Genomic DNA, 109776 nt, shown 5'->3' on the forward strand with positions numbered 1-109776 from the left:
AGCACCGAGGCCGAGGTGCGTGACATCCTGGAACAGGCCACGAAGCCCGAGGGGCGCCTGAAGCTCGGGGCGCTCCTGGGGTCGATTGCCCGCGAAGCCGGCGGCTTGACCGACTCGGAAGCGCGACACTTCGATCAGCTGCGCGACCACACGCCTGCCGAGCCGATGAACCTGGAATGATCCTCGTCGATACCAACGTCATTTCCGAGTTGTGGCGCATCTCACCCGACCCGGGTGTTCTGGCGTGGGTGGATGCGCAAGCCATCGAAACCCTCTACCTGTCGGCCGTTACCGTCGCGGAATTGCGCTTCGGCGTGGCAAGCATGCGCCAAGGCCGTCGGCGCACGGTCTATCAGGAGCGTCTGGAACGCGAGGTCCTGCCCGCCTTCACGGGCCGCGTCCTGCCCTTCGATCTCGATGCCTCGCAAGCCTATGCGAGCCTGATGGCTCGCGCCCGACGCGACGGCCAAGCCATCGGCATGGCGGACGGCTACATCGCCGCCACGGCAAGCTCGCGCGCCTTGATGGTCGCCACGCGCGATGTGGCCCCGTACCTGGCGGCCCGCGTCAAGGTGATCAACCCCTGGGAAACCTGAGCCTTGAAGCCCTCCGCCCGGGCGACGCACGGGGCGGGTAGGCGCCGGGTGAGCGGTAGAACCGGGCTTGGTGTTCGAACATCGTGGTGCTCCTGTTGCCCGGCGGGAGCAAGTCCACGCAAAGCGCCGATATCCGGCGCGCCGTGAAGATGGCCAGGGAGATCTGAACCATGAACCTGAAATTCGTCCCCTTCGACATCGTCAGCGAACTCGACTCGGACGAAGCCGTCGCCGAGTACCTGCGCCAGGTGTTCACCGATGCAATTTCCAGCGCCGCAACCCGCCACCTTGCTGCCACAATCCCCACAGCGGCATAGGCTTCGACCGCCGCTGCCACACGCGCCGCGATTTCCTCCCTGGAGCTTTGTCCAACGCCTACCCTCACGCCGAGGATGCGCGAGGCCGTCTGCGCGCACGGGCAGGCATCGGACAAACCTAAACCAAAGCGGGCACTCGACGTCGCGGGTGGCCGCGGCCGCAATGCAGCACACAAAGGTCGCTGACATCAGCGGCATCCTGCGACCACGTTAGCCCTTGTCGTCGCGCTGATCGTCACTCAGGCGACTCTCATAGTCCCGACCGCCGTAGAACACGCCGAGAATGGGCACGACGTCGTCCTCAACCGCGAAGGCGATCACAGTGCGCTTGCGGTAGTGGGTGATTCGCAGTCCCGGGCGCACGTCGTCGCGACAGTTTCCTCGCGCAGGAAACAGGCTCAGGCTCTCGCAATACGCCACGATGGCGTCCGTGTAGCGCGCCGCAACAGCAGGCGAAGCGGCTGAGGCGATGTACCGGTACAAGTCAACGATCTGATCCTGCGCCTCGGGGCTGAAAACGACCCGATGACGCATCATCCTTTCGCTTGTTCCTCGGCCAGGCGCGCACGCACCTGCGCGGGCGTCACTGCGCGACTCGGATCGGCCTTCAGTGCGTCATAGGCCGGACCGACCTGGTCCTGCAGCCATGTCTCGACCGCCCGGTCTCGCGCCAGCAGTGCTCGAAGGCCGTCTCGAATCACTTCGCTCTCGCTGGCGTACTCGCCGGCGCGCACCTTGGTTCTTACCGCTTCCGCCATCTCGTTGGGTAACGTGATGCTCATCTGCTGGGTCGTCCGCATGGCAACTCCGTACATGCAAGTAGGATTCAATCCTACTCGAAAATGCCGTCGGCGACATATCCGCCGGCGACATAGGGTTCAATTTCCCTCTTCCGTTCACTGGGATTGAATGCGCGCATAGCGAGCAGTCAGCGAACTCGACTCGGACGACTTGGTCAAGGCCATGGGCATGAGCGGCGTGTCCAAGAGCCAGGTGTCGCGGCTGTGCGGCGAGCTCGACGAACAGGTCGGCGCCTTCCTCAACCGCCAGATCGAGGGCGACTGGCCCTACCTGTGGATCGACGCCACCTACGTCAAGACCCGCGAAGCCGGCCGTATTGAACCGCCTACGACGCCGAGTCCGACGTCTCGACTTCCCGCATCGTCCCCGAAGCGCGCCTGCGTCTGAATTCCCGTACTGCAGCCGCAGGCGCTGCCACCAAGCTGAGCCTGAAGCCGAGCATCGGAGCTGGGATGGCCAATGGCCGCAAGGCCCAGCACCACCGCGGAGGTAGCTGCCCCCAGCGGACATCGCGCCTCCTCCTGAGCGCCAACGCCCTGGGTCGCCAGATGCTGTAGGCCCTGCGCCATGGATATTCGTGGAGCGCGCCCGACAAAGACCTGTGTTTCCGCCGAACGCCTAAGGTCTTGCCCGCGTGCACCTGCGACTTCCGACATTCTCCGGCACGATAGGTATCCCCACGCGCTTGAAGGCTCATTTCTTCGCCATGCCGCGCCTGAACGTACCGAATGGACACACTGGTCCTCTGCTGTGTACAGCATGCAATTCCGGGGCGGAATCCACACCATTGGGAACCAGAAAAGCAATCGATGATCTCGCCGAGAATCCATCGTTTTAAGAACTCTTGCGCAAAATATTTTTGACAGGATCATTTCCGCATGAACACCACGCAGTATTCCGGAATGGAGCCTGGGATATTCCTTCCGTACCTCCCGTCGAACATCGTCGGCGATGCATTTGCGGTGGAAATACCATCACTTCCATACGGTGCGCGCCCCATCATCGACGAGCGGAACAACGACTGCGTGGGGTTCGTGGAGGAAAGTACGTCAAAAGTCTGGCGAATCTTTGGTCTTTCCGGTGAACTGCTCAGAATCGAGGAGGCGCCGCTAGAACCACCTACCATTGACCCCTATGATTTGATTTTAGTGGCTCCCGCGGCACTGAAATTCGTTCGCGCCGGGTTCGCGCCAATGGTCCGAATTGCCACCGGGCAGGCCAGTGACTTTGCCACAGCGAGGATCACAAGCGACATACTCTCAATGCTACGCAGCAGGGTGCGTGGGCTTTCAGTCCAGCGACTGCAGTTTACCGATAAGACTGCCAATCATATGGCAAACCCAGGTCGATTCGTACCTGTACACATGCTTCATCTGGCGATAAAATATGGTCGTAGGGTGCCCGACCCGCAGAAGATCCCCGGCGTATTTCGTTACGAAATCCGCATGACACGCTTCGTGAGAAGAGGCGATGGCTATGCTCGAGTTCCGAAAACCTTAGAGGTCGTGGTCCGGGAGGCGGATTGGACCATCCTTCATTTCATGTATTACTGAAATGCTATCCATTGACACCGCCGATTTTCAACTTCAGATGCGCCCCGTTGCGACGCAGCGCGAGGAGCCTGGTGGCCCGTATCTTGAGTGGCTCGATGTGTGGATCAAGATCGAAGTGCCGGGGATCCAGGCGGAGGGGGCATGGAGCGTGATGCCCGGCGAGTTGCGGGGCTTTCTGCAACAGATCCAGTCGATGCATGCGCAGCTTCGGCCGGGACAGCATGCGGAACTCGCAGGCGTTGAGGCTGGCTTCAACCTGCGAGTGCAAGTACTGGACAGAGGTGCGATCATCGGCGATTGGCGCTTTCAGCCCTCCCCCCCCGATGGAGCATGCATTACGGGGCATTGTGGTCTGGACCAGTCTCATCTGCCGGGATGGATGCAAGGAATCGAGTCTCTTCTGGCATACATCCCATCGAACAACTCGGCGTAGTTGATCCGCCCCCTGCAGGCGTACCAGCGCTACGGCAGAAGCCGGCAGCCCTGCACCATTTCCGCGCCTTCGGCCGCGGATGGCAGGCAGGGCTGAACGCCCGCTGGAAGATTGGGGCAGCACCCTGTCACCAACGGAGCGGTACGGCACGCTTAGTGCCTCGACACGAGCCAGGCTCACAACCCCAAGGAAACCGCAATGCGCAAACGACGAAGCCCGGCACTTGGCCGGGCTTCGTCGTTCAATGCTTGGGGTGCGACACGGGACGAAGATGCGAACTGGAGCATGTTGCTGGCGCCGTGACGAACACGCCATCCATGACGCAGAAGACGGAACCAGGCTGCCCATGCGCGCGTAACGGACATTCGCCACTAGTATCGTATTCGATACAATTGGCTCGTGAGTTACGTCATCCAGCAGACCGTGACCTTCGCCAAGTGGCGTGCAAGCCTCAAGGATCTGCGGGCGGCGACGGCGATACGGCGTCGCCTCGAGCGCGCCCAGGCAGGCAATCTCGGAGACTTCAAGCCGGTCCAGGGCGACGTATCCGAAATGCGCATCGACGTCGGGCCCGGCTACCGCCTGTACTTCACGATCCGGGACGGGATCGTGGTGTTCCTGTTGACGGGCGGGAGCAAGTCCACGCAATGCGCCGATATCCGGCGCGCAGTGAAGATGGCCAGGGAGATCTGAACCATGAACCTGAAATTCGTCCCCTTCGACATCGTCAGCGAACTCGACTCCGACGAGGCCATCGCCGAGTACCTGCGCCAGGTGTTCACCGACGGCGACTCCGACGAGATCATCCGCGCCCTGGGGCATGTGGCACGTGCCCGCGGAATGGCGAAGCTGGCCGCCGACAGCGGGCTTGGCCGGGAGAATCTCTACAACGCGCTGAAGCCGGGGGCCAAGCCGCGCTTCGACACCATCCTGCGCGTGTGCCGGGCACTGGGCGTCGACCTGGTCACGCAGCCGCACGATGCTCGGACGACGGCCTGACGGCCGGGGAGCACGCCGATGAAGCGCAACCTGGCCGCTGAGCTCGCCGAAGGCTGCGAAGCACTCGCCGTCAACCGTCTCAGCCAACGCGCACTGCCGCCGCCCGAAGTCGAATCGATGACGCCGCCTTCCGATCCGATGGAAGACCTCGCCGCGCTGGAGAGGGAGCTTCACGATCCGGCCGTCCGCCGCGATCGCGCCCGCGTCGACGCGCTGCTGCACCAGGGTTTCGAGGAGGTGGGGCGTTCGGGCATCCGGTACACGCGCGCCGAGACGATCGCCGCCCTGGCATCCGAAGGACCGTCACGCGCCGCGATCACGTCCGACGCCTTCGCGCTCACGGCGCTGGGCGCCGACGCTGCGCTGCTGACCTATCGCACGGCCGAACGTTTGGCGGACGGCTCGGATATCAGGCATGCGCACCGCTGCTCGCTGTGGCTGCGCGTCGAAGGGCGATGGCAAGTCCGCTACCACCAGGCCACGCCCACGACCGAAAGCCCTGGATGAGGCGGCAAAAAGCGCGAAAGCCCAGCGCTGGCTGGGCTCTCGGCGTTCATTCGTTGGGGTGGCTGATGGGACTCGAACCCACGACAACAGGAATCACAATCCTGGACTCTACCAACTGAGCTACAGCCACCACCGGAAACCGGCCATTATAGGCATGTTCCTGGCTCAGCCGGAAGTGTTGTCCCCCGGCTTGTAGAAGATCTTCACGCCGTACTCCTTCTTGAGGGAGTCGACGTAGGCCTGTTCGTAGGCCTGGCCCAGGATCTGGTTCAGCGTGCCCTGCTGGGCGGCGAGTTCCTCGGCGCCGGGCTTGGCGTGGGTGACGGCGTCGACGGATACGAGCTCGTAGCCCTGGCCCGGCAGCGCCACGCCCATCAGCTGCGGCAGCTTGGCGGGGTTGGCGCGGAACACGGCTTGAAGCACCGGCTGGGGCACGCTCGATGGCTCCTGCGCCAGCGACACCTGCTGGCTCGCGCCCCACTGCGGCTGGGCCTTGCCGGCGCGCGCCTGCGCCAGCGCCTGCTCGCCGGCCTGGACGGCGCGCTTCGCGGCGAGTTCCTGCGTCAGCATCTGGCGCGCGCGGTCCTGCGCCTGCTCGAAGCTCAGCGTGGTGGCCGGCTGCAATTGGACGATGCGTCCGGAGGCGAGCACGTTGGGCGCGATCCGCACCGCGGGGATGTTGCGGCGGTCGCGCACGCTGAGCTTGCCGAACAAGGCCTTGAGGAAGGCGGGGCTGGCCAGCGGGTCGGCCGAGGGGTCCCCGGCGCGCGGCTGCGAGGTCACGTCGGCGGCGGTCCGGACCTGCAGGTGCAGCCTGGCGGCCACCTTGTCGTAGTTGCGGCTGTCCTCGTAGACCATGGAGCTGAACTTGTCGGACTCGTCGTGGAACAGCTTGGTGGCCTGCTGCTTGCGCAGCGCGGTGTCGATGTCGGCCCTGGCCTGGGCCAGGGTCTTGGTCTCGGCGGGGCGGATGCCGGTGAGTTCGACCACGTGGAAGCCGAACTGGGAGCGCACGGGCCCGGCGACCTCGCCGACCTTGTGCAGCGCGAACACCGCGTCGGCCACGGGCTTGACCATGGCGTCGGGCGTGAACCAGCCCAGGTCGCCGCCGGCGGGGGCGGTGCCGGGATCCTGCGAATCCTTGCGCGCCAGCTCGGCGAACCCGGCCGGATCCTTGCGCAGCTGCGCGGCGATCGCCTCGGCCCTGGCCTGAGCCTGGGCCACCTGCGCCGGCGTGGCTTTCGGAGGCAGGGTGATCAGGATGTGGCTGGCGCGGCGCTGCTCGGGGCTGTTGAACTCGGCCTTGTGGGCGTCGTAATAGGCCTGCTCCTGCTGGGGCGCGACCTGCACGCCGGCCTCGAGCTGGGCGGCGCTGAACACCACGTACTGGACCTGGGCCTTCTCGGGAACCTGGAACTGCTCGGGATGGGCCTTGTAGTAGGCCTGCACCTGCGCCGCGTCGGGCTGCACGTCCTTGGCGAAATCGGCCGCCTGGAACTGCGCCACGCGCACGCTGCGGGTCTGCGTGCGCCAGTCGGCCAGCTGGGCGGCGACGGCGCGGCTGCCCAGCGCGTTGTCGGCCAGGCCGCCCTGCGCCTGCTGCAGCAGCAGCTGGGCGCGCACGCTGGACTCGAACTGGCCGGTGGTCATGCCCTGTTCCTGGATCAGCTTGCGGAAGGCGGCGACGTCGAAGCGGCCGTCCTTGTCGCGCAGCGCGGCGATCTGCGGGATCTGCAGGATGGCCTGCTGCAGCGCGCTGTCGTCGACTTGAAGGTGCTGCTTGTTCACGGCCACCTGCAGCAACGCCTCGCGCACCATGGCGTCGAGGGTGCGCATGCGCATCTGCGGCGTGTCCAGCGCGGCCGCGTCGGCGTTGCCGCCCAGTGCCTGCTGCATGCGCGCCACCTGGTCGCGCTCGGCGGAGTCGAGCTGTTCGCGCGAAATCGGGATGCCGTCGACCTTGGCCGCCAGGTTGCCGTCGCCCGTGAAGTGGTTGTAGCCCTGGATGCCGAACAGCACGAAGGACGGGACGATCAGCAGGAACAGCACCACCTGCAGGAGCTTGTTGTGCTTGCGGACGAATTCGAACATGGCGGCTGGGGACGGCTCCGGCTCGGCGGCCGGACGCGCGGATAGCGAAATCGGGAGGCACCAAAACAAAAGGCGAACCGAGGTTCGCCTTCGTGTGCCCCAGCGTGGGGCGCGGCTTGCAGGTGGTGGGTGCTGAGGGGTTCGAACCCCCGACCTACGCCTTGTAAGGGCGCCGCTCTACCAACTGAGCTAAGCACCCCGACGTGCTCCGGCAAACCGCGCGAGCCTGGCGCGCAGTTTAGTGCATCAGTTCAGCGCGTCCTTCAGACCCTTGCCGGCGCGGAACTTCGGCACCTTGGCGGCCTTGATCTTGATGGTCGCGCCGGTGCGGGGGTTGCGGCCGGTACGCGCCGGGCGCTTGGTCACGGCGAAGGTGCCGAAACCGATCAGCGTGACACTGCCGCCCTTCTTCAGGGTGACCTTGACGCCTTCGATCATCGAATCCAGAGCGCGCGCAGCGGCGGCCTTGGAGATCTCGCTCTTCTTCGCGATGTGTTCGATCAGTTCTGTTTTATTCACTCTGGCCCCCTGCATGAGGATGGTGTGGTTGAACGAGTTGACGACGACACGACGCCACGGAACTTGCGCCCGCCCGCGGACACGTCGCGATGCCTCCGGAGAATTGCGCGTACGCCCCAGGCCGAGGTTCAGCCGTTGCGCCCGGTTCGTGATGCGCGCGGACCCGAGGTCCGGAAGCGCACCGGGGGTCTTTCGAGGCCCGGCTCGCATCACCGCGATCACGCCGAGCGCCGCGGATTACAAGGCTTGCGGCGCCAGCCCACGCATTAGAGCGAGCACCGCTGCGCGTGTCAATCAAGGGAAGTGCCAGCGCGCGGCCCGCGTGGTGGGAACGCCGCGGAGCCGGCGCCGGCGCGGGCTGGCGGGCCGATCAGGCCCGGGCTACCTGGGCGGCGATGGCCCGGCCGAGCTCGCTGGTGCTGGCCTGGCCGCCCAGGTCGGGGGTGCGCGGCGCCTGGGAATCGGGCTGCAGCGCGGCCTCGATGGCGCCCAGCATGGCGTCGTGGGCGTCGCGGTGCCCGAGGAAGTCCAGCATCATCGCGGCGCACCAGATCTGGCCGATGGGGTTCGCCAGGCCCTTGCCGGCGATGTCCGGCGCCGAGCCGTGCACCGGTTCGAACAGGGACGGAGCGCTGCGCGTGGGATTCAGGTTGGCGGAGGGGCCGATGCCCAGGGTTCCGCACAGCGCCGGTGCGAGGTCGCTGAGAATGTCGCCGAACAGGTTGGAGCCGACGATGACGTCGAAGTCCTGCGGGCGCTGCACCAGGCGCGCGCACAGTGCGTCGATGTGGAACTGGTTCCAGCGCACCTGGGTGTGCGCCTGGGACACCGCGCGCACGCGTTCGTCCCAGTAGGGCATGGTGATGGAAATGCCGTTGGACTTGGTGGCCGAGCTCAGCAGGCGCCGCGGGCGGCGTTCGGCCTGCTCGAAGGCGAAGTGCAGCACGCGGTCGACGCCGATGCGGGTCATGATGGAGTCCTGCACCACCATCTCGCGCTCGGTGCCGGCGAACATGCGCCCGCCGGCGTCGGAATATTCGCCCTCGGTGTTCTCGCGCACGATCAGCAGGTCGATGTCCCCCGGCACGCGTCCGGCCAGCGGGGAGCGCACGCCAGGCATCAGGCGCGCCGGGCGCAGGTTGACGTACTGGTCGAAGGTGCGGCGGAACTGCAGCAGCGAGCCCCACAGCGAGACGTGGTCGGGCACCTTGTCGGGCCAGCCGACGGCACCGAACAGGATGGCGTCGAAGTCGCCCAGGGTCTGTTCCCAGTTCTTCGGCAGCATGCTGCCGTGGCGCAGGTAGTAGTCGCAGGAGGCGAAGTCGAATTCCTCCAGCTGCAGCGCGATGCCGAAGCGGCTGGCGGCGGCCTGCAGCACCCGCACCCCCTCGGGCATGACCTCCTGGCCGATGCCGTCGCCGGGAATCACGGCGATGCGCCACGGGCGCGCCTGGGCGGGCGCGGCGGAGGAGGACGATTCCTGGCTCATGAGGACCTCATTCGGAGAGTTTGATGCCCGCCAGCGCGAGCTTGAAGTAATACAGCATGGACCACAGGGTCAGCGCGGCGGCCACGTCGAGCAGCCAGCCGCCCCACCAGGCCGCCGACAGCACGCCGAACAGGCGCCCGTCGTACAGCAGCAGCGGGATGGCCACCATCTGGGTGGCGGTCTTGACCTTGCCCAGCCAGTTCACGGCCACGGCGCGCGAGCGGCCGATGCGCGCCATCCACTCGCGCAAGGCCGAGATGGCGATTTCGCGGCCGATGATGATCAGCGCCACCAGCGAGCCGATGCGCCCGAGCTGCAACAGCACGAGCAGCGCGGCCGAGACCATCAGCTTGTCGGCCACCGGGTCCAGGAAGGCGCCGAAGGCGGAGGTCTGGTTCCAGCGTCGCGCCAGGAAACCGTCGAACCAGTCGGTGAGCCCGGCCAGCACGAACAGCAGGGCGGCCGCGAGGTTGCGCTCGGGCAGGCTCAGCCAGTGCTGCGGCAGCGCGTACACGCCGACGACCAGCGGGATGGCCGCCACGCGAAGCCAGGTCAGGAGGGTCGGCACGTTCATGGTGCCCAGCATTATTCCATCGCCGGGCGCGAAACCCCATGCGGGCAAGCCCGGCGCCCGTCCGGACCGGCCGGTTCAATGCAGCGCGGAGTAGATGGCCTGCGCAAGTTCCCGCGAGATGCCCTCGACGCTCATCAGGTCCTCCACGCTGGCCTGTTCCACGCCGCGCAGGCCGCCGAAGCGGGCGAGCAGGCGGGAGCGCCGCTTCGGGCCGATGCTGGCGATGTCCTCCAGGCGCGAGCCCCCGGTGCGCGCCTTGGCGCGCCGCGCGCGCATGCCCGTGATCGCGAAGCGGTGCGCCTCGTCGCGGATCTGCGCCACCAGCAGCAGCGCCGGGCTGTCGGGCGGCAGGCTCAGCTTGGGCCGCGAGTCGGCGAACACCAGTTCCTCGAGCCCGACCTTGCGGCCTTCGCCCTTTTCCACGCCGACGATGCGGGCGATGTCCAGCCCGAGCTCCTCGAACACCGAGCGGGCCACCCCCACCTGGCCGCGCCCGCCGTCGATGAGCACGATGTCGGGCAGTCCCTCGCCGCTGTTCTCGGCCACGCGGGAATAACGCCGCGTCAACACCTGGCGCATGGCCGCGTAATCGTCGCCGGGGGTGATGCCCTCCACGGTGTAGCGGCGGTAGCGCGAAGGCTGCATCGCGTGCTGCTGGAACACCACGCAGGAGCCCTGCGTGGCCTCGCCCGCGGTGTGGCTGATGTCGAAGCACTCCACGCTCAGCGCGCCCAGGTCGTCGAGCTGCAGGCCCAGGGCCTGGGCCAGCGCGTCGGTGCGCAGGTGTTGCGCGCCCTCGTCGGCCAGCAGCCGCGCCAGCGCCAGGCGCGCGCCCTGCTCGGCCTGCTCCAGCCAGCGCCGGCGCGTGCCGCGGGGGTTGAGCACGACGCGGCAGCGCTGGCCGCGGTGCTGCTCCAGGGCCTCCATCAGCTCGGAGGACAGCGCGCAGCCGCTGACCAGCACGGGAGGCAGCGGCAGGTCCAGGTAATGCTGCGCGACGAAGGCCTCCAGCACGGCCTGCTCGGGCGGCATGCCCTCGGGCGCGTCGTCCAGCCCGGCGAGCTGGCTGGGGTAGTAGGCGCGGTCGCCCAGGTGGCGCCCGCCGCGCACCATCGCCAGGTTCACGCAGGCGCGCGCGCCCTGCAGCGCCACGCAGAGGATGTCGGCGTCCTGGTCGGCGTCGACTTCCATGCTCTGCTGTTGCAGCACCCGCGACAGCGCGCCGATCTGGTCGCGCAGCACCGCCGCTTCCTCGAAGCGCAGCTCGGAGGACAGCTGCTCCATGCGCTGCTGCAGATCGCCCAGCACGCCGTCGTGCTCGCCGCGCAGGAAGCGGGTGGCGGCCTCGACGTCGGCGGCGTAGTCCTGCTGCGAGATCAGCCCCACGCAGGGGCCCGAGCAGCGCTGGATCTGGTGCAGCAGGCAGGGCCGGCTGCGGTTGGAAAACACCGTGTCCTCGCAGGTGCGCAGCCGGAACACCTTCTGCAGCACGGTGATGCTTTCCTTGACCGCCCAGGCGCTCGGATAGGGGCCGAAGTAGCGGTTGCGCCGGTCCACCGCGCCCCGGAAGTAGGCCATGCGGGCAAAGGCGTGGCTGGTGCCCAGCTTGAGGTAGGGGTAGGACTTGTCGTCGCGGAACAGGATGTTGAACCGCGGGTTCTGGGTCTTGATGAGGTTGTTCTCGAGCAGCAGCGCTTCCGCCTCGGAGGCGGTGACCGTGGTCTCCATGCGCTCGATGCGCGAGACCATGTGGCCGATGCGGGTGCCGCCGTGGTCCTTCTGGAAATAGCTGGACACGCGCTTTTTCAGGTCGCGCGCCTTGCCGACGTACAGCAGCGTGCCGTCGGCGGCGAAGTAGCGGTAGACCCCCGGCAGGTGGGGCAGCGCGGCGACCTGCCGGGCCAGCGCGTCGTCGGCGGCCATCTCAGGTTCCCGCGGCGCGCGCATCCGCCGCGGCGCGCTCGAACACGCCCCGGAACATGCCGGCGGTCAGGCGCCCGGTGTTCTGGTTGTAGCGGCTGCAGTGGTAGCTGTCGTACAGACGCAGCCCGCCCAGTTCGTGGCGCGCGCCGTGCGCGAAGCGCGCCGCGGAGGCCTTGAGTCCCAGCGCCTGCAGCACCGCGCCGTGGGCCACCGTGCCCAGCGCCAGCACCACCGCCAGGCGCGGCATGCTGGCAAGCTCGGCGCGCAGGTAGGCGTTGCATTCGCGCACCTCCGCCGGCAGCGGCTTGTTGCCGGGGGGCAGGCACTTGACGCTGTTGCAGATGCGGCAGTCGAGCATGCGCATGCCGTCGTCGGCGCGGATGCTGGCCGGCGGGTCGCCCGCCAGCACCGGGGGCTCGCGCGTGGCCAGGCCCAGCTCGTTCAGCGTGCCGTAGAGCAGCGGGCCGGCGCCGTCGCCGGTGAAGGGGCGGTTGGTGGCGTTGGCGCCGTGCAGCCCGGGCGCCAGCCCCACCACCAGCAGGCTCGCCGACAAGGGGCCGAAGGAAGGCACCGGCAGGCAGGCGTACTGGGGGTGGCGCTCGTGCACCTCGTCGCGGAAGCCCGCCAGGCGGGAACAACGGCGACAATGGGGGTCGTACACCGGATGTCCGGTCGGCGCGCCCGCGCGCTCCCGTGTGGATTGCTTGTGATGAACCATCCCCTGAACTGCGATCTGTTTTGCCATGTCGTGGACAATTTCGGCGACATCGGCGTGGCCTGGCGCCTGGCGAGGCAGCTGGCGCACGAGCACGGCTGTGTCGTCCGGTTGTTCGTCGACGATTTGAACACTTTCGCGGCCATCTGCCCGCAGATCCAGCCGCGCATGGGCCAGCAGACCATCGACTCGGTGAGCATTCTGCCGTGGTCACGCCAGCAGCAGCTCGACCCCGCGGACGTGGTGGTCGAATTGTTCGGCTGCCACCTGCTGCCGGGCTTCGTCGAACGCATCCAGCGCCTGGGCTCGCGCCGGGTGCGCTGGGTGAACCTGGAACACCTCAGCGCCGAGGCCTGGGTGGAGGGCGCGCACCTGCGCCCCTCGCCGCAGCCCGGGGGCATCGACAAGCTGTTTTTCTTCCCCGGATTCGGCGCCGGCACCGGCGGACTGTTGCGCGAGCGCGACTTGCTGGCGCGCCGTGCCTCCTGGGAACGCCTGCCCAGCGCGCGGCGCATCGCGCTGCGCTCGCTGGGCCTGCCGCCGCCGCCGGAACACGCACTGACCGTGCTGCTGTTCAGCTACGCGCGCGCCGGCGTGGCGGGCTGGCTGCAGGCCATGGCCTCGGCCAGCCGGCCCACCACCCTGTGGATCTGCCCCGGCCCCATGCGCGCCGAGGTGGACGCCTGGCTGCATATGCAGCTGGGCACGGGCCAGAGCACCGTGCGCGGCAGCCTCACGCTATGCGCCCTGCCCTTCGTCGCGCAGGAGCGCTTCGACGAGCTGCTGTGGTCGGCCGACGTGTGCATCGTGCGCGGCGAGGATTCCTTCGTGCGCGCCCAGTGGGCGGCGCGCCCCATGGTCTGGCACGCCTATCCGCAGCAGGACCAGGCGCACCTGGAGAAGATCGACGCCTTCCTGCGCCGCTACCTGCGCGACGCGGATCCGCGGGTGCGCGACGCGGTCACCGCGATGTCCGAGGCCTGGAACGACGGCGGGGAACTGGTGCCGTCCTGGCAGGCCTTCTGCGCGGCGCTGCCGGACATCCGCGCCCATGCACGTTCCTGGTGCGAAGGCCTGGCCGCGCAGCCCGACCTGGCGCGCCAACTGCTGCAGGCGCTGGGCGTGGCGGTGGCGCAGGACGCGCCGGCCGGATCCGACCCTCGGGCGCAGCCGGTCTGAGCCGGCGCCGCGCACGGGGCGACCCGGGGCCGTGCGCGATGCGAAGCCCGGCGGCCTGTTAAAATCAGCGATTGACTTTTCCCGGAACTTATTCAAAGTCTATGAAACTCGCTCAAGAAATCCGTGCCGGCAATGTGATCATGGTCGGCAAGGATCCCATGGTCGTGCAGAAGACCGAGTACAGCCGCGGCGGGCGCAATGCCGCCACGGTCAAGATGAAGCTCAAGAACCTGCTGACCAGCGGGGGCACCGAGCTCGTGTACAAGGCCGACGACAAGCTCGATCCGATCGTGCTCGAGCGCAAGGAGTGCACCTACTCCTACTTCGCCGACCCCATGTACGTGTTCATGGACACCGAGTACAACCAGTACGAGGTCGAGAAGGACAACCTGGGCGACGCGCTGCTGTACCTCGAGGACGGCATGCCGGTGGAAGTCGTGTTCTACGACGGCAAGGCGATTTCCCTGGAAATGCCCACCACCGTGGTGCGCGAAGTCATCTACACCGAGCCCGCCGTGAAGGGCGATACCTCCGGCAAGGTGCTCAAGCCTGCCAAGATCTCCACCGGCGCGGAAATCCCCGTGCCCATCTTCGTGGCCATCGGCGACAAGATCGAGATCGACACCCGCACCGGCGAGTACAAGGGCCGCGTGTAAGGCTTGACGGTCCCGGCGCCGCCGGGGCCCCAGGGTTCAGTAGGGATCGCCGGGAATCGGGCGCACGCGGCGCGAGCCGCCGGCGCGCCGGTTCGCGCGCACTTCCGGCTCGGTGCTGATGCCCAGTTCGTCGGCGCGCACGGTGAGTGCGCGCAAGGCGCGGTCCAGCGCCAGCACGAGCTCGTCGTCGATCGCCTCCAGCAGCCGCGCGTTGAGCCGGGCGATCTGCGGAAACACTTCCTCGAACAAGGCCCGCCCGCTCGGAGTCAGCGACACCGTGGCGCGCCGCGCGTCGTCGGCGGTCACCGCGCGCTGCGCGAGTCCCTTGGCCACCAGGCTGGAGATCGCGCGCGAGGTGCGCGGGCGATCCAGGTGCGAGCGCTCGGCCAGTTCCGAGGGCGATGAGCGGCCGACCGCCGCCAGCACGGCGAGCAGGCGCCATTCCCGGCGCGAAATGCCCCATTTGCCCTCCATCAGGCGGGTGACCGGGGACGTCGCCGATGCATACAGCCGGAACAGGCGGTAGTTCAGCAGATCATCCAGGTTCTCGGGATTTCGCAGTCGGCGGATCTCGGGGGACATGGCGTGCACGGGTACTGGCCCCCGCGGCGGCGGCGGCTACGGCCCTATTTCATCACGACTGCACACCACCGTGGTACCCACCCGGTCTCGTTTCGGGCAGACCCTGATGCATTTCCGGGATTGATTCGAACAACGCATGGGTCCTCCCTAGAATCGTCCGACAGGAGCCGGCGCGCGACGCGGCACGGCTCCACACCAGAACCCAGGAGGAGACCATGAACAACCCCGGAACACTTCGCGCCGCGCTGGCGGCCTCGCTGCTGGCGCTGGGCGCCTGGCATGCGGGCAACGCCGCCGCCGCCCGGCCGATCATCGCCGGCACCCTGACCAACGGGCCGCCGATGGTCGCCTACGCCGACGACGGCAAGACCCTGCAGGGGGTCATCGTCGATCTGGCCGCCGCGATGAGCAAGCACCTGCCGGCGCCCATCGAGTTCAAGCCCGAGGCCTTCCCGAACCTGTTTCCGGCGATGAAGTCGCACCAGATCGACGTGGCCTTCACCATCATGAACGACACCGCGCAGCGCGAGAAGCTGGTGGATTTCGTCGACTTCTTCAACCTCGGCACCAAGCTGCTGGTGCGCAAGGGCAACCCCGACAAGGTGTCCGACCTGCACAGCCTGTGCGGCAAGGCGGTGTCGACCGTGCAGGGTTCGACCCAGATCCAGCTGGCCCAGCAGGCCGACGCCTGGTGCGTCGCCCACGGCAAACCGGCGGTGACCAACATGCAGTACGCGCAACCGTCCGACGCGCGCATGCAGGTGCAGATCGGCCGCGTGGCCGCCTTCCTGGGCAACTCCCCGGTCATGGTCTACCTGGCCAAGACCGCCGATGGCGGCAAGCTGTTCGACGTGGCCGGCCCCGAATACCAGCCGGTTCCGCTGGGCATCGCGGTGCCCAAGGACCAGCCCCAGCTGCGTGACGCGCTGCAAAAGGCGCTGCAGGCGACCATCGACGACGGCAGCTACCTGAAGGTGCTGAGCAAGTACGGCGTGCAGGGGGGCGCGGTGAAATCGGCCACGGTCAACGCCGGCGCGAAGATCTGAGCCCGATGATCCCCGGAGGCCACGGCGCGCCCGCGCGCCGCGCAAACTGATGGAAACCGTCGATCTCGCCCGCATGCGGGTGGTGCCCCTGCGCCGCCCCGGCCTTTGGACCGCCAGCACCGTCGCCGCCGTGGCCTTCGTGCTGCTGGCGGTGTCGGTCTGGCGCAACCCCAACATCGACCACGCCGCGATCGCGCAGTACCAGTTCGCACCGGCCATCCTGGCCGGGTTGCGCACGACGCTGCTGATCGCGCTGGCCTCCGAGCTGGTCGGGCTGGTGCTCGGCACCCTGCTGGCGGTGGGGCTGCTGTCGGACAGCTGGGTGCTGCGCATGGGCAGCCGGCTGTACGTGTGGCTGCTGCGCGGCACCCCGCTGCTGGTGCAGATCATCGTCTGGGGCAACCTGGCGCTGCTGTTCCCGCATCTGGGGCCTTTTTCCACCAATGCGGTGCTCACGCCCCTGGTCGCCTCCATCGTCGCGCTGGGCCTGAACGAAGGCGCCTACATGGCCGAGGCGGTGCGCGCCGGGCTGCTGTCGGTGGACCGTGGGCAGTACGAAGCCTCGACCGCGCTGGGCATGGGCCGCGGCCTGGCGCTGCGGCGCATCATCCTGCCGCAGGCGCTGCGGGTCATCGTGCCGCCGGCGGGCAACCAGTTCATCTCCCTGCTCAAGGCCACCTCGCTGGTGTCGGTGATTGCCGGCGGTGACCTGCTGACCGCGGCGGAGAACATCTCCTCGGCCAACCTGCACACCCTCGAACTGATGCTGGTGGCCACCTTCTGGTACCTGCTGGTCACCACCGTGGCCAGCGCGGGCCAGCACCTGCTGGAGCGCCGGCTCGGCCGCGCCCACCGGAGCCTGCATGAAGCCGCATGAGTCCGCCGCGTCGCGCCCGATGGTGCAGGCGCAGGGAGTCCACAAGCGCTACGGGCATCTGGAAGTGCTCAAGGGCATCGACCTCGAGGTGGCCGCCGGCGAGGTGGTGTGCCTGATCGGACCCTCGGGCTCGGGCAAGAGCACCTTCCTGCGCTGCATCAACCACCTGGAAACCATCCAGGCCGGCGCCATCCGCGTGGACGGGGCGCTGATCGGCTGCCGCGCGCACAACGGGCGCCTGTACGAGCTGCCCGAAAGCGAGGTCTGCCGCCAGCGAGCCGACATCGGCATGGTGTTCCAGCGCTTCAACCTGTTCCCGCACATGACGGCGCTGCAGAACATCGTCGAGGCGCCGATGCGCGTGCGCGGGCAGACGGCCGCGCAGGCACGCGCGCGCGCGCTGGAACTGCTGGAGCGCGTGGGGCTGTCGGCCAAGGCGCATGCCTATCCGGGCCAGCTCTCGGGCGGGCAGCAGCAGCGCATCGCCATCGCGCGCGCGCTGGCCATGCAGCCCAAGCTGATGCTGTTCGACGAGCCTACCTCGGCACTGGACCCGGAACTGGTCGACGAAGTGCTGGCCGTGATGCGCCAGCTGGCCGGCGAAGGCATGACCATGATCGTGGTCACGCACGAGATCGGCTTCGCGCGCGACGTCGGCCACCGCGTGGCCTTCATGGACGGCGGCGTGATCGTCGAGCAGGGCCCGCCGCAGGACATCCTGGTGCAGCCGCGGCACGAGCGCACCCGTACTTTCCTGGCGCGGGTCATCGGGGCGCGCCAGGAGCAGGAATCCGGCGGAGCCTAGCCCGATCGCGCCGAGGCGCGACGCGCGCATCCCCAGAACCCCAAACGGAGCCCGATCGTGGTCCGCAACGTACTGTTCATCATGGCCGACCAGCTGCGCCGGGACCACCTGGCCTGCTACGGACACCCCTACATCCGCACCCCGAACATCGATGCGCTGGCACGCCGCGGCGTGCGCTTCGACCAGGCCTACGTCAACTCCGGCGTCTGCGGGCCCTCTCGCATGAGCTACTACACGGGGCGCTACGCCGCCAGCCACGGCGCCACGTGGAACCGCGTGCCCTTGTCGGTGGGCGAGCTCACGCTGGGCGAATACCTGCGCGACGCCGGCATGGAGCTGGCGCTGGCCGGCAAGACCCACGTGATGCCCGACCACGACGGCCTGCGGCGCCTGCACCTGGACGGGCAGAGCGAACTCGGCCACCTGCTCGAGCGCGGCGGCTTCAGCGAACTCGACCGCTACGACGGGCACCACACCCCCGGCGACGAGTCGGGCTACCCCGCCTTCCTTCGCGCGCACGGCTACGACAGCGCCGACCCGTGGACCGACTTCGTCATCTCCGGACTCGACGCGCAGGGGCGGGTGTGCTCGGGCTGGCACATGCGCAACGTGCACCTGCCGGCGCGGGTGCGCGAGGAGCATTCCGAGACCGCGTACATGACCGACCAGGCCATGCGCTTCATCGGGGACATGGCCGAGCGCCCCTGGGTGCTGCACCTGAGCTACGTCAAGCCGCACTGGCCCTACATGGCGCCGGCGCCCTACCACGCCGCATACACGGCCGACCAGTGCCTGCCGGTGCTGCGCACGCAGCAGGAACTGCGCGGCGCCCACCCGGTCGTCGAGGCCTACCGCGCCAGCGAGGAAAGCCGCAGCTTCTCGCTGGACGAATGCGTGCGCGTGGTGCGCCCGGCCTACCAGGGCCTGATCGAGCAGCTGGACACCCACCTGGGGCGCCTGTTCGAACACATGGACCGCCTGGGCGTGCTGCGCGACACGCTGGTGATCCTGTGTTCCGACCACGGCGACTTCCTCGGCGACCACTGGCTGGGCGAGAAGGAACTGTTCTACGACATGATCCAGCGCGTGCCGCTGATCGTGGTCGACCCCTCGGCCGAGGCCGACGTCAGCCGCGGGCGCGTGGAACAGCGCATGGTGGAGAGCGTGGACGTGGTGCCCACCATCCTGCGCGCGCTGGGCCTGGCCGTTCCCCAGCATCGCATCGAGGGCCGCTGCCTGCAGGATCTGCTGTTCGACGCGGGCGGGCAGGCGCCGGCGTGGCGCGACGCGGTGTTCTCCGAGCTCGACTACAGTTTCAAGGACGCTCGACGCCTGCTGGGCAAGAACCCGCAAAACGCCAAGGGTTTCTCCTGCCGGAACGGGCGCTGGCGCTACGTGTACTGGCTCGACGAGCCGGAACAGCTGTACGACCTGCAGGAAGACCCGCAGGAAATGTTCGACCTGGGGCGCGACGCCTCGACCGCGGCGGTGCGCGAAGCCATGCGCAGCCGCCTGCTCGACTGGCTGGCGCGGCGCAAGCGGCGCACCACCATCAGCGACGACATGGTCGAGCGCGGCACGGCGGCGCACAAGCGGGCGGGAGTGTTTTTCGGACAGTGGTAATCTCGCCTCTGGACGTATCACACATTCATGAGCATTCAGGCCTTGATCGTCGGAATCCACCTGGCGCGCAGCGTGCGCGGCAGGCCGGGCGCGCCCCCTCGGGCCGCGCGCTGATTCCCCGCGGCGCGCGGTCGCGCGCCGGGGTAGCACGCCGCGCGTGCGCGTGCATGATCTTCTTGAGCTTTCGCAGGAGCCTGCAATGCCTGACCTGTTCGACAATCCCATGGGATTGTGCGGATTCGAGTTCGTCGAATTCGCCTCCCCCACCCCCGGCGTCCTCGAGCCCCTGTTCCAGAACATGGGTTTCTCACGCGTGGCCCGCCACCGCAGCAAGGACGTGGAGCTGTGGCGCCAGGGCGACATCAACTTCATCATCAACCGCGAGCCGCGCAGCCAGGCGGCCTATTTCGCCGCCGAGCACGGCCCCAGCGCCTGCGGCCTGGCTTTTCGCGTGCGCGACGCGCACAAGGCCTACGCGCGCGCGCTGGACCTCGGCGCGCAGCCCATGGAGATCCCCACGGGCCCGATGGAACTGCGCCTGCCGGCGATCAAGGGCATCGGCGGCGCGCCGCTGTACCTGATCGACCGCTTCGAGGACGGCAAGAGCATCTACGACATCGACTTCGAATGGGTCGACGGCTGCGAGCGCCACCCGCGCGGCGTCGGGCTGAAGTTCATCGACCACCTCACCCACAACGTCTACCGCGGTCGCATGGCCTTCTGGGCCGGTTTCTACGAGAAGATCTTCAATTTCCGCGAAATCCGCTATTTCGACATCAAGGGCGAATACACCGGGCTGACCAGCCGCGCCATGTCGGCTCCGGACGGGCGCATCCGCATTCCCCTGAACGAGGAAGCGGGGGGCAACGGGCAGATCGAGGAATTCCTCATGCAGTTCAACGGCGAGGGCATCCAGCACGTGGCGCTGCTCACCGACGACCTGATGGCCACCGTCGACGCGCTGCGCGCCGGCGGCGTGCCGCTGATGACCGCGCCCAACGAGGTGTACTACGAGATGCTGGAGGAGCGCCTGCCCGGGCACGGCGAGCCGGTGGGCGAGCTGCGCGCACGCGGCATCCTGCTCGACGGCTCCACCGCCGGCGGGGACAAGCGCCTGCTGCTGCAGATCTTCTCGCAGACCCTGCTCGGCCCGGTGTTCTTCGAGTTCATCCAGCGCAAGGCCGACGAGGGTTTCGGCGAAGGCAACTTCAAGGCCTTGTTCGAGTCCATCGAACGCGACCAGGTCCGCCGCGGCGTGCTGGGCGCAGCCAAGGCCGGCTGAGGCCGGCGCCCCGCCGTCGCCGGGCCCCGCCGTTCAGCGGGGTTCGGCGCGGGCGGCGCCGCAGTTCCAGCATTGGGCGAACTGCGGGCCATGGCGCTCGCCGCAGGATTCGCAGCGCCACCACGCCCCCCGCACGGGGCGCTGCAACTCGGCCAGCAACTGGCGGGCGCGCTCCAGGTCGCTGTCGTCGAGCACCCAGACCGTAGGTTCGGCCTCGCTGGGCGGAATCTCGCCGGCGATGCTGGACAGGTAGCGCGAGAACACCCGGGCCTCGATGCCCGCGGCGCTCAGCGCATCCGCCCACAGGGTGGCGATCACCAGGTTCGGGGCGGATTCGACGCGGCGCATGCAGCGAGCATAGCTCCACGCCGTGCCCGGCCCGCGCGCGGCCGCCTGATGCCCGCGCACGGCTGCCCTTGCCTCATGTGCCGCCACCCGCCACCGGCGGCGCCCGGCGCAGGCGCTCGCGCAGCAGGTAGGCCAGCCACAGCACCAGCAGCCACACCGGAATGGCCCACACCGATGCGCGCGTGGTTTCGGACGCGAACAGCACCCCCGCCACGAGCACGATGAAGCCCAGGCAGGCGTAGTTGCTCCAGGGGCTGAACAGGGCCGGAAAGCCGGTGCGCACGCGCTGCTCGCGCATGGCGCGGCGGAAGTACAGATGGGTGAGCACGATCACCGCCCACAGCAACAGCAGCGCCGCGGTCACCAGGGACATCAGCACCTCGATCACGCGCTGGGGAATCAGGTAGTTCATCAGCACGCAGCCCGCGGTGGCGAGGGTCATGATGCCCAGCGCGCGCACCGGCACGCCGCGGCGGTCGGCCACGCCCAGCCAGCCGGGGGCATGGCCCTGGCGGGCCATGCCGTAGAGCAGCCGGCTGGTCGAATAGACGATGCCGTTGTACACCGACAGCGCGGCACTGAGGATCACCAGGTTCAGCAGGTTGGCGGCGAGCCGGTCGCCGAGCACCGAGAAGATCAGCGCGAAGGGGCTGCTGCTGTACGTTCCGCCGCCTTCCTGGAGGTGGCGCAGCAGGCCCTGCCAGGGGTACAGCGACAGCAGCACCACGCTGGAGGCGACGTAGAACAGCAGCACGCGATAGACGATCTGGTTGATGGCCTTGGGAATCACCCTGGAGGGGTCGTGGGTCTCGGCCGCGGCGAAGCCGATGATCTCGATGCCCCCGAAGGCGAAGGCGACCAGGCCCAGGGACATGAGCAGGCCCGACCAGCCGTGCGGCAGGAAGCCGCCCTGCGACCAGAGGTTGGACAGGCCCACGCCCGGGCTTTCGCGGTGCGCCAGCAGCAGCCAGGCGCCGAAGCCGATCATGGCCAGCACCGCGAGCACCTTGAACAGGGCGAACCAGAACTCCGACTCGCCGTAGGCGCGCACGCTCGTCAGGTTCAGCGCGGTGATCGCCAGCAGGCCCAGCGCCGCGGTGAGCCAGCCGGGAACCCAGGGCCACCAGAACTGCACGAACTTGCCGGCGGCGCTGAGCTCGACCATGGCCACCAGCACGTACAGCACCACGGTGTTCCAGCCGGAGAAATAGCCGGCGAAACGCCCCCAGTAGCGGTCGGCGAAATAGCTGAAGGAACTGGAAACCGGGGTCTCGACCAGCATTTCCCCGAGGAATCGCATGATCAGGAACACCATGGCCCCGGCCAGGGCGTAGGCCAGCAGCATCGAGGGACCGGCGCGTTCGAGCACCCCCGCGGAGCCGAGGAACAGGCCGGTGCCGATGGAGCCGCCCAGTGCGATGAGCTGGATGTGGCGGTTGCGCAGTCGCTGCTGCAGGCCGTGGATTCCGGTGGGGTCCATGAGGGAGCCTCGCGGCCGGGCCATCCCGGCACTGGCGGACGATTATGGGTGGGCCGCTGCCTTTTCGCGGGCGCCGGCGCGGATTCCCGGAATAACCTGAATAGCCCCCTGCGCAGTGTGGGCGAGTGGCTCCCGCCGTGCACCGCTCGGGCCGGCGCCACCCACGGCCCTACGAGCCGATCACGCCCTTGAGGAACACCTGCAGGCTGGCCAGCATCATCTCCACGGCGATGGCGGCCAGGATCATGCCCATCAGGCGCTTGGTGATCGCGATGGCCCTGGGCGAAAGCCGGTGGCCGATGGCGGGCGCCGCGAACATGCTGGCGCCCAGCAGCAGCAGGAACAGCACCAGGCCGGCGACGAGGCTGGCGATGCGCTGCTGCGCCACCGCCGTCTGGCCGAACACGATCAGCGTGGCGATGGTGCCGGGCCCCACCAGCAGCGGCACGGTCAGCGGGTACACCGCGACGTCCTGCTCCGCCGCCGCGTCCCCCAGCTCGTGCTCACCGGGCTGATGCTGCGCGCTGGCCGAGCCGTGCAGCATGTCCAGCGCGATCAGCAGCACCAGCAGGCCGCCGGCGAGCCGGAAGTCGTTGATGGTGATGCCGAACAGGTGCAGGATCGCCGCGCCCGCCACCAGCGAGACCACGCAGCCGATGGTCACGCCGATCATCGCCACGCCGGCGATGCGCCGCTTCGCGGCATCGCTGCTGCCGGCGGTGAGGGACAGGAACACGGGGACGTTGGCGATCGGGTTCATGATCGCGAACATCGCGGCGAACACCTTCAGCGCGAATGCAAGGTCCAGCATCTCGATCCTCCCACGGCTTGCGCACGGGGCCCGCGCCCCTGGGCATCCCATGGTACGCAGCATGCGGCGCCGGGCCGGCAGCCTGGAGGATCAGTAGCCGTAGGCCATCAAGGCGCCGAACAGCGGCAGCAGCACCATCACGTGGGCCTGCCACATCAGCCACTTCCGCTGCACGGCGATCTCGGGCTCGGGCGCCTGGCCCAGCTCCACCCAGCGCCTGCAGGCGCGGCTCGAGGGCAGCCCCATCAGCACCATGGCCGCGAACAGCACGAGCTTGGTCCACAGCAGCGGGTTGTGCAGGTACCAGCCCGCGCCCTTGACGCCCAGCAGCACGCGCGCCGCTCCGCTCATCGCCACCGCGGCGAAGGCGCCCCAGCACCACAGGTCCAGGCGCAGCAGGCGCCGCAGCAGCGCGGGACGCTGCTCCAGCACTTCCGGGCGCAGCAGCGCCACGCGCGCGGTCAGGAACACGGCCAGGCCGAGGATGGCGGAGATGTGCAGGTAGGCGAGCAGGCTTTCCAGGATCATGGCGCGGGGGCAGGTGCTGGCGGGCGGGTGCTGGCGGGCAGTCGGTCGCCGGCGCGGGTCAGGCCGCGGCGGGCTCGGCATCGAGCTGGCGCCGCAGGTCCTCAGCGTACAACGCCAGCGCGCGCACCAGGGATTGCCGGCGCAGACGCCCGGCCAGCGCCTCGTGCAGGTCCTCGAAGGGCGGCAGGCGCCCGGGATCGAAGCGGTGCACGCGCACCACGTGCAGGCCGAAGCGCGTGGTCACCAGGCGCGGCAGCAGCCCGGGTTGCCCGTGCTGCGCCAGCGCGGCCCAGAACTCGGGAACGCACTGTTCGCGCGAGAGCTGGCCCAGGTTTCCGCCGACCTGCGCCGACGGGCAGTTGGACTCGGCCCGCGCCAGTTGCTCGAAGTCCGCCTGGCCGGCGAGCAGCGCGTTGAGCACCCCCTCCGCATGGCGGCGCAGCGCCTCGATGGGCGTGGTGTCGGTGACGGCGAACAGGATGTGGTCCGCCTTGGCCAGCGCGCCCTGGCGCAGCTCGTCGGCGTGGGCCTCGTGGTAGCGGCGGCACTCCTCCTCGGAAGGTTCCGGCACACGCAGATCGTGCTCGAGCAGGGCTTCGAGCAGTTGCTCTTCGCCCGCGGGCTCGCCGCCGGCGTCCGCCTCGCACAGGCCGAGGGAGCGCGCGCGTTCGCGCAGGTGGCGCAGCAGGCGCTGCTGCATCACGGCATGGGGGTCCTGGGAAGCATCCATGGTCTTTTCTCCTCGATTCAGCGCCGCGTGCGCACCAGTTGCCAGGGGCGTGCCAGGTAGGCCACCGAGGCGATGCCGCTCCAGATGTGCACCAGGCGGGTGAAGGGAAACAGCAGGAACAGCGTCAGGCCGAACACGATGTGCACCTTGAACACCGGCGAGGCGCCGGCGATGAAGGCGGCGGCCGAGGCGCCCTGGAAGGTCACCACACCCTTGGCCCAGGACATGAGCAGCAGCATCTCGGCGCCGTCCAGGTGGTGCGCCGAGACGGCAATCGTGCTCAGGCCCAGCAGCAGCGTGGCCAGCAGCCACAGCAGCGTGACCCAGTCCATCGGGCGCGTGGTGGCCTTCAGGCGCGGCTCGCCCAGGCGCCGCGCGATCAGCAGCAGCAGCCCGACGAGGATCAGGATCCCCAGCGTTCCGCCGGTGCCCATGGCCATGAGCTGCTTGTCCTGCGGCGTCAGGCCCAGTGCCTCGAACACCGCCAGCGGGGTCAGCAGGCCCACCAGATGGCCGAAGAACAGGCCGATGATGCCGACGTGGAACAGGTTGGAGCCCCAGCGCAGGGTGCCGGTGCGCAGCATCTGGCTGGATTCGCTGCGCCACAGGTATTGCTCGCGGTCGAAGCGCACCAGGCTGCCGAGCAGGAACACCGTGCCGGCGATGTACGGGTAGATGCCGAAGAAGAACAGGTTCATGGCCTCAAGCTCCGGATGCGCGCGCCTGGGCGGCGCGCGGATGGAATTGCACCGCCTGCACCGCGCCCGCCGTGCCCTGCGGGCTGCAGGCGCCGAGGAAACTCACCGGCTCCTCGGCCCAGGCGGCATCCAGCGCCGCCGCGCTCCAGTCGGCGCCCTGCCCTTCGCCCGCCGCGTCGCGCGGGCCCGGCGTGGGCGAGCGCGCCTGGGCCGCGCGCGCCGCCTCGGCGGCGCGGCGCGCGCTGGCGCGCCAGTCGCGCTCGCCGGCCAGCGCGCACAGCGCGGCCGCCGCGGCCAGCCAGGGCGATTCACGGCGCTCCAGCGCCGCGGCCAGGTTGACCAGCAGCGGCGCGATCTCGCCCAGTGCGTCCAGGCTCGCCTGCGGCTCGAGCAGGGAACAGTATTCGAGGTAGACGGGAAGGTAGTCCGGCAGCTCGCGGCTGTGGAGTTCCAGCCCGGCCTCGCGGTATTGCCCGAGCAGGTCCACCATCGCCTGTCCGCGCTCGCGCGCGTCGCCGTGCACATGCTCGAACAGGTTCAGCGAGGTGCTGCGGCCGCGGTCGAACACGTCGACGTATTCGGCCTGCAGCTCCAGCAGATCGGCGTCGCACAGGTGCCGCAGCAGGTCCCCCATGCCGGAGGGGGCGGCCCGCGCGGCGCCGAGGCCCTCCAGTTCGGCCGCGATCTCGCCGGCATGGCGCTGCAGGGCCTCGCCGGGGTAGTCGAACAGCAGCGCGAAGGCGCGCAGCCGGCGTTGCAAGGTGGTGGCGTCCATCAGCGTTGCTCCTGGATGGAAATGGTGCGCCGCTTGCGGGCGCTGAACAGCGAAGGCGCGCTCTCGCCGTCGGAACAGCCGTTGCCGAAGCTGAAGCCGCAGGAGCCCTTGAGGTCGTAAGCGTTCTCGGCGTATTCGCGGTGGCTGGTGGGAATGACGAAGCGGTCCTCGTAGTTGGCGATGGCCAGGATGCGGTACATGTCCTCCACCACGTCCGGGGACATGTCCACCTGGGCCACCGCCGCCAGGTCGGGCCGGCCGTCGAGCTGCTTGCCGCGCATGTACGAGCGCATGGCGAGCATGCGCTCGAGCGCGCGGCGCACCGGCTCGATGTCGCCGGCCGTCAGCAGGTTGGCCAGGTACTGCAGCGGAATGCGCAGTTGGGACACGTCGGGCAGCGCCCCGTGGGTGTCCATCATGCCGGACTGCACCGCGCTCTGGATCGGGGACAGCGGGGGCACGTACCAGACCATCGGCAGGGTGCGGTACTCGGGGTGCAGGGGCAGCGCGATCTTCCACTTCATGGCCATCTTGTACACCGGCGAGCGGCGCGCGGCCTCCAGCCAGGCCTCGGGCACGCCGTCGCGCCGCGCCTGCTCGATCACGGCCGGATCATGCGGGTCGAGGAACACGCCGAGCTGGGCCTCGTACAGATCCTGCTCGCGCGGCGTGGCCGCCGCCTCCTCGATGCGGTCGGCGTCGTACAGCAGCACGCCGAGGTAGCGGATGCGCCCGACGCAGGTCTCCGAGCACACGGTGGGCTGCCCGGCCTCGATGCGCGGGTAGCAGAAGATGCACTTCTCGGACTTGCCGCTTTCCCAGTTGTAGTAGATCTTCTTGTACGGGCAGCCCGACACGCACATGCGCCAGCCGCGGCACTTGTCCTGGTCGATGAGCACGATGCCGTCCTCCTCGCGCTTGTAGATCGCGCCCGAGGGGCAGGAGGCGACGCAGGCCGGGTTCAGGCAGTGCTCGCACAGCCTGGGCAGGTACATCATGAAGGTCTTCTCGAACTCGCCGTAGATCTCCTTTTGCATGCCCTCGAAATTGGCGTCGCGGCTGCGCTTGGAGAACTCGCCCCCCAGGATCTCCTCCCAGTTCGGGCCCCACTCGATCTTTTCCATGCGCTGGCCGCTGACCAGGCTGCGCGGGCGGGCGGTGGGCGCGGCGGCCATCTCGGGCGCCTTGTGCAGGTGCTCGTAGTCGAAGGTGAAGGGCTCGTAGTAGTCGTCGATCTGCGGCAGGTTGGGGTTGGCGAAGATCTTCAGCAGGATGGACAGGCGTGAACCCTGGCGGGGCTGCAGCGAGCCCTGCGGGGTGCGCACCCAGCCGCCCTTCCACTTGCGCTGGTTCTCCCATTCCACCGGGTAGCCCACGCCGGGCTTGCTCTCGACATTGTTGAACCAGGCGTATTCCACACCGGGGCGGGAAGTCCACACCTGCTTGCAGGTGACCGAGCAGGTATGGCAGCCGATGCACTTGTCCAGGTTCAGCACCATGCCGATCTGCGCGCGTATCTTCATCATCGATCTCCTTGGGCGGGCGCTTCGTGGCTGTAGGCGGGGCCGGCGGGCTCGTCCATCCAGTCGACGCGGTTCATCTTGCGCACGATGCAGAACTCGTCCCGGTTGGCGCCGACGGTGCCGTAGTAATTGAAGCCGTAGGCCAGGTGCGCGTAGCCGCCGATCATGTGGGTAGGCTTGACGACGATGCGAGTGACCGCGTTGTGGATGCCTCCGCGGGCGTGGGTGATCTCGGAGGCGGGCGTGTTCACCAGCCGGTCCTGCGCGTGGTACATCATGGCCATGCCCACGCGCACCCGCTGGCTCACCACGGCGCGCGCGGCGATCGCTCCGTTGGCGTTGTAGACCTCGATCCAGTCGTTGTCGACGATGCCGGCGCTGCGCGCGTCGTCCTCGGAGATCCACACGCAGGGACCTCCGCGGCTGAGGGTGAGCAGGATCAGGTTGTCGGTGAAGGTGCTGTGGATGCCCCACTTCTGGTGCGGGGTGATCCAGTTCAGCACCACTTCGGGGTTGCCGTTGCCGTACTTGCCCCGCACCGGATGCACGGCCTTGAGGTTGACCGGCGGGCGGTAGCTGGCGAAGCCCTCGCCGAAGGCCTGCATCCAGGCGTGATCCTGGTAGAACTGCTGGCGCCCGCTGAGCGTGCGCCAGGGGATCAGCTCGTGCACGTTGGTGTAGCCGGCGTTGTAGCAGACCTTCTCGTCCTCGATACCCGACCAGGTGGGCGAGGTGATGATCTTGCGCGGCTGGGCCTGGATGTCGCGGAAGCGGATCTTCTCGTGCTCCTTGGGCAGCGCCAGGTGGGCGTGCTCGCGCCCGGTGATCTCGGACAGCGCGCGCCAGGCCTTCACCGCCACGTGCCCGTTGGTCTCGGGCGCCAGCATCAGGATGGTCTCGGCCGCGTCGATGTCGCTCTGGATGCGTGGGCGGCCCTGCGCGGCGCCCGCCTCGCGCACCACACCGTTGAGCTCGGCCAGCGCCCGCACCTCGTCCTCGGTGTTCCAGGCGATGCCCTTGCCGCCATTGCCCTGGCTTTCCATCAGCGGGCCCAGCGCGGTGAAGCGGGCGTAGGTGTTCGGGTAGTCGCGTTCGACCACGGCGATGGCCGGCGCGGTCTTTCCCGGGCGCAGCTCGCATTCGCCGTGCTTCCAGTCGCGCACGTCCAGCGCCTGCCCGAGTTCGCCGGCGGTGTCGTGCATCAGCGGGGTGAGCACGACGTCGCGCTCCACGCCGAGGTGGCCCACGCAGACCTCGGAGAAGCTGCGCGCCAGGCCCTTGAAGATGTCCCAGTCGGCGCGCGCCTCCCACACCGGATCCACCGCGGCGGACAGCGGATGGATGAAGGGGTGCATGTCGGTGGTGTTGAGGTCGTTCTTCTCGTACCAGGTGGCCGCCGGCAGCACCACGTCGGAGAACAGGCAGGTGGTGCTCATGCGGAAGTCCAGCGTGACCAGCAGGTCCAGCTTGCCCTCCGGCGCCTGCTCGTGCCAGCGCACCTCGCGGGGGCGTTGCGCGGGGTCGGCGATCTCGGTGTCGAGCACGCCGTTATTGGCGCCCAGCAGGTGCTTGAGGAAATACTCCGAGCCCTTGCCCGAGGAGCCCAGCAGGTTGGAGCGCCAGACGATGAGGTTGCGCGGCCAGTTGTCCGGATGGTCGGGGTCCTCGCAGCTCATGCGCAGGCTGCCGTCGGCCAGGCCGCGCTCGACGTAGGCGCGCGGGTCCAGCCCGGCCTGCGCGGCCTGCTCGGCCAGGCGGATGGGGTTGGCCTGCAGCTGCGGCGCCGAGGGCAGCCAGCCCATGCGTTCGGCGCGCACGTTGTAGTCGATCATGCTGCCGCCGAAACGCGAGGCGTCGGCCAGCGGCGAGAGGATCTCGTCCACCCCCAGCTTCTCGTAGCGCCACTGGTCGGTGTGGGCATAGAAGAAACTGGTGGAGTTCATCTGGCGCGGCGGGCGGGTCCAGTCCAGCGCGAAGGCCAGCGCGGTCCAGCCGGTCTGCGGACGCAGCTTCTCCTGGCCCACGTAATGGGCCCAGCCGCCTCCGGGCACGCCGACGCAGCCGCACAGCATCAGCATGTTGATGATCGCGCGGTAATGCATGTCCATGTGGTACCAGTGGTTCAACCCGGCTCCCAGGATGACCATGGACTTGCCCTGCGTGCGGTGCGCGTTGTCGGCGAACTCGCGCGCGATGCGGATGACCACCTCGGCGCTCACCCCGGTGATCGGCTCCTGCCACGCCGGGGTGTAGGGCAGGTTGTCGGCGTAGCTGGTGGCGCAGGGGTTGCGCTCCTCGCCGAAGCCGCGCTCGATGCCGTAGTGGGCGGCGAGCAGGTCGTACACCGTGGCCACCTTCACGTCGCGGCTGCTGCCGTCGGCCTCCACCAGGCGCAGCACGCGGTAGGGCACCTTGCGCACCAGCACGCTGTCCTGCACGTTGCCGGGGTGGTGCTCGGCGGGCACGCCCCCGAAGTACGGGAAGCCCACGTCGGCCACGCCGTCGCGCATGGCTGCCAGCGACAGCGCGAGCACGCGTTCGGCGCCGTCGCGCGCGTCGCGCGGCTCCAGGTTCCACTTGCCGGCGCCCTCGCCCTTGGCGGCCCAGCGAAAGCCCACCGAACCATGGGGAAGCGCCACTTCGCCTTCGGCATCCAGCGCCACCGTCTTCCACTGCGCGTGCTCGGCCTGGCCGAGGCCGTCGGCGAAATCGCTGGCCCGCAGGTAGCGTCCGCTGGCCAGCACGCGCAGCCCGCCGTCGAGCTCGCGCTCGTCCAGGCGTACCAGCAGCGGCAGGTCGGTGTAGCGTCGGCAGTACTCCTCGAAATACGCCGACTTGCGCTCGCCGAAATGGAATTCGCGCAGGATCACGTGGCCCAGCGCCATGGCCAGGGCCGAGTCGGTCCCCTGCTTGGGGTGCAGCCATTCGTCGCTGAGCTTGGCGACCTCGGAGTAGTCCGGGGTGACGGCCACCGTCTTCGCGCCGCGGTAGCGCGCCTCGGTGTAGAAGTGAGCGTCGGGGGTGCGGGTCTGGGGCACGTTGGAGCCCCAGGCCATCAGGTAGGTGGAGTTGAACCACTCGGCCGATTCGGCCACGTCGGTCTGCTCGCCCCAGACCTGCGGCGACGACGGGGGCAGATCGCAGTACCAGTCGTAGAAGCTGCCCGGCACGGCGCCGATGAGCTCCAGGTAGCGCGAGCCGCCGGCGTAGGAGACCATGGACATGGCCGGGATGGGCGAGAAGCCGTAGATGCGGTCCGGGCCCCAGGTCTTGATGGTGTGGACGTTGGCGGCGGCGACCAGCTCGTTGACCTCCTCCCAGCTGGCGCGCACGAAGCCGCCCATGCCGCGCAGGCGGTGGTACTCGCGCCGCTTGGCCGGGTCCTGCACGATGCTGGCCCAGGCCTCGACCGGGCCGAGGCTGCTGCGCGCCTCGCGCCACATTTTCATCAGGCGCCCGCGCACCATCGGGTATTTCACGCGGTTGGCCGAGTACAGGTACCAGCTTGCCGAGGCGCCGCGCGGGCAGCCGCGCGGCTCGTGGTTGGGCATGTCCGCGCGGGTGCGCGGGTAGTCGGTCTGCTGGGTCTCCCAGGTGACGATGCCGCCCTTGACGTAGATCTTCCAGGAGCACGATCCGGTGCAGTTGACGCCGTGGGTGGAGCGCACGATCTTGTCGTGCTGCCAGCGCCCGCGGTAGGCGTCCTCCCAGCTGCGGTCCTCGGTGCTCAACTCGCCGTGGCCGTCGGCGAAGGGCTCGCGCCGGCGCGCGAAGTGGGTCAGGCGGTCCAGGAAATGGCTCATCGTGATTCCTCGGGTTCGTGCGCGCGGCCGCTCAACGCGCCGTGCCGGTGATGGCGGGAGCGGCGTGGCGCACGCCGTGGCGCGTCGCGTACAGCAGCCCGGTGAACAACAGGCTGGCCAGCGCCAGCCCCACGTAGACGACGTAGCCGCGTGCGTAGCCCACGCTGCCCATTTCCTGGGCGATGCGCCCGAGCATGGGCGGCACGACGAAGCCGCCCAGCGCGCCCAGGCCGCCGACCCAGCCGGCGGTGCCGCCGACCGCGTCGGGTACGTACTGCGGCACCAGCTTGAACACCGCCGCGTTGGCCACGCCCATACCCAGCGCCACCAGCAGTTCGCCGGCCACCGACACCCCGAAATTGCCCGACAGGCTCATGGTCACGGCGCCGGCCAGCAGCACGCAGAAGGCCGCGAAGGCGACCTTCTCGCCCCCCAGGCGGTCGGACCAGCTGCCGCCCGGCACGCGGATCAGCGAGGACACCAGCGAGAAGCCGGCGGTCAGCCCGAGGGCCACCCAGTGCGGCGCGCCGAAGTAGCTGCCCCAGAAGGTGGGCAGCCAGGCCGTCAGCGCGAGGAATCCGCCGAAGGAGGTGAAGTACAGCGCCACCAGCGGCCAGGTCCTCCAGCTCGCGGCCGAATCCATCAGCGTGCGCGCGATGCTGGGCGCCGGGTACAGCTCCTGGCCCTGTTCGCGCGCCTGCGCCTGCGCCCGCGGCGCCGGGCTGCCGCGGCGGCGCAGCTGGAAGTAGGGAGCGTCGTAGCCCAGCGCGATGTACAGCCCGATGCCGGCGACGACGATGACCAGGGACACGAAGTAGCCGACCCACAGGCCCCCGGCGGCGATGATCAGCGGCAGGATGATGGCCACCAGCCCCGGCGAGGTGTTGCCGAAGCCGGCGTAGAAGGCCAGGGCCTTGCCCTGCTGGGCGCGCGGGAACCAGTAGGAGACCTGCCCGATGCCCACCGAGAAGGTGGCGATGCCGCAGCCTCCGAGCGCGCCGAACAGCAGCAGCCAGGGATAGTGGGCCTGGGTCAGGTGGGCCGGGTACAGGCTGAGCAGCATCCAGTACAGCCCGGCGATCCCGACCACCGAGGCCAGCAGCAGGATCAGGAAGGGGCGCTTGCCGCCGTTGAGATCGACCCAGGCGCCGAAGGGGATGCGCAGCAGCGAGCCCGTGAGCATGGGCACGGCCACCAGCAGCCCCACCTGTTGGGGGCTCAGGCGCATGACCTCGATGAAACTCTGGGCGGTCGGCCCGAACAGCGAGACCGCGCCGAAGCCGATGAAAAATCCGATGGTGGCGCCGATCAGCGAGCGTTGCGCGCTGCCGCGCACGCCCGAGGCGCCCTGGTTGCCCGCTTGCATTGCCCTTCTCCACGCGATGTTGGCATGGAGCGAACCTTAGGCGCGGCCGGCGGCGGCGGGTATCGCCCGGAAGTACGGGCGGCGCCTACGCCGGGCCTAGTTCCAAAGGACTACTTCGTCAGGACATCGAGCTTGTGGCGCAACGCCCAGCCGGCGACCTGCACGCGCGAGGCGAGCTCGAGCTTGCGCAGGATGCTCTGCACGTGCACCTTCACCGTGGTCTCGGCGATGCCCAGCTCGCGCCCGATCAGCTTGTTGCTGGCGCCGCGCGCGATGGCCGCGGCGATCTCGCGCTCGCGCGGGGTCAGGTGGGCCAGTTCGCTGTCGCTGGGAGGGGGTGCCGGCGGCTCGGAGATGGCCCGCGCCAGCATCGCACCCATCTGGGAGCCGATGATCACCCGGCCCTGGCGCGCGCGGCGGATCGCGGCGATCAGCTCGTCCGTGTCGCAGGTCTTGAGCAGGTAGCCGCCGGCGCCACAGCGCAGCGCGGCGGCAAGGTCGGCCGAATCGTCGCTGACCGTGAGCATCAGCACCTGCGCGCCGGGGGCGGCCTCGCGCAAGCCCACGATGGCGTCCACGCCGCGCACGCCCGGCAGGTGGTTGTCCAGCAACACCACGTCGGGCTGGGTGCGCGTGGCCAGGCGCAGCGCCTCCCCCGCGTCCGCCGCCTCGCCCACCACCTCGATGCCCGGCTCCAGGCCCAGCAGCGCGATGAGGCCGCGCCGGAACAGCGCGTGGTCGTCCACCAGCATCACGCGAATCGTCGCATCCATGGTGTCAGGTCTCCGCCATGCGTGCGCCGGCCCCCGCGGCCAGCATTTCCATTTCCGGCAGGCGCAGCGACACCGTGGTCCCCGCGCCCGGCATCGAACGCAACTCCAGCGTGGCGCCGATCGCGGCGGCGCGCTCGCGCATGATCTGCAGGCCCACGTGGGACTGCGCCTGCCGCTGCACCAGCTGCGGGTCGAGCCCGCGGCCGTCGTCGGCGATGGTAAACGCCCAGCTGGGCAGGCTCTCCACGCTCACGTCGACATGCCGGGCCTGGGCATGCTTGCGCACGTTCGAAAGCGCCTCCTGCACCACGTGCAGCACCTGCACCTGCACGTCGGCGTCCAGCGGCTGGCCGCGGCCGCTGAAGCGCAGGCGCACGCCGAGGCCGCTTTGCACCTCGAATTTCTGCAGGGTGCTGCGAAGCGCGGGTTCGATGTCCTGCTCCTGCGTGCGCGTGCGGAAATGCAGCAGCAGCTCGCGCACGTCGGCCAGGCTCTCGCGGATGCCCGCGTCCAGCTCCCCCACCGCGGCCTCGACCCGCTCGCCCTCGCCCGCGCGCAAGGCGCCGCGCAGCAGCTGGAGCTGGATTTTCATGAAGGCCAGCGCCTGTGCGATGGAGTCGTGCAGTTCGCGCGCCAGCAGGGCGCGCTCGCGCGCCACCGCGGCTTCGCGTTCCAGCGCCGCGCCGCGCAGGCTCTCCATGGCCGCCGCCAGGTGATCGGCCAGCGCGTCGAGCAGCGCGTGCTGCCCGGCGTCCGGCTCGGCGGAGCCGCGGTAGAACAGGTCGACCTCGCCGAGCGCGCGCTTTTGCACGGCCACCGGCACGCTGAGCAGGGTGGTGAAACCGGCGCGCACGCAGGCGTCGTCGGTATGCGGATCGAACAGCGGCGGGTCCGCCTCGCGCCGGAAGCGCACCACCTGCACGCCGTCGTCCGGGCGGCTGCCGCCGCAGTGGCAGGCGCCGGCGTTCAGGCAACGCTCGTCCTCGACGATGCTGCCAGGCATGCCCTCCGCGGCCAGCAGCAGGTAGCGCTGCGCGGTCTCGTCGGTCCAGCGCAGCACGGCGGCGTCGGCGCCGGCGATGCGCCGCACCGCCCGCGTGAAGCCGTGCGCAAGTTCCTCCAGGTTGGGCGCGCGCGACACCAGCGCGCTGACCTCGTACAGCGCCGCCAGGCGCTGGCGCTCGGTTTCCAGTGCCGCCGTCTTCTGGCGCACGCGCTCCTCCAGCTCGCCGCGCACGGCCTGCAACTGCACGGCCATGCGGTTGAACCCCAGCGCCAGGTCTCCCAGCTCGTCGCTGCTGCCCACGCGCACGCGCGCGTCCAGATTGCCGGCGGCGATCGCCTCCACGCCGCGCGCCAGCTGCCCCACCGGCTCCAGCACGTGCAGATAGGCGAGGAAGAACATGGCCATGAAGGCCACCAGCACGAAGCCGCCCATGGCCATCTGCGCGGTGTGCATCTGGGCGGTCCAGAAGTCGAGGCGCCGCTCGATGGCCCGCACGAAATCGTCGATGTCGCCGACAAAGCGGTCGACCTGCGCGCGCGTGACCCCCGCACGCGTCGCCTCGCCGCTCCAGCGCGGGCGCAGCCGCTCCCAGTCGTCGCGCACGACGGCGAAGCGCGCGCGGATGTTCGGATCCCAGGGCACCGCCAGCGGGCGCCGCAGGTCGCCGCGGCCGAGCAGTTCGAGGGCCTGCTGCATGCGGGCGATCTCGACGTCCACGCCCGCATCCCGCGGACTGGCCGCGCTCAGCTCCAGGCGGTAGCTCATCATGCGCAGCTGGCCCGCGACGTTGACGGCGCCGGCTCCGCCCTGCAGCTTCCAGGAGATCCACAGCGTGGCGCCGACCGAAAGCAGGGAAAGCAGCAGGAACACGCCGGCGAACAGCGAGATCTTGGAGCTCAGGGTCCAGCGATGACGGGTCATGTGCGGCTGACGGAGTGCGCAGGCTCCACGCGCACGAAGCGCTGCAATCCGGAACTGGTGCAGTCGGCCAGCGTACTCTCGTCCAGCGCGGCGTAGAAGGCCCGGCGCGCCCGGTCGAGCCTGGGGCGCAGCCCGCAAAACTCCGTCAGCGCGCAGTCGCCGCCGTCGGCGCGGAAGCATTCGACCAGCGCGGGCTCCTGCTCCAGCCAGGCCAGCGCCTCGCCCAGGCGGATGCTCGCCGCCGGCCGCGCCAGGCGCACGCCCCCGCCGGGCCCGCGCGACGTTCGCACGTAGCCGCCGGCCGCCAGGCGCTGCAACACCTTCACCAGGTGCTCGCGCGAGACGTCCAGGCGCGCGGCCAGCGCCGCGCTGGACCAGTTGGCCTCGCCGCCGGCGGCCAGCACCAGCAGGGAGCGCAATCCATAGTCGGCGAATGCGGTCAGCCGCATGCATCCCTCTCCTGGAGTCCTTCGTCGGAAGTATGGGCCGCGCCGCGGGCGCTGCCTATAGTGGAATCCATTCTACCTGTTTGGACCTGTCTGAAATGTCTACCGTAACGACTTTGGAAGCCGCGCTGGACGACGGCGCGGCCGACCGTACGCTGGGCGAACTGGCGCGCGACATTCCCGGCGCCACCGCCGTGTTCCTGCGCCACCGCCTGGACTTCTGCTGTGGCGGCAGCGCCACGCTGCGCGACGCCGCGCAGGCGCGCGGCCTCGACGCCGGCGCGGTGTGCGCCGAGCTGGCCGCGCTGCGCCCGCCGCCCGAGGCGCCGCTGCCGGAGCAGCCCGCGGACCTGGTGCAACTCATCGTCACCCGCTTCCACGACGTGCACCGGCGCGAACTGCCCGAACTGGTGCGTCTGGCCGACAAGGTCGAGCGCGTGCACCGCGGCCACCCCGAGGTTCCGGCCGGGCTGGCCGAGCACCTGCGCGGCATGCAGCAGGAATTGCTGGAGCACATGGAGAAGGAGGAATCCATCCTGTTCCCGATGATGGCGCGCTCGCCGCAGATGCAGCTGCGCCCGCCGATCCAGCGCATGCGCGAGGAGCACGTGGACCACGGCGAGGCCTTGCAGCGCCTGGAGGCCCTCACCCACGAGCTGCACGAGCCCGCGGACGCCTGCAACACCTGGGCCTCGCTGTACGTCGGGTTGCGCAAGCTGCACGACGACCTGATGCAACACATCCACATCGAGAACAACGTGCTGTTCCCGCGCTTCGAGTAGGCGCGCGACAGCAGGAGGCGGCGGCCATGCCGAAGAAGTTTCCGCTGCATCCGGCGCACCCGGAGCGGGTGTGCTGGGGCTGCGAGCGCTACTGCCCGGCGGACTCGATGCGCTGCGGCAACGGCTCGGAGCGCACGCAGCACCCGGCCGAGCTCCTGGGCGACGACTGGATGGACTTCGGGCTCGACGCGCAGCGCGAGCCCGACACCCAGGCGCCGCCGTCCTGAGCCTGCATCAGGAGGCGCCGCCGGCGCGCGCCAGCGCGGCCACCAGGTTGGACTCGGTCATCATGCCCACCAGCCGGCGTCCGGGCGCCACCACGGGCAGGTGATGGTGTCCGGTGCCGGCGAACAGCGGGATCAGCGCCGCCAGCGAGGTGCTTTCGCCAGCCACGCGCGGGTCGGGGGTCATCAGTTCGCCGACCGTGGCGCCGCCGCGGGCGAGATCGGCCGGCGTGACGATGCCCACCAGGCGCCGCTCCCCATCCACCACCGGCAGGGCCTTCACGCGATGGCGCTGCAACAAGGCCGCGGCCTCCCCCGGCGGCATGCCGGGCCGGGCGGCGATGGGGTCGGGCGACATGACGTCGGCGCAGCGCACGTGGTCCAGCCGGCGCCGGTAGCTTTGCAGGTGCGTGTCTTCCAGCAGCGCCAGCAGGTCCTCGCGCGCGATGTCGAACACCTGGTTGTAGCGGGCCAGCAGCCGGTCCAGCTCGGTGCCCAGTTGGTCGAGCGAGGCCGGATCGTAGGCCGCGCGGCTGACCTCGATCGGCCGGTGCGGATAGCTGCGCCCGGTGGCGTTGTTGAACAACAGGCCCACCGCCACCAGCAACAAGGTGTCGACCAGCACCGGGAACACGACGAAATGGGGATCGCCGACCCCCGCCAGCGCGCTCAGCAGGGCCGAGGCGCCTCCCGGCGGGTGCAGGCAGCGCAGGGCCACCATCACCGCGATGGCCGCGCCCACCGCTACCGCGGCGACCAGCCCGGAATGCCCCAGCCAGCGCACGCACAAGACGGCCACCAGCGCCGACAGCGTGTCGCCGCCGATCACCGGCCAGGGCTGGGCCATCGGGCTGGAGGGCGCGCAGAACACCAGCACGGCGCTGGCGCCCAGCGGCGCCACCAGCCAGGGCGACATGGGCCCGAACCAGGGGCGCAGCGCATGGGCGACGAAGCCCGTCACCGCAATGCCCAGGGCGCCGCCCACCGCCATGCGCAGGCGCTCGCGCCCATCCACCGCGGTGGCCGCGGGAACGAAACTCCGCAACCAGGCTCTCATGCCCGCCAACCCCGGTTCAGTGGCCCAGGCGCGTGGCGTGCAGGGCGCGCTGGCGCCATGCGCCGAGCACGTCGCTGCGCGTGAGCATGCCGCGCAGCGTGACGCCGTCGGCGTCGTCGACCACCGGCAGGCGGCCCACGCCGTGCAGGGTCATGAGATTGAGGGCATCGTGCAGGGATTCGCCGGCACGCACCACCACCGCGACACGCGTGACCAGGCTGGCCAGCGGGGTCTGCGGGTCCAGGCCGGGGCGCGCCAGGTCGCGGCGCGTGAGCACGCCCACCACCTGTCCCGCCTCGTCCACCAGCGCGTAGCCCTGGTGCGCCGCGCTGCCCTGCTGCTGCAGCCAGCGGCGCAGTTCATCGACGGTCTGCGACGCGGGCAGGCTGACCGGCTGCATGCTGGCATGGTCGGCCACGCGCGCCTGCGCGAAGGGATCGGCCTGGTAGGCGCTGGGCACGCGCACGCCGCGGCGCGCGATCTTCTCGGTCATGATGGTCTCGCGCATGAGCAGCCCGGAGACCATGTAGGCGCTGGCGCAGCCGATCATCAGCGCCAGCAGTCCCGAGGTCTGCCAGGTGGCTTCCAGCGCGAACACCACCGAGGTGAACAGCGCGCGCGAGGCGCCGGCGAACATGGCGGCCATGCCGATCAGCGCGGCCATGCGCGGATCCAGCCCGAGTCCCGGGAAGGCGGCGGCCACCCCGTAGCCCAGCACCGCGCCGAGGCAGGCGCCGACGGTCATCAACGGAGCCAGCGTGCCGCCCGAAGTTCCGCTGCCCAGCGCGATGGACCACGACACCAGCTTGGCCCCTCCCAGCAACAGCAGCGCGCCCACGCCCAGCGTCCCGCTGAGCGCGTCGGTGATGTTCTCGTAGCCCACGCCCAGCGTGCGCGGCTGCCACCAGCCGATCAGGCCCACCGCCAGCGCGCCCAGCGCCGGCCACCACATCCAGTGCACCGGCAGGCGGTCGAAGCCATCCTCCACCGCGTACAGCGCGCGCGTGACCGCCACCGCGGCCAGGCCCACCAGCACGCCCAGCAGCACGCTGGCCAGCAACGCACCCGGCTGGGGCCACGCCAGCTGCGGCATGGCGAAGAACGGGTGGTTTCCCAGCATCACCACGCGCAGCGCGGCGGCGGTCGAGCAGGCGCCGATCACCGGCAGCAGCGAGGCGGGGCGGAATTCGAACAACAGCAGCTCCACCGCCAGCAGCACCGCCGAGACCGGAGTGCCGAACACCGCCGTCATGCCCGCCGCGGCCCCGGCGGCCAGCAGGGTCTTGCGCTCGTCCGGCGTGATGTGCAGCCATTGGCCAAACAGCGAACCCAGCGCGCCGCCGGTGGCGATGATCGGCCCCTCGGCGCCGAAGGGCCCTCCGGTGCCGATGGAAATCGCCGCCGACAAGGGCTTGAGCCACAGCACCCGCGCGGAGATGCGGCTGCGGTTGAGCAGGATCTGCTCCATCGCCTCGGGGATGCCGTGGCCCCGGATGGCCGGCGAGCCGTAGCGCGCCATCAGGCCGACGATCACGGAACCGATCACCGGCACCGCGATCACCCACGCGCCCAGGTGGTTGTGCCCGGGCGTGCCCAGGGTCCAGTCCCAGCGGCCCTGGAAGCTCAGGTGGGTGATCAGCCCGATGAGCAGCAGCAGCGCCTTGGCCACCGGCACCGCGGCCGCGCCGACCAGTGCGGCCAGCGCCAGCAGGTACAGGGTGCGCGAGCCCACGCCGCCGGGATCGCCGCCGATGTGCGCGCCGCGCGCCAGCGGCTCCAGCGACGGGGCAACGGGCACGGCGGCGTGCGGGGAATGCGGGGAATTCGAACTGGACGTCATGACCAAGCGCGGCCACGGACGGCCGCCTACGATGGGAATATGGAATAGAAAGCGACCGGAATCATAGTTGATTTGGAATGTTTCCCGGAGATGGTGCGTCCCGCCTCGGGCGCGGGGCCTTGCCCGGCCGTCCACGAAACAGGACACAACTAGACTGGCCTCCCTGCTCGCATTGCAGACCTCGGGACGATCCATGCCCAACCAGACCACCGCCGCGCTGCTGCTTCAAAGCCTGCAGCAGCTGGGCGTCGAATTCCTTTTCGCCAACCTCGGCAGCGACCATCCGCCGCTGCTCGAAGCCCTCGAACAGGCGCGCGAGCAAGGGCGCGCGCTGCCGCGCCTGATCACCTGCCCGAACGAGATGGTGGCGCTGTCGGCCGCGCACGGCTGCGCGCTCGCGGGCGGCCGCCCGCAGGCGGTGATCGTGCACGTGGAGTGCGGCACCCAGGCGCTGGCCGGCGCCGTGCACAACGCCGCGCGCGGGCGCGTGCCGGTGCTGATCTTCGCCGGGGCCTCGCCGCTGACCCAGGAAGGCGAATTGCGCGGAAGCCGCAACGAGTTCATCCACTGGATCCAGGACGTGCACGACCAGCATGGCATCGTGCGCGGCTACATGAAATACGACTACGAGATCCGCGTCGGCCACAACCTGCCGCAGGTGCTCGCCCGCGCGCTGCGCATCGCCTGCAGCGCTCCGCAGGGTCCGGTCTACCTCAGCGCCGCGCGCGAGGTGCTGGAGCAGGAGGTTCCCGGCCTGGACGCGCAGCCCCTGCTGGCGCGCCCGCTGGAGCCGCTGGCGCTGGCGCCCGCCATGCTGGGCGAGCTGGCCGACGCGCTGTGCGAGGCGCGTTCGCCGCTGATCGTCAGCTCCCACCTGGGGCGGCGCCCCGAGGCGGTACGCGCGCTGCAGCGCCTGAGCACGCGCATGGCGATTCCCGTGTGCGAGTCCGCGCCTTCCTGCCTGAACCTGCCCACCGACGACCCCATGTACCTGGGCAACCAGTGGAACCAGCCGGTGCAGAACCCGCTGCTGGCCGAGGCCGACGTGGTGCTGGTGCTCGACAGCGACGTGCCCTGGATCCCCACGGTGAACCGCCCGCGGCGCGACGCGCGCATTTTCCACATCGACGTCGATGCGCTCAAGCAGGCCATGCCGCTGTGGTACCTCGGCGCCGAACGCTCGGCGCAGGCCGACGCGCTGTGCGCGCTGGAACAGCTCGACGCCGAACTGCAGCGCCGCCCGCTGCCGCTGCAGGCCATCGAGCAGCGGCGCGCGCGCATCGCCGCGTTGCACGCACGGCGCGACCAGGAGCTGGCGGCGCTGGAAGCGCGCCCCGGCGACGGCGGCATCACCCCCGAGTACTTGTGCGCCTGCCTGCGCGCGCATGTCGACGCCGACACCATCGTGTGCAACGAGGGCATCTCCAACTACCACACGGTGATCAACCACCTGCGCCTCACCGAGCCCGGCAGCCTGCTGGCCAGCGGCGGCGGATCCCTGGGCTGGAGCGGGGGCGCGGCTTTCGGCGTAGGCCTGATGCGGCCCGGCTCCAAGGTGATCGCCTTGTGCGGCGACGGCTCCTACCTGTTCTCGGTGCCTTCGTCGGTGCACTGGATGGCGCGGCGCTACGCCGCGCCCTTCCTCACGGTGATTTTCAACAACGGCGGCTGGAAGTCCCCGAAGCTGTCGGCGCTGGCGCTGCATGCCGAGGACGCGGTGGGCCGGGCCGAGGACCTGGGCATGTCCTTCGAGCCGGCGCCCGACCATGCCGCAATCGCCGCCGCGGCGGGCGGCGCCTGGGGCCGCAGGATCGGCCGCGCCGACGAGGTCGAGCCGGCGCTGCGCGATGCCTTCGCGGCGCTGGCCGAGGGGCGCGCCGCCGTGCTCGACGTGCAGGTCGGCGCGCTCTGATCCCCCTCCCCTCGCGCGAACAGGAACCAAAATCCGAAGTTGCGTATCCCGAGGACACCCCATCATGCCTTCCCCCTGCATCCTCCTGCCGGGCCTGCTGTGCGACGACGCCGTGTGGAACGCGCAGGCTCGGGCCCTGGGCGCGCGCGGCATCGCCTGCAGCATCCCGGACTACGCCGAACTGGATTCCTTGCAGGCCATGGCGCGCAGCGTGCTCGACAGCGCGCCGGCCGGCCGCTTCGCGCTGGCCGGGCATTCCATGGGGGCGCGTGTGGCGCTGGAAGTCGTTCGCCTGGCCCCCGAGCGGGTGCAGCGCCTGGCGCTGCTGGACACCGGCATCGACCCGCTGCCGGCCGGCGAGGCCGGCGAGCGCGAGCGCGCGCGCCGCATGGAACTGCTGGACATCGCGCGCCGCGACGGCATGCGCGCGATGGGGCGCGAGTGGGCGCGGGGCATGGTGCACCCCTCGCGCTGGGACTCGCCGGTGTTCGACGCCATCCTCGACATGCTGGAGCGCAAGACCCCGGCGGTGTACGAGGCGCAGATCCGCGCGCTGCTCGGCCGTCCCGACGCCCGCCCGCTGCTCGCCGGCCTCGCCTGCCCGGTGCTGCTGGGCTGCGGGCGCGACGACGCCTGGAGCCCGCTGGCGCGCCACGAGGAGATGCACGCGCTGCTGCCCGGCTCGCGCCTGGCGGTGTTCGAGCACAGCGGCCACATGGTCACCATGGAGCAGCCGGAGGCGGTCTGCGACGCCCTGCTGGACTGGATGGCCTGGGATCCCGCGGCCTGAAGCGTGGGCGCGGGCAAGCCCGCGCAGGCTCCGCCCCTTTCCGCAGCGAAGGCCTCAAGCCCGCCGCAAGGCCTCGTCCACGTTGCAGATCTGCGCGAATCGATCGCGCAGCACGGCCGCCGTGCGGCGCATGATCTCATCGGCCGCCAGCACGCGTCCGTCGGGCTCGGGCATGTCGAAGGTGAGCGTGGCGTCGAGCACGAAGTCGACTTCCCAGCCCAGGTCGGCGGCATGGCGCGTGGTGGTCTGACAGGTGCTCAAGAAGGTCTCCTCGGGTGAAGGAACATTCTCCCACTGCTCGCGGGGTTTCGTTGTAGGATCGGATCCCATGCAACGCCACCCGCGTCCCACCGCCGCCGCCCGAGCCGCACGAGCCCGTCGCTCGTCGCCGTGTGCTGCGCGTGAGACCGAAACGATGAAGACCTGAAGTCCCCTTCGAATCGCGTTGTTCCGCAAGGCCACGGCTAACCCCCGTGGCCTTTTTGTTTGCGCCTTCCGCCCCGACAGGATCCCCGCCATGCCGACGACCACCGCTCCCGACGCGCAGTTCCAGCACCTCATGCCGGTCACCGCCCGCCCCGCCAGCATTTTCGTGCGCGGCCAGGGCGCCTGGCTGTGGGACGAGGCCGGGCGCCGCTACCTGGACTGGTTGCAGGGCTGGGCCGTGAACTCCCTGGGCCACAGCCCGGAGCTGATCAGCCGTGCGCTGCAGGAGCAGTCGACCCGGCTGCTCACGCCCAGTCCGGCGCTGTACAACCTGCCGGCGCTGCGCCTGGCCTCCCGCCTGTGCGAGCTCAGCGGCTTCGACCAGGTGTTCTTCGGCAGCACCGGCGCGGAGGCCAACGAGGGCGCCATCAAGCTGGCGCGCAAATGGGGCCGCGTGGCTCGCGGCGGCGCCTTCGAGATCGTGACCTTCGCCGACGCCTTCCACGGACGCAACCTGGCGACCATGGCGGCCAGCGGCAAGGCCGGCTGGGACGCGCTGTTCCCGCCGAACGTGCCGGGCTTCGCGAAGGCCAGGCTCAACGACCTGGATTCGGTGCTCGCCGCGCTGAGCCCGCGCAGCGTGGCCATCCTGCTCGAGCCCGTGCAGGGCGAGGCCGGCGTGCGCCCGGCCACCCCGGAATTCCTGCGCGCGCTGCGCCGGCTGTGCGACGAGCGCGGCCTGCTGCTGATGTTCGACGAAGTGCAGACCGGCTGCGCGCGCCTGGGCGAGTTGTTCGGCTTCCAGCACTTCGGCGTCGAGCCGGACGTCATGACCCTGGGCAAGGGACTGGGCGGCGGCGTGCCGATCTCCGCGCTGCTGGCCAAGGCCCATTGCAGCGTGTTCGAGCACGGCGACCAGGGGGGAACCTATGCCGGCAATCCGCTGATGTGCGCGGTCGCGCTGGCCGTGCTGGAGCAGATCGGCACGCCCGAGTTCCTCGCCGGGGTGCGCGAACGCGGCGCGCAGCTCAGCCAGGGCCTGCGCGAACTGTCGCGGCGCCACGGCCTGGGCGAGGTGCGCGGCGCGGGGCTGCTGTGGGCGCTGGAGCTCGGGCGCGACGAAGCCGCCGCGGTGGTCGAACGCTGCCGCGAACTGGGCCTGCTGCTCAACGCCGCGCGCCCCCATTGCCTGCGCTTCATGCCGCGCCTGGACAGCAGCGAACCGGAGATCGCCGAAGGCATGCGCCTGCTGGACCAGGCGCTGGCGCAGGGCGCGGCGCACTGAGACCCCACTTGCGGCAGGGGCAGCAGCGAAGCGCGGCGCGCTGTCCGGGCATACTTCGCAGCACGCCACTCCGGGATCCCGATCCATGCCCCCAGTCCGCCCGCCGGGCCGCGGCAACGCGGCCGCGGCCCGCGCCTGCGCCTGCGCCGCGCCGGCCTTGCTCGCCATGCTCGCCGTGGTGTGGGCGCTCGCCGCGCCCGCATCCGCCGCGCCCGCCACCGCCAAGCCGCCTGCCAGTACCGAGATGACCGCGGCCGTCGACCGGGTGATCCTGCCGCTGATGCGCGAGCAGCGCATCCCCGGCATGGCGGTCGGCGTGGTCGACCACGGCCGCTCCTACGTGCTGAACTACGGCGTGGCCTCGGCGGCCACCGGCGCGCCGGTCACCGACGCCACGCTGTTCGAGGTGGGCTCGGTCACCAAGTGCTTCACCGCCACGCTGGCCGCGTGGGCGGTGACCCGGCATCGCCTGAGCCTGGACGCTCCGGTGCAGCGCTACGTGCCCGAGCTGCGCGGCAGCGCCTTCGGCCAGGTCAGCGTGCTGGAGCTGGGCACGCACACCCCCGGCGGCGTGCCGCTGCAGGTGCCCGACAGCGTGCGCGACCGCGCGCAACTGCTGGCCTACCTGCGCGCGTGGAAACCCGCCTGCCCGCCGGGCAGTTGCCGCAGCTACAGCAACATCGCCACCGGCATGCTCGGCATCGCCGCCGCCCGCGCGCTGGGCCTGCCCTTCGGCCAGGCCATGCAGCGGCAATTGCTTGCCGCGCTGGGCCTGCACCACAGCTGGCTGCGCGTGCCGCCCGGCGAGCGCGCCGACTACGCGCTGGGGACCACGCGGGACGGCAAGCCCATTCGCATGCGCCGCGGCGAGCTGGCCGACGAGTCCTACGGGCTGCGCAGCACCGCGGGGGACCTGCTGCGCTACCTGCGGCTGAACCTGGATCCGCGGGGCCTGTCGCCCGGCCTGCGCGAGGCCGTGGACATCACGCGCACGAGCTATGTCCGGGCCGGCGCACTCACCCAGGACCTGGTGTGGGAACAAGTGCCCTACCCCGCGCCGCTCAGCACCCTGCTGGCGGTGAATTCCATGCCCATGATTCTCGACACGCTGCCGGCGACGCGCATCGAGCCGCCGGGGCCGCCCGCGGCCGACGCATGGATCAACAAGACCGGCGCGACCAACGGCTTCTCGGCCTACCTGGCGTTGGTGCCGCGCCAGGGCGTGGGCCTCGTGCTGCTGGCCAACCGCAACATCCCCATCGACGCGCAGGTGCGCGCCGCCCACGACATCGTGCAGGCGCTGGCCGCCGCCAGGGAGCCGCGATGAAGCAGCCTTCCCGCGCGTTGCTGCTCGAACTCGGCGTCAACCTGCTCGGGCCCTGGCTGGTGTACCGCCTGTGCCTGCCGACCCTGGGCGAGTTCGGCGCCCTGGTGGCCTCAGGCATTCCGCCGGCGCTGTGGGCGCTGGCCGGGCTGGTACGCACGCGACGGCTGGACGCGCTGAGCCTGCTGGTCCTGCTGGGCATCGTGCTGTCGGCCGCCGTTTCCCTGCTGGGCGGCGAGCCGCGCCTGCTGCTGCTGCGCGAGTCCCTGGTGACCGGCTCCATCGGGCTGGCCTTCCTGATATCGCTGGCGCTGGGGCGCCCGCTGGTGTTCTACCTGGCCCGCGCGACCGTGGCCCGTGAATCCGCCGAGGGCTCCGCGGGTTTCGAGGCGGCCTGGCGCGCCCGGCCCACGCTGGCGGCTTCAATCCGGCTCATGACCCTGGTGTGGGGCCTGGGCCTGTGCGCCGAGTTCGCGTTACGCGCCTGGCTGGTGATGCACCTGCCCATCGAACGCGTGCTGCTCGTCTCGCCGCTGGTCGGCTACGGCGCCTATGGAGCTCTGGCCGCGTGGACGCTGTGGTACCGGCTGCGCTTGAAGCGCGGCGCCACATAGCCGGACCTCCGGCCGGCGCGGGTCGAAGGCTGCGCTACGGGTCACCGGCCATGACGCGATCGCGCCCGCCGGCCTTGGCCGCGTACAACCGGGAGTCGGCGATGCCGATGAAAGCCTCGGCGCCGACGGCCACGCCGCCGGGCGAAACGGCCACGCCAATGCTCGCCGTGACCGTGACCCGGCCCGCGTCGGTCTCCACGGGCGTGGATGCGATCGCGAAGCGCACGCGCTCGGCGATGGAGTTGGCGTCAGCCAGCGAGGCTCCGGGAAGGATGGCCATGAACTCCTCCCCGCCGTAGCGCATGAGCAGGTCTCCCTCGCGCAACACGTCCCGGCACACCTGGGACACGATGACCAGCACGCGGTCCCCCGCCACGTGGCCGAAAGTGTCGTTGACGTTCTTGAAATGGTCGATGTCGATGATGAGCAGGGCCACCGGTCCGTGCGCTCGCTCCGCGCGTGCCAGTTCCTCCTCCAGGCGGCGCATGCCGAAGCCGCGGTTGTAGACACCGGTGAGGGGATCGAGCGCGGCCACGCGTTGCAGGTCGTCGTACAACAAGGCATTGTTGAGCGCCAGCCCCAGCCCTTGCAGCAGCGTCGGGATCAGGCGCGTGACCTCGTCGCCCATGGGCCTGGTGGCGGCCAGCACCAGCCAGCCCAGCACGATGCCGTTGTGGCGGATGGGGTCGATCAGGGTGTCCTCGGGCCGGAATCCCCAGAGCACCGCATCCACTGCCGTGTCTTGCGGCAGGGTGACGCGCCTGCGCTCCCCCTCGCGGCAGGCGTCGAGAAAGACGGGGCTGCGGCTGAGCTGCTCCGCGCCGCGCATGCCGCGCGATGCCAGGATGCTCCACGTACCCTGCCGCTCGAGCAGGAGGGCGCCCCCATCGGCCGCTGCGAGTTCGATCAGCAGATCGAGCCCCCGCACCCCCAATTCGCCGAGGTCGAGCTCGCTCGACAGGGCCTGGGAAAAGCGCTGAATGCGCGCTTCGATCTGACGCGCCTCGTGGAGGCCACGCAACAGGGCGTTGTAGTTGCGCGCGACCACTCCGAGTTCATCGCTTCCGTGCTCGGGAACGCTGCATTGCTCGGGATCGTAGGGCGTGCGATCCCCCGTGAAACTCGCGTCGCGCAGCGTCGCGCGCACGGCTTGCATGCGCGTGGCCAGCAAGCGCAGCCGCGGGCGCACGATCGATGCGGCGAGTAGGAAGTTGAGGCCGCCGGCCGCCAGCCCGGCCGCGAGCGCCGCGAACACGAAGGACGGGTGAACCTCGTTGCGCGTGAGGAATCCCAACTGGATCATGAACATCGGGAACAAAGCGCCGATCGCAAAGCCGAGTGACAGCATGCCCAGCAACAGCGCGTGGAACAGATTTCGAGACCGTCGCATCGAGAGAGCCCATGGAACCATGCTTCGCAACCGCGCGAGACTGACACGCAATGGCATGGAATGGCACAGGCTACGACAATCCACCGCCTTGGGGCCAGGGGTCATTCCCGCAATCGCGTGGGCCGAGCCCCGGTGCCCCCAACGCCCCCAGGCGCCTCAGCGCCTCAGGGCCGTAGGGCGCGCACGTAGGCCATGCGCTCGACCGAGACCATCGAGCCGCGCTCCCAGTTCTCGCGCAGCACGCCCTCGAGCAACGCGCGCTCTTCGGGCGTGAAATCGCGATCGAGCACCTCGCGCAAGGTCTTCGCGTAGGGATGCGGGCTGTGGCGGGTGAAACTGTCCCAGTCCGGCGCCAGGCTGGGGCCGGCGTCCATGTGCAGTTCCACGTGCACCCGCGCGAAGCCCGCCTGCAGGGTCCAGGCGAACAGTTCGCGCTCGGAGAAATTGCAGTAGGGGCTGCGCGCCAGTTCCTGTTCGGTGTCGGGGAACTGCCGGGATTGCCAGCGCTGCAGCAGGCTCAGCAACTGCGGCTGCCCGCCCGCGGCGCCCTCGGGCCGCGGCACCTGCTCCAGCGCGCGGCGCTGCGCGCAGGCCGCGAGGGCGTCGTCGCGGAACACCGGCTCGCCCAGCGAAAGCAGGCCTCCAGGGCGCAGCACGCGGCGGAACTCGGCGAGCATGGCCGGCTTGTCGGCCACGTAGGCCAGCGCCGAGCGCGTGGCGACGGCATCGAGGCTGGCGTCGGCCAGCTCGTGGAGGGCTCCGGCCTGCGGCTCCCGCGCAGCCAGCGCCAGCAGCCGGCAGCGCGCCTGGGTGCCCTGGGCCCGCGCGCGCTCGCCCGCGATGCGCAACAACTCTTCCGACGCGTCGGCGAACACCACGCACACCCCCGGCCAGCGCCGCAGCGCGCGCAGCCCCAGCGCGCCGCTTCCGCAGCCGAAGTCGAGCAGCTGCCCGGGTGGCGCCGGCTCCAGCGCGTCGAGCACGCGCTCCACGTACTGCCCCACCCGCGCCTCGATGCGCGATTCGTACTCGGCGCTGCCGCCTCCGCGGCCGCGCAGCAGCCAGTCGGCCCACGGGTCCGCCGCGCCGGCCATGCTCAGTTGTCCACCGACAGCTTCTGCACGGTGTTGACCCCGCCCGAGGTGAGGAAGCTTAGTTCCACGTCCGCGCCGTCACCGAAGCCGGCGGGAATGGTCGTGCCGACGGGAATGGTCAGCGTATTGCCCCCCAGCATGAAGGTGGAAGCCGCCGCCGCCACGGTCTGCGTGCTCGTGACCGCAGTGCCCTGGCTCCAGGAATACACGCGCCCGGAGGCCTGCAGGTCCCCCGAGCTTCCGTCGGCGCCGAAGTTGATGGTGTAGGCGTCGACGGTGTTCGTGCCGGTCCACGTACCTTCCACCTGCACCGTCCTGCCGGGCTCCAGGCTGGACGAGTCGCCGTGGTTGAAGGCGCGATTGGGCGCGATCGTGACGGTGACCGGCACCGTCGAGGCCTGCAACTGCCAGCTCAGCACGAATTGCCCGTTGGTGAGGTCGACGCTGGTGATCGTTCCCTGCAGATCCACGGTGTCGCCCGGGCTGGGCGCCGCCTGCACGGCGACGGTGCGCGCCACGATCACGTTGCCTGCCCCGGGGGAGACCTGCCCCGTGATGTCCACGTACACGCCGTTGCCCAGTTGCGAGGCCGACCCGCTGGTGAAACTGGGGCTCTGCGAGGCGTCGACCGGCGTGCCGCGCACCAGGAAGCTGGAGGGGCCGACGAATCCGGTGATGGTGCCGTGCAGTTCGAACTGCGCCGGGTTCGCCACCGAATAGTTGTCGACCTTCTGGGCCAGCAGATGGCCCTGCCCGTCGGCCTGGCCGCTGACCACCACGTACTGGCCGGCGGTCACGCCGGCGCTGCTCTGGACCGGGATGCCCGAGACCATGAAGCTCCCCGCGCCGGGGTTGTAGACCACGCCCGAGATCTGCACGGGACCGCTGAAGCTTCCGGTGCCGGCCACGCGCAGCACCCAGTTGCCCTTGTAGTTCCAGGCGTAGACGAGTTCGCCCGCCGTCAGCGACGAGCCCGACGGGAGCAGCACCTGGGTGGAGGCGTTCAGCGGGATGGGCGTGGCGCTGGTATCCAGCGTGACCGAGTTCGCGCCCACGGCGGTCACGGTGCCCACCAGGCGCGTGACGGAACTGTCGCCCGGAACCTGCTCGATCAGCGTGGCCCACAGGCAGGGGCCTTGCGCGTCGACCCCGTAGGCCCCGTGCACCTCCACGTTGGTGGAACCCGAGGCGATGCCGGACAGCCCGGTGAGCCCTGAGTACAGGGTCTGCGGGCCGAGGGCCGGATCGGTGTTGACCCGCACGCGCATGCCGTTGACCGTGAGCGTGCCCGCCGTCGGGTCGACCTGCCCCGCCACGCCCTGCAGTTCGGGCTGCACGAGGGCCGTGGCGGGCTGGTTGCCGGCGCCCAGCGTGAGGTCCATGCGCGCGCCGAGCTCCACCGACTCGGAGGTGGTCTGCGCCGATTCGCGGGTGGAGGTGGGCGCGTAGTAGGTCGGCGTGGCGCTACTGTAGGACTTGCCGTCCACGATCACGCTGCCCAGGCCGATGACGGTGCCGAAGGCGATGCCGGTACCCCCGGTGCCCACGCCGCCGCCCACCAGCGCCACCACGGCGGCGCCTCCCCCGCAGGCGGCCAGCACCGCCGCGCAGCACGCCGCGGCCGCGGCAAGCAGCACCCGGCGTAGTTTGTCCGACTGGCTATGGCTCACGACGGGTCCTCGGAAGATGGGGGTCGGGGCAGGGAGGCGCGCCGGCCCGCGCGCGCGCCGCGCCCTGCCCTCGGGGTTTCGGGCGCTGCCGGGGCGGAAGGGGCGGGCTGCTGCTCCTCGCTCCAGTAATAGGCGCCGAAGCGCATGCGCCCGTTGGCGTCGGGCCGCGCGGCATCGGACTCCAGGCAGCGGATGGCCTCGGCGACCATGGCCTCTCGCGCGCGCGCCCAGAGATCGCGCGACAACTCGCCCAGGCGCTGCATCGAAGCCTGGCTGAGCCCGTCGGCGAACACGCTCTGCTCCAGGCGCGGCGCCTCGCCGCCCAGGTTGCGCACGGCGGTCGAGGCATGGTCCGCCAGGTTCAGGCCGAAGAGTTCGAGCCACTGCGCGGGCTCGCCCGCGGGCACGAACACGTCGTTGCGCGGCACCACGTATTCCACGCCCTTGCGCAGGGCCATTTCCACCAGACCGATGCGGACCATTTCCTGCAGCACGCTGTAGGGGTGCACGTCGCTGGTGCAGGCGCGCACCAGCGCCTCGAAGGACGGCGCCGGGCCCAGGCGCGGGACCGCCTTGGGACGGCGCCTGCGGTCGTGGTAGCCGGCCGACACCGCCCAGCGCGCGAACACCTGGGAGCTGGTGGACATGGGAGCCCGCGAGCGCGCGTGGGCGGCCGGATCGTTGCGCCAGGCGTGCACGTCCTTGCGGTGCACGCCGGAGACCACGCTCAGGCCGGAATCGGTGTCGGGCGCGCCCCGGCCGGCCATCAGCTCCTGCGCCTGGCGCAGGAACACCTGCTTGAGCGCCAGCACCGCCTGCTTGTAGTCGATGCCGGAGTCCAGCAACAGGCGGCACAACGGCGCCTGCACGCGCATCCAGGCCTCCAGCGTCTCCTGCGCGGGTTGCGGCCTGGCTGGCGAACTCGAAGGCAAAGGGGTGGTGGAACGTCCCATGGCGCTGCTGCTGGTGCGGCCCGAAGCCGACGTCATGGGAACATTCTAACGCAAAAGGCATTGACTGGGAAATTTTCCCATCTATGATTGCGTCCACGAAACGGCCGGATGCGCCGGCGGTTCCGCAGACAGCCACGTCCCGCGCAAGAGATCACCAGGAGCAACACCATGCACAAGCGACTTTCCTCCCGTCCCCTGCGATTTGCGATGCTGCCCGCGGCGGCGGCGGTCGCGCTGGCCCTGGCCGCCTGCGGCGGCGGTGGCGGCGGCGGCACCGGCCCCGGCGGCATCCAGCTCAGCGGAGCCGCCATCGACTCCCCGATGCCCGGCGCGAGCATCACCATCACCTCGGGCGCCCCGCTGGCCGACGGAGGCACCGTGATCGGCACGGCCACCGCCAATTCCCAGGGTTCCTTCACCCTGAGCGTGAGCCTGCCCAGCGGCAGCGTGCCCATCTTCGCCAACGCCGCGGCCGTGGGCCGCAGCGCCGGCGCCACCCCGCTGGAACTCACCAGTTATCTCGGCCAGTCCGACGTGCTGGCGAGCATCGGCACCCTCAGCACCATCAACCTGCCGGACCTGGACATCAGTCCGGTGAGCACGGCCGCGCTGGCGGTGTACGCGCAGACCCACGGCGGGAGCTACGCCACGCTGGGCCCCGCCACCTACGCCAGCACCATCGCCATCTACCGCAACGACATCCTGGCGATCTCGGCCGCCGTGAAGGCGGTGGGCGACAACTACTGCACCCCCGTGATCAGCGTGAGCTCGACCACCGACCTGGCGCGCCAGATCGCCGCCGGCGCCACGCTGAGTTCCACCGCCAGCCCCTCCACCGCGCTGGCCACGGCCGCCGCGGTGCTGGGCGGCAGTTGCGCCCAGGTCCTGCCCTCCCTGCAGGTGGCCATCCTGGCCGACCCGGATTTCGCGCCGGAACTCGACCTGGGCGACGTGATCGACGCCAATGTGCAAAGCGTGGTGCCGGGCACCTACCAGCTGCAGGCGCTGGTGGCCGAAACCCCCGTGAACTGGGACGTCAACACCGGCAGCGGCTCGGTGAGCAGCGCGGGCAGCCCCAACCCGGCCGAGGTGGTGGTGGATCCCGCCGTCACCATCGACGCCACGGGCAAGGTCACGTCGGCCGACGGCAAGGTCTCCGGCACGCTGGTGGGCAACCTGCTCACGCTCAACGTCACCGACGCCGGCGGCCGCTCCTACCTGGTGCGCGCGAAAATCGCCTCGCTGCCCACCAACCTGTCCAGCCAGCAGGCCTACGTGGTCCAGGGCGGCGGCGTGAACACCGGCAGCCAGCTCCTGGCCAGCTTCGCCGCCGCGCTCGCGCCGGCCACCGCCGTGCCGGCCTGGAACGGCTTCGCCCAGGCCTCCTCCGACGAGGGCGGCGCGCGCTGCAGCACCGGCCAGTACGCGCTGCGTTTCGACCTCGACGGGCTGTCGGCCCACGGGAACTCGGATTCGGTGGGCGGCCTGGGCGCCTGCGTCGCCCCCACCGCAAGCGCGTGGTCGATGACCCTGGCCACCTTCCAAGCCACCTCCGGCGACGACGGCCACGGGCACAGCTTCTCCATGCCCACGGTCACCACCCTGACCCAGGGCACCGGCACGCCGAGCACCACCATCGCGTGGAGCGAGGCCGCGAGCCCGGCGGCACCCTTCATTCTGGAGGCCCCGTCGCTCAACCTCACGGTGACCGACAACATGACGTCCACGTCGACCAACTTCAGCGGCAACGCCTACTACGTGATGGGCACCCACGCCGTGGTGGTGTCCTCGAGCAGCGGCGGCAACGTGGTGCTGAACATGCAGGACAACTCGCTGACCCAGGTGTCCGAGTCCAGCCACTTCCAGGGCGGCACGGACGGCTCGCAGCAAGGCGACCATTGATGCCGGCCTCCCCCGCGTCCCGCGCGCGGCAGCGCGCGTGGGCCGCGCGCCGGGGGCACGCCGCGCAAGGTCGGCTGCTGGACGAGCTTCGGCACGCGGCGCACCGCGGCCAGCTGCAGCTCGCCTACCAGCCCATCCACGCCATGCGCGGCGCCGCCCCGAGCAACTTCGAGGCGCTGTTGCGCTGGAGTCACCCGCTGCTGGGAGACGTCGCGCCGGAGCGCTTCATCGCCCTCGCCGAGCACAGCGGGCTGATCCTCGAGCTCGGGGACTGGGTGTTCCACGCGGCCGCCGCCGAATGCGCGCGCCTGCGCGCGGCCAGCGGCCGCGCCGTGCGCGTAGGAGTCAACGTGTCGCCGCTGCAGCTGGCCTCGCGCTCGACCGTGCAGCTGTGGCTGCTCCACCTGCAGGACATCGGCCTGCCGCCGGATGCGCTGACCGTGGAGATCACCGAGCGTGTCATGCTGCACCACCCCGAGGCGGTCGCCCGGCAGCTCCAGCTGCTGGCCGAAGCCGGCGTGCGCATCGCGCTGGACGACTTCGGAACCGGCTATTCCAACCTGGCGATGCTCGGCCAGCTGCCGGTGCACGCGCTCAAGCTCGACCGCTCGATCACCCAGGGCCTGGTGGGCAGCGAGCGTCACCGCACCATCGCCCGCTCCATCATCGGAATGGCCCATGGCCTGCGCATGCAGGTGGTCGCCGAGGGGGTGGAGCAGACGGCGCAGGCCGCCATCACCCACGAAATGGGCTGCGACTTCGCCCAGGGCTACTGGTACGGCAGGCCGCTGAGCGCGGCACAGGCCGAGCAATGGCTGCGCGCGGCATGAACCCGCCGAGCCTGGCCCTACGCCCCACCCGGTCCGCCCCGCCCGCCTGGGTGTCGGCCGCCGCCGAGCCCCGCCTGGCCATCGATGCCGCGCTGCTCGCGCTGACCGCGTTGTGCATGTTCCACGGCCTGGGCGCCGGGCCCATCCGCGACACCGACGAGGCGCTGTACGCGGCCATCGCCGCCGCCATGGCCCACGGCGGCTCGTGGATCATTCCCCATCTCGACGGCGTGCCCTACATCGAGAAGCCGCCGCTGCTGTACTGGATCATGGCCCTGGTGTTCAAGGCCTTCGGCGTCGGGGCCTGGCAGGCCCGCCTGCCCGATGCCCTGGCGGGCTGGCTGTGCAGCGTGGGCTGCGTCGCCCTGGGGCGTGCCACCGGAGCACCGCTGGCCGGGCGCTTCGCCGCGCTGGTCACGGCGACCAGCCTGGGCTTCCTGCTGGTGTGCCGCACCGTGCTGTTCGACCCGGTGATGGCCCTGTTCTGGCTCGCCGCCTTCGCCTGCGTGCAGCTGGCCATGCACCGGCAGCAGCGCGCGTGGCTGCGGGCGGCCGCCGTGGCCCTGGGCCTGGCCACGCTGGCCAAGGGGCCCATGGCCCTGGCCCTGCTGGGACTGGTGGGGCTGCTGCAGATCGTGTTCGCCCCCGAGGGACGCGCACGCTCCCAGTGGCTGCGCTTCCTGCTCGACCCCTGGTCCGTGGCCTTGTTCCTGCTGATCGTCGCGCCCTGGCACATCGCGGCGAGCCTGCGCCTGCCCGGATTCGCGCACTTCTATTTCGTCAACGAGACCCTCATGCGCTTCCTGGGCACCCGGGTTCCGCGCGACTTCCACACGGGGCCCTGGTGGTACTACGGACCCCGGCTGCTGATCGGCTTCTTCCAGTGGAGCGGCGTGATGGCCGCCGTCGCGCTGCTCGCCCCGCGCCTGCGCGGGAGCGGCACGGCCGAGTTCACGGCGCGCATGGCGCGCAACGCGGCGCTCGTGTGGATCGTGTTCTTCTCGGCCGCCGGCGACAAGGGCGCGTACTACCTGCTGCCCACGGTGCCGCTGCTGGCGTGGTGGCTGGGGGTGCGCCTGCAGGCGGCCCAGGAAGCCGACGCGTCCGCGCGCCTGCGCACCTGGATCGCCATGGGCATGCTGGGCTTCGCACTCTGCACCCTCGGCGCGCTGGCGCTGAGCTGGACCCCGGCGCTGCAGGCGGCGATGCTGCGCTCCGGACTGCCCGCCGACGAACTGGAAGCGCTGCGCACACTGCTCGCGGAACTGTCGGCCGCCTCGCTGCTGGCCGGCGTGATGCAAATGCGCGGGCACGGCAGCGCGGCCCTGCTGCTGTTCGGCCTGCTGGGCCTGACCATGACGGGCTTCGCCGACCGCCTCAGCCAGGCCAAGACCGCCGACCTGTCGCAGCGCCACGTGGCCGCGAAGCTGTATGCGCGCATGCCCGCGGACACCATCGTGTACTCCTGGCGCCGCTTCGAGGATCACGACGCCTCCCTGCTGCTGTACGGCACGCGGCAGCTGCGCGTGATCGACAGCCTGAGCAGCGACCTGCGCTTCGGCTGCGCCGCCGACCCTGGCGCCCGCGCCTGCGTCGGCCCGGGCGCTGTGCTGCGCAGCCGCGCCGAGGGGCGCCCGCTGGCGGTGTGGGTGCCGCGCGGCCGCCTGGCCGGCTTCCTGGCCACGGGCCTGGCCGCCGGCATGTTCTCCTTCCCGGCCAGGGACAGCGTGGTGTTCTACCTGCCGGAGCGGTCCATCGGAGATCCGACCAGGCCGTGGCTTTGCAGCCAGTCCCGCAAGGCATCGTTCATGCGTGATTGCCACCCGTCTCCACTGGCGCGAAAGGCCTCGATCACGTCCGCGTCGTAGCGAACACTCAGAAGAACCTTTGGCCGCACCCCCTTGGGCAGACGACCACGGCGCACCAGCTTGGCGCCTCGATACAGATCGGCGCGCTCGAAGAAGGCGTCGTCCAGCTCGGGGGCGTCATCCGCTTCGATGCAAGTTCGCCTGGAATCTGGCTTGTTCGCGTTCATTCGCCCTCCTCAAGCTGATCACTCGCCTTGCGCTGCCACGCGGCGTCCACACAAGTACCACCAACCGGTCGTCGAGCATGCCGGCGGTGATGAAGCGCGGTTCGCCGTAATCCTCGCGCCGATCCTCGGCCGTGAAGTGAGGCCCCTCGAAAATCCGTCCGGCATGCGCGAAATCCAGCCCCCGGCCGGCCAAGGTCATGGCTCGCTTGCATTCGTCGAACTCGATCCGCATCGAGCCAAATGTAGCTACATTTTAGCGCTCCAGCCGCCCGATTGCGGAAATGCCCCCATCAGCGGCAGGACCTGCTGCTGCCCGGCCTGCCGGGCCTGGCCGCCGGCATGCGCTCCTTCCCGGCCAGGGACAGCGTGGTGTTCTACCTGCCCGCGGGCGGCGCAAGCCCTCGGCGCGGCAGGAACTTCTCCGTATAGGTGCGGGACAGGTCGATGTCCCCGCCGCGGACGTCGGGGTTGATGGCCTGCAGCACGGCCAGCACGGTGGTCGGCCCGTCGGCGGGCATGCGGCCGTCGGGCGAATACTCGGGGCGGAACGCCTGCAGGGCCTTGACATAGGCCGCACGGTGCCCCTCCACGAAGGCCGGCGGCAGGCTGGCGACCACGGTCGCGGCGTCATGGCTGCGCAGGTAGCGCAGCGCCATGAGAAAGGCCTGCACGATGCCGCGCACCTGGCTCGGATGGGCGTCGACCCAGGCACGCTGCATGTACACGCTGGACGCGGGGTAGTCACCCCCCAGGGCCGAACGCATGCCGCGCACGCTGCGCAGGTCGACCAGGATGCGCGCACCCTGCGCATCCAGCAGGCGCGTGACCGTGGGGTCGGTGGTCATGCCCGCGTCGATGTGCCCCGCACGCAGCGCCTCCATGAAGCGGTCGCCGGCGTCCACCGGAACCAGGCGGTACTGCGAGGGCTGAAGGCCGGCGCGCAGCGCCAGGTAGCGGCTGAGGAAGTCGGTCGACGAGCCGATGTCGGTGACGCCAAGCCGGCGCGCGCCGATGGCACGCAGGTCCGCCCCGGCCCTGCCGGCCTGGGTCAGTTCCACTTCACCGGGCACCCGCGTGAGCTGGATCACCGATTCGATGGCATAGCCCTTGCTCTGCAGGTCGATGCAATGATCGTAGAAGCCCACCACGCCCTGCACCGCGCCGGCGATGAGTTCGTCCTCGGCATTCGAGCCGGCGGGCTCGGACACCACCTCGACGTGCAGCCCCAGCTTCCGGAAATAGCCCTGACGCTGCGCCACGATGGCGGGCAGATAGATGATCTTGTTCATGCCCCCGACCATGAGCACGATGGGGGAGTCGGCCCGGCACCACGCGGCCCCCAGCGCCAGCCAGAGCACCGCGGCGATTCGCAAGCTTCGCATGAATGTCCTCATCCCTTCCCGTGGCCCTGCCGCACACCTGCTCATGTCGCTGTCCCCGGCTGCGTCGCCTTGCGGCCGGGCCCGCCCCCGCCCAGGGCCGCCCGCAGGCGCACGACCACTCGCAGGCCCCCCAGGCGCTCGCCGTCGCCGAGCTCGAGCTGGCCGTCGCAGGCCCGCACGGCCTCGCGCACGATGGCCAATCCCAGCCCGAAGCCGGCATCGTCTTCGCTCCCGCCCCGGTTGAAGCGCTCCAGCACCGCCTCGCGGTGGCGCGGCTCGATGCCCGGGCCGCTGTCCTCCACCACCAACTCCACGAAGTCGTCGCGCTGCAGCACGCGTACCTGCACCGCCCCTCCCTCCGGGGTGTAGCGCAGCGCATTGTCCAGCAGGTTGAACACGACCGACTGCAGCAAGGGCGCGTGGCCCATCACCATCGCCGATCCCTCGGGCGCATCCACCTCCAGTTCCAGGCTTCTGGCGTCGGCGAACAGCGCGAGCTCGGCGCAGCTGTCGCGCACGGCTTCCATCAGGTCCACCGGCGCCGCCGGGCTGCTGCGCATGTCGTGCGCCTCGGCCCGGAACAGCGCGAGCAGCTGATTGATCAGCAAACGCTGCCTTCGCGCGCAGCCCCGCATGGCCTCCAGGGTTTCGGCGACGTCCGGACCGATCCGGAAGTGGGCCAGCACGTCGAGTTGGGCGTTGAGCAGCGCCACCGGTGTGCGCAGCTGATGCGCGGCGTCCATGACGAAGCGCTTTTGCGCCGTGACCTGCTGGGTCAGGCGCTGCGCATAACCGTTGAGGGTGTCGACGATCGGCCGCAGCTCGCGGTGCAGTTCCTCCGAGGCGATGGCCGACAGATCATCCGGCGCGCGCCGCTGCACGCTGCGGCGCAGGCGAAGCACCGGACGCAGCTCCAGGGTGAGCCCCAGCAGCATGAGGCCCAGCGCGAAGGCCAGCAGCAGCGTTTCGCGCAGCAGGGTGGGGAACCACAACGCGTGCAGCAGGCGCTCGAAGCCGATGCGACCTTCGGCCACGCGCACGCTCACGCGCAACACACGCCCGCGGCGCCTGAGCTCGCGGGTCAGGGTGACCGCGCGCAACGGCTCGCCCGCGAAACGCAGGCTGCTGTATTCGACGCCGCGGCCCGGCTGTTCGGCGGCGGGAATGAGCCCGGGCCAGCCTGCCAGCACGTCGCCCGCGTCGTCGCGCACCTCGAAGTACACCCGGTCATGCGCGCTGCTGGCGAACATCTCCAGCGCGGCCAGCGGCGTGCTCGCCACCACGCCGCCGTTCTGCCAGCGCAGCTGCTCGGCCATGGTCTCCGCCGAGGCGAGCAGGCGCCGGTCCTGCTGCAGCGAAGCCGTGTCGTGCGCGGCACGCCACGACAGCCAGGCGCTGAGCGCCAGCGCGCCCAGCATGGGCACGAGCACCCAGACCAGCAGGCGAAGGCGCAGGCTTTTCATGAGGCGTCGGCCGCATCCTTGAGGATGTAGCCGAATCCCCGCAGGGTGACGATGCGGATGCTCGCCGCGGCGAGCTTCCTGCGCAGGCGGTGCACGTAGGTCTCGATGGCGTTCTCGCCCGCTTCGGCGCCCATCGGGAACACCCCCGAGATCAACCGGGCCTTGGGCACCACCTGTCCGTGCTGCATCAACAGCATCTCCAGCACCCGATGCTCGCGCGGAGTGAGCTCCAGCAGCTGGCCGTCCACGCTGAAGCGGCACTCCTGGATGTCGTAGCTCAGGTTCGCGCACTGCAGGCGCGACTGCGAGTTGTTGGCCGAGCGCCGGATCAGCGCCCGCACCCGCGCCACGAGTTCGCGCACTTCGAAGGGCTTGACCACGTAGTCGTCGGCGCCGAGATCCAGGCACTCGACCTTCATGTCCAGCGCGTCGCTGGCCGTGAGCACCAGCACCGGGATGCCCTCGCGCTCGCGCCGCAGGCGCCGCAGCACGGTCCGGCCGTCGGGGCCGGGCAGCTTCAGGTCCAGCAGCACCAGGTCGTAGCGGGCGGCCTGCAGATGCCACAGGGCCTGCTCGGCGTCGCCCGCGCAGTCGACCTCGAACAGGTCTTCCTGCAGCGCCCGGCTCAGCCAGCGCGCCAGTTCGGCGTTGTCCTCGACCAGTAGCAGTTTCATGGGGCGTCGATCGTGCCGCGGGCGTAACACTTGCGCAACGGGAGTATCCCGCCCGCGGCGCGATGGCTCAGCCGCCAGAGGCCTTGAGCATGGCGTTGGCCTTCAGCGCATAGGAGTTGTCGTAGGTCACCGCGAGGTCGACCGGCTTGTGGATCTTGCCGGCGAACTTCTCCACGGCCAGCACGGTCTGCGCGCCGCCCTTGGGCATGAGCCCGTCGGGCAGGAACTGCCCCTTGTCCTGGTCGAGCGCACGCACGTACTCGGCCTTGGTGGACAGCGGGTTGCTGACGAAGTCCTTGGGCAGGTGATCGGCGATCTGCTCGGCGCTGTGGGTGTGGATCCAGTGCATGGTCGCCACCATGGCGTCGACCACGTCCTGGGTCAGCTGCGGGTGGGCCTTGACCCAGTCGGCGCGGGCCAGCACCGCGGCGGTCGGCCAGTAGCCCCCCAGCCACTTGTTCACGCCGGCGCCGGTGGCCAGGTCGATGGCCGAGTAGCCCACGCCCATCTTCTCCACCGCGTTGACCGTCGGCTGGGTGGTCATGGCGCAGGCCACGCGCCCATGCTCCATGGCTCCGATCAGGGTCTGCCCGGCCCCCACGCCGACTCGCGTGAAGTCCTTGCTGCTCAGGTGGTAGCGCGCGGCCAGGTACAGGGTCAGGTCGTCGGTTCCGGAGCCCAGATCGGTCACGCCCACGGCCTTGCCCTTCCAGTCGGCGGGCGTGCGCACCCCCGAGGCCTTGGTGCACATCTCGCGCTCGCCAGGGGCGCCGCTGAGCTGGGCCACGTCCACCACCGCCTTGCCGTGCTGCTGGAAGTCGATGGTGTGCACGTACCAGGCACCGGCGAAGTCGACCTGGCCGGAGACCATCGCGTCCTCGGCCCCCACGCCGCCCGCCTGCTCGGTGCTCAACTCCATGTCCACGCCGTACTTCTTGAAGTAGCCCAGGTCCTGCGCGAGCTGGTAGGGCAGATAGATCTGCTTGTCGATGCCACCGACCATCATGGTGACCTTCGGCAGGGGCTGCGCCGATGCGTGCACTCCCGCCAGCGAGGCCACGCAGGCCGCGGCCGCCGCGAGTCGGAACGACAGGGTTTTCAGTTTCACGTTGCTCTCCTCCTTGGTGGCGGCGCCCGATTCCCGGGCGCCTTGAAAAATTGCTTCAGTCTCCGTGCACGCCATCACCGTGGGCCGCGGGCGGCTGCCAGCGCAACAGACGCCTTTCCAGCACTTCCATCAGTGCTTCGGCGCTCAATGCCAGCACCCCGATGAGGAACATCGCGCCGAACACGCCATTGGCGTCGAAGGTGTTCTGGGCGGTGGAAATGACCAGCCCCAGGCCGCGTTGCGCGCCCAGGAACTCGCCCACGATGGCGCCGATGATGGCGAAGCCCAGGGCCACGTGCAGGCTGGCGATGATCCAGGTCATCGCCGACGGGAACACCACGTGCCGGATCACCTGCAGGCGGCTGGCGCCCAGGATGCGCACGTTGGCCACGTAGTTGCGGTCCACGCTGCGCACGCCCTGGAAGGCGTTGAAGAACACCACGAAGAAGACCAGCACGGCGGCCAGCATCACCTTCGAGGGCATTCCCAGGCCCAGCCACATGACGAACACCGAGCCCAGCACGATGCGCGGCAAGGCGTTGACCACCTTGATGAAGGGGCCGAACACGTCGGCGAGATAGGGAATCTCCCCCAGCACCACGCCCACCAGGATGCCGCCGGTCACGCCGGCCGCGAAGCCCAGCAACGACTCCTCCAGGGTGACGCCGACCTGCAGCCATAGGGAACCGTAAGCGGTGCCATGCCGGAACCAGTCGGCCAGGCGCAGCACGATGCCCACGGGCGAACCGAAGAAGAAGGGATCGATGATCTTCAGCGCGGCCAGCCACTGCCAGCCGCCGAACACGACCACCACCGCGGCCAGGCGGCCCAGGTGCACGGCCAGGCGGCGACGCCGCGCCCCGGCCCGCGGATTCACGCCGGCGGCCTGCTCGGGCGCGGACTGCTCTACCGCCGGGGCGTCGAGGATGCCCGGGTTCATGCTGCGACTCCCGCCTTGGCAGTGCGCGCATAGGTCTGCTCGACCTCCTCGCGCAGGGACTCCCAGATCTGCTGGTACAACTCCAGGAAGCGGGGCTGGAAGCGGATCTCCTGCACGGCTCCGCGCGGGCGCGGCAGGTCCACCTCGAACACCGCCTTCACGGTGGCGGGACTGGCCGTCATCACCACCACGCGGTCAGCCAGGGCGATGGCCTCCTCGATGTCGTGGGTGACGAACAGGACCGTGGGACGCGTGCGCTCCCACAGTTCGAGTAGCTCGTGGGACATGATGGCCCGCGTCTGCACGTCGAGCGCGGAAAAGGGCTCGTCCATCAGCAGCAGCGAGGGCTCGTTGATCAATGCCGCGGCCATGCTCACGCGCTTGCGCATGCCCCCGGAGAGCTGGTAGGGATAGAAGTTCTCGAAACCGGCGAGCCCCACCAGGCGCAGCCAGTCGCGCGCGCTGTTCTCGGCCTGCCTGCGCGGCGTGCCGGCCAGCATGGGCCCCAGCGCGACATTCGCCAGCACGCTTTTCCAGGGCAGCAGCACGTCGTTCTGGAACACGAAGCTGGCGCCCTGCGCGATGCCCCGCACCGGCGCTCCTCCGACACGCACCTCTCCCGCGCTCGCGCGGTACAGCCCGGCGGCCAGGGTCAGCGTGGTCGACTTGCCGCAACCCGTGGGGCCGACCACGGCGCAGAACACGCCGGGTTCGACCTTCAACGTGACGTCGCGCATCGCCACCTTCTCCTCGCCGTCGCGGGTCACGAAACGCTTGGTGACGCCGCTGAACTCGACGCCGCCGCGCCTTTGGGTCCTCGCTGCCTGATTCATGGATTCCACACTCGATGTTGCGCGCCGCGCCCAGCGGACGCGGCGCAGGCTCTCTCAAGAAAATGCCGGGCCGCCCGAAGTTTTCTTGACCCCCACGGGAGGCGGGCTGGGCGCAGCCCGGCCCTGGGGGCGCTCAGAAATGCCAGATGCCGCCGAACTCCAGCCGGGAGGCGTTGGCGGGTGCCAGCCCCGTCGAGCTCTGGAAGGTCTTGCGACCCCACATGTACTCGACGCCCAGATCGACCGAAGGCACCGGCTGCTCGATCAGGTTCACGTGCACGGTCTCGGTCTTCACCGCGTTCTGCGAATCGGCCGGCAGGAAGGCTGCCAGCGATTGGTGATTCACGCCCAGTCCGATGTTGGAGCGCAGCTTCGAGCTCCACCAGTGCTGCGCGTACAGGGTCAGCCCGGTGTCGTTCTGCACGTCCACGGCCGCGGCGCCGGTGGGGTTCGCCGCGGTACCGTCGTTGACCGCCAGCACCGAGGCCACGTTGGCGCCGAAGTCGTCGGGCAGGTAGCGGCCGACGGCGCCGAACCAGGCCTGGAAGCCCCCGTTGTCACGCCCGTAGCCGCCGTGGCCGTCCGGCAGGTTGAGGGTCGCCCCGACGATGCCCCCGCCCGCCCACTTGGTCGTGCGCACGCCGTTCATGTCGGTAAAGCCCAGCTCGCGCACCAGTCCGGACAACTGGAAATGACCCCAGTCCCCGCTTTTCTGGAAATTCGCCGTCAGGTCGGGAAAGGGATTGGTCTTGGTCGCGACCTCGATGTTGTCCTGCGTGTCCTGGTAGCCCGTCTGCGGGTTCTCCAGCGCCAGGCCCAGCTGCGCGCCTCGCCGGAAGTGGAAGGTGTAGCGAACCTGCGGCGTGTGTCCGCCCGGAACGCCCGCGGGGCCCGCGTTGTCGAAGGTCTCGGCCTGGTCGGCGTCGTCGATGAAGTTGGAGTTGGCTTGCCCGAACAACCAGTTGCCCAGGGTGCCGTAGGCGTACACGATGCGCGCGCCCCAGTTGTTGTTCTGCAGCGCCTGGCCGTTGTCACCGCCCGGCGTGTAGCCGTAGAAATCCAGCGAGATGTTGGTGCCGATGTCGCCGTAGCTGCTCGGCGTGCTGGTGGTGACGATCAGGCGCGAAACCTTGTCCTGCGCATGGAAGGTGCGCTGGGACTGCGCGCGCGACACCGATCCCGGCGGCGTCAGGTTGCCGATGGCGAACTTGGGCCCCAGGTTCTCGGTCGGGTCGTAGATGCCCTGGAAGTTGACGAAGCCGCCGACATGCACCGAGGTCTGGCTGCCCGGCACGATGAACGAGCCGGGCATCGCGCCCTTGCGCAGGTACTGGGCCTGTCCGCTCATCGCCTCGGCGCGTGTCGGAGTCAGCGCCGGGCCCGTTGCCGCTGCGGCCGCGACGCTGGCCTGCACGCGCTGCTGGGCCTGCTCCAGCGCCTGCTGGTGCTGCTGCTCCTGGGCCTGTTGCGCCACCAGTTGCTGCAACCGGGCGTTCAACGCGTCGATTTCGCCTTGCAGCTGGTGCAATTGCTGGAGCTGCCCCGCGTGGGCCGCGGGGAGGGCCAGGGGCCCGATCAGCGTGGCCAGCACTACGCTGGCGAGGGTGCGCATGCGCAGCGGGGGAACCTGCGGCCGGCCTGCGGCAAAGCCTTGCTTCATCGATGTCTCCTTTTGGTATGGGCGCCGTGGCGGGCGCATTCCTCTTGCGAGGCGGAGCCATCGTAGAAATCGCTAGCTGGCAACTCGCTGGCAGCGCATGCCGCGATTTGCCCGAGTTTTCCCTAGGAGCCTGGGCGGCAGAGGGAGCCGTCGCGAAATTCGTCAGGGGCGAGGACAGTTCGGGGGCGGCGAGGAGCCCATAGTGGGCACTATGGGCGACGAGTCGACGCCGGAATGGACCGGCCCTGGCGAATTGCAGCAGGCTCGGCCTCTGCCGCCCGGGCTCCTCGTGCGCCTGGGCCGGCCGGCACCGGCGCCTGCGCGGCCTCAGGCGCGCGCGCAGCGCGCCACCGTGTCCAGGGTGCGCGTGGTGATCGCGGTGCCGAAGGCACGCTCGATGAGCTGCATGAACACCGGCCCCTTGGGCGTGGGCACATAGGCCGAGTACACCTCGCGGCCCTGCACCAGGAACACCGAGGCGAAGTCCCGGGTCAGGGGCAGGGCGACGCGAGGCTCGGCCGCCTCGCGCAGGAAGGACACCACGCGCCTGGCCTCGGGCGGGATGCCGTGGCGTGCGTACGGGTCCGCGGCGAGCAGCCCTCGCAGGTGCTCGACGGGACGCACGATGGCGGGAAAGACCTTGCCCAGTTGCGCGGCCATCGCCGCCTCGGCGAGTTGCTCCAGCCGGTGTTCGTCGTCCGCCGGCGCGTCGAAGGCGACGTTGCCGCTGCCAAGCACCGTGCGTACCTGCCCGAAGCCTGCCGCCTCGAAGGCGGCACGCAGCGCTGGCATGCTGGCGTTGACGGGGCTGACGCCCCGGAGAAAGGCAAGGTAGCGAGTCATGGTGCCCCGACAAGCCTGGCAGGCTGTTGAAATACCGAGGATGGTTCAAGCAGACCCGGTGGACGAACGGGTCCTTCGCCGGCGGGCGCCCGCATCAAGCCCGGGCGGAGTGGCGGGCGGTGACGAACTCGCTGGCTCCGATGCGCATTGCCGCGGGCGCCGACGCGCTGGCGCTTGCGGCTGCGTAGCCGCGCAGCGCAGTTCCGCGCCCTGCACGCTCAGCACGGCGTCACGCTGCAGCCGTGCCAGTGCGCGGTACAGGGCCTCCGGGGTGAGGCCCAGTTCGGCCGCCCAGGCGCGGCGCGTGGAGGGCAGCACCAGCACGCCGTCCCGGCCCTCGGTCTCGACGGCGTGCACAATGCGCTGCTCGGCGCTCCTGAGGCTCAGGCGTTCGCAGCGCAGGCGCGCCGCGCGCAATTGCCCGGCCAGGCGCGCGGCCCACCACAGCGCAAGCCCCGGGGTCTCCTGCAGGAGCTGCAGCAGCCGCGGGCGCGCGAAGCCCCAGACCACGGAGGCGCGGGCCGCCAGCGCGTCGCAGTGGTAGTGCCGCGCCTGCAGGCTGGCCTCGGCCACGAAGCCTTCGCGCACGCGTTGCAGGATCAGCGTCTGGCCCTGGAGAGAATCGCGTTGCAGCACGATCTCGCCGGATTCCACCCAATAGACGTGGGTGGGTGCGCTGCCGCCCAGAAACAGGCGATCCCCGGCCCGCAGATCGCTGCGCACGCCTAGGCGGCGCAGATGCTCGGGCCAGGCCTCGGCTTGGTCATGGGGGATCGGCGAGGGCGCGTCGGACATCGGGACATCGGGGAACAAGGGCGAGGGCTTCGGGCAGCGCGCCTCGCGCAACCGCGCCGCAAACATGATCGCGATCATAGGCTGAAGGCTCCCCCCGTCTGTAAGCTGCTTGCACCGAATTCCTGGAGCCCTCCGTGAAACCTCGCCTTTCGACCGTCCTGCCGGGCGGCCTGCTGTTGGCCCTCGCCCTCACCGGCGCGGCGGCCCACGACATGCCCATGCACCCGGGCTCGATGCCGCCGGCGGCCTCCACTGCGCTGCCCGCCGCGCCGCAGGCCGACGGCCGCGCCGAGGTGCGCTTTCCGCCGGAGCTGCGGCGGGAGGTGCTGGCGACCATGCGCATGCATCTGCAGGGGCTGGCCGAGATCCAGCAGGCGATGTCGCAGGGCCGGTTCGACGATGCGGCGCGCGTGGCCTCGATGACCCTGGGCATGTCCTCCATGCACGGCGACCAGGCGGAGCAGGAGGCGCGCTACATGCCGCCGGGCATGCGCGAGCTCGGTGCCCGCCTGCACATGCAGACGGGCGAGTTCATCCTGGCGGCCCAGGACGCGACCGCCACGGGCGACCTGCACAAGCCGCAGATGGTGTTCGGCCGCATGATGCAGACCTGCGTGGCCTGCCACGCGGCCTACAGGCTGCAGTAGCCCCCGGAACAAGGAGCGGACGGCCATGGCCCGGACCCTGCTGAAGTTGTTGCTGCCACTGGCCCTGTTCGCCGCGGCCCTGAGCGCACGCGGCGCGGTGCTGGACGTCGTGCCCGTGCGCGCTCAGGTCTACGCGCTGGTCGGCCCGCTGGGCCAGCGCGACGCGGCCAACGCCGGCGACAACGCCACCTTCGGCGCGGTGCTCACGCCCGAGGGGGTGATCCTGATCGACAGCGGCGCCGGCGACGCCGGGGCCCAACTCATCGCCCAGGCGCTGCGCGGCGTGACCAGCCTGCCGGTGCGCTGGGTGATCAACACCGGCAGCCAGGATCACCGATGGCTGGGCAATGCCTGGTTCGCCGCCCGCGGCGCCAGGATCATCGCGCTGCAAGCCACCGTCAGGGAGCAGCGCGCCCAGGCCGCGCAGGAAACCCAGGCGCTGGCGCAAGGGCCCGGGGCGGCAGAGCCTTCCCTGGCCCCGATGAGCAGCCCCGATCCGCTCGCGGGCGACGAGGCCCGGCTGGTGCTGGGCGGCGTACCGCTGGAGCTGCGGCGCTTCGGCCCAGGGCATTTTCCGGGGGATGCGGTGGTGTGGCTGCCCGGGCCGCGCGTGGCCTTCGCCGGGGACCTGGTGTTCGCGGACCGCATGCTCGGCCTGCTGGACAACGGCAGCCGGGTCGATCAGTGGGCACGCAGTTTTCACGCCTTCGAGTCGGCCCTGCATGCGCAAGTGATCGTGCCGGGCCATGGTCGTCCCTGCACGCCGGCGCAGGCCCGCGCACAGACCGGCGACTACCTGGACTGGCTGGTCCGCGAGACCCGTCCCGCCGCCGAGAATATGGAGGACCTGGAGCAGGCGGTCACGCGCATCGACGCAGCCACGCCGCCAGGCTTGCGCAAGCTGGCCAACGCGCAGGAACTCAACCGCAAGAACATCCAGCGCGCCTACCTGCAGTTCCAGATGCCCTGAGCCGGCAGCGGCACGCGGCGTGGCGTCAGCAGCAGCCCGCGCCCGGGGCGCGGCGTGCGTCCGCGGCGGCCGCGCGTTGCGCCTGCACCGGCGGGCACGGTACCGAACCGTAGGAACAGAACACGCAGCAATCGCCGGCCAGCGGACGCAACAGCCTGCGGCATGCCGGGCACTCGTGAAAGTACCGACATGCGTCGACCGGCATGGTCTCGCGGCTGGAGAAGCCGCAATGCGGGCAGCTCAGCACGGACTCGAGAACGATGGCGGACATGGCGTGTGCCGGGGGGCGAGTACCGGGCAGCATACGCCGCCCCGCCCCGCGCAAGCTCGCGCACACGCACCGGCACACGCGCCAGCGCGCAATCCCCCATGCGTTTGCGGGTACGCTCGTGGCAACATGGCAGCGCGCGCAGCCGCCCAGGCCCGCATTCCGACACCATGCCCTTGCGACGCCTCACCCTGACCGAGCGTGCCGCGCCGATTCGCTATGCGACGGCAAGCGCGATATTCATCGCAGCCCTCGCGCTGCGCTTTGCCGTGCTGCCCGTGGATCAGCGCGCCGGATTTATCACGTTCTATCCGGCCATAGTCCTTGTCTTCTATCTATGCGGCACCGGGGCCGGCGTGTGGGTGCTGGCGCTCAGCGCGGCCTGCGGCCTGTACATCTTCTACCCGCCGCACTGGGGGTGGACGCTGACGCCCACCTCGGCGCTGGTTGCGCTGTCCTTCGTCGGCTCCTCGCTGATCATCGCGCTGGTCATGCGCAGCCTGCAGAACACGAACGCGCGCCTGGGCGTGGCGCTGGCCCGCGTGGAACTCAGCGATGCGCGCTGGCGGGCCATGGTCAACGACCAGAGCGACGTCGTGCTGCGCTTCGACGAGCGCGGGGCCGTGCTGTTCGCCAACGAGACCGCGCAGCGCCTGTTCGGCGAGGCCGCCCAGCCGGGACGACCGGGCAGCTGGCAGCAGGCCGTGCACCCCGACGACCTGCCCGGGGTGCTGGAGCGCCTGGCCCGCATGAGCCCGGCCAGGCCCAGCGTGCGCTTCGACTGCCGCGTGCTCGACCTCGACGGCGAGGTGCACTGGATCGATTTCGTCGACCACGCCTTCCACGACGCGGCGCAGCGCCTGCTGGAGGTGCAGAGCGTGGGGCGCGAGGTCACGGAACTGACCGAGGCGCGCCAGGTGCTCGAGGGCGTGGTGCGCGAACAGCATGCCATGCTGCACAGCGACCTGCTCGGCATCATCAAGATCCGCAAGCGCGAGACCGTCTGGGCCAACTCGGCTTTTGAACGCATGTTCGGCTACGAACCCGGGGAACTCCTAGGCAAATCCACCAGGATCCTCTACCCCGATGCCGCCGCCTACCTGGCGCTCGGACGCGAGGCCTACCAGGTGCTGCAGGCGGGCGGAACCTACCGCGCCCAGGCACGCATGGTGAACAAGACCGGCGGCACCCTGTGGGTGGACATCAGCGGCACCATGCTGGTGCCGGAGCGCGACGAATCCCTGTGGATGATGCTGGACATCACCGCGCTGAAGGCCCACGAACAACGCATCGAGGCCCTGGCCTACCGCGACGTGCTGACCGGCCTGCCCAACCGTGCGCTGCTGCTGCAGCTGCTGGAGCGCGAGCTGGCCGCGCGTCGGCGCCTGGACAATGAACTGGCCGTGTGTTTCGTCGACCTCGACAGCTTCAAGCCCATCAACGACGAGCATGGCCATGACGCGGGCGACCACGTGCTGCAGGTGGTGGCCGAGCGCCTGCAGGAAAGCGTGCGGGGCAACGACATCGTGGCGCGCCTGGGGGGCGACGAGTTCGTCGTGGTGCTCACCCACCTGCCCGACTCGGTGGTGGTGCGAGATACCCTGCAACGCCTGCTCGAGCGGCTGCGCGCGCCGATCGCCCTGCCCGACGGCGCCCTGGCCTGCGTGTCGGCCAGCATCGGCGTGGCCGTGTGTCCCGGCGACGCCCAGAGCACCCAGGGACTGCTGCGCTGCGCCGACCAGGCGATGTACGAGGCCAAGGGGGCCGGGCGCGACCAGATGCGCTTGTACGCGCAGGTGGCCTGAAGCCGCGCGCGCGGCGGGCCGGGTCCTCAGACCCCCGAGGACGCGGCGCGCGGCGCCGAGGCCCGGTCCCGCGGCGGCGGCGCCGACAGCGAGCGGCCCAGCGGGAAGAAATGCCAGGCCACGCCCAGGACCGCGACCGAGCGCGGATCGCCCGGATCGATGCGGTACACCGAGAACAGCCCGAAGTTGCTGCGCCGCGTGTTCGACAGCAGGTACGAGCGTGTCAGGCCCGGCAGCAGGCCGGCAAAAAAGCCCACCGCGCCCGGAGCGTCCTCGAGCTGGGTGCGCGCGTAGGCCGCGAAATCGTCCAGCCCCGGGTTGCCCATCGCGAGCACGGCCACGATCACGGCGAGCACGGCGAGGATGCGAGGGGTCTTGGAAGCTGCGACTTTCATGGCTGGGACGGTCGGGGGTTGCGGCACGGCCGCGGGCGCGGCCTCGGCTCGACATTAGACCCCAAGGCGCGCCCAAGCCGGGCGCCAGCGCCTCGCGCCCCCTTCAGAAGCCGGCCGCGAGTCCGTCGCGCCGGGAGTCGCTGGCCGCGACGTAGCCGCGGTCCGCGTTGCCTTGCTCGAGGCGCCAGATGAACTGGCCCGAGCCGAAGTCCATGTACGGGTCCTCGATGGACTGGATCACGTGGCCGCGCGCCACCAGTTCGCGCGCGCAGGCGGCGTCCAGCGTGGACTCCACGTCGATGCTGAAGTCGCGGTTGACCTTCCAGCGCGGCGCGTCGCAGGCGGCCTGCGGCTGCTGCCCGTAGTCCAGCATGCGCACCAGGGTCTGCAGATGGCCCTGCGGCTGCATGTCGCCGCCCATGACGCCGAAACTCATCACCGCCTGGCGGCGGCCCTGAACCTCGCGGGTGAGGAAGGCCGGGATGATGGTGTGGAAGGGGCGCTTGCCCGGCGCCACCACGTTGGGGGAAGCCGGATCCATGGAAAAGCCGCAGCCGCGGTTCTGCAGCGAAATGCCCATGTCCGGCACGACCACGCCAGAGCCGAAGCCCATGTAGTTGGACTGGATGAAACTGATCATGCGCCCCTGCTCGTCGGCGGCGCTGAGGTAGATGGTGCCGCCCGCGCGCGGCATGCCGAAGCGGAAGGAGCTGGCGCGCAGCGGGTCGATCAGCTTCGCGCGCGATTGCAGGTAGGCGGGGTCGAGCATCTCGGCCGGGCTCAGTTCCATCGCCCGCGGATCGGCCACGTAGCGGTACACGTCGGCGAAGGCCAGCTTCATGGCCTCGATCTGCAGGTGCTGCGACTGCACGCCGTCCAGCGGCAGCGAGGCCAGGTCGAACTGTTCCAGGATGCCCAGCGCGATCAGCGCCGCGATGCCCTGCCCGTTGGGCGGGATCTCGTGCACGGTGTAGCCGCGGTAGTCCTTGGCGATGGGCTCCACCCACTGCGCCTGGTAGCCCCGCAGGTCCTCCAGGCTCATCGAGCCGCCGCAGGCGCGCGAGTAGGCCACGATGCGCTCGGCGATCTCGCCCTCGTAGTAGGCGCGCGGGCCCTGCTCGGCCAGCAGGCGCAGGCTGCGCGCATGCCCGGGCAGGCGCACGTGCTCGCCCACCTCCGGCGCGCGCCCGTGGGGCATGAAGGCCTGCGCGAATCCGGGCTGCTCGCGCAGCTCGGGGATAGCGGCCTGCCATTTGCGCGCCACGATGGGCGCCACCGCGTAGCCCCTCTCGGCGATGTCGATGGCCGGCGCCATGAGGTCGGCGAAGGGCAGCGAGCCGAACCTGGCGTGCAGGGCCTCCCAACCGGCGATGACGCCTGGCACGGTCACGCTGTCCCAGCCGCGCACGGGGCGCCTGGCCAGTGCGCCGTCCTCGCCGTAGCGCTTGCGGAAATAGTCCAGGTTCCAGGCCGCCGGCGCCGTGCCGGAGGCATTCAGGCCGTGCAGGCCCTCCCCGTCCCACACCAACGCGAAGGCATCGCTGCCCAGGCCGCAGGACACCGGCTCGACGACGGTGATCACGGCCGCCGCGGCGAGGGCCGCGTCGATGGCATTGCCCCCCTGCCACAACATGCGCAGCCCGGCCTGCGCGGCCAGGGGGTGCGAGGTGGACACCACGTTGCGGGCGAACACCGGCATGCGGGTGCTCGGGTAGGGGTTGTGCCAGTCGAAGTGGGTCATGACGCGCGGGGGATGGGGCCGGATGGAGGCGGCGGCGCGTCCCGCGCCGCCGCCCGACACCGGGATTATGGACAAGGGCTTTGCCAAAAAATATTAATATTTTGATGCGCACACTTCAGGAAAATTTGCATGATCTCGCTCCGCATGCTGCGTACCTTCCAGGCCGTGGCGCGCAGCGGCTCCTTCGCCGCCGCGGCCGAGCGCGTGGCCCTGACCCAGGCCGCGGTGAGCCAGCAGATGCGCGCCTTCGAGCAGGCCACCGGGCGCGAGCTGTTCGACCGGCGGGCGCGGCGCATCGCGCTCACCCGCGAGGGACGCGATACGCAGGAAAAGGTGGAGCAGATCCTCGCGCTGGTGCACGCGCTGCCCGCGCGCCCGGCCGACCCCATGAGCGGCAGCGTGAGCATCGGCGCCGTGGTGTCGGTGATCGGCGCCCTGTCCCTGGCGGTGGCCGAGCTCAAGCAGCGCCATGCCGCGCTGGAGGTGCGCCTGAGTTCGGCCCGCTCGGCCGAACTCGTGCAGATGGTGCGCGACGAGGAGCTGGATTTCGCGGTGGTGGTCGGCGATGCGGCCATCGGCCTGCCCGAGGCGCTGGCGTGGACCCCCATCTACGACGAGCCCCTGGTGCTGCTGGCCAGCTCGGCCACCTCGGGCCAGGATCCGCGCGACATCCTGCGCGCGCGCCCCTTCCTGCGCTTCGACCTGCCCGTACCCACCGGCGCCGTGGTGGACCGCGCGATGCGCGCCCTCGGCCTGCTGCCGGCCGAATACCTGGTGCTCAATTCCATCGAGACCATCGTCTCCCTGGTCGCCGGCGACGTCGGGGTCAGCGTGCTGCCCGAACTGCAGCGCGGGCACTGGCGCGAGAACCCCCGGCTGCGCGTGCTCCCGCTGTCGGACCCGCCCTACGTGCGCACGGTGGGCATGATCCACCGCAGGACCCATCCCCGCTCGGCGCTGGCCGGCGCGCTGGCGGCCCGGCTGCGCGCCGGTGGGGAGTAGCTGCCCGTCAGGCCCCCAGTTCCTTGCCGTTCATCGTCACCCGGCCCGGCTCGAGCACCACCCGGCTGACCAGATCCTCCTGCTGCTCGGCGAAGTAGCCCTGGCGCAACAGGGCTTGCCGCGCGGACGGCTCGAGCAGATTCAGGAGCGAGCTGGAAATGCGCAGATCCAGAGCGCCCTGGGCAGAGCGCAGCCAACGGCCTTCCGCCGCGCCCATCGCCGCGGGGGCGGCCTGCGCGCGCGGGGCCTCGGGTACCGGCAGCTCCACGTTGCCCGTGAGCGCGATGCGCCCCTCGTAAGGCTTGCTCATGGCCAGCGCGAAGTCCAGATTCTTGAAGGCCGCGCGCCCCGAGGGCATGCCCGAGGGATTGTCGGCGTAGCCGCTCTCCTCGAAATGCGCGGCGATCGTGACGCGCATGCGCAGGCTTTCGATACGCGCCTGCCCCAGCGGGCCGTCCACCACGGTGGGTTCGGAGTTCAGCTCCAGGGTCGAACTCGAATTGCGCATGCGGCCCTGCTCGGTGAAGGTCTCGCGGATGGCACCGACCTGGCCTTTCAGGGGCAGAGGTTCATCCATGCTGAACTTCAGCGCCGACCACTGCAGCGTTCCGCTGCTGCTGCCACCGGTGGTGTAGGAGCCCTTGTGGCTCATGCGCAATTGCGCGCCGTCCCAGTCCAGGAGCAGCGGCCGGGCCTGCGCCGGCATGTCCTTCGGCGACCTGTGGACGGGCAGCACATCGACGGCGAGGCGATCCAGATGGCCTTCGAGCCCGAATCGCAAACGGCATTGGAAGGGGCTGCGATGTACGTTCTGCGCGGCCATCCAGTCGCGCAGCGCCGACTCCGTCTCGAGATCCATGACCATGCGCACGCGCAGGACCGAGCCATCGAGTGCGGGACCTTGCGAGGCCTGGACCTGCACCGGAACGTTCAGCCACTCGGGCATGCCGGGAAACTCCAGCCTGGCCGTCGCCGTGGAGGAGAACAAGCCTCGGCGCACGACCACCTGACCCAGGCGCACGGTGGAGACCTGGGGATCCAAGGTCTGCGCCTGACGCATGAAGCTGTCGAACTGGCCGCCCGCGCGGTAGGCCACGGCGGAGCCCGCGCCGAGCAGGACCAGCACCGTGGCCGCGGCGATTGCAGGAATTTTCACGCAGCATCCTCGATACGCATGGCGCGCATCCGGGGAAGCCGGGGAGCACGCGGGGAACGGAAACGATGAGAGGGTTCTCTTCGTAACCCAGCTTAACGGGCGCTGATTAGCCCCGTCGCCGACTGGCTCTCTCCGCCTTCTCGCGGCGTCCCCCGCAAGCTCAACTGCCCAGCAGGTGCCCGTTGACCGTGACATGCCCGCCGCCGAACACGACGTGGCTTACCGCGTCGGCGCCCTGGCGCACGATGTAGCCGGCCGCCAGCAGTTTGTCCATCGTGGGCGCGGGCAGGCCCTGCAGCAGCGCGGCCGAAGCCCGCAGGTCCAGGGTCGCGCTGAGCTGCGCCAGCAGCGCCTGGTCCGCCTGCCGGATCTGCGCCAGGCTCATGCCGGGATGGAGCGCGGGCTGGCCGGGCAGCGGCATGTCCAGCTCGCCCTTGGCGTCGAGCTCGCCGGCGGCGGGTTCGCTCATCACCACCCGGAGGTCGAAGTCTTTCAGGCGCGTGCGGCCCACGCGCAGTCCGGAGGGGTTGTCGGCGAAGCCGGTCTCCGCGCGGTGCAGCGCCACGTCGCCCGCGGCGCTGACGCTGTCGATGCGCAGCCTGCGGCCCGGCAGATCGGCGGTGGTGGGGCCCATGTTCATCGAGAAGGTGGAATGCGCGTTGGTCTGGCGCCCGGTCTGTGTGAAGGTCTCGTCGATGGCGCCGATGCGCACATGCGCGCTGGCCGGCGCGGCGGCGTCGATGTCGACGGGAGCCCAGTGCAGTTCGCCGTCGGCGCTGCCTCCCCTGGCGTAGAAGCCGTGCACGCGCATGCGCAGGCGCATGCCTTCCCATGCCAGGCGCAGCCGCCCCTGGGCCAGCTGGGCGTCGATGGGGGTCAGGCGCATGGCCACGCGGTCGAGCTGGCCCGTGAGCCCGAAGCGCATGCGCACCCGGAAGGGATCCTGCGTGTCGTTCAGCGCGGCCAGCACCGCGCGCAGCGGCGTGTCGGCGAGGTCGCCCATGCGCACCTGCACGCGCAGCACCGAGCCGTCCAGCGCCAGGCCTTGCGAAGTCGTGAAGCTCAGCGGGATGCCCACGGGGTAGAGCCCCGCCGGCACGTTCAGCACGGCGCTGGCGCTGGACGAGAACAGCCCGCGGTGCACCACCACGCCCACCATGCGCAAGCCGGGCTCGCCCAGGTCCTGCTCGCTGGCGGCCCGCATCTGGTGTTCGAAACGCCCGCCGGCCCACCAGGACAGGCCGAGCGCCGCGCCGAGCAGCACCACCGCGGCAGCGGCGACGGCTGTCACGAATTTCACGGCCATGGCCGCCCCCTTGAGCTTCGTCGTTGTTGTGATCAAGCCTAACCCGCAACCGCTGTGTGCGATAGCCCCCCGGACCGAGTGGGCCGTGCGGTCTCGCGGGCCGCTCGGGACGCGGGGTCGCATTCGCGCCACGCCGCTCGCGAGGTGTCGGCACGCTGCCGCCACGCTTCCGATATGCTGGCCATGCTGAGTTTCCCACAACCATCCTGCACCAAGGTCTTCCAGGAACTCGGCTACCAGCCCGAGGAGGCGGGGGCCGCGCACCTGCTCGGGCGGACGCCCCGGTACCAATGCGAGTTCCGCCCCGCCGGGCCTTTCAGGGGCGCAGCACCACCTTGGCCGAGCTGCAGCGGCCCTCGGCCAGGTCGACAAAGGCCTGCTGGCCTTGCGCGAGCGCGCGCTCCTGCACCCAGGCCAGGTTCCCGAAGGCGCCGGCATGCAGCGCGGCGACGGTGGCGCGCAGGTCGGCCGTGGTGTAGGTGTAGGTGCCCAGCAGCGTGATCTCCGCCAGGGTCAGCTTGCGCATGTCGATCTCGCTGGCCCAGTCCTGCAGTCCCACGTGCATGACCACGCCCCCCGGCTTCACGGCGGCGAGAGCCTGGGTGCGCGTGACCTTGGCGCCGACGGCGTCGATCACCGCATCGAAGGAGGCCTCGGCGACGCTCCCGGCACGCGGGTCCAGGGTCTCGCATGCGGCGTGGCGCTCCAGCGCCTCGCGGCGCAGGGGGTTGAGCTCGGCCACCACCAGGCCGCGCACGCCGGCATGGCGCAGCAGCAGCGCGGCCAGCATGCCGATGGCACCGCCGCCGAGGATCAGCACGCGGCACTCGGAGAAGGGGCGAGTGAGCGCGCGCTGGGTCAGATGCAGCGCATGCCAGGCCGTGGCGGCGGGCTCGGTCAGCGCGGCCGAGGCGGCCGGCATGTCCTGCGGGATCTCGATGAGCGAGGACACGGGAAGGCTCATGGACTCGGCGAAGGCGCCCGGGCGGGTCATGCCGACCATGGTGCGGTTGCTGCACAGGTTGTTGCGCCCCTGCACGCAGTATTCGCATACGCCGCAGGTGATCAGCGGATTGCCGGTGTAGCGCCGCCCGGGAGGGCAGGCCGGATCGGAGGAGCGCTGCACGACTCCGACGAACTCGTGGCCCAGCACCAGCCCCGGCTTGCGCCGCGGGTCGTGCCCGCGCCAGGCATGCAGGTCCGAGCCGCAGATGCCCACGGCCTCGATGCGCAGCACGACTTCGCGCTCGGCGAGTTCCGGTTCGGGAACCTCCTGGAGCCGGAGCAGCTCGGGCTCGGTATAGACGAGGGCTTTCATGGCTTGCTTCCTTGGGCGGTGGGTATCGGGTCCAGCACTCACATCTAACGGGCCGTGTAGCCCCCGTCGATCATCAGGGTCTGGCCCGTGATGTAGGCGCTGGCGTCGCTGGCGAAGAACACGGTGGCGCCAAACAGGTCCTCCAGCCGGCCGTTGCGCCCGATGCAGGTCTGCGCGGCGTGCCGGCCCGCGAGTTCGGGATCCCGGAACACGGGAGCCGTGAGGCCGGTGGGGAAGAAGCCCGGGCCGATGGCGTTGCAGGTGATGCCGAAGGCCGACCACTGCTGCGCGATGGCCCGTGTGAGCTGCACGACGGCGCCCTTGGCGGCACCGTAGGGCGCGCTGTCGGCGAAGGCCCGGTAACTCTGCAGCGAAGCCACGTTCAGGATGCGCCCCCAGCCTCGCTCGCGCATGCCCGGGGCCAGGGCCTGGGTGAGAAAGAACGGAGCCGCCACGTGCAGGCCCATCTGGGTGTTCCAGCTGCGGGGGCTGACCTCGGCGAAGGGCTCGCGCAGGTTCACGCCGGCGGCGTTGACCAGGATGTCCACGCCCGCGCCGTTCATGCGCTCGGCCTCGCGCCCGGCCTGCAGCGCCCGCTCCGGCTCGGCCACATCGGCGGCCATCCATTGCGCGTCGATGCCGTCGGCGCGCAAGCGCTCGCAGGCGGCTTCCAGCAGGTCGGCACGGCGAGCCAGCAGCGTGACCCGGGCGCCGGCCAGGCCCAGCGCGCGCGCCATGGCCTCGCCGATGCCGGAGCTGCCCCCGGTGACCAGCGCACGGCGCCCGCCGAGATCGAAGCCGTGGGCCAGGTTCATACGCTCACCGCCGCGCCCAGGTCGAACTCCTGCCCGGGGTAGTACTTGGCCAGCCGGTCGTCGGCGGTGCGCGCGTGCGCCTCCATGCCCTCGAGGCGGGAGATGCGCGCGGTGATCTCGCCGATGTCCCGGGCCGCCTCGCGGGTCATGCGCTGCCAGGTCAGGGTCTTGATGAACTTGTGCACCGAGAGCCCACCCGAATAGCGAGCCGCGCCCTTGGTGGGCAGCACGTGGTTGGGGCCGCTGACCTTGTCCCCGTAGGCCACGGTGGTCTCCTCGCCCAGGAACAGCGAGCCGTAGCAGCTCAGGCGCTCCAGCCACCAGTCCAGCTCGGCGGCGTGCACCTCCAGGTGCTCGGAGGCGTAGCGGTCGGACACTTGCACCACCTCCTCGCGGCTGTCGCACAGCACGACTTCGCCGTAGTCACTCCAGGCGGCGCCGGCGGCCTCGCGCGCGGTGGGCGGCAGCTTGTCGATCAGCCCGGGCACCCGGCGCATGACCTCGTCGGCCAGTTCGCGCGAGGTGGTGAACAGCCAGGCCGGCGATTCGTGGCCGTGCTCGGCCTGTCCGACCAGGTCGCTTGCCACGAGCGCGGGATCCGCGCCGGCGTCGGCGATCACCGCCACCTCCGAAGGTCCTGCGAACACGTCGATGCCGACCTGCCCGAACAGCGTGCGCTTGGCCTCCGCCACGAACTTGTTGCCGGGCCCGACGATCACGTCGGCCGGGGTTCCGGTGAACAGGCCGTAGGCCATCGATGCGATGGCCTGCACGCCGCCCAGGGTCATGATGATGTCGGCGCCGGCTCGGTCGAAGGCATACAGCAGGTACGGATGCATGGGACCGCCGCGAAAGGGCCCGGAACAGGCGATGACCTGTCCCACGCCGGCTGCCTTCGCGGTGGCCACGCCCATGTAGGCCGAGGCGATGTGCGCGTAGCGCCCGGCCGGCGCGTAGCAGCCCGCCACGTTGACCGGCACGATGCGCTGGCCCGCGGTGACCCCGCGGTGCAGTTCCACGCTGAACTCCTGGATGGAGCGGCGCTGCGCCAGCGCGAATTCGCGCACCTGGTCGATGGCGAAATCGATGTCGCGCCGGACCTGCGCCGGCACCTCGGCGGCGCGGCGCCGGATTTCCTCCCGGCTCACCACGATGTCGCCCGACCAGGCATCGAGCTTGCGCGCGTACTCCCGCACCGCCGCCTCGCCATCCGTGCGGATGGTCGCCAGCATGTCGTCGACGACCCTGCGGGCGGTCGCGGTTTCCGTTTCCGGAGTCTTGGTCGCTTTCTTGAGATAGGTGATTGCCATGATGAGCCTTCAGGGGTTGATGCACGCAACCGCGGCCGCCGCGGCCGGGTCACTCCAGGGCCGCGGCGGCCGCGACCTCGTCGCCCTGCTCCTCCATGCCCGCGCCGCTGGGTTCCCAGGCGATGAGCAGGCTCGCGGCCAGGCCCAGCGCCGGCACCAGCAGCAGCAGCCCGACCATGTTGTAGAAGCCGAAGGAGGCCTTCAGCAGGGGAAAGAAATAGAAGCCGAGGATGCTGCCGATGCGCACCATGCCCTGGCCCCAGCCGGTGCCCACGCCGCGGATGCGGGTGGGGTAGGACATCGCCGCCATGGTCATGCCCTGCGCGCCCGGACCGAAGGCGTGGCCGAGGATCATCAGGCCCACCAGCAGCGCCTTGACTTCCACCGGCACCACGCCGTGAAAGCGGAACAGCCCGAACAGCGCGATCAGCACCAGCGAGTAACCGGCGATGGCCATGCGGCGCGAACCCATGCGGTGGGTGACGGCCACTCCGGCGGTGGCGCCGACGATGCCGAACAGGTTGAAGGCGATGGCGCCCAGGATGGCATTCAGGAAGGCCGTGCCGAACAGGGTCTGGGAGATCGTCGGCAGGTTGAAGCCGATGGCGAAGTACTCCATGCTCTGGGTGGCGCAGATCACCGACACCAGCAGCGTGCGCCGCATGTACGGGGCGCTGAAGATCTCCGCGAAGGAGGACTGCGGCCGGTGCGCCGCCTCGGGCCGGGCCGCGGCCTGCACGACCCGGGTGCGCACACCGTAGGTGGCCTGCAGGATCTTCGCCGCCTGCTCCAGGCCCAGGTTCTGCGCCGCCCACGGGGCGCTTTCCTTCATGTACTTGAAGCGCAGGATCAGGATGGCCAGCGCCGGAACGGCCCCGAAGCCCACGGCGACCCGCCACAGTTCGTCGCCGAATCCCATGAAATAGAAGGGCAGGATCACCAGCCCCGTGCACGAGGCCGCGACGTACCACATGAGTTGCCACAGGTTGATGCCCGCGCCGCGGCGGCGCCGGTTCACGAACTCGGCGATGAAGCTCAGCGCGACCGGGAAGTCCAGGCCCACGCCAAGGCCCATGAGAAAGCGGAACAGCAACAGCATGGGCAGACTCACCGAGGCCGCGGCCCCGATGGCCGACAGCACCAGCAGCACCAGGTCGACCAGGAACATGCGGTAGCGCCCCACCTTGTCGGTGGCCTTGCCGCCCCAGATGGCCCCGATCAGCGCGCCGAAGGCCATCATGGCCGTCACGCTGCCGAGCTGGAAGGGCGTGAGCCCGAAGGTCTGGCGCAGCGCGGGCACGCCGATGCCCAGGCTGGTGAAGTCGTAGGCATCCACGAACACGCCGCCGAGGGCGATCAGGATGATCAGGGTCGTGGACTTCGCGCCGGGGTGCTGGTCGACGAAGTCCGAAACGTCCCTGGCGCTTCGAATGGTCAATTCCTGGGTCATGGTGTCTCCTTCCGGGGTGGTCGGGGGGGTCGGCGCCTTCGGCGCTCTGCTGCGCGGTCCACAATGGAAGCGCTTTCATTTGATCCTAGACGTCGCTCCGGCGCGATGTCAACAGGGGATTCCACAACGCGCCGCAGCGGCCGGCACGGCGTGTTGCACGCTGCGCGCACGGCATCTAACTACAAGCCATGCGGGGACTTTTATACTGGTGAGTCCCCGCGCGAACGCATGCACCGCAGCGCCCCCGCAGGGACCCGAAAAGTCCCGAAAAATGCAATCGCTTGCAATTCACCTGCCGACGGACCATGGACCGGACCACGCCCAAGCTCAGTGACGTGGCGCGCATGGCCGGGGTGTCCGAGGCCACCGCTTCGCGCGCCCTGTCCGATTCGCAACTGGTGCGCGAAAAGACCCGCCTGCGCGTGGCCCACGCGGCCGAACTGCTGGGCTATGTCGCCCACGGGGCGGCGCGTGCGCTGGCCTCGCGGCGCAGCGGCACCATCGGGGCGGTGATCCCCACGCTGAACAACGCGATCTTCGCCACCTCGGTCAACGCCCTGCAGCAGTTCCTGGCGCAGGCCTCCTACAGCCTGTTCCTGGCCTCGCACGAGTACGACCCGAAAACCGAGCTGGAGCTGACGCGAAGGCTGATCGAGCGCGGCGTCGACGCGCTGGTGTTCGTGGGCACGGACCACGACCCCGCGCTGTTCGCGATGCTGGACAAGTTCCGCGTGCCCTACGTGCTCACCTGGGCCATCGACCGCGAGCAGCGCCACCCCTGCATCGGTTTCGACAACCGCGCCGCGGCCATCGAGGTGGCACGCCACCTGCTGGACCTCGGGCACCGGCGCTTCGCCATGATCTGCGGCATCGGCGAACACAACGACCGCGTGCGCGAGCGCGTGGCCGGCGTGCGCGACGCACTGCGCTCGCACGGCCTGCAACTGCAGGAGCACGATCTGATCGAGAAGCCTTACTCCTTCGCCGCAGGCGACGAAGCCATGCGCGAGTTCATGCGGCGCCCGCAGCGCCCGACCGCGGTGATCTGCGCCAACGACGTGCATGCCATCGGCGCGCATTTCGCCTGCGCGGCGCTGGGGGTGGAGATCCCGCGCGAGGTGTCCATCACCGGTTTCGACGACATGGAGATCTCCTCGCTGCTGCGCCCGCCCCTGACCACCATGCGCGTGCCCAAGGCCGAACTCGGCTGCGCCGCGGCGGCCTACCTGCTGGAGCGGCTCAAGGGCGGCGAGGCGCCGCTGCCCGCGGCGCTGCAACTGCAGTGGATCCAGCGCGGCACCACCGCGCCGCCGCCGCGCTGAGCCGGCGCCCGGCCGCCTCCGGCCGGGCCCTGCGTCAGGGCGCCGCGCAGCCGCCGGCGGCGGTCACCGAAGCCGCGCCGGCCACCACCGTCGCCAACTGGCCCTTGTCGATGCCCCGCAGCAGCGACGGCGTGGACTGGCCCTTCTTGCACACCAGCAGCGTGGGCGTGGCGACCTGGCCGCCGGCCTTGAGGTTGTCCAGGTTGGTGCGCAGCGTGCGGTCGGTCTCGAAACTGGGCTGGGCCACGGGGTAGCCGCCCTCCTCGGCCAGTTCGTTGAAACCCGCCTCGTTCTTCTCCCAGGCGGCGGCCGGGTCGGCCGACTGCAGGATGCCGGCGGCGCGGCCTTCGCTGTCGGGCTTGAGGAAGGCCACCAGCACCACGTGCACGCGCAGCTTGCCGGCGGCGATCAAGGGCGCGCTTTCCTTGCTCAGCTGGTTGCAGAAGCGGCAGTTCGGGTCTTCGAAGGCGACGATCAGCGGGCCCGCCGTGCCGACCGTGAAGCCCTTGGTCTGCAGGGCCTGGCGCGCAAGCTTGGCACCCGCGGCGGCATCGGCGGCGTTTCCGGGCTGTGCCAAGGCCACTTCGGCGATGAGCAGGCTGGCGAGCAGGAGAAGGAGTCGTTTCATGGGAGGGATCGGGATTCCTTGATGGACCGCAAATGATAGGCGGCGCCCCGGCCAGGTGTCCCGACTGGCGCAAGAACTTCAGGGCTTCAGGGCTTCGCGTCCTGCCAGCGCAGCTCGAGCGCACCGCGCAGGCTGTTGAGAAACCACACGCTCTTCGCGGCCCGCAGGTGTTCCACGGTCAGCACGGCCTCGTGCAGGCGCCCCTGCTCCAGCCATTCGCGGCGCAGGCAGCCGTCGAGCAAGCCGCAGTCCAGCGCCGGCGTGAGCAGGCGGCCGTCGAGTTCCAGCGCGAGGTTGCCGCGGGTGAACTCGGTCAGTTCGCCCTGCTCGTTGCGCAACAGCACGTCGAACAGCCCGGGGTGCTCGGCGGCCGCGCGTTCGTACACCTGCCGGCGCGTGGTCTTGTGGAACAGCCAGACCTCGTCCCGGGACACGGCGAAGCCGGCCAGCGCGAACAGCGCGGGCTTGCCGTCCAGGCCCTCGGGCAGCGGCGCCAGGCTGGCGCGCAGGCGGCCGCGTGCGTCCAGCAGCAGGCGCAGCCTCGCGCGAGCGCCGGGGGCGCCGGCGGCGGCACTGCGCAGGCACTCGCGCCAGGCGTCAAGGCGCACGGGAAAGCCGAAGTAACGCGCGGAGGCTTCCAGGCGTGCCAGGTGCAGCGCCTCGCGCAGCGCGACGCCCTGTTCCACGCGCAGGGTCTCGAGGAGTTCGAAAGGCCGGCTGTCGCGCTGCAGGAAGCGGCTCTTGACCAGCAGTTCCGCGTATTCGTCCGCGGGCGTGGAGTCCCACACGATTCCGCAGCCCAGGCCGCAGCTGGCGCGCCCGGCGCGGCTGTCCACGGTGACGGTGCGGATGGCCACGTTGAACACCGCGTCGCCGCCCGGGCGCAGCAGGCCCAGCGCACCGCAGTAGGCACCGCGCGGATCGGCCTCGTGCGCGGCGATCCAGGCCATGGCGCGCACCTTCGGCGCGCCCGTCACCGAGCCGCAGGGAAACAGGGCGCCGAAGATCTCGGCCAGCCCCAGCCCCGGGCGCATGCGCGCGGTGACGGTGGAGCGCATCTGCCACACGGTGGGGTGGCGCTCCACGGCGAAGCGCTCCGGCACCTCGACGCCATGGGGCTGCGCGATGCGCGAAAGGTCGTTGCGCAGCAGGTCCACGATCATCAGATTCTCGGCGCGGTCCTTCGCGGATTCGAGCAGTTCGCGCCGCAGGCCCTCGTCCTCCCGCGGATGGCGCCCGCGCGGGCGGGTTCCCTTCATCGGGCGCGTGGTGAGCAAGGCGCGGTCGCGCCGGAAGAACAGTTCGGGCGAGGCCGAGACGATGCGATGACGCCCCAGGTCCAGGTAGGCGCAGTAGCCCGCCGGTTGCGCGGCGCGCAGCCGACGGTACAGCGCCAGCGCGCAGCCCTCGAAGGGCGCCTGCAGGCGCAGCGTGTGGTTCACCTGATAGCACTCGCCACGGCCGATGGCGCGGCGGATGCGCGCCACCTGTTCCTCGAAGCGCGCGCGCTCGGGCTCGGCGCGGAACTCCGGCGCGGTGTCGGCGGCTGCGCCGGCACCCTCGCCGGGCGCGGCCTCGGGTAGCGCCTGCGAATCCACGCCGGGATCCGCCGAGGGGATGGCCTCGAAGGCCTCGGAGGCCTCCTCGGACGCGCCGCCGAGCAGACGGGGCCGGTCGTGCACCGCGAACCAGGCCAGCGGCAGCGCTCCGCGCGGCTGCACCCGCAAGGCCGGGTCGAAGGCCGGCGCCGCCTCGTAGGCGACCATGCCCACCACCCAGGCGCCGGCGTCCGCCTGCTGCTGCGCGGCGCGCAGCACTTCGGGAACCTGGGACAGCGTGTCCGCGCGCAACACGGCCCGGGGCTGGCCGAATTCCAGGCGGGTGCGCGCGCCGCCGGCTTCGGCGAAATCGACGATGGCGCTCGGGCGCATGCTGGGGCCTGTCCGGGCGCGCGCGGCGCCGCTCATTCTCAGCGCATGGTCACGAATTCTTCCGCGGCGGTCGGGTGGATCGCCACGGTGTCGTCGAAGTCGCGCTTGGTGGCGCCCATCTTCAGAGCCACGGCGAAACCCTGGAGCATTTCGTCCATGCCGTAGCCGATGCCGTGGATGCCCACGATGCGCTGGCGCGGGCCTTCGCACACCAGTTTCATGCGCGCCGGCTGGCGCGCGTGGGTCACCGCGGTGTACATGGCGGTGAAGGAGGACTGGTACACGGTGACCGCGGCATCGCCGAACTCGGCGCGTGCCTCGGCTTCGCTCAGTCCCACCGTGCCGATGGGCGGATGGCTGAACACCACCGTGGGAACGTTGCGGTAGTCCAGGCGTTCGTCGGACTTGCCGTTGAACAGGCGCTCGGAAAGGCGCCGCCCCGCCGCCACCGCCACCGGGGTCAGCGCCAGCCGGCCGGTCACGTCGCCCACCGCATGGATGCCGGGCACGTTGGTGTCCTGGTAGTCGTCCACCGGCACGTGGCCCGCGGAGTCGGTGGCCACGCCGGCGGCCTGCAGGTCCAGCGAGGCGGTGTTGGGATGGCGCCCGATGGCCCAGACGAGGCAGTCGGTGGTGTGGCTGCGCCCGTCCTCCAGCTCCAGTTCCAGGCTGCCGTCGGGGTTGCGGCGCAGCGCCTTGGGCACCGCGTGGGTGTGCAGCTTCGGGCCTTCGGCCCGCATCACCTCGACCAGGGTGCTGCCCAGCATTTCGTCGAAATGGCGCAGCGGCGCATCGTGGCGCACGAACAGGTGAGCCTGCGATCCCAGCGCGTTGAGCACGCCCGCCAGTTCCACGGCGATGTACCCCGCGCCGACGATGGCGGTTCGCCGCGGCAGCTCGCGCAGCGCGAAAAAACCGTCGGAGTCGATGCCGAGCTCGGCACCGGGAATGTCGGGCCGGGCCGGATAGCCGCCGGTGGCGACCAGGATGTGCCCGGCGACGAGACGTTCGCCGTTGACCTCCACGGTACGCGCGTCGACGAAATGCGCGCGCCCGCGGATCAGGTCCACCTTGTTGCGTTCCAGCCCGCCCAGGTAGGAAGCGTGGATGCGCTCGATGTACGCGCCGCGGCTGGCCACCAGCGTGGCCCAGTCCAGCTGCATGGCGCCGGTGTGGAAGCCGTAGCCCGGGCCGTAGCGCTGGATGGCGTCGGCGATCTGCCCGGCATGCCACATGATCTTCTTGGGCACGCAGCCCACGTTGACGCAGGTGCCGCCGATGGGGCCGGCCTCGATCAGCGCGCAGCGCCGCCCGTGCATGGCGGCCCGGTTGGCCGAGGCGATGCCCCCGCTGCCGCCGCCGATCACCACGTAGTCGTAGTCGCGGCTCATCGCAGCTGCTCCTCGACCTGCAGCGCGGTGACCACGACCTCGATGCGCCAGCGCGGGTCGGCCAGCGCCGCCTGCACGGTGGCGCGCGGCGGCGTGGCGCCCGGCACCACCCAGGCATCCCACACCGCGTTCATCGCCGCGATGTCGCCGATGTCGGCGAGGAAGATCTGCACGCTGAGCAGGCGGCTCTTGTCGGAGCCGCATTCGGCCAGCAGGCGCTCGACGTGACCCAGCACCTCGCGGGTCTGCGTGGCGATGTCGGCGTCGGGGTGGTTCTCGGGGACCTGGCCGGCCAGGTGGATCACGCCGTGGGCGATCGCGGCCTCGCTGAGCCGCGGGCCCACGTGGAGTCGTCGGATCATGGTGCTTCGGGGGAGGGGGTCGTGAAGGCAGCGGCCATTGTCTCACCCGGCGCGCATCGCCGCAGGCACGGCGGCGGGCCGCGCCGTGCCCGCCCGGCCGCGTTCACGGGCGCCTGCGCAGCTGCGCATCGACGTATCGGAACAAGCCACGCTGGTCGAAGGGTTTGACCAGGAATCCATCGAACTCGTCCGCGAGCATGCGCGCATACCCCGGGGCCAGCCCGCGCGCAACCAGCGCGTGCACGCGCACGCCGGACATCACGGGCTCGGCCCGCAGGCACCGGAGCGCGCGCAAGACCTCCTCTGCCTGCGCATCGACCCCCATCAACACCAGCCCGGGCCGGTGGCGGCGGGCCAGTCCGGCCGCCTCGCATCCACAGGATCCCTGCGCCACGCGGCGCCCGGCCTGCTCCAGCACGCGCGCCGCGAGCCTTCGGCTCACGCCGTCGCGATCGATCACCAGAATCATCGTCATGCCCTGCCTCCCACCCGGCTGCGCCGCGGGAACGGACGCAGGAGTGCCATGTCGGAGACGGGGGCAGGGTCTCTACGGGGGAATCGCCGGCGCGCGGGCCGGCTTCGACCGTGATGCGGCCAAGGTCTGGGGCCGCGTGGGGCGCGCGAGGCGCAGCCCTACGATATGCGAGAAATGCTATGTGCTTGTATACCAACCGTCAATGCGATGTAATTCGGAGTTCTTTTTCGAAAACCTCACGAAACCCGGCCGGATGGACCGCGCACGGGCTGCATGGCCATGACCCCTCCCCGACTGCTGCTGGTCGACGATGACCGCCTCGTTCTCGCCACCACCGCCGCCGGGCTGAGTCTGCTGGGCTATGAAGCGGCCACGGCCGACGGCGCCGAGCAGGCGCTGCTGCTCAGCGCGGCCGAGCGTTTCGACCTGGCCGTGCTGGACATCCGCCTGCCGGGGCTCTCGGGCGTGGAACTGGCCCACCTGCTGGAGCGCCGCCATGGGCTGCGCAGCCTGTTCCTCAGCGCCTATGGTGAGCGCGAGGAGGTGAACCAGGCCATCCAGCAAGGGGCGCTGGGATACCTGCGCAAGCCGGTGGACGTGCCCCACATGGTGCCGACCATCGAGGCCGCACTGGCACGGGCGCGCGACCTCGACGCGCTGGCCGAAGCCAAGCAGCAACTGCAGCGCGCCCTGTCCGAGCGTCGGCAGACCAGCGTGGCGGTGGGCATTCTCATGGCGCAAAGACGCCTGTCCGAGGCCGCGGCCTTCGAGGCCCTGCGCGGGGAAGCGCGCAAACGGCGGCGCAAGCTCAGCGAATTCTGCGACGAACTGGTGGCTGGCCTGCAACGCCAGGAACATGGCTGAGCTGCCTGGCTCCGGGCGCCCCGCACCGAGCTTCGCGGATGCGCGGCGCGCGAGCGACGCCGAGGAGCGCCGCTTGCGCGCGCTGGTGGCGGCCAGCTCGGATGCCGTGTACGAAATGAACGCCGACTGGTCGGAGATCCGCTTTCTGGACGGACGCGGCTTCGTCGCCGACGCCGTGCTGCCCACGCGGGACTGGATGGAGCGTTACGTGCCCCCCGGCGAGCAGGCCATGGTGCTGCGCCATATCCAGGCCGCCATTCGCGAGCGCGGCCGCTTCGACCTGGAACACCGCCTGATCCGCGAGGATGGCAGCATCGGCTGGGCCCACTCGCGCGCGGTGCCAATCCTGGACGACACGGGCGCTCCCTGCGCCTGGATGGGAGTCGCCATGGACGTGACCGTGCGCAAGGAAGCCGAACTCGAGCTGCGCGCCAGCGAGCAGCGACTGCGCGCGGTCACCGAGCACATGACCGACGGTATTTTCTACCTCGACCGCTCGCACGCCATCCGCTACCTGAACTCCGCCGGCATCGAGTGGCTGCGCGGCGTGCTGGGCCTGCCCGCGCTGCAGGCCGCGCAGGTGCTCGGGCACCGCCTGCGGGACATCGCCGGCGACACCGAGCCGAGCCGCGGCTTGCTCCTGCACGACGAGCAGGCCATGGCCGGCGGCCGCGCCACCAGCGTGGAGGCCATGACCCTCTCGAGTGGCGGTCTGCGCAACCGCGTCACGCTGCGCGTACCCATCCGCGGCGCCGACGGCGAGGTGGTGGGCCTGCTGGGCATCGTGCGCGATCTCACCCAGCGCATGCGCGAGGAGAGCGCGCGCGTGGCGCAGGTGCAGAACCAGCGCGACGTCCTGGTGCGGGAGGTGCACCATCGCATCAAGAACCATCTGCAGGGCATGCTCGGGCTGCTGCGCCTGCACGTGGCGCGAAGGCCCTCCGTGGCCGGCCCGCTGAGCGAGGTCATGGCGCAGGTGCATGCCATCGCGGGCGTCTACGGAATCAGCGGCCCCCCGGACGCCAGGGGGGTGGACCTGGGGCACACCACGGAGCTGGTGGTGCAAGGCGCGGTGGGCGCGGTGCCTCTGCAGTTCGAGAACGCCTGCGGGACCCCTGTGCTCCTGCGCGAGGCCGACGCGGTGCCCATCGCGCTGGTGATCAACGAACTCGTGACCAATGCGGTCAAGCACCTCGCGCCGGCCACCCCCGGCCGCCCGGTGCGGGTGGTGCTGCGGCGCGAGGCCGAGGCCGTGCTGGTGCAGGTGCGCGGCGGCCCGGCTTGCCTTCCGCAAGGCTTCGAGCTCGGCGGGCGCCGAGGTCCGGGCATCGGATTGCAGTTGCTCGGAACGCTGCTGCCCAGCAAGGGGACGAAGCTGCGCATCGAGCAGCACGCCGACGAGGTGCTCGCCGAACTGGAGTTGCGCGAACCCGTGGTGGAACTGCGCTGAGCGGCGGCTCAGAGTTGCACCGCAGCGCCGCTGGCCCAGCTCGCGGCGGCGGCATCGGCCAGCACTTGCGCCTGCACGCCGTCGTCCACCGTGGTGCCGGGCCTGGCACCGCTTTGCACGCACTCGAAGAAGTGGCTGATTTCCGAGCGGTAGGCGGCCGCGTAGCGCTGCAGGAAAAAGTCTTCGGGCTTGTCGGCGCGCACTCCGTCGGGGCCCCAGCGGCTGACGCGGGTGCGGGTTTCGTTGCCGCACTGGAGCATGCCGTGCGAGCCCAGGACCTCGAAACGCTGGTCGTAGCCGTAGGCTGCGCGCCGGCTGGTGTTGATCTGGCACAGCCGCCCCTTGCGGGTGCGGATGGTGACTGCGGTGCTGTCGGCGTCGCCCAGTTCGGCGATGGCCGGGTCGGTCAGCACCGAGCCGCTGGCGCTGAGCCACTGCGCCTCGTCGCCGTCGGCGCACAGCACCCAGCGGAACACGTCGAAGTCGTGGATCAGCATGTCGCGGAAGATTCCGCCCGATTGGCGGATGTAGTCGGCCGGCGGCGCGCCGGGATCGCGGCTGGTGACGATGAGCATCTCGGGCTCGCCGATGTCCCCGCGGCGCAGCTCGGCCACGGCCTGCGCGAAGGTGGGGTCGAAGCGGCGCTGGAAGCCGATCATGCAGGCCACCCCCGCCGCCTGCACGCGGGCCGCGCATTCTCGTGCGCGCCCGGCCGACAGGTCGACCGGCTTTTCGCAGAAGATGTGCTTGCCGGCCTGCGCACTGCGGTGAATCAGGTCGTAATGGGTGGAGGTGGGCGAGGCGATCACGACCGCGTGCACCGCCGGGTCGGCCAGCGCCGCCTCGGGCGTGCTGGCCGCGGCGCCGGTGAGCTGGGCCAGGGCCCGCGCCTGCTCGGGCATCGGGTCGCACACATGCGCCAGGCGCAAGCCCGGCAGCGAGCACAGGTTGGCGGCATGGATGCGGCCGATGCGGCCGGCACCGAACAGGGCGACGTTCTTCATGGTGGTCTCGCGGGATCGGGAAACTGGGATCGGGAAGCCGGGATCGGCGCCGCCGCGCGGCGGGCTCAGGGAGCCGCCGCGGAGGCTCCGCCGTGGGTGAGTTCGAGCCGGTAGGCCACGGCCAGGAACAGGCTCTGCGCCAGGCCCATGGTGCCGCTCAGCGCGCGAAAGCCGAAGGTGGCGTGGTCCTGCACGAGCAGGCAGCTGTCGGCCAGGCGCGCCAGCTCGCCCATGCGGCTGTCGGTGATGGCGATCAGCTTCGCGCCGCGCTGCACCGCCAGTTCGGCGAAGGCGAGGGACTCCGGCGCGTAGGGGGCGAAGGACACGGCGATCACCACGTCGCCGGGTCGCACGGAGCGCACCTGTTCCTGCTGCATGGCGCCCAGGGAGCTGACCAGGCCCACGCGCTTGTCGGTGTGCTGCAGCGCGTAGGTCAGGTAGCTGGCCACGGGGAAGGACCTGCGCACGCCGACCACCCAGACCTGGTCGGTCTCGACCAGCCGGCGCACCGCGCGCTCGAATTCCCCCGCGTCCAGCCCGTCACGCAGCTCCTGCATGGCGGCCATGGAGCCGGTGAGGAAGCCCTGCGCGATCTCCACGCTGGACAGGTCCTTCGCCCCGCCTTCGATGACCTCGCGCAGGCGCAGGTGATACGAGCGCGCCGGAGCGATCTGGCGCGAGATGCCGTCCCGGAACACGGCCTGCATCTGGCTGAAGCCGGAAAAGCCCAGGCGCTTGGCGAAGCGCACCACCGCCGAGGGCTGCACGCCGCAGTGCGCGGCCAGTTCCAGGATGCCGTCCAGGCCGATGCGGTCGCGGTGTTGTTCGACGTAGCGGGCGATGAGCTTCTGCTGCTTGCTCAAGGCATCGAATTCGCCGGCGATGCGGGCGATGACGGCGTCGACGTCCGGCTGGCGGTCGCTGCTCACGGATAGGCCTCCCGATGGCGTGGTGGGGGACTCCGCCTGGGCATGCGAGCCTGCCTCGCCGGGTCCTGCGCGGGGGGCATTATCCATGGGCTTCACAGGGGTGCGGCAGGTTGCGGGGCGCTGTCGTAGCCGCCCCAGACCGACTGGTCGTATTCGATGACCGCGCCGGTCATCAGGCCCGACTCGCCGCTGCACAGGAAGGCCACGGCGCGCGCCACCTCGGCGGGGTCGACCAGGCGCCCGAAGGGCTGCCGCGAGGCCGCCTCGCGCAGCCAGCCGGCATCGGCGCCGTGGAATTCGCGCTGGATACGGTCCTCGCCCTCGGAGGCCATCCAGCCGATGTTCAGCGCGTTGACCCGGATGCGGTTGCGCAGCAGGGAATAGGCGGCGTTGCGCGTGAGCGTGGCCAGCGCTCCCTTGGAGGCGCAGTAGGCCGCCAGAAAGGACTGGCCGGCCAGCGCCGACATGGAGCCGATGTTGACGATGCTGCCTTCGATGGCCTCGCGGCGCATCACCCGCACTGCCTCCTGCATGAGGAAAAAGGGTGCGCGCACGTTGATCGCGAACATGCGGTCGAAGAGTTCCGGGCTGGTGTCGATCAGGCTGCCGCGGTCGGTGATGGCCGCGGCGTTGACCAGCAGGTCCACGCGCCCGAAGCGCCGGTCGGTCCGCGCCACCACCTCGCGGCAGTCCTCCACGCGGGCCAGGTCGGCCGGCACGTACAGCGCCTCCAGCCCGCCGGCCTGCTCCAACTGGCGCTGGCGCTCCAGCCCGCGCTCGCGCTGGCGCCCGCAGAACACCAGGCCGCGCAGGCCGCGCGCGGCGAGCCCATCGCAAATGGCGGCCCCCAGGCCCTGCGTGCCGCCGGTGACCACCGCCACCTGGCCGTCCAGGCGCGAAGGGTCGCGCACGCCCTCCACGGGCTTGGCTTCGTGCATCGGAGATCTCCCGGTCCTGGGTGGATGCCGCGGGCTCAGGCCGCTTCGCCCTGGCGCACGCCGGCCTTGCCCTCGAGCTCGTGGCGCAGCGCGTCGAGCCCGGCGCCGCCGGCCATGTGGAACATGAGCTGCTCCAGCGACAGTTCGCTCCTCGGCGCGTCGAGCTCCACGCTGCCCTGCGCGAGCACCGCGAAATGGTCGCCCACCATGTAGGCGTGGTGGGGGTTGTGGGTGATGAAGATCACCCCTGCTCCCTGCTCGCGCGCGGCGGACAGGACGTAGCGCAGCACGATGCCCGACTGCGTGACCCCGAGCGCGGCCGTGGGTTCGTCCAGGATCAGCACCCGCGCGCCGAAGTGGATGGCGCGGGCGATGGCCACCACCTGGCGCTGACCGCCCGACAGCGTGCCCACCGGACGGTCCAGGTCGGCCACGCGGATGCCCATGCGCTGCAGGGCCTCGCGGGTCTTGTGCTGCATGGCGGCAACGTCCAGCCGGCGCAGCGGTCCGCGCCCGCGGGTGAGTTCCGAGCCCAGGAAGAAATTGCGCCAGATGGGCATCAGCGGGGCCAGCGCCAGGGTCTGGTAGACCGCGGCGATGCCTCGGTCCAGCGCCTCGCGCGGGGAGTTGAACCGCACCTGCTCGCCGTCCACCGTGTAGCTGCCGGCGTCGTGCTGGAACAGGCCGGCGATGATGCTGATCAGCGTGGACTTGCCGGCGCCGTTGTCGCCCAGCACGCAGGTGACCTCGCCCGGGCGCACGGCCAGACTGACGCCGCGCAGCGCCTCGATATGGCCGAAAGTCTTGCCGACGCCGTCGAGGCGCACGATCGGCTCCCTGGTGGCTGCCATGCTCATTCTCCCCGGCTGGACCGGGCGCGTACCCAGTTGTTGAACACGGTGGCGGCGAGCAGCGTCGCGCCGACGAAGAACTTGAACCAGTCGGGGTTCCAGTCGGCGTAGACCACGCCCTGGATGGTCATGCCGAAGATCAGCGCGCCCAGCGCCGAGCCGACGGCCGAGCCGTAGCCGCCTGTCATCAGGCAGCCCCCGACCACCGCGGCGGCGATGTAGACCAGCTCGTTGCCACGGCCCGCGCCCGACTGCACGGTGTCGTAGGTGAACAGCATGTGCATGCCCAGCAGCCATACCGAGAAGCCCACCAGCATGAACAGGACCGTCTTCGTGCGCGCCACCGGCACGCCCACGGCGCGCGCGCTGGCGCTCTGGCCGCCGACCGCCAGGACCCAGTTGCCGAAGCGCGTGCGCAGCAAGGCCCAGGTGCCGGCCGCGATCAGCAGCAGCCAGTAGAGGATGGCGATGCTCAGCTGGGTGTGCCCGATGGTGAGGCTGGAGGCGAACACCCTGTGCGCCGACTCGTAGCCGGGCATCGTGCTGATGTCGGCGGTGGCCACGTTGCCGGTGATCAGCCGGGTCAGCGCGATGTTGGCGCCCTGCAGCATCAGGAAGGTGGCCAGCGTGACCAGGAAGCTGTGCAGCCGGGTGCGCGCCAGCAGGTAGCCGTTGAGCGCGCCGATGCCCAGAGCCAGCACCAGGGAGAAGGCCACGCCGAACCACAGATTGAGCCCGAAGGAGGTGCAGAACATCGACGCGGCCAGCGACGCGGTGGTCACCGCGACGCCGGCGGTGAGGTCGAACTCGCCGCCGATCATGAGCAGCGCCACGGCCACCGCGGGAATGCCCAGCGTGGACGCCTGGTACAGCACGGTGGCCAGCGCCGGCAGTTGGCGCAGCGGCGGCGCCACCGCCCAGAACAGCGCGAACACGAGAATGGTGCCGCCCAGCGCGCCGGCCTCGGGGCGACGCAGCAGCGCCGCCCAGCCAGGGCCGCGGGGCGCCGCGGCCGGGACGGCGGCCGCGGCATTCTGCGCAGCGTTCGGCGCGGCGGAGGTGGCGGGCAACGCCGCCTGTTGCTTGGTCATGGTCATGCGGGGCTCCGCTGAGGCACCGGGCGGCGCGCCGCGCGCGCGCCCCGGTGCCTGGACTTGCACGATCAGCGCGTTCCGCGCTCGGCGTACTTGGCCACGAGGGCGGCGTTCTCCTGGGTCACGAAGGACGGCCCGGTGAGCACCGGCCTGCCCCCGCCGACGGTGTCGCCGTTGGTCAGGTTCAGCCACAGCATGTCGACCGCTTCGTAGCCCTCGACGTAGGGCTGCTGGTCGATCGCCCACTTCAGCTGGGTGCCCTTGGCGATCATGCGGATCGCCGTGGGGCTCATGTCGAAGGTCCCGACCACCGCCTTGCTGCCGGCCATGCCGATGGCGCGTACCGCGGTGACGGCGTAAGGCGCGCCCAGCGTGACCACGTAGTCGATGGCGGGATCCTGCTGCAGCTTGGCAACGATGCGCGACTGCACGTCGGCCATGTTGTTCTCGTTCACGTACAGCACGGCGAACTTGCCGTGGAAGGTCTTCTTGATGCCGTCGCAACGCGCCTCCAGCTGCACCGCGCCCTGCTCCTGGTTGACGCACAGCACGTTCTTCGCGCCTTCGTCGTTCAGGCGGTCGCCCACCGCTTCGCCGGCGACCATTTCATCCTGGCCGGCGTAGCCCAGCAGGCCCATGCTCTTCCACTGGCCGGTGCCGGCGTTGAAGCCGACCACGGGAATGTGGGCGGCCTGCGCCTGCTTGACGGCGGCGCGCATGGCGTCGGGGTGGGCCAGGGTCAGCGCGATGCCGCTGACATGCTGCTGCACCGCGTTGACCACCAGCTGCGCCTGCTTGGAGGCATCGGGGCTGGCCAGGTACAGCAGTCGCACGTGGTCGTTTTTCGCGGCCGCCTCGGCGCCCTTGCGCACGATGTCCCAGAAGGTATCGCCCGGCGCGGCGTGGGTGATGATCGCGATGGTGTATTCGGGGGCCTTGGCGTGGGCCGGCATGCCGAGCCCGACCGCGCCGCAGACCAATGCCAGCGCCGCGGCGAACTTCGCCGTGACCCCGGAACCTTTGTGGATTTGCATTGTCTCTCTCCTCGGTGGCACCGCGTGCGGGGCGAGCGTGCCCGGCATCGCAGGCCGAAGTATGGATCAAACGAGAAAATTTTTTCTACGTAATTTCCCGAAAGGCCGTCTTTTTCTTTGTGGACTAGGCTTGAGCTGGCGATGGTGCTGTCCGCGGGCACCAGCTGCCTCCGAGACCCTGCACTGCGACCCCCGATGAGCACCCTGCCCTTTCCCTCCGACCGCCGTCACGACCTCGCCTGCCTCGGCCGGCTGGCCGTGGACCTGTACTGCGAGCAGTTCGGCGCCCCGCTGGAGGACGCCCGCAGCATGGCCATGTACCTGGGCGGCAGCTCGGCCAACGTGGCCTTCGGCGTGGCCCGGCTGGGCCTGCGCAGCGCCATGATCTCGCGGGTCGGCGACGAACAGATGGGGCGCTTCCTGCTGGGCGCGCTGGCGCGCGAGGGCTGCGACGTCAGCCAGGTGCAGGTGGATCCGCGGCGCCTGAGCGCACTGGTGCTGCTGGGCCTGAAGGACCGCGACACATTCCCCCTGCTGTTCGTGAGGGAGAACTGCGCCGACATGGCCCTCGACGCCGCGGCGGTTTCCGAGGAGTTCATCGCCCAGTGCCGGGCGCTGGCGATCACCGGCACCCACCTGTCCACCGAAACCACGCGGGCCGCCTCGGCCACGGCGCTGCGCCACGCCGGCGCCCACGGCGTGGTGCGCATTCTCGACATCGACTACCGCCCCGTGCTGTGGGGGCTGACCCGCCCGGGCGCGGGCGAGAACCGCTACGTCGCCGACGCCGGGGTGAGCGCGCGCCTGCAGGACATGCTGGGCAGCTTCGAGCTGATCGTGGGCACCGAGGAGGAGTTCATGATCGCCGGCGGCGTGGCCGGCGACCTGCTGGGCAGCCTGCGCCGCGTGCGAGCGCTCACGCCGGCCGTGCTGGTGCTCAAGCGCGGTGCGCTGGGCTGTTGCGTGATCGAGGGCGCGCTGCCCGGCGATCTCGACGCTCTGCCGCTGCATGCGGGCGAGCGCGTGCGCGTGCGCAACGTGCTGGGAGCCGGCGACGCCTTCCTCGCCGGGCTGCTCGGCAGCCTGCTGCGCGGGCAGGACTGGGCGCAGGCGGCCCGCGTGGCCAACGCCTGCGGGGCCATCGTGGTGTCGCGCCACGCCTGTTCGGCGGCCATGCCCACGCCGGCGGAACTGGAGTACTGGTTCTCCTGCGCCCATCACCCGGATGTCGACGGCGACGCCGAGCTCGCGCACCTGCACCGCGTCAGCGTGCCGCGCGCGCGCTGGGAGCAACTGCAGGTGATGGCCTTCGATCACCGCAGCCAGTTCCTCGACCTGGCGCGCGAAGCCGGCGCCGACGAGGCTCGCATCCCGCGGCTCAAGCAGCTGTTGCTGGACGCGGTGGCGCAGGTGGAAGCCCGCCGCGGCCTGCAGGGACGCATCGGCGTGCTCATCGACGGCGGCGAGTACGGAGCCGACGCGCTGGCGCACGCCACCGGCCGCGGCTGGTGGGTGGGGCGCCCGGTGGAGCTCCCGGGGTCCCGCCCGCTGCGCTTCGACGGCACCGCCTCCATCGGCAGCGCGCTGGTCTCCTGGCCGGCCGAACAAGTGGTCAAGTGCCTGGTGCACTACCACCCCGACGACCCGGTGGACCTGCGCCTGGAGCAGGAGGACCGGCTGCTGGAATTGTGGGAGGCCACACGCACGGTGGGCAACGAGCTGCTGCTGGAGGTCATCGCGCCGCGCGACCTGTGCGCGCCCGGCACCGAGGACCAGGCCGTGCTGCGCACGGTGCAGCGCCTGTACAACCTGGGCATCCGCCCCGAGTGGTGGAAGCTGGCGCCGATGCGCGCGGCGGGCTGGCAGGCGCTGGGGCGCCTGCTGGCCGCGCGCGACCCCTATTGCCGCGGCGCGGTGATCCTGGGCCTGAACCAGCCCCTGGCGGAGCTGGCCGCGAGTTTCGCCGAGGCGCGCGATCCCGTGGTCAAGGGCTTCATGGTCGGGCGTACGCTGTGGGCTCGCGAATCCCTGCGATGGCTGCGGGGCGAGATCGACGACGCCGCGCTGGGCTCCACGGTGGCGGAGCATTTCGTCACGCTGGTCGACGCCTGGGCGGCGCGACACGGCGGCGCGCCCGATGCGCCGCGCGCCTGACACGGAGATCGCGATGAGCTACGTACGCATGACCATGGCGCAGGCGCTGGTGCGCCACCTCGCCGCGCTGAAGGTGGAAACGGCCGACGGCAGGGTGCAGCCCTATTGCGCCGGCGTGTTCGCCATCTTCGGCCACGGCAACGTCTGCGGGCTGGGCGAGGCGCTGTGGGAAGGACGCGCCGAGCTGCCCACGCTGCGCGCGCACAACGAGCAGTCCATGGCTCACGCCGCGATCGCCTTCGCCAAGGCCAGCATGCGCCAGCGCATCATGGCGGTGACCACCTCCATCGGCCCCGGCGCCACCAACCTGGCCACGGCCGCGGCGCTGGCCCACGTGAACCGCCTGCCGGTGCTGCTGCTGCCGGGCGACACCTTCGCGTCGCGCAGGCCCGACCCGGTGCTGCAGCAGCTGGAAAGCTTCCATGCCGGCGACCTCAGCGTCAACGACTGCCTGCGTCCGCTCACGCGCTACTTCGACCGCATCACCCGCCCCGAGCAGATCCTCGTCGCGCTGCCCCAGGCCATCGGCGCCATGACCGACCCGGCCAACTGCGGCCCGGCCTGCCTGGCGCTGTGCCAGGACGTGCAGACCCAGGCCTTCGACTGCCCGGAGCGTTTCCTGCACCCGCCGACCCTGCGCCTGCGGCGAGCGCCGGCCGATGCCGGCGAGCTCGAGCGCGCCACGCGCCTGCTGCGCCGCGCCGAACGCCCGCTGATCCTCGCCGGCGGCGGCGTGCTGTACAGCCACGCGGGCGAGCGCCTGCGCGCTTTCGCCGAGGCCCACGGCATCCCGGTGGCGGAGACCCACGGCGGCAAGAGCTCGCTGCCCTGGGACCATCCGCTCAACGTGGGCGCGATCGGCGTGGACGGCGCGCCCGCGGCCAACGCGCTGGCCGAGGAGGCCGACCTGGTGTTCGCCGTCGGCACGCGCCTGCAGGACTTCACCACCGGCTCGCACGCCTTGTACCCGGGGGCCGAACTGCTGGGCCTGAACGTGCAGGCCTTCGACGCCGCGAAATGGCACGGCCACGCCCTGGTGGCCGACGCGCGCACCGCGCTGGAGCAGCTCGAGCCCGGCCTGCAGGGCTGGCGCGCCGACCCGGAATGGTCGCGCCGCACCCACGGCCTGTCGGCCGACTGGGTGCGCCGGGTCGACGAGCTGACCACGGCGCGCCTGGTCGGCACCCTGCCCTACGACGCCGAGGTGATCGGCGGGGTGCGCGACTCGGCGCCCGACAGCCCCGCCGGCGACGTGGTGGTGTGCGCCGCCGGCACGCTGCCGGCCGAACTGCACAAGCTCTGGCGCGCCTCGCGTCCCGGCAACTACCACGTCGAGTACGGCTACTCCTGCATGGGCTACGAGATCGCCGGCGGCCTGGGGGTCAAGCTGGCGCGCCCCGAGCAGGAAGTGGTGGTGATGGTGGGCGACGGTTCCTACCTGATGCTCAATTCCGAGCTGGCCACCTCGGTCATGCTCGGGCGCAAGCTGATCGTGGTGGTGCTGGACAACCGGGGCTTCGGCTGCATCGAGCGCCTGCAGGCCAGTTGCGGCTACCCCAGTTTCAACAACCTGCTCGACGCCTGCGTGCCCGAGGGCGGCAGCCCGGTGCGCATCGATCTGGCCCTGCACGCGCGCAGCCTGGGGGCCGAGGCGGTGCATGTGCGCAACCTGGAGGAGTTCGGCGCCGCGATGCGCGAGGCGCGCGGGCGCGAGCGCACCCAGGTCATCGTCATCGACACCACGCATGCGCGGGTGACGGCCGACGGCGGCTGCTGGTGGGACGTGGCGATGCCGGAGCTTTCCTCCTGCGCCGAGGTGCGCCAGGCCCATGCGCGCTACGAACTGGCGCGCCAGATGCAGTGCCCCTGAACTCCCTGGCTCCCTCCACCCTTCCCACAGCCTCCGGCGCCATGACCTGGAACGTACGCATCGGCATCAACCCCATCGGCTGGATGAACGACGACCTGCCCTCGCTGGGCGGCGACACGCCGCTGGACACCGCGCTGGCCGAGGGACGGGCCATCGGCTACGCCGGCTTCGAGCTGGGCAACAAGTTCCCCTCCGACCCCGCCGAGCTCAAGGAACGGCTCGGGCGCTTCGGCCTGGCCTGCGTGTCCGGCTGGTATTCGGGCTTCCTGGCCGAGGCGCTGGATGCGCCCGACGGCGACGCCGCCGTCGAGCGCGAGGTGCAGCGCTGCGTCGCGCACATGCGCAAGCTGCGCCACAACGGCTGCGAGGTCGTGGTCTACGGCGAGTGCGCCGGCACCGTCCAGGGGCGCATGGACACCCCGGTGTCGCGCCGCCCGCAACTGCGCGGCGAGCCGGCCTGGCGGGAATACGCCCGGCGCCTCGACGCCTTCGGCCAGCACCTGCTGCAAGCCTACGGGCTGCGCCTGGCCTACCACCACCACATGGGCGCCTGCGTCGAGTCGCCGCAGGACGTGGACCGGCTGATGGAACTCACCGATCCCGGCAAGGTGTTCCTGCTGTTCGACACCGGACACGCCTATTTCGGCGGAGCGGCGCGGCCGGAGGAACTGCTGCGGCGCCACGTGCACCGGGTCGCCCACGTGCATTGCAAGGACGTGCGCCCGCAGGTCGTCGCCAAGGCACGCAACGAGTCCTGGAGCTTTCTGCGCGGCGTGCTGGCGGGCACGTTCACGGTGCCGGGAGACGGCGCCATCGATTTCGCAGCCGTGCTGCGCACGCTGTCGGGTGCCGGCTACACCGGCTGGCTGGTGGTGGAGGCCGAGCAGGACCCGGCCGTGGCACCCAGCGAGCCCTATGCCCGCAAGGGCTTCGAAACCCTGCGCGCCCTGGTCGATGAACTGGGCGCGGGAGCCTGAACATGGTCAGTCCGCTGCTCATCAAGGCCGCGCCGCTAGGGCGCGAGATCGTCACCGTGACGCCCGAGAGCGCCGGCTGGGACTACGTGGGCTTCCAGGCCATCCGGCTGCCGGCCGGGCAGGCGCAAGAGCTTTCCACCGGGCAGCGCGAGCTGTGCCTGGTGGTGCTCACCGGCTGCGTCGACGTGGAGCTGGACGGCACCCGCCATGCCGGGCTGGGCCGGCGCGACAGCGTGTTCGAGCCGGTGGCGCCGGCCGCCGTCTACGTGCCCCCCGGACGCACGCTGCGCGTGCAGGCGCTGCGGGACGCCGAGCTGGCGCTGTGCAGCGCCCCGGGCGACGGACGCGAGCGCCCGGTGCGCCTGATCGACCCCGAAGGCATGCGTGCCGGCACCCGCGGGCAGGGCACGAACCTGCGCCACGTGCGCGACATCCTGCCCCACGACGACCCGGGCGCCGCGCACTTGCTGGTGGTGGAGGTGATCACCCCGGCCGGCCACTCGTCGAGCTACCCGCCGCACAAGCACGACGACGAGCGTCCGCCGCTGGAGACCCGGCTGGAGGAGACCTACTACCACCGCCTGGATCCCCCGCAGGGCTTCGCCTTCCAGCGGGTATACACCGACGACCGCAGCCTCGACGAAGCCTGCGCCGTGGAGAACCACGACGTCGTGCTGGTGCCGCGGGGCTACCACCCGGTGGTGGCGCCGCACGGCTACCGGCTGTACTACCTCAACGTCATGGCCGGCCCGAACCGCCTGTGGGTGTTCCGCAACGATCCGGCGCACGAGTGGATGCTGCAAGCCCCGCATTGAAGCCCGCGCGCAGGCGCTCGGCCTCGGCGTCCACCGCGGCGCGCAGCGCCTTGCGCAGCCCGAGCAGGAAGGCCGCCTCGGCCACCACGAACAAGGGCCCGACCAGCAGGCCCCCCAGATCGTCGACGAAGGCGGGCTTGCGCCCTTCCCAGGCGTGGCCGACGAACTGGAACACCCAGCCGAGCACGAAGGCGCCGATGCCCAGCGCCAGCCAGCCGGCGGTGGGCAGGGCCGCGGCCCAGGCGCCTGCGCGCAGCGCCAGTGCGAAGCACAGGCTCATCGCCAGGCCCAGGCGCAGATCCAGCAGCAGGTAGAACACGCAGGCCGCCGCCGCCACCGGCAGCGCCGGCGTGAAGCCGAAGCCGCCCAGTTCCCATTCGGGGCGCGACAACAAGGCGCATAGCGCCAGCACGATCAGCGGAATGCCCACGAAGTGGGTGGCCACGTTGCGCGCATCGCGGTGGTAGGACGCGTACCGCGCCAGTTGCCGCTGCAGGGTGCTCATCAGGCACTCTCCCGGATGACCAGCTCGAATCCCAGATCCACGCTGGGCTGCGCCACCGGCTCGCCGCGAATCGATGCGAGCATCATGTCGGCGGCCGCCAGGCCCATCTCGCGCCGCCGCGTGCGCACGGTGGTCAGCGCCGGCAGCATCTGCGGGCTGCCGGGCAGGTCGTTGAAACCGGCCACCGCCAGGCGCGAGGGCACAGCCACGCCCAGGCGAAGCGCCTTGAGCAGGGCCCCCTGTGCGAGGTCGTCGTTGCAGAAAAAGATGGCGTCGACCTCGGGGTGCCGCTGCAGCCCCTGCTCCAGCAGCACGCCGCCGAGCTCGATGGACGAGGGGGCGGGGCTCAGCCATTCCAGCGCGGGGTCGTACAAGCCGGCCGCGCGCAGGGCCTGGCGGTAGCCCTCGGCACGCTGAAGCACCCGCGGGTCGAGCTGCGCCGCGGCGTAGGCGATGCGCCGGCGCCCGCTGCGCAGCAGGTGCTCGGTGAGGGCACGGCCCGCGGCGGCCTGCGAGAAGCCCACGCTGTGGATGCCCGGCGCGGAGGTCAGCTCCATCAGGTGCACCGTGGGCACGCCGCTGTCCTGGATCAGGCGACGGGCCGTCTCGGTGCGGTCGAAGCCGGTGACCAGCAAGCCGGCGGGGCGGTGGGGCAGGAAGCTGCGCAGCAGCTGTTCCTCCTCGGCCGCGTCGTAGTGGGTCACGCCGATCAGGGTCTGGAAACCGGCCGGCAGCAGCGTGCGCTGCACCGCGTCGAGCACGTCGACGAACAGGGTGTTGGACAGCAGCGGAACCAGCACCGCGACCTGGGTGCTGCGGCTGGAGGCCAGCGCGCGCGCCGCCGGATCGGGCACGTAGCCCAGGCGCTGCGCGGCCGCGAGGCTGCGCTCGACCAGCTCGGCATGCACGCCGCGGGTCCCGCGCAGCGCCCGCGAGGCGGTGATGGGGCTGACGCCGGCCTCGCGGGCGACATCCTGCAGGGTGACCCGGCCGCTGGCCCGGGAGGAGCGCGATGAACTCATGATGCCGATAACCCTAATACAAATCCGGTACCCGCGACGTAGGATAGCGCTATCCCACGAGTTCCACCGCCATTTCGTGCGGCAGAGCCCTCGTTGCAAGGCCTCACGACCCGGGAAGCCTTCCACCCGGAAATGACAGCGCTACCCATGCTCGCCAAATTGATCATCATGGGAGTTGCCGGCTGCGGCAAATCCAGCCTGGGCGCCGCGCTCGCGCAGTCTCTCGGCCTGCCGCTGGTCGAGGGCGACGATTTCCACGGCGCAGTCAACAAGGACAAGATGCACCGCGGCGTGCCCCTGGACGACGCCGACCGCGCCAGCTGGCTGGACCGGCTGGGCGAGGAACTGCGTCGCCACGAACGCGGCGCCGTGCTCACCTGTTCGGCGCTGAAGCGGGCCTACCGCGAGCGCTTGCGCCGCGCCGAGCCGGGCCTGCGTTTCATCTATCTGCGCATCGACCCCGAGCTGGCCTACCAGCGGGTCAGCGCGCGCCAGGGCGGGCATTTCTTCCAGCCCAGCCTGGTGGCCAGCCAATTCGCCACGCTGGAGCCGCCCGAGGGCGAAGCCGGCGTGTTCACCGTGGATGCGATCCTCGGCACGCCCGAACAGGCGCGCGCCGTGATGGACTGGATCGCCTCCGAATCGCCCTGACGGCCACGCACCGCCACGGCCCGCACCCCAGGAGACACCCCATGAGCACTCCACCCCACAGTCCTCTGCCCAGGCGGCGCTGGATGATCGGCGCCCTGCTCGGCGTCGGCATCCTGATCAACTACCTCGACCGCATCAGCCTGTCGGTGGCGGCACCGCAACTGCGCACCGAATTCCACCTGTCGCCGGCCGAGGTCGGCCTGTTCCTCAGCGCCTTCTTCTGGTCCTACTCGCTGCTGCAGGTGCCCGCGGGCATGCTGCTGGACCGCCTGGGGCCCAAGCCCATCGGGCGCTGGGGCGCGTTGCTGTGGAGCGCGGCCTCGCTGCTCACCGCCGTGGCCGGGGGCTTCGGGGGGATTTTCGCCGCGCGGGTGCTGCTGGGCGTGGCCGAGGCGCCCGCCTTCCCGGCCTGCGCCAAGGCCACCGGCTACTGGTTCCCGCGCCGCGAGCGCGCGCTGGCCACCGCCCTGTTCGACGCCGCGGCCAAGTTCTCCAACGTGATCGGCGTGCCGCTGGTGGCCTGGGTGGTGGTGGTCTTCGGCTGGCGCTGGGGCTTCGGAGTCACCGCGGCCCTGAGCTTCGCCTACTTCGCCGCCTACTGGGCGCTGTACCGCGACCCCGGCGCGGACCCGCGCCTGAGCGCGGCCGAGCGCCGCTACATCGTCGAGGGCGGCGCCGCCTCCGAGGGTGCGGCACCCGCCGGCGCGCTCAACATGCTCGGCTACCTGCTGAGCCGCGCCAAGGTCTGGGGCCTGACCATCGGCTTCGCCGCCTACGGCTATTCCTTCTACCTGTTCCTGACCTGGCTGCCCAGCTACCTGGTGCAGGCCATGCACATGGACATCCTGCGCTCGGCCGAATACACCGCCATCCCCTGGCTGGTGGCCACCTGCGCCGACCTGCTGGTGGGCGGCTGGCTGATCGATCGCCTGGTGGGCAGCGGGCACGACGAATCGCGCGTGCGCAAGAGCGTGCTCATCGCCGGCATGGTGCTGGGCCTGGCGGTGTTCGGCGCCACGCAGACCACCAGCCCGGGCTGGGCCATCGCCTGGATCTCCATCGCGCTCGGGGGCCTGGCCGCGGCGGCGCCGGTGGGCTGGTCGCTGCCTTCGCTGATCGCCCCCAAGGGCGGCGTCGGCACCGTGGGCGGGATCATGAACTTCGTGAACAACCTGATGGGCGCGGCCGCGCCCATCGTCACCGGCATCATCGTCGGCAGCACCAACTCCTTCGGCAACGCCTTCGTCGTGGCCGGGGTGATCCTGCTGGTCGGCATCGCCGCCTTCGTGTTCCTGCTCGGGCGCATCGAGCCGGTCCCGGAGCCGGGCCGGCGCTGACCCGCCCGACGCACGCCGCGGCCCTCGCCGGCCGTGGCGGCCCGGGCTCGCCCGAGCCGCCCGGCGCAGGCCTCAGGCCGGATCGACCTGCATCTCCGGCACTTCCGACGGCACGATCAGGCGGCCGGCCGTCCTGGCGACGATTTCGTCCACCGGGACGCCCGGTGCGCGTTCCTTGAGCACGAAGGCGCCGTTGTCGATCTCCAGGTAGGCCAGGTCGGTGAGCACGCGGCGGATGCAGCCGGCGCCGGTCAGCGGCAGCGAGCAGCGCGGCAGCAGCTTGGATTCGCCGTTCTTCGACGCGTGGGTCATGACCACGATGATGTTGGCCGCACCGGCCACCAGGTCCATCGCGCCGCCCATGCCCTTGACCAGCTTGCCGGGGATCATCCACGAGGCGATGTTGCCCTCGACGTCGACCTCGAAGGCGCCCAGCACGGTCAGGTCCACGTGGCCGCCGCGGATCATCGCGAAGGAATCCGCCGAATCGAAGATGGCGGCGCCGCGGCGCGCGGTGACCGTCTGCTTGCCGGCGTTGATCATGTCGGCGTCGACATCGGCCTCGGTCGGAAAGGGCCCCATGCCCAGCAGCCCGTTCTCGGACTGCAGCATCACGTCGATGCCGGGCGGAACGTAATTGGCCACCAGCGTGGGAATGCCGATGCCCAGGTTGACGTAGTAGCCGTCGCGCAGTTCGCGCGCGACGCGCTGGGCCATTTGTTCTCGGGTCAGGCTCATGGAGGTTTCCTCAGGCGGCGCGGCGCACGGTGCGCTGCTCGATGCGCTTCTCGAAAGTACCCTGGATCACGCGGTCCACGTAGATGCCAGGGGTGTGGACCTGCGCGGGGTCGAGCTCGCCGGGCTCGACGATCTCCTCCACCTCGACCACGGTGATGCGCCCGGCGGTGGCCGCCAGCGGGTTGAAGTTGCGCGCGGTGTGGCGGTAGATCACGTTGCCGAAGTGGTCCGCCTTCCAGCCCTTGACGATGGCGAAGTCGCCGGTGATCGAGGGCTCGAGGATGTAGTTGCGATCGCCGAACTGGCGCACTTCCTTGCCCTCGGCCACGGGCGTGCCGTAGCCGGTGGCCGTGAAGAAGGCCGGGATGCCGGCACCGCCGGCGCGCAGCTTCTCGGCCAGCGTGCCCTGCGGGGTCAGCTCGACCTCGATCTCGCCGGCCAGCAGCTGTTTCTCGAACAGCGCGTTCTCGCCCACGTAGGAGGCGATGACCTTGCGGATCTGGCGCTGCTCGAGCAGTACGCCGAGGCCGAAGCCGTCGACTCCGCAGTTGTTCGAGACCACCGTCAGGCCGCGCGTGCCGCGGCGATGGATCTCTGCGATCAGGTTCTCCGGGATGCCGCACAGCCCGAAGCCGCCGGCGATCACGGTCATGCCGTCGGCCAGGCCGTCCAGCGCCTGGGCGTAGCTTTGCACGCGTTTGTCGAGTCCGCTCATCCGATCTCCGCTGGGTGGTTGCCCGGCGCTGCGCCGGGGTGGAAGCCTCTATGGTCGCGCAGGGCCAAGGATTTGTGAAATTGGAATTTTACGACCATCGTTTGATAAACTAAATCGATCGTGACCCTGAAACAGCTTCGGGCCTTCCTGGCGGTCGCGCAGACCCTGAGCTTCGTGCAGGCCTGTGAGCGCGTGCACCTGTCCCAGCCGGCGCTGAGCCTGGCCATCAAGGCGCTGGAGACCTCGCTGGGCGGCGCGCTGTTCGTGCGCAGCAGCCGCAACGTGCAGCTGACCCCGGAGGGCGAGGTGCTGCTGGCCCTGGCGCCGCGCCTGATCGCCGATTGGGACGACGCGCGCGAACGCATGCGGCGCCACTTCGCGCTGGACATCGGGCGCGTGGAAGTCGCGGTCATCCCCTCCTTCGCCTGCAACCTGCTGCCGCGCGCGCTCGCGCGCTTCGTCGAGCGCCATCCGCGCATCGACGTGGCCATCCACGACGTGATCAACGAACGGGTGCTGGACATGGTGCGCGGCGGGCAGGTCGAACTGGGCATCGCCTTCGAACCCATGCAGCTCGAGCGCCTGCAGTTCCAGGCCTTTCACACCGACCGCTTCGTCGCGGTCGTGCCGCAAGGCAGCGAGCTGGCCTCGGCCGCGCGCATCGGCTGGGACAGCCTGCTGCGCGAGCGCTTCATCGCCTTGCAACGCCCCTCCGCGGTGCGCGCGCTGCTCGAACAGGTGCTGGCCGCGCACCAAAAGGAGTTGCGCGTGGCCTTCGAATGCCACCAGCTCGCCACCGTGGGGCGCATGGTGGCGCAGGGCCTGGGGGTCAGCGCCGTGCCCGGCTTTTGCATGGAGCAGATGGCCGAGCTGGGCGCCTGTTGCCGCCCGCTGGTGGCGCCTCAGGTGCAGCGGCGCATCGGCCTGCTGCGGCGCACCGACCGCCAGTTGTCCACCGCCGCGCAGGCCTTGTGCGACCTGCTGCTGCGCGTCGAGGACTGGGGGCCGGCGGCAGCCGCCGCCCCGGCCGCCTGAGCCCTCACCCGCGCGGCGCCGCGGCCACGCCCCTGCGCGCGGCGCGGCGCCACGCCAGCAACGAGGCGATCCAGGCCAGCGCGAACAGCCCCACGATGGCATAGCCGAGCTTGTCGATCCCGAGCCCGGACAGGCCTTCGACGCCGGCGCCATGCAGCCCCAGCCGGCCGACCAGCACCTGCAGCAGCTCGACCGAGCCGATTCCCAGCGCCACGGCCACCGACAGCGAGGTGGTGCCCAGGTTGTAGGCCAGGCGCCGCACCGGATCGAGCAGCGCCCAGCGATAGGCGCGGCTCATCATGACCCCGTCGGCGGTATCCGCCAGGGACATGCCGGCGGTGAACAGCACCGGCAGCGCCAGCACCCCGGCCAGGGGCGAGCTGCCGGCCGCCGCGCCTGCCGTCAAGGCCAGCAGCGCGATTTCCGAGGCGGTGTCGAAGCCCAGGCCGAACAGCAGGCCGATGGGGTAGAGCTGCCAGCTGTGCTCGACCATGCGGCTCAGGCGCCCGCCGAAGCAGCGGTTGAGCAGGCCCCGGCCCGCCAGCACGGACTCCAGATGCGCGTGGGCGTGCCCGTGGGCATGGGCGTGGGCCTGGCCCCGCTCGGGACCGGCCCCGTGCAGGCGCCACAGCCGCAGCAGGTCCAGCAACACCCCCAGGTTGAGCAGCCCAACGATCCACAGGAACACCCCCGACACCACGGCTCCGATCAGCCCGCCCAGGTTTTCCAGGCCGGGCAGGTGGCGCCTGACCAGGGTCGCCGCGAAGGCCGCGAGCAGGGCCAGCGCGAACACCACCGAGGAATGGCCGAGGGAGAAGAAGAATCCGGCCCCCAGCGCGGGGCGTCCTTTTTGCACCAGCAGTCGCACGGTGTCGTCCACCGCGGCGATGTGATCGGCATCGAAGGCATGGCGCAGCCCGAACAGGTAGGCCGACACCCCCAGGCCCGTCAGCGCCGGATGCGCCCCGGCCTGGGCCAGGCACAGGCCCCAGCCGAGCAGGTGCAGGGCCGCGACGGCCGCCGCGTACGCGCCCAGCGCGCGGCGCTCCGAGGCGGCGCGGGTCGCGCGGGAAGGCTTGCGGATGTCGGGCAAGTCCATGGAGGGAACGCGGCGGGGAAGTCGACGTGCGCGAAGCGCGGGATCGGGGCCCCGACGTCATACAAGTTCCATGCCACATGAGGCGCCCACGGCGAATCGCGCGTTGTGCTGGCGCAGGTTCCCGGCCGGCGGGCCAGCGCTCGATCAGGGGGTCGAGTGGAGGCGCCGGCGCGCGGCAGCTCAAGCTGCACGGCGCGGATCGGCCTGGCCTCCTCGAACTGGAAAGCGGGGTAGACGTCGCGCTCGCGGGCAGCCTTGTCCGGGTGAGGCACGGCGAACACCTGTGCGCGCTTGCGCCAGTTGTCGGCCATCGCCGCACGGTTGCTCGCCTTCGATCCCTTGGCGTCGGCCAGCTCTTCGGCGGTGTAGTAGCCGAACTCGTTGAGAATGCGGGCATGCCGCTCGGCGAGGCGCTGGGCCATGGTCCAGTCGACCTCGGTGGGCGCCAGCAGGCGCGCGGCCATGAAGTCGACCATTTCGCCCATGCGCTGCTCCCGCACCGCCGCGACCTTCTCCGCCAGCAGGCGGTCCAGCAGCGGCAGCGACGCCAGCAGCATGCTGGAAGCGGCCACGGCGAGGGAGGACAATGGGGCCCTTGCCATCCGCCCAGGTGCCGCGCCATGATCGATCCCCACCCATCCGCTGACCTCGACCGCCTCGCCGAGCTCCTCATGAGCGAGGCCTCGCCCGACAACGCCATGGACATCTCGACCCTCGACGGCTTCATCGCGGCCGTGCTGGCGGGCCCCGACGGTCCCGAGCTCGGCGAGCTGCTGCCCATGATGCTGGGCCAGGATGAACCCGGCCAGGAACTCGGCTTCCGCAGTGAAGCCGAAGCCGGCGAACTGGTGGCATTGATCGCGCAACACTGGCGCGACACCGCGCAGACCCTGGCCAGGCATCCCGAGGACTACCAGCCGGTGGTCTACGCGCAAGCCCTGGTGCCGGAGGACGAAGAGGCAGGCGACGACGGTGACGAAGCCGAAGAGGTTTCGGTCATTGACGACTGGTGCGGCGGATTCATCCAGGGCCTGCAATTGCGCAGCGGCCTGTTCGAGCAGCTCAGCGATGAACTCAAGGACCTGCTGAGCCCGATCTTCCTCTACGGCACGGTCGAAGGCGCCGAGGAACTGGAGCGCATGCAGCTGACCGACCAGCAGCACGAGAGCATCGCCGAGGCGCTCCCGGCCATCGTCACGGCCCTGTACGGCCACTTCCATGGGGCCGCCCAGGGGTAGTACATAGGCCTGCAGACACCATGACCCAAACCGTCGGGGTCAAGAAAACCTGGGGCGGCCCGCTGGCCGAGGCCCGCGTCCGGGACGGCGCGGCCTGCGCGCAGGCCTCGGACGTCGGCTTTGCGCGCTCCGAGCGCGGCGAGTCCCGCAACGACACCTGGGCTTCCGCGCCCGGCCCCAAGCCCGATCAGGAGTCCAAGCCCGACCCCAAGACCGAGCCGGCCCTGTCCCATGCGCGGATCTATCCGCCGGGAGCCAGGCTGCCCGCGAGTTTGCGCAACATGCCGTGGCGCCAGATGGACGCGCTGGACATCCACTGCCTGCGACGGCCCGTTCGATGAGCTGGACGTGGACGGCGACCGGCCGCCGGCCCCCCGGGATCGGTAGCGGCTGCCGCCAGCCGTGCGGTCTACCCGCAACTCCCGATGTACCCGCAGTTGTCGCAGCGCTCGCAGCCGTCCACCTTGCGCAGGTAGGGGCCGCCGCATTCGGGACAGACGCGTCCGCCCGAGAGCAGTTGCGGCAGGGCCTCGGCCTTGTCCAGGTCGATGTGCAGCGCCTGGGGCTGCGACTGGCGCTGCGCAAGCTGCTGCAGCGGCTGCTCGCGCCCGTCCTCGCGCAGGAAGCCTCGGCGCTTGAGCATTTCCTGCAGCGCGAAGGCGATGGCGGCCACCTCGGACTGATGGAAGCGCGGCGCGCGGCTGCCGTCGGACTTGACGACCTCGCCGCAGCGCACCGGGCCCTTGTCCCACACCACCTCGCGCATGTTGAGCAGGGATTTGGCGACGGAGCCGCCCGAGCGCGCCACCAGCGAGAGCAGGCGCATGTTGGAGGCGATCCACTGCTGCCCCTCGTCGCGCTGGCCGGCGGGCATGAAGAACTCGATCGGGCGCTCGATGCGGATGGGCCGGCCGTCGAGCAGGCCCTCGACCTCGGCGAAGGAGATCGACAGGTACACCGTCTTGCCGCCCTCGGCCGTCATGTAGCTGACCTTGCTGGTCAGCGCCTGCAGGTCGCCGCCGGGGCGGCCCTCGATGCGCCGGGTCAGCGGGTCGACGTCGGGCAGCACGGGGGCCTCGGGGGCCGGCGCGGCGGCCGGCGCCGCCTGCAGCACGGCGCCCAGCACCGTGTTGGGACGGTAGGTGGCCAGGCCCTTCAGCCCGGCCTTCCAGGCCTCCAGGTACAGGTCCTGGAAATCCTCGAAGGGGTAGTCCTCGGCGACGTTGACGGTCTTGGAGATGCCGGTGTCGACGAAGGGCTGCACGGCGGACAGCATCTGCATGTGCTCGTGCGCCGGCATGTCCAGCGCGGTGACGAAGGCCGGCGGCAGCTTGTTCGTGTCGCCGCCGCGCTGGCGCCACAGGCGCCAGGCGTGGTCGGCCACCTCGTATTCGCGGGTGCTGTCGTCGGGCATGCGCTTCTTGCGCGTGTACACCCAGGAGAAGGCGGGCTCGATGCCGTTGCTGGCGTTGTCGGCGAAGGCCAGGCTGATGGTGCCGGTGGGCGCCACCGCCAGCAGGTGGGAATTGCGCAGGCCGTGGGCGCGGATGCGTTCGCGCAGTT

105 protein-coding genes, 2 tRNA genes and 3 pseudogenes (2 of these 110 cut by a window edge) are annotated in these 109776 nt (G+C 70.5%); 42 read left to right on the plus strand and 68 right to left on the minus strand.

Going from position 1 to position 109776, the window contains the following annotated elements; translation table 11 throughout:
* From D466_RS0102845 to D466_RS24390, 3 genes are all read left to right on the plus strand, one after another.
* On the plus strand, window positions 1-180 hold the 3' portion of the coding sequence (locus D466_RS0102845; protein ID WP_018912188.1) for an Arc family DNA-binding protein. 78 nt of this gene lie to the left of the window's left edge; the window shows 180 of its 258 coding nt (coding positions 79-258); its start codon lies off the left edge, out of view; the stop codon is at window positions 178-180.
* The gene (locus D466_RS0102850; RefSeq protein ID WP_018912189.1) at window positions 177-596 is read left to right on the plus strand and encodes a type II toxin-antitoxin system VapC family toxin; all 420 of its coding nucleotides are present in this window, start codon (window positions 177-179) and stop codon (window positions 594-596) included. Before D466_RS0102845 ends, D466_RS0102850 begins: the two co-directional genes overlap by 4 nt.
* 170 nt (window positions 597-766) lie before the next feature.
* On the plus strand, window positions 767-913 hold the full coding sequence (locus D466_RS24390) for a hypothetical protein (RefSeq protein WP_018912190.1): 147 nt from the start codon (window positions 767-769) through the stop codon (window positions 911-913).
* Window positions 914-1123: 210 nt separating this feature from the next.
* Here the strand turns inward: D466_RS24390 and D466_RS0102860 are convergent, their stop codons facing one another.
* Together D466_RS0102860 and D466_RS0102865 are read right to left on the minus strand one after the other, a co-directional pair.
* A complete protein-coding gene (locus D466_RS0102860; RefSeq protein WP_026284818.1) occupies window positions 1124-1447 on the minus strand; it encodes a type II toxin-antitoxin system RelE/ParE family toxin in 324 nt (107 codons plus the stop codon).
* A complete protein-coding gene (locus tag D466_RS0102865) occupies window positions 1447-1713 on the minus strand; it encodes a type II toxin-antitoxin system ParD family antitoxin (RefSeq protein WP_026284819.1) in 267 nt (88 codons plus the stop codon). Before D466_RS0102865 ends, D466_RS0102860 begins: the two co-directional genes overlap by 1 nt.
* A gap of 139 nt (window positions 1714-1852) precedes the next feature.
* Between D466_RS0102865 and D466_RS20345 the strand changes: the two are divergent.
* The 6 genes and pseudogenes from D466_RS20345 to D466_RS0102890 all read left to right on the plus strand — a co-directional run.
* Window positions 1853-2032 (plus strand): annotated as a pseudogene (locus D466_RS20345) (transposase); the annotation flags it as partial.
* Between the two features lie 560 nt (window positions 2033-2592).
* Window positions 2593-3267: a hypothetical protein gene (locus D466_RS23790; RefSeq protein WP_156003921.1), complete on the plus strand. Its 675-nt coding sequence runs from the start codon at window positions 2593-2595 to the stop codon at window positions 3265-3267.
* Between the two features lies 1 nt (window position 3268).
* A complete protein-coding gene (locus D466_RS0102875) occupies window positions 3269-3700 on the plus strand; it encodes a hypothetical protein (protein WP_018912194.1) in 432 nt (143 codons plus the stop codon).
* A gap of 399 nt (window positions 3701-4099) precedes the next feature.
* Window positions 4100-4393 carry a type II toxin-antitoxin system RelE/ParE family toxin gene (locus D466_RS0102880; RefSeq protein WP_018912195.1) on the plus strand — a complete coding sequence of 98 codons (294 nt, stop codon included), beginning with the start codon at window positions 4100-4102 and terminating at the stop codon, window positions 4391-4393.
* Window positions 4394-4396: 3 nt separating this feature from the next.
* Complete coding sequence (locus D466_RS0102885) at window positions 4397-4699, plus strand: addiction module antidote protein (protein WP_018912196.1); 303 nt, start codon at window positions 4397-4399, stop codon at window positions 4697-4699.
* Window positions 4700-4717: 18 nt separating this feature from the next.
* Window positions 4718-5206 (plus strand): DUF4440 domain-containing protein, encoded by a 489-nt coding sequence (locus D466_RS0102890; protein WP_018912197.1) that lies wholly within the window; start codon window positions 4718-4720, stop codon window positions 5204-5206.
* Between the two features lie 54 nt (window positions 5207-5260).
* On the opposite strand, the gene D466_RS0102895 is transcribed toward D466_RS0102890, so the two are convergent.
* From D466_RS0102895 to D466_RS0102930, 8 genes are all read right to left on the minus strand, one after another.
* Window positions 5261-5336: transfer RNA gene (locus tag D466_RS0102895), tRNA-His, on the minus strand.
* 35 nt (window positions 5337-5371) lie between these two features.
* The gene (locus tag D466_RS0102900) at window positions 5372-7297 is read right to left on the minus strand and encodes a SurA N-terminal domain-containing protein (RefSeq protein ID WP_018912198.1); all 1926 of its coding nucleotides are present in this window, start codon (window positions 7295-7297) and stop codon (window positions 5372-5374) included.
* Window positions 7298-7420: 123 nt separating this feature from the next.
* Window positions 7421-7496, minus strand: a tRNA-Val gene (locus D466_RS0102905).
* A gap of 47 nt (window positions 7497-7543) precedes the next feature.
* The gene (locus tag D466_RS0102910) at window positions 7544-7831 is read right to left on the minus strand and encodes an HU family DNA-binding protein (protein WP_255325874.1); all 288 of its coding nucleotides are present in this window, start codon (window positions 7829-7831) and stop codon (window positions 7544-7546) included.
* Between the two features lie 355 nt (window positions 7832-8186).
* Window positions 8187-9305: a tartrate dehydrogenase gene (locus tag D466_RS0102915; protein WP_018912200.1), complete on the minus strand. Its 1119-nt coding sequence runs from the start codon at window positions 9303-9305 to the stop codon at window positions 8187-8189.
* A gap of 7 nt (window positions 9306-9312) precedes the next feature.
* Window positions 9313-9879, minus strand: a complete 567-nt coding sequence (pgsA, locus tag D466_RS0102920) for a CDP-diacylglycerol--glycerol-3-phosphate 3-phosphatidyltransferase (RefSeq protein WP_196803401.1) — start codon at window positions 9877-9879, stop codon at window positions 9313-9315.
* 75 nt (window positions 9880-9954) lie between these two features.
* A complete protein-coding gene (gene uvrC / locus D466_RS0102925) occupies window positions 9955-11826 on the minus strand; it encodes an excinuclease ABC subunit UvrC (RefSeq protein ID WP_018912202.1) in 1872 nt (623 codons plus the stop codon).
* On the minus strand, window positions 11804-12463 hold the full coding sequence (locus D466_RS0102930; RefSeq protein ID WP_018912203.1) for a uracil-DNA glycosylase: 660 nt from the start codon (window positions 12461-12463) through the stop codon (window positions 11804-11806). Before D466_RS0102930 ends, uvrC begins: the two co-directional genes overlap by 23 nt.
* A 48-nt stretch (window positions 12464-12511) precedes the next feature.
* On the opposite strand from D466_RS0102930, the gene earP reads away from it, so the two are divergent.
* Window positions 12512-13696, plus strand: a complete 1185-nt coding sequence (gene earP, locus D466_RS0102935; protein ID WP_018912204.1) for an elongation factor P maturation arginine rhamnosyltransferase EarP — start codon at window positions 12512-12514, stop codon at window positions 13694-13696.
* A 101-nt stretch (window positions 13697-13797) separates the two neighbouring features.
* A complete protein-coding gene (efp, locus tag D466_RS0102940; RefSeq protein WP_026284824.1) occupies window positions 13798-14352 on the plus strand; it encodes an elongation factor P in 555 nt (184 codons plus the stop codon).
* Window positions 14353-14388: 36 nt separating this feature from the next.
* Here efp and D466_RS0102945 read toward each other — a convergent pair whose 3' ends face one another.
* The gene (locus tag D466_RS0102945) at window positions 14389-14934 is read right to left on the minus strand and encodes a MarR family winged helix-turn-helix transcriptional regulator (protein WP_018912206.1); all 546 of its coding nucleotides are present in this window, start codon (window positions 14932-14934) and stop codon (window positions 14389-14391) included.
* Window positions 14935-15149: 215 nt separating this feature from the next.
* On the opposite strand from D466_RS0102945, the gene D466_RS20350 reads away from it, so the two are divergent.
* From D466_RS20350 to hppD, 5 genes are all read left to right on the plus strand, one after another.
* Window positions 15150-15980 (plus strand): ABC transporter substrate-binding protein, encoded by an 831-nt coding sequence (locus D466_RS20350; protein ID WP_018912207.1) that lies wholly within the window; start codon window positions 15150-15152, stop codon window positions 15978-15980.
* Window positions 15981-16029: 49 nt separating this feature from the next.
* Window positions 16030-16857: an amino acid ABC transporter permease gene (locus tag D466_RS20355; RefSeq protein ID WP_018912208.1), complete on the plus strand. Its 828-nt coding sequence runs from the start codon at window positions 16030-16032 to the stop codon at window positions 16855-16857.
* Window positions 16844-17662 (plus strand): amino acid ABC transporter ATP-binding protein, encoded by an 819-nt coding sequence (locus D466_RS20360; protein WP_051083656.1) that lies wholly within the window; start codon window positions 16844-16846, stop codon window positions 17660-17662. Before D466_RS20355 ends, D466_RS20360 begins: the two co-directional genes overlap by 14 nt.
* Window positions 17663-17719: 57 nt before the next feature.
* Window positions 17720-19285, plus strand: a complete 1566-nt coding sequence (locus D466_RS0102965) for a sulfatase-like hydrolase/transferase (RefSeq protein ID WP_018912210.1) — start codon at window positions 17720-17722, stop codon at window positions 19283-19285.
* Window positions 19286-19484: 199 nt separating this feature from the next.
* Window positions 19485-20567 carry a 4-hydroxyphenylpyruvate dioxygenase gene (gene hppD, locus D466_RS0102970; RefSeq protein ID WP_018912211.1) on the plus strand — a complete coding sequence of 361 codons (1083 nt, stop codon included), beginning with the start codon at window positions 19485-19487 and terminating at the stop codon, window positions 20565-20567.
* A gap of 33 nt (window positions 20568-20600) precedes the next feature.
* On the opposite strand, the gene D466_RS0102975 is transcribed toward hppD, so the two are convergent.
* The 13 genes from D466_RS0102975 to D466_RS0103035 all read right to left on the minus strand — a co-directional run bounded on the left by D466_RS0102975 (window position 20601) and on the right by D466_RS0103035 (window position 35778).
* Entirely contained in the window at window positions 20601-20915 is a 315-nt protein-coding gene (locus D466_RS0102975) for a DUF2007 domain-containing protein (RefSeq protein WP_018912212.1), read from the minus strand.
* A 73-nt stretch (window positions 20916-20988) separates the two neighbouring features.
* Window positions 20989-22395: an amino acid permease gene (locus D466_RS0102980; protein ID WP_018912213.1), complete on the minus strand. Its 1407-nt coding sequence runs from the start codon at window positions 22393-22395 to the stop codon at window positions 20989-20991.
* A 169-nt stretch (window positions 22396-22564) separates the two neighbouring features.
* Window positions 22565-23206 carry a MarC family protein gene (locus D466_RS0102985; RefSeq protein ID WP_018912214.1) on the minus strand — a complete coding sequence of 214 codons (642 nt, stop codon included), beginning with the start codon at window positions 23204-23206 and terminating at the stop codon, window positions 22565-22567.
* A gap of 90 nt (window positions 23207-23296) precedes the next feature.
* Entirely contained in the window at window positions 23297-23734 is a 438-nt protein-coding gene (locus D466_RS0102990) for a DUF2214 family protein (protein ID WP_018912215.1), read from the minus strand.
* Between the two features lie 58 nt (window positions 23735-23792).
* A complete protein-coding gene (locus D466_RS0102995; RefSeq protein ID WP_018912216.1) occupies window positions 23793-24464 on the minus strand; it encodes a peptidylprolyl isomerase in 672 nt (223 codons plus the stop codon).
* A 17-nt stretch (window positions 24465-24481) separates the two neighbouring features.
* A complete protein-coding gene (gene narI, locus D466_RS0103000; RefSeq protein ID WP_018912217.1) occupies window positions 24482-25162 on the minus strand; it encodes a respiratory nitrate reductase subunit gamma in 681 nt (226 codons plus the stop codon).
* Window positions 25163-25166: 4 nt separating this feature from the next.
* Window positions 25167-25937 carry a nitrate reductase molybdenum cofactor assembly chaperone gene (gene narJ / locus D466_RS0103005; RefSeq protein WP_018912218.1) on the minus strand — a complete coding sequence of 257 codons (771 nt, stop codon included), beginning with the start codon at window positions 25935-25937 and terminating at the stop codon, window positions 25167-25169.
* Window positions 25937-27460, minus strand: coding sequence for a nitrate reductase subunit beta (narH, locus tag D466_RS0103010; RefSeq protein WP_018912219.1), 1524 nt, complete (start codon window positions 27458-27460; stop codon window positions 25937-25939). The genes narJ and narH overlap by 1 nt, the downstream gene beginning before the upstream one ends.
* Window positions 27460-31263: a nitrate reductase subunit alpha gene (locus D466_RS0103015; RefSeq protein WP_018912220.1), complete on the minus strand. Its 3804-nt coding sequence runs from the start codon at window positions 31261-31263 to the stop codon at window positions 27460-27462. The genes narH and D466_RS0103015 overlap by 1 nt, the downstream gene beginning before the upstream one ends.
* Before the next feature lie 31 nt (window positions 31264-31294).
* Entirely contained in the window at window positions 31295-32629 is a 1335-nt protein-coding gene (locus D466_RS0103020) for a nitrate/nitrite transporter (protein ID WP_018912221.1), read from the minus strand.
* A 110-nt stretch (window positions 32630-32739) separates the two neighbouring features.
* Window positions 32740-33402: a response regulator gene (locus D466_RS0103025; RefSeq protein ID WP_018912222.1), complete on the minus strand. Its 663-nt coding sequence runs from the start codon at window positions 33400-33402 to the stop codon at window positions 32740-32742.
* 4 nt (window positions 33403-33406) lie between these two features.
* Window positions 33407-35329: a type IV pili methyl-accepting chemotaxis transducer N-terminal domain-containing protein gene (locus D466_RS0103030; protein WP_018912223.1), complete on the minus strand. Its 1923-nt coding sequence runs from the start codon at window positions 35327-35329 to the stop codon at window positions 33407-33409.
* The gene (locus D466_RS0103035) at window positions 35326-35778 is read right to left on the minus strand and encodes an Rrf2 family transcriptional regulator (RefSeq protein ID WP_018912224.1); all 453 of its coding nucleotides are present in this window, start codon (window positions 35776-35778) and stop codon (window positions 35326-35328) included. The genes D466_RS0103030 and D466_RS0103035 overlap by 4 nt, the downstream gene beginning before the upstream one ends.
* A 95-nt stretch (window positions 35779-35873) precedes the next feature.
* Between D466_RS0103035 and ytfE the strand changes: the two genes are divergently transcribed.
* On the plus strand, window positions 35874-36557 hold the full coding sequence (gene ytfE, locus D466_RS0103040; RefSeq protein ID WP_038164793.1) for an iron-sulfur cluster repair protein YtfE: 684 nt from the start codon (window positions 35874-35876) through the stop codon (window positions 36555-36557).
* A gap of 26 nt (window positions 36558-36583) precedes the next feature.
* Window positions 36584-36784, plus strand: a complete 201-nt coding sequence (locus tag D466_RS0103045) for a DUF3079 domain-containing protein (protein ID WP_018912226.1) — start codon at window positions 36584-36586, stop codon at window positions 36782-36784.
* A 7-nt stretch (window positions 36785-36791) separates the two neighbouring features.
* Here the strand turns inward: D466_RS0103045 and D466_RS0103050 are convergent, their stop codons facing one another.
* Both D466_RS0103050 and D466_RS0103055 read right to left on the minus strand, forming a co-directional pair.
* Window positions 36792-37838 (minus strand): HPP family protein, encoded by a 1047-nt coding sequence (locus tag D466_RS0103050; protein WP_038164796.1) that lies wholly within the window; start codon window positions 37836-37838, stop codon window positions 36792-36794.
* Between the two features lie 16 nt (window positions 37839-37854).
* Window positions 37855-39636 (minus strand): chloride channel protein, encoded by a 1782-nt coding sequence (locus D466_RS0103055; RefSeq protein WP_018912228.1) that lies wholly within the window; start codon window positions 39634-39636, stop codon window positions 37855-37857.
* Between the two features lie 235 nt (window positions 39637-39871).
* Between D466_RS0103055 and D466_RS0103060 the strand changes: the two genes are divergently transcribed.
* Both D466_RS0103060 and D466_RS0103065 read left to right on the plus strand, forming a co-directional pair.
* A complete protein-coding gene (locus D466_RS0103060) occupies window positions 39872-41590 on the plus strand; it encodes a thiamine pyrophosphate-requiring protein (RefSeq protein WP_018912229.1) in 1719 nt (572 codons plus the stop codon).
* 64 nt (window positions 41591-41654) lie between these two features.
* Complete coding sequence (locus D466_RS0103065; protein ID WP_018912230.1) at window positions 41655-42380, plus strand: alpha/beta fold hydrolase; 726 nt, start codon at window positions 41655-41657, stop codon at window positions 42378-42380.
* 54 nt (window positions 42381-42434) lie between these two features.
* Here D466_RS0103065 and D466_RS23795 read toward each other — a convergent pair.
* Window positions 42435-42632: pseudogene (locus D466_RS23795) on the minus strand (cysteine hydrolase); the annotation flags it as partial.
* Between the two features lie 265 nt (window positions 42633-42897).
* Between D466_RS23795 and D466_RS0103075 the strand changes: the two are divergent.
* The 3 genes from D466_RS0103075 (at window position 42898) to D466_RS0103085 (ending at window position 46029) form a co-directional block, all read left to right on the plus strand.
* Window positions 42898-44091 carry an acetylornithine transaminase gene (locus D466_RS0103075; protein ID WP_018912232.1) on the plus strand — a complete coding sequence of 398 codons (1194 nt, stop codon included), beginning with the start codon at window positions 42898-42900 and terminating at the stop codon, window positions 44089-44091.
* A gap of 166 nt (window positions 44092-44257) precedes the next feature.
* Complete coding sequence (ampC, locus tag D466_RS0103080) at window positions 44258-45418, plus strand: class C beta-lactamase (RefSeq protein WP_038165107.1); 1161 nt, start codon at window positions 44258-44260, stop codon at window positions 45416-45418.
* On the plus strand, window positions 45415-46029 hold the full coding sequence (locus tag D466_RS0103085; protein WP_018912234.1) for a VC0807 family protein: 615 nt from the start codon (window positions 45415-45417) through the stop codon (window positions 46027-46029). The genes ampC and D466_RS0103085 overlap by 4 nt, the downstream gene beginning before the upstream one ends.
* Window positions 46030-46063: 34 nt before the next feature.
* Here the strand turns inward: D466_RS0103085 and D466_RS0103090 are convergent, their stop codons facing one another.
* The 4 genes from D466_RS0103090 to D466_RS20370 all read right to left on the minus strand — a co-directional run bounded on the left by D466_RS0103090 (window position 46064) and on the right by D466_RS20370 (window position 51136).
* On the minus strand, window positions 46064-47419 hold the full coding sequence (locus D466_RS0103090) for a diguanylate cyclase (protein ID WP_038164799.1): 1356 nt from the start codon (window positions 47417-47419) through the stop codon (window positions 46064-46066).
* A 164-nt stretch (window positions 47420-47583) separates the two neighbouring features.
* Window positions 47584-48513: a class I SAM-dependent methyltransferase gene (locus D466_RS22620; protein ID WP_018912236.1), complete on the minus strand. Its 930-nt coding sequence runs from the start codon at window positions 48511-48513 to the stop codon at window positions 47584-47586.
* A 2-nt stretch (window positions 48514-48515) separates the two neighbouring features.
* Window positions 48516-50183 carry a DUF5666 domain-containing protein gene (locus D466_RS0103100; RefSeq protein WP_026284830.1) on the minus strand — a complete coding sequence of 556 codons (1668 nt, stop codon included), beginning with the start codon at window positions 50181-50183 and terminating at the stop codon, window positions 48516-48518.
* Window positions 50180-51136, minus strand: coding sequence for a DUF6502 family protein (locus tag D466_RS20370; protein WP_156003923.1), 957 nt, complete (start codon window positions 51134-51136; stop codon window positions 50180-50182). The genes D466_RS0103100 and D466_RS20370 overlap by 4 nt, the downstream gene beginning before the upstream one ends.
* Window positions 51137-51304: 168 nt before the next feature.
* Here D466_RS20370 and D466_RS0103110 point away from each other — a divergent pair, with 168 nt between their 5' ends.
* From D466_RS0103110 to D466_RS24660, 3 genes and pseudogenes are all read left to right on the plus strand, one after another.
* Window positions 51305-53038, plus strand: coding sequence for a hypothetical protein (locus D466_RS0103110; RefSeq protein WP_156003925.1), 1734 nt, complete (start codon window positions 51305-51307; stop codon window positions 53036-53038).
* Entirely contained in the window at window positions 53038-53868 is an 831-nt protein-coding gene (locus tag D466_RS0103115) for an EAL domain-containing protein (RefSeq protein ID WP_018912241.1), read from the plus strand. The genes D466_RS0103110 and D466_RS0103115 overlap by 1 nt, the downstream gene beginning before the upstream one ends.
* Window positions 53869-53984: 116 nt before the next feature.
* A pseudogene (locus D466_RS24660) lies at window positions 53985-54632 on the plus strand (ArnT family glycosyltransferase); the annotation flags it as partial.
* A 971-nt stretch (window positions 54633-55603) separates the two neighbouring features.
* Here D466_RS24660 and D466_RS23110 read toward each other — a convergent pair.
* The 11 genes from D466_RS23110 to D466_RS22625 form a co-directional block, all read right to left on the minus strand.
* Complete coding sequence (locus D466_RS23110) at window positions 55604-55903, minus strand: BrnA antitoxin family protein (RefSeq protein WP_156003927.1); 300 nt, start codon at window positions 55901-55903, stop codon at window positions 55604-55606.
* The gene (locus tag D466_RS0103125; protein WP_018912243.1) at window positions 55854-56135 is read right to left on the minus strand and encodes a BrnT family toxin; all 282 of its coding nucleotides are present in this window, start codon (window positions 56133-56135) and stop codon (window positions 55854-55856) included. Before D466_RS0103125 ends, D466_RS23110 begins: the two co-directional genes overlap by 50 nt.
* Window positions 56136-56277: 142 nt before the next feature.
* Complete coding sequence (locus tag D466_RS0103130) at window positions 56278-57297, minus strand: ABC transporter substrate-binding protein (RefSeq protein ID WP_156003929.1); 1020 nt, start codon at window positions 57295-57297, stop codon at window positions 56278-56280.
* A gap of 29 nt (window positions 57298-57326) precedes the next feature.
* A complete protein-coding gene (locus D466_RS20375) occupies window positions 57327-58748 on the minus strand; it encodes a sensor histidine kinase (protein WP_018912245.1) in 1422 nt (473 codons plus the stop codon).
* Window positions 58745-59422 carry a response regulator transcription factor gene (locus tag D466_RS0103140; RefSeq protein WP_018912246.1) on the minus strand — a complete coding sequence of 226 codons (678 nt, stop codon included), beginning with the start codon at window positions 59420-59422 and terminating at the stop codon, window positions 58745-58747. The genes D466_RS20375 and D466_RS0103140 overlap by 4 nt, the downstream gene beginning before the upstream one ends.
* 67 nt (window positions 59423-59489) lie before the next feature.
* Complete coding sequence (locus tag D466_RS0103145; RefSeq protein ID WP_018912247.1) at window positions 59490-60530, minus strand: ABC transporter substrate-binding protein; 1041 nt, start codon at window positions 60528-60530, stop codon at window positions 59490-59492.
* 55 nt (window positions 60531-60585) lie between these two features.
* On the minus strand, window positions 60586-61470 hold the full coding sequence (locus D466_RS0103150) for an ABC transporter permease (RefSeq protein ID WP_018912248.1): 885 nt from the start codon (window positions 61468-61470) through the stop codon (window positions 60586-60588).
* Complete coding sequence (locus D466_RS0103155; RefSeq protein ID WP_018912249.1) at window positions 61467-62303, minus strand: ABC transporter ATP-binding protein; 837 nt, start codon at window positions 62301-62303, stop codon at window positions 61467-61469. The genes D466_RS0103150 and D466_RS0103155 overlap by 4 nt, the downstream gene beginning before the upstream one ends.
* A 133-nt stretch (window positions 62304-62436) precedes the next feature.
* A complete protein-coding gene (locus D466_RS0103160) occupies window positions 62437-63963 on the minus strand; it encodes a DcaP family trimeric outer membrane transporter (RefSeq protein ID WP_018912250.1) in 1527 nt (508 codons plus the stop codon).
* 327 nt (window positions 63964-64290) lie between these two features.
* Complete coding sequence (locus D466_RS0103165; protein ID WP_018912251.1) at window positions 64291-64806, minus strand: DUF1697 domain-containing protein; 516 nt, start codon at window positions 64804-64806, stop codon at window positions 64291-64293.
* Between the two features lie 45 nt (window positions 64807-64851).
* Window positions 64852-65601, minus strand: a complete 750-nt coding sequence (locus tag D466_RS22625; protein WP_196803402.1) for a Crp/Fnr family transcriptional regulator — start codon at window positions 65599-65601, stop codon at window positions 64852-64854.
* A 134-nt stretch (window positions 65602-65735) separates the two neighbouring features.
* Between D466_RS22625 and D466_RS0103175 the strand changes: the two genes are divergently transcribed.
* Together D466_RS0103175 and D466_RS0103180 are read left to right on the plus strand one after the other, a co-directional pair.
* Entirely contained in the window at window positions 65736-66248 is a 513-nt protein-coding gene (locus D466_RS0103175) for a hypothetical protein (RefSeq protein WP_018912253.1), read from the plus strand.
* 25 nt (window positions 66249-66273) lie between these two features.
* The gene (locus tag D466_RS0103180) at window positions 66274-67218 is read left to right on the plus strand and encodes an MBL fold metallo-hydrolase (RefSeq protein WP_018912254.1); all 945 of its coding nucleotides are present in this window, start codon (window positions 66274-66276) and stop codon (window positions 67216-67218) included.
* 25 nt (window positions 67219-67243) lie between these two features.
* On the opposite strand, the gene D466_RS23115 is transcribed toward D466_RS0103180, so the two are convergent.
* Complete coding sequence (locus D466_RS23115; RefSeq protein ID WP_081629800.1) at window positions 67244-67489, minus strand: GDCCVxC domain-containing (seleno)protein; 246 nt, start codon at window positions 67487-67489, stop codon at window positions 67244-67246.
* A gap of 173 nt (window positions 67490-67662) precedes the next feature.
* Here D466_RS23115 and D466_RS20385 point away from each other — a divergent pair, with 173 nt between their 5' ends.
* Window positions 67663-69291, plus strand: a complete 1629-nt coding sequence (locus D466_RS20385) for a diguanylate cyclase (RefSeq protein ID WP_196803403.1) — start codon at window positions 67663-67665, stop codon at window positions 69289-69291.
* A gap of 26 nt (window positions 69292-69317) precedes the next feature.
* Here D466_RS20385 and D466_RS0103190 read toward each other — a convergent pair whose 3' ends face one another.
* Both D466_RS0103190 and D466_RS0103195 read right to left on the minus strand, forming a co-directional pair.
* Window positions 69318-69686 carry a hypothetical protein gene (locus D466_RS0103190; protein ID WP_156003931.1) on the minus strand — a complete coding sequence of 123 codons (369 nt, stop codon included), beginning with the start codon at window positions 69684-69686 and terminating at the stop codon, window positions 69318-69320.
* A 103-nt stretch (window positions 69687-69789) separates the two neighbouring features.
* Complete coding sequence (locus tag D466_RS0103195) at window positions 69790-71427, minus strand: gamma-glutamyltransferase family protein (RefSeq protein ID WP_018912257.1); 1638 nt, start codon at window positions 71425-71427, stop codon at window positions 69790-69792.
* A gap of 129 nt (window positions 71428-71556) precedes the next feature.
* Here D466_RS0103195 and D466_RS0103200 point away from each other — a divergent pair, with 129 nt between their 5' ends.
* Window positions 71557-72429, plus strand: a complete 873-nt coding sequence (locus D466_RS0103200) for a LysR family transcriptional regulator (RefSeq protein WP_018912258.1) — start codon at window positions 71557-71559, stop codon at window positions 72427-72429.
* A 7-nt stretch (window positions 72430-72436) separates the two neighbouring features.
* On the opposite strand, the gene D466_RS0103205 is transcribed toward D466_RS0103200, so the two are convergent.
* The 6 genes from D466_RS0103205 to D466_RS0103230 all read right to left on the minus strand — a co-directional run bounded on the left by D466_RS0103205 (window position 72437) and on the right by D466_RS0103230 (window position 79784).
* Window positions 72437-73585: a DUF945 family protein gene (locus tag D466_RS0103205; RefSeq protein WP_156003933.1), complete on the minus strand. Its 1149-nt coding sequence runs from the start codon at window positions 73583-73585 to the stop codon at window positions 72437-72439.
* A 160-nt stretch (window positions 73586-73745) separates the two neighbouring features.
* Window positions 73746-74891 (minus strand): DUF945 family protein, encoded by a 1146-nt coding sequence (locus tag D466_RS22630; RefSeq protein WP_018912260.1) that lies wholly within the window; start codon window positions 74889-74891, stop codon window positions 73746-73748.
* 316 nt (window positions 74892-75207) lie between these two features.
* Window positions 75208-76209, minus strand: coding sequence for an alcohol dehydrogenase catalytic domain-containing protein (locus tag D466_RS0103215; RefSeq protein ID WP_018912261.1), 1002 nt, complete (start codon window positions 76207-76209; stop codon window positions 75208-75210).
* A 44-nt stretch (window positions 76210-76253) separates the two neighbouring features.
* Entirely contained in the window at window positions 76254-77024 is a 771-nt protein-coding gene (locus D466_RS0103220) for an SDR family NAD(P)-dependent oxidoreductase (RefSeq protein WP_018912262.1), read from the minus strand.
* Window positions 77021-78334, minus strand: coding sequence for a histidinol dehydrogenase (hisD, locus tag D466_RS0103225; protein WP_018912263.1), 1314 nt, complete (start codon window positions 78332-78334; stop codon window positions 77021-77023). Before hisD ends, D466_RS0103220 begins: the two co-directional genes overlap by 4 nt.
* Before the next feature lie 49 nt (window positions 78335-78383).
* Entirely contained in the window at window positions 78384-79784 is a 1401-nt protein-coding gene (locus D466_RS0103230; RefSeq protein ID WP_018912264.1) for an MFS transporter, read from the minus strand.
* 305 nt (window positions 79785-80089) lie between these two features.
* On the opposite strand from D466_RS0103230, the gene D466_RS20395 reads away from it, so the two are divergent.
* Window positions 80090-81106 (plus strand): LacI family DNA-binding transcriptional regulator, encoded by a 1017-nt coding sequence (locus D466_RS20395; protein WP_018912265.1) that lies wholly within the window; start codon window positions 80090-80092, stop codon window positions 81104-81106.
* A gap of 34 nt (window positions 81107-81140) precedes the next feature.
* On the opposite strand, the gene D466_RS20400 is transcribed toward D466_RS20395, so the two are convergent.
* The 5 genes from D466_RS20400 to D466_RS0103260 all read right to left on the minus strand — a co-directional run bounded on the left by D466_RS20400 (window position 81141) and on the right by D466_RS0103260 (window position 85893).
* Window positions 81141-81734, minus strand: coding sequence for a thioredoxin fold domain-containing protein (locus D466_RS20400; RefSeq protein WP_018912266.1), 594 nt, complete (start codon window positions 81732-81734; stop codon window positions 81141-81143).
* 86 nt (window positions 81735-81820) lie between these two features.
* Window positions 81821-83665 (minus strand): aminodeoxychorismate synthase component I, encoded by a 1845-nt coding sequence (gene pabB / locus D466_RS0103245; protein ID WP_018912267.1) that lies wholly within the window; start codon window positions 83663-83665, stop codon window positions 81821-81823.
* A 38-nt stretch (window positions 83666-83703) separates the two neighbouring features.
* Window positions 83704-85056, minus strand: a complete 1353-nt coding sequence (gene gorA, locus D466_RS0103250; protein ID WP_018912268.1) for a glutathione-disulfide reductase — start codon at window positions 85054-85056, stop codon at window positions 83704-83706.
* Window positions 85053-85418 carry a RidA family protein gene (locus tag D466_RS0103255; RefSeq protein WP_038164802.1) on the minus strand — a complete coding sequence of 122 codons (366 nt, stop codon included), beginning with the start codon at window positions 85416-85418 and terminating at the stop codon, window positions 85053-85055. Before D466_RS0103255 ends, gorA begins: the two co-directional genes overlap by 4 nt.
* Before the next feature lie 103 nt (window positions 85419-85521).
* Window positions 85522-85893 (minus strand): response regulator, encoded by a 372-nt coding sequence (locus D466_RS0103260; RefSeq protein WP_018912270.1) that lies wholly within the window; start codon window positions 85891-85893, stop codon window positions 85522-85524.
* Between the two features lie 279 nt (window positions 85894-86172).
* Between D466_RS0103260 and D466_RS0103265 the strand changes: the two genes are divergently transcribed.
* Window positions 86173-86757, plus strand: coding sequence for an ANTAR domain-containing response regulator (locus D466_RS0103265; RefSeq protein WP_026284832.1), 585 nt, complete (start codon window positions 86173-86175; stop codon window positions 86755-86757).
* A complete protein-coding gene (locus tag D466_RS0103270) occupies window positions 86750-88207 on the plus strand; it encodes a PAS domain-containing protein (RefSeq protein WP_018912272.1) in 1458 nt (485 codons plus the stop codon). Before D466_RS0103265 ends, D466_RS0103270 begins: the two co-directional genes overlap by 8 nt.
* Before the next feature lie 8 nt (window positions 88208-88215).
* Here D466_RS0103270 and iolG read toward each other — a convergent pair whose 3' ends face one another.
* The 6 genes from iolG to D466_RS0103300 form a co-directional block, all read right to left on the minus strand.
* Window positions 88216-89211: an inositol 2-dehydrogenase gene (gene iolG / locus D466_RS0103275; protein WP_018912273.1), complete on the minus strand. Its 996-nt coding sequence runs from the start codon at window positions 89209-89211 to the stop codon at window positions 88216-88218.
* Between the two features lie 65 nt (window positions 89212-89276).
* Window positions 89277-90140, minus strand: a complete 864-nt coding sequence (locus D466_RS0103280) for a MurR/RpiR family transcriptional regulator (protein WP_018912274.1) — start codon at window positions 90138-90140, stop codon at window positions 89277-89279.
* Between the two features lie 92 nt (window positions 90141-90232).
* Window positions 90233-91078, minus strand: coding sequence for an SDR family oxidoreductase (locus D466_RS0103285; protein WP_018912275.1), 846 nt, complete (start codon window positions 91076-91078; stop codon window positions 90233-90235).
* Window positions 91079-91113: 35 nt separating this feature from the next.
* Entirely contained in the window at window positions 91114-91929 is an 816-nt protein-coding gene (locus tag D466_RS0103290) for an ATP-binding cassette domain-containing protein (protein ID WP_018912276.1), read from the minus strand.
* A gap of 2 nt (window positions 91930-91931) precedes the next feature.
* Window positions 91932-93026 (minus strand): ABC transporter permease, encoded by a 1095-nt coding sequence (locus D466_RS0103295; RefSeq protein ID WP_018912277.1) that lies wholly within the window; start codon window positions 93024-93026, stop codon window positions 91932-91934.
* Between the two features lie 65 nt (window positions 93027-93091).
* Window positions 93092-94057, minus strand: a complete 966-nt coding sequence (locus tag D466_RS0103300) for a substrate-binding domain-containing protein (protein ID WP_018912278.1) — start codon at window positions 94055-94057, stop codon at window positions 93092-93094.
* 195 nt (window positions 94058-94252) lie between these two features.
* Between D466_RS0103300 and iolC the strand changes: the two genes are divergently transcribed.
* Genes iolC through iolB form a run of 4 tightly spaced genes read left to right on the plus strand, consistent with a single transcriptional unit; the run spans window position 94253 to window position 99873 of the window.
* Entirely contained in the window at window positions 94253-96211 is a 1959-nt protein-coding gene (iolC, locus tag D466_RS20405) for a 5-dehydro-2-deoxygluconokinase (RefSeq protein WP_018912279.1), read from the plus strand.
* A 13-nt stretch (window positions 96212-96224) separates the two neighbouring features.
* Window positions 96225-98081 carry a 3D-(3,5/4)-trihydroxycyclohexane-1,2-dione acylhydrolase (decyclizing) gene (gene iolD, locus D466_RS0103310; protein ID WP_026284834.1) on the plus strand — a complete coding sequence of 619 codons (1857 nt, stop codon included), beginning with the start codon at window positions 96225-96227 and terminating at the stop codon, window positions 98079-98081.
* Between the two features lie 41 nt (window positions 98082-98122).
* A complete protein-coding gene (iolE, locus tag D466_RS0103315) occupies window positions 98123-99058 on the plus strand; it encodes a myo-inosose-2 dehydratase (RefSeq protein WP_026284835.1) in 936 nt (311 codons plus the stop codon).
* A gap of 2 nt (window positions 99059-99060) precedes the next feature.
* On the plus strand, window positions 99061-99873 hold the full coding sequence (gene iolB, locus D466_RS0103320; protein ID WP_018912282.1) for a 5-deoxy-glucuronate isomerase: 813 nt from the start codon (window positions 99061-99063) through the stop codon (window positions 99871-99873).
* Here iolB and D466_RS0103325 read toward each other — a convergent pair.
* Together D466_RS0103325 and D466_RS0103330 are read right to left on the minus strand one after the other, a co-directional pair.
* Complete coding sequence (locus tag D466_RS0103325) at window positions 99797-100378, minus strand: DUF962 domain-containing protein (protein ID WP_018912283.1); 582 nt, start codon at window positions 100376-100378, stop codon at window positions 99797-99799. The two genes, iolB and D466_RS0103325, sit on opposite strands and share 77 nt — an antisense overlap.
* Entirely contained in the window at window positions 100378-101400 is a 1023-nt protein-coding gene (locus tag D466_RS0103330) for a LacI family DNA-binding transcriptional regulator (RefSeq protein ID WP_018912284.1), read from the minus strand. Before D466_RS0103330 ends, D466_RS0103325 begins: the two co-directional genes overlap by 1 nt.
* A 147-nt stretch (window positions 101401-101547) precedes the next feature.
* Here D466_RS0103330 and D466_RS0103335 point away from each other — a divergent pair, with 147 nt between their 5' ends.
* Both D466_RS0103335 and D466_RS0103340 read left to right on the plus strand, forming a co-directional pair.
* Window positions 101548-102051 carry a gluconokinase gene (locus tag D466_RS0103335; protein ID WP_018912285.1) on the plus strand — a complete coding sequence of 168 codons (504 nt, stop codon included), beginning with the start codon at window positions 101548-101550 and terminating at the stop codon, window positions 102049-102051.
* A gap of 41 nt (window positions 102052-102092) precedes the next feature.
* Window positions 102093-103388, plus strand: a complete 1296-nt coding sequence (locus D466_RS0103340; RefSeq protein WP_026284837.1) for an MFS transporter — start codon at window positions 102093-102095, stop codon at window positions 103386-103388.
* 72 nt (window positions 103389-103460) lie between these two features.
* Here the strand turns inward: D466_RS0103340 and D466_RS0103345 are convergent, their stop codons facing one another.
* The gene (locus D466_RS0103345) at window positions 103461-104126 is read right to left on the minus strand and encodes a CoA transferase subunit B (RefSeq protein ID WP_026284838.1); all 666 of its coding nucleotides are present in this window, start codon (window positions 104124-104126) and stop codon (window positions 103461-103463) included.
* A 10-nt stretch (window positions 104127-104136) separates the two neighbouring features.
* On the minus strand, window positions 104137-104841 hold the full coding sequence (locus D466_RS0103350) for a CoA transferase subunit A (protein WP_018912288.1): 705 nt from the start codon (window positions 104839-104841) through the stop codon (window positions 104137-104139).
* A gap of 120 nt (window positions 104842-104961) precedes the next feature.
* Here D466_RS0103350 and D466_RS0103355 point away from each other — a divergent pair, with 120 nt between their 5' ends.
* Window positions 104962-105876 (plus strand): LysR family transcriptional regulator, encoded by a 915-nt coding sequence (locus D466_RS0103355; protein ID WP_018912289.1) that lies wholly within the window; start codon window positions 104962-104964, stop codon window positions 105874-105876.
* Between the two features lie 4 nt (window positions 105877-105880).
* Here D466_RS0103355 and D466_RS0103360 read toward each other — a convergent pair whose 3' ends face one another.
* The gene (locus D466_RS0103360; protein WP_018912290.1) at window positions 105881-106975 is read right to left on the minus strand and encodes a HoxN/HupN/NixA family nickel/cobalt transporter; all 1095 of its coding nucleotides are present in this window, start codon (window positions 106973-106975) and stop codon (window positions 105881-105883) included.
* A gap of 620 nt (window positions 106976-107595) precedes the next feature.
* Here D466_RS0103360 and D466_RS0103370 point away from each other — a divergent pair.
* On the plus strand, window positions 107596-108213 hold the full coding sequence (locus D466_RS0103370; RefSeq protein WP_081629789.1) for a UPF0149 family protein: 618 nt from the start codon (window positions 107596-107598) through the stop codon (window positions 108211-108213).
* Window positions 108214-108233: 20 nt separating this feature from the next.
* On the plus strand, window positions 108234-108554 hold the full coding sequence (locus tag D466_RS0103375; RefSeq protein ID WP_018912293.1) for a hypothetical protein: 321 nt from the start codon (window positions 108234-108236) through the stop codon (window positions 108552-108554).
* A 68-nt stretch (window positions 108555-108622) separates the two neighbouring features.
* Here D466_RS0103375 and D466_RS0103380 read toward each other — a convergent pair whose 3' ends face one another.
* Window positions 108623-109776: the 3' portion of an adenosylcobalamin-dependent ribonucleoside-diphosphate reductase gene (locus D466_RS0103380; protein WP_018912294.1), read on the minus strand. 1276 nt of this gene lie beyond the right edge of the window; only the last 1154 of its 2430 coding nucleotides appear in the window; its start codon lies beyond the right edge, outside the window; the stop codon is at window positions 108623-108625.

It is taken from the genome of Thiomonas sp. FB-6, from assembly GCF_000377645.1.
Classification (GTDB): Bacteria; Pseudomonadota; Gammaproteobacteria; order Burkholderiales; family Burkholderiaceae_C; genus Thiomonas_A.

What these genes read in the sequence shown, in the direction of transcription:
- D466_RS0103190 (WP_156003931.1), bottom strand. Translation starts at nt 69,686, where the DNA reads ATGAAAGTCGCAGCTTCCAAGACCCCTCGCATCCTCGCCGTGCTCGCC.
- D466_RS20360 (WP_051083656.1), top strand. Translation starts at nt 16,844, where the DNA reads ATGAAGCCGCATGAGTCCGCCGCGTCGCGCCCGATGGTGCAGGCGCAG.
- D466_RS0103165 (WP_018912251.1), bottom strand. Translation starts at nt 64,806, where the DNA reads ATGACTCGCTACCTTGCCTTTCTCCGGGGCGTCAGCCCCGTCAACGCC.
- D466_RS0103060 (WP_018912229.1), top strand. Translation starts at nt 39,872, where the DNA reads ATGCCCAACCAGACCACCGCCGCGCTGCTGCTTCAAAGCCTGCAGCAG.
- D466_RS0103020 (WP_018912221.1), bottom strand. Translation starts at nt 32,629, where the DNA reads ATGCAAGCGGGCAACCAGGGCGCCTCGGGCGTGCGCGGCAGCGCGCAA.
- D466_RS0102860 (WP_026284818.1), bottom strand. Translation starts at nt 1,447, where the DNA reads ATGCGTCATCGGGTCGTTTTCAGCCCCGAGGCGCAGGATCAGATCGTT.
- D466_RS0103030 (WP_018912223.1), bottom strand. Translation starts at nt 35,329, where the DNA reads ATGACCCGTCATCGCTGGACCCTGAGCTCCAAGATCTCGCTGTTCGCC.
- D466_RS0102995 (WP_018912216.1), bottom strand. Translation starts at nt 24,464, where the DNA reads ATGGATGCTTCCCAGGACCCCCATGCCGTGATGCAGCAGCGCCTGCTG.
- D466_RS0103325 (WP_018912283.1), bottom strand. Translation starts at nt 100,378, where the DNA reads ATGAGCACCCTGCAGCGGCAACTGGCGCGGTACGCGTCCTACCACCGC.
- D466_RS0103125 (WP_018912243.1), bottom strand. Translation starts at nt 56,135, where the DNA reads ATGCGGATCGAGTTCGACGAATGCAAGCGAGCCATGACCTTGGCCGGC.
- D466_RS23110 (WP_156003927.1), bottom strand. Translation starts at nt 55,903, where the DNA reads ATGAACGCGAACAAGCCAGATTCCAGGCGAACTTGCATCGAAGCGGAT.
- D466_RS0103375 (WP_018912293.1), top strand. Translation starts at nt 108,234, where the DNA reads ATGACCCAAACCGTCGGGGTCAAGAAAACCTGGGGCGGCCCGCTGGCC.
- D466_RS0103220 (WP_018912262.1), bottom strand. Translation starts at nt 77,024, where the DNA reads ATGAACCTGGCCCACGGCTTCGATCTCGGCGGGCGCCGTGCGCTGGTC.
- narH (WP_018912219.1), bottom strand. Translation starts at nt 27,460, where the DNA reads ATGAAGATACGCGCGCAGATCGGCATGGTGCTGAACCTGGACAAGTGC.
- D466_RS0103035 (WP_018912224.1), bottom strand. Translation starts at nt 35,778, where the DNA reads ATGCGGCTGACCGCATTCGCCGACTATGGATTGCGCTCCCTGCTGGTG.
- D466_RS0102975 (WP_018912212.1), bottom strand. Translation starts at nt 20,915, where the DNA reads ATGCGCCGCGTCGAATCCGCCCCGAACCTGGTGATCGCCACCCTGTGG.
- earP (WP_018912204.1), top strand. Translation starts at nt 12,512, where the DNA reads ATGAACCATCCCCTGAACTGCGATCTGTTTTGCCATGTCGTGGACAAT.
- D466_RS0102915 (WP_018912200.1), bottom strand. Translation starts at nt 9,305, where the DNA reads ATGAGCCAGGAATCGTCCTCCTCCGCCGCGCCCGCCCAGGCGCGCCCG.
- D466_RS0103330 (WP_018912284.1), bottom strand. Translation starts at nt 101,400, where the DNA reads ATGAGTTCATCGCGCTCCTCCCGGGCCAGCGGCCGGGTCACCCTGCAG.
- D466_RS0103230 (WP_018912264.1), bottom strand. Translation starts at nt 79,784, where the DNA reads ATGACCCAGGAATTGACCATTCGAAGCGCCAGGGACGTTTCGGACTTC.
- uvrC (WP_018912202.1), bottom strand. Translation starts at nt 11,826, where the DNA reads ATGCGCGCGCCGCGGGAACCTGAGATGGCCGCCGACGACGCGCTGGCC.
- D466_RS0103265 (WP_026284832.1), top strand. Translation starts at nt 86,173, where the DNA reads ATGACCCCTCCCCGACTGCTGCTGGTCGACGATGACCGCCTCGTTCTC.
- D466_RS20370 (WP_156003923.1), bottom strand. Translation starts at nt 51,136, where the DNA reads ATGGGACGTTCCACCACCCCTTTGCCTTCGAGTTCGCCAGCCAGGCCG.
- D466_RS23790 (WP_156003921.1), top strand. Translation starts at nt 2,593, where the DNA reads ATGAACACCACGCAGTATTCCGGAATGGAGCCTGGGATATTCCTTCCG.
- D466_RS0103075 (WP_018912232.1), top strand. Translation starts at nt 42,898, where the DNA reads ATGCCGACGACCACCGCTCCCGACGCGCAGTTCCAGCACCTCATGCCG.
- D466_RS22625 (WP_196803402.1), bottom strand. Translation starts at nt 65,601, where the DNA reads ATGTCCGACGCGCCCTCGCCGATCCCCCATGACCAAGCCGAGGCCTGG.
- D466_RS0103260 (WP_018912270.1), bottom strand. Translation starts at nt 85,893, where the DNA reads ATGACGATGATTCTGGTGATCGATCGCGACGGCGTGAGCCGAAGGCTC.
- iolG (WP_018912273.1), bottom strand. Translation starts at nt 89,211, where the DNA reads ATGAAGAACGTCGCCCTGTTCGGTGCCGGCCGCATCGGCCGCATCCAT.
- D466_RS0103050 (WP_038164796.1), bottom strand. Translation starts at nt 37,838, where the DNA reads ATGAGAGCCTGGTTGCGGAGTTTCGTTCCCGCGGCCACCGCGGTGGAT.
- pabB (WP_018912267.1), bottom strand. Translation starts at nt 83,665, where the DNA reads ATGCGCCCGAGCGCCATCGTCGATTTCGCCGAAGCCGGCGGCGCGCGC.
- D466_RS0102850 (WP_018912189.1), top strand. Translation starts at nt 177, where the DNA reads ATGATCCTCGTCGATACCAACGTCATTTCCGAGTTGTGGCGCATCTCA.
- D466_RS0103350 (WP_018912288.1), bottom strand. Translation starts at nt 104,841, where the DNA reads ATGAGCGGACTCGACAAACGCGTGCAAAGCTACGCCCAGGCGCTGGAC.
- D466_RS0103255 (WP_038164802.1), bottom strand. Translation starts at nt 85,418, where the DNA reads ATGATCCGACGACTCCACGTGGGCCCGCGGCTCAGCGAGGCCGCGATC.
- D466_RS20355 (WP_018912208.1), top strand. Translation starts at nt 16,030, where the DNA reads ATGGAAACCGTCGATCTCGCCCGCATGCGGGTGGTGCCCCTGCGCCGC.
- D466_RS0103015 (WP_018912220.1), bottom strand. Translation starts at nt 31,263, where the DNA reads ATGAGCCATTTCCTGGACCGCCTGACCCACTTCGCGCGCCGGCGCGAG.
- D466_RS0103065 (WP_018912230.1), top strand. Translation starts at nt 41,655, where the DNA reads ATGCCTTCCCCCTGCATCCTCCTGCCGGGCCTGCTGTGCGACGACGCC.
- D466_RS0103115 (WP_018912241.1), top strand. Translation starts at nt 53,038, where the DNA reads ATGCCGGCCTCCCCCGCGTCCCGCGCGCGGCAGCGCGCGTGGGCCGCG.
- D466_RS0103180 (WP_018912254.1), top strand. Translation starts at nt 66,274, where the DNA reads ATGGCCCGGACCCTGCTGAAGTTGTTGCTGCCACTGGCCCTGTTCGCC.
- D466_RS20400 (WP_018912266.1), bottom strand. Translation starts at nt 81,734, where the DNA reads ATGAAACGACTCCTTCTCCTGCTCGCCAGCCTGCTCATCGCCGAAGTG.
- D466_RS0102985 (WP_018912214.1), bottom strand. Translation starts at nt 23,206, where the DNA reads ATGCTGGACCTTGCATTCGCGCTGAAGGTGTTCGCCGCGATGTTCGCG.
- D466_RS22630 (WP_018912260.1), bottom strand. Translation starts at nt 74,891, where the DNA reads ATGGCCGTGAAATTCGTGACAGCCGTCGCCGCTGCCGCGGTGGTGCTG.
- D466_RS0102885 (WP_018912196.1), top strand. Translation starts at nt 4,397, where the DNA reads ATGAACCTGAAATTCGTCCCCTTCGACATCGTCAGCGAACTCGACTCC.
- D466_RS0102945 (WP_018912206.1), bottom strand. Translation starts at nt 14,934, where the DNA reads ATGTCCCCCGAGATCCGCCGACTGCGAAATCCCGAGAACCTGGATGAT.
- D466_RS23115 (WP_081629800.1), bottom strand. Translation starts at nt 67,489, where the DNA reads ATGTCCGCCATCGTTCTCGAGTCCGTGCTGAGCTGCCCGCATTGCGGC.
- D466_RS0103085 (WP_018912234.1), top strand. Translation starts at nt 45,415, where the DNA reads ATGAAGCAGCCTTCCCGCGCGTTGCTGCTCGAACTCGGCGTCAACCTG.
- D466_RS0103130 (WP_156003929.1), bottom strand. Translation starts at nt 57,297, where the DNA reads ATGAGGACATTCATGCGAAGCTTGCGAATCGCCGCGGTGCTCTGGCTG.
- gorA (WP_018912268.1), bottom strand. Translation starts at nt 85,056, where the DNA reads ATGAGCCGCGACTACGACTACGTGGTGATCGGCGGCGGCAGCGGGGGC.
- iolE (WP_026284835.1), top strand. Translation starts at nt 98,123, where the DNA reads ATGACCTGGAACGTACGCATCGGCATCAACCCCATCGGCTGGATGAAC.
- D466_RS24390 (WP_018912190.1), top strand. Translation starts at nt 767, where the DNA reads ATGAACCTGAAATTCGTCCCCTTCGACATCGTCAGCGAACTCGACTCG.
- D466_RS0103110 (WP_156003925.1), top strand. Translation starts at nt 51,305, where the DNA reads ATGCACAAGCGACTTTCCTCCCGTCCCCTGCGATTTGCGATGCTGCCC.
- iolB (WP_018912282.1), top strand. Translation starts at nt 99,061, where the DNA reads ATGGTCAGTCCGCTGCTCATCAAGGCCGCGCCGCTAGGGCGCGAGATC.
- D466_RS0103335 (WP_018912285.1), top strand. Translation starts at nt 101,548, where the DNA reads ATGCTCGCCAAATTGATCATCATGGGAGTTGCCGGCTGCGGCAAATCC.
- D466_RS0103295 (WP_018912277.1), bottom strand. Translation starts at nt 93,026, where the DNA reads ATGACCATGACCAAGCAACAGGCGGCGTTGCCCGCCACCTCCGCCGCG.
- D466_RS22620 (WP_018912236.1), bottom strand. Translation starts at nt 48,513, where the DNA reads ATGGCCGGCGCGGCGGACCCGTGGGCCGACTGGCTGCTGCGCGGCCGC.
- iolD (WP_026284834.1), top strand. Translation starts at nt 96,225, where the DNA reads ATGAGCTACGTACGCATGACCATGGCGCAGGCGCTGGTGCGCCACCTC.
- pgsA (WP_196803401.1), bottom strand. Translation starts at nt 9,879, where the DNA reads ATGAACGTGCCGACCCTCCTGACCTGGCTTCGCGTGGCGGCCATCCCG.
- D466_RS20375 (WP_018912245.1), bottom strand. Translation starts at nt 58,748, where the DNA reads ATGAAAAGCCTGCGCCTTCGCCTGCTGGTCTGGGTGCTCGTGCCCATG.
- D466_RS0103195 (WP_018912257.1), bottom strand. Translation starts at nt 71,427, where the DNA reads ATGACCCACTTCGACTGGCACAACCCCTACCCGAGCACCCGCATGCCG.
- D466_RS0102900 (WP_018912198.1), bottom strand. Translation starts at nt 7,297, where the DNA reads ATGTTCGAATTCGTCCGCAAGCACAACAAGCTCCTGCAGGTGGTGCTG.
- efp (WP_026284824.1), top strand. Translation starts at nt 13,798, where the DNA reads ATGAAACTCGCTCAAGAAATCCGTGCCGGCAATGTGATCATGGTCGGC.
- D466_RS0103140 (WP_018912246.1), bottom strand. Translation starts at nt 59,422, where the DNA reads ATGAAACTGCTACTGGTCGAGGACAACGCCGAACTGGCGCGCTGGCTG.
- D466_RS0103340 (WP_026284837.1), top strand. Translation starts at nt 102,093, where the DNA reads ATGAGCACTCCACCCCACAGTCCTCTGCCCAGGCGGCGCTGGATGATC.
- D466_RS0103370 (WP_081629789.1), top strand. Translation starts at nt 107,596, where the DNA reads ATGATCGATCCCCACCCATCCGCTGACCTCGACCGCCTCGCCGAGCTC.
- D466_RS0103155 (WP_018912249.1), bottom strand. Translation starts at nt 62,303, where the DNA reads ATGAATCAGGCAGCGAGGACCCAAAGGCGCGGCGGCGTCGAGTTCAGC.
- D466_RS0103200 (WP_018912258.1), top strand. Translation starts at nt 71,557, where the DNA reads ATGATCTCGCTCCGCATGCTGCGTACCTTCCAGGCCGTGGCGCGCAGC.
- D466_RS0103285 (WP_018912275.1), bottom strand. Translation starts at nt 91,078, where the DNA reads ATGCACGAAGCCAAGCCCGTGGAGGGCGTGCGCGACCCTTCGCGCCTG.
- D466_RS0103345 (WP_026284838.1), bottom strand. Translation starts at nt 104,126, where the DNA reads ATGAGCCTGACCCGAGAACAAATGGCCCAGCGCGTCGCGCGCGAACTG.
- hppD (WP_018912211.1), top strand. Translation starts at nt 19,485, where the DNA reads ATGCCTGACCTGTTCGACAATCCCATGGGATTGTGCGGATTCGAGTTC.
- hisD (WP_018912263.1), bottom strand. Translation starts at nt 78,334, where the DNA reads ATGGCAATCACCTATCTCAAGAAAGCGACCAAGACTCCGGAAACGGAA.
- D466_RS0103215 (WP_018912261.1), bottom strand. Translation starts at nt 76,209, where the DNA reads ATGAAAGCCCTCGTCTATACCGAGCCCGAGCTGCTCCGGCTCCAGGAG.
- D466_RS0103360 (WP_018912290.1), bottom strand. Translation starts at nt 106,975, where the DNA reads ATGGACTTGCCCGACATCCGCAAGCCTTCCCGCGCGACCCGCGCCGCC.
- D466_RS0103300 (WP_018912278.1), bottom strand. Translation starts at nt 94,057, where the DNA reads ATGCAAATCCACAAAGGTTCCGGGGTCACGGCGAAGTTCGCCGCGGCG.
- D466_RS0102910 (WP_255325874.1), bottom strand. Translation starts at nt 7,831, where the DNA reads ATGCAGGGGGCCAGAGTGAATAAAACAGAACTGATCGAACACATCGCG.
- D466_RS20350 (WP_018912207.1), top strand. Translation starts at nt 15,150, where the DNA reads ATGAACAACCCCGGAACACTTCGCGCCGCGCTGGCGGCCTCGCTGCTG.
- D466_RS0102990 (WP_018912215.1), bottom strand. Translation starts at nt 23,734, where the DNA reads ATGATCCTGGAAAGCCTGCTCGCCTACCTGCACATCTCCGCCATCCTC.
- D466_RS0103160 (WP_018912250.1), bottom strand. Translation starts at nt 63,963, where the DNA reads ATGAAGCAAGGCTTTGCCGCAGGCCGGCCGCAGGTTCCCCCGCTGCGC.
- D466_RS0103045 (WP_018912226.1), top strand. Translation starts at nt 36,584, where the DNA reads ATGCCGAAGAAGTTTCCGCTGCATCCGGCGCACCCGGAGCGGGTGTGC.
- D466_RS0103290 (WP_018912276.1), bottom strand. Translation starts at nt 91,929, where the DNA reads ATGGCAGCCACCAGGGAGCCGATCGTGCGCCTCGACGGCGTCGGCAAG.
- D466_RS0103090 (WP_038164799.1), bottom strand. Translation starts at nt 47,419, where the DNA reads ATGCGACGGTCTCGAAATCTGTTCCACGCGCTGTTGCTGGGCATGCTG.
- narJ (WP_018912218.1), bottom strand. Translation starts at nt 25,937, where the DNA reads ATGGACGCCACCACCTTGCAACGCCGGCTGCGCGCCTTCGCGCTGCTG.
- D466_RS0103150 (WP_018912248.1), bottom strand. Translation starts at nt 61,470, where the DNA reads ATGAACCCGGGCATCCTCGACGCCCCGGCGGTAGAGCAGTCCGCGCCC.
- D466_RS0102875 (WP_018912194.1), top strand. Translation starts at nt 3,269, where the DNA reads ATGCTATCCATTGACACCGCCGATTTTCAACTTCAGATGCGCCCCGTT.
- narI (WP_018912217.1), bottom strand. Translation starts at nt 25,162, where the DNA reads ATGAACCTGTTCTTCTTCGGCATCTACCCGTACATCGCCGGCACGGTG.
- D466_RS0102865 (WP_026284819.1), bottom strand. Translation starts at nt 1,713, where the DNA reads ATGCGGACGACCCAGCAGATGAGCATCACGTTACCCAACGAGATGGCG.
- ampC (WP_038165107.1), top strand. Translation starts at nt 44,258, where the DNA reads ATGCTCGCCGTGGTGTGGGCGCTCGCCGCGCCCGCATCCGCCGCGCCC.
- D466_RS20395 (WP_018912265.1), top strand. Translation starts at nt 80,090, where the DNA reads ATGGACCGGACCACGCCCAAGCTCAGTGACGTGGCGCGCATGGCCGGG.
- iolC (WP_018912279.1), top strand. Translation starts at nt 94,253, where the DNA reads ATGAGCACCCTGCCCTTTCCCTCCGACCGCCGTCACGACCTCGCCTGC.
- D466_RS0102890 (WP_018912197.1), top strand. Translation starts at nt 4,718, where the DNA reads ATGAAGCGCAACCTGGCCGCTGAGCTCGCCGAAGGCTGCGAAGCACTC.
- D466_RS0102980 (WP_018912213.1), bottom strand. Translation starts at nt 22,395, where the DNA reads ATGGACCCCACCGGAATCCACGGCCTGCAGCAGCGACTGCGCAACCGC.
- ytfE (WP_038164793.1), top strand. Translation starts at nt 35,874, where the DNA reads ATGTCTACCGTAACGACTTTGGAAGCCGCGCTGGACGACGGCGCGGCC.
- D466_RS0103270 (WP_018912272.1), top strand. Translation starts at nt 86,750, where the DNA reads ATGGCTGAGCTGCCTGGCTCCGGGCGCCCCGCACCGAGCTTCGCGGAT.
- D466_RS0103025 (WP_018912222.1), bottom strand. Translation starts at nt 33,402, where the DNA reads ATGGATGCGACGATTCGCGTGATGCTGGTGGACGACCACGCGCTGTTC.